The organism is Comamonas kerstersii, assembly GCF_008801935.1.
GTDB classification, from domain to species: Bacteria; Pseudomonadota; Gammaproteobacteria; order Burkholderiales; family Burkholderiaceae_C; genus Comamonas; species Comamonas kerstersii.
Genome location: NZ_VZOT01000003.1, coordinates 171233 through 286575, shown reverse-complemented (window position 1 = coordinate 286575; position 115343 = coordinate 171233). Strand labels below are relative to the sequence as shown.

The 115343-nt window shown below is 59.3% G+C and carries 98 protein-coding genes and 21 tRNA genes (1 of these 119 cut by a window edge); 68 read left to right on the top strand and 51 right to left on the bottom strand.

All coding sequences use genetic code 11. The features are described from left to right. The 3 genes from putA to earP form a co-directional block, all read right to left on the bottom strand. On the bottom strand, positions 1–1652 hold the 5' end (the start) of the coding sequence (gene putA / locus F7P80_RS06655) for a trifunctional transcriptional regulator/proline dehydrogenase/L-glutamate gamma-semialdehyde dehydrogenase (protein ID WP_151043512.1). It extends 2185 nt beyond the left edge of the window; the window shows 1652 of its 3837 coding nt (coding positions 1–1652); its start codon is at positions 1650–1652; its stop codon lies off the left edge, out of view. Between the two features lie 333 nt (positions 1653–1985). Then, complete coding sequence (efp, locus tag F7P80_RS06650) at positions 1986–2540, bottom strand: elongation factor P (RefSeq protein WP_054065529.1); 555 nt, start codon at positions 2538–2540, stop codon at positions 1986–1988. Between the two features lie 158 nt (positions 2541–2698). Then, entirely contained in the window at positions 2699–3781 is a 1083-nt protein-coding gene (gene earP / locus F7P80_RS06645; RefSeq protein ID WP_151043510.1) for an elongation factor P maturation arginine rhamnosyltransferase EarP, read from the bottom strand. Between the two features lie 201 nt (positions 3782–3982). On the opposite strand from earP, the gene uvrC reads away from it, so the two are divergent. The 9 genes from uvrC (at position 3983) to F7P80_RS06600 (ending at position 9899) form a co-directional block, all read left to right on the top strand. After that, positions 3983–5926, top strand: coding sequence for an excinuclease ABC subunit UvrC (gene uvrC, locus F7P80_RS06640; RefSeq protein WP_151043508.1), 1944 nt, complete (start codon positions 3983–3985; stop codon positions 5924–5926). A gap of 63 nt (positions 5927–5989) precedes the next feature. Next, positions 5990–6556 (top strand): CDP-diacylglycerol--glycerol-3-phosphate 3-phosphatidyltransferase, encoded by a 567-nt coding sequence (gene pgsA, locus F7P80_RS06635; RefSeq protein WP_151043506.1) that lies wholly within the window; start codon positions 5990–5992, stop codon positions 6554–6556. 309 nt (positions 6557–6865) lie between these two features. Then, complete coding sequence (locus F7P80_RS06630; RefSeq protein WP_054065527.1) at positions 6866–7138, top strand: HU family DNA-binding protein; 273 nt, start codon at positions 6866–6868, stop codon at positions 7136–7138. An 18-nt stretch (positions 7139–7156) separates the two neighbouring features. Further along, positions 7157–7232, top strand: a tRNA-Val gene (locus tag F7P80_RS06625). A 49-nt stretch (positions 7233–7281) separates the two neighbouring features. After that, positions 7282–7357 (top strand) — tRNA-Val (locus F7P80_RS06620). Positions 7358–7410: 53 nt separating this feature from the next. Continuing rightward, positions 7411–7486 (top strand) — tRNA-Val (locus tag F7P80_RS06615). 245 nt (positions 7487–7731) lie between these two features. Then, positions 7732–9633 (top strand): SurA N-terminal domain-containing protein, encoded by a 1902-nt coding sequence (locus F7P80_RS06610; protein ID WP_054065843.1) that lies wholly within the window; start codon positions 7732–7734, stop codon positions 9631–9633. Positions 9634–9698: 65 nt separating this feature from the next. Then, positions 9699–9774: transfer RNA gene (locus F7P80_RS06605), tRNA-His, on the top strand. Positions 9775–9823: 49 nt separating this feature from the next. After that, positions 9824–9899: transfer RNA gene (locus tag F7P80_RS06600), tRNA-His, on the top strand. A 128-nt stretch (positions 9900–10027) separates the two neighbouring features. On the opposite strand, the gene F7P80_RS06595 is transcribed toward F7P80_RS06600, so the two are convergent. The 3 genes from F7P80_RS06595 to cls all read right to left on the bottom strand — a co-directional run bounded on the left by F7P80_RS06595 (position 10028) and on the right by cls (position 14475). Then, complete coding sequence (locus F7P80_RS06595) at positions 10028–11299, bottom strand: sensor domain-containing diguanylate cyclase (RefSeq protein WP_249041401.1); 1272 nt, start codon at positions 11297–11299, stop codon at positions 10028–10030. A gap of 182 nt (positions 11300–11481) precedes the next feature. Beyond that, complete coding sequence (gene fumC / locus F7P80_RS06590; protein WP_058880258.1) at positions 11482–12879, bottom strand: class II fumarate hydratase; 1398 nt, start codon at positions 12877–12879, stop codon at positions 11482–11484. Between the two features lie 144 nt (positions 12880–13023). Further along, a complete protein-coding gene (cls, locus tag F7P80_RS06585) occupies positions 13024–14475 on the bottom strand; it encodes a cardiolipin synthase (protein WP_151043504.1) in 1452 nt (483 codons plus the stop codon). A gap of 188 nt (positions 14476–14663) precedes the next feature. Between cls and F7P80_RS06580 the strand changes: the two genes are divergently transcribed. The 10 genes from F7P80_RS06580 to F7P80_RS06530 all read left to right on the top strand — a co-directional run bounded on the left by F7P80_RS06580 (position 14664) and on the right by F7P80_RS06530 (position 23959). Then, positions 14664–16217 (top strand): fumarate hydratase, encoded by a 1554-nt coding sequence (locus tag F7P80_RS06580; protein WP_151043502.1) that lies wholly within the window; start codon positions 14664–14666, stop codon positions 16215–16217. A gap of 229 nt (positions 16218–16446) precedes the next feature. Continuing rightward, positions 16447–17598, top strand: a complete 1152-nt coding sequence (locus tag F7P80_RS06575) for a tyrosine-type recombinase/integrase (protein ID WP_151043500.1) — start codon at positions 16447–16449, stop codon at positions 17596–17598. A 96-nt stretch (positions 17599–17694) separates the two neighbouring features. After that, a complete protein-coding gene (locus F7P80_RS06570; protein ID WP_275950271.1) occupies positions 17695–18255 on the top strand; it encodes a ClbS/DfsB family four-helix bundle protein in 561 nt (186 codons plus the stop codon). Positions 18256–18859: 604 nt separating this feature from the next. Beyond that, on the top strand, positions 18860–19063 hold the full coding sequence (locus F7P80_RS06560; RefSeq protein ID WP_133936465.1) for a hypothetical protein: 204 nt from the start codon (positions 18860–18862) through the stop codon (positions 19061–19063). A 47-nt stretch (positions 19064–19110) separates the two neighbouring features. Beyond that, positions 19111–19482, top strand: a complete 372-nt coding sequence (locus tag F7P80_RS06555; RefSeq protein WP_130932711.1) for a hypothetical protein — start codon at positions 19111–19113, stop codon at positions 19480–19482. Between the two features lie 67 nt (positions 19483–19549). Beyond that, positions 19550–20629, top strand: a complete 1080-nt coding sequence (locus F7P80_RS06550) for a YcjF family protein (RefSeq protein WP_151043498.1) — start codon at positions 19550–19552, stop codon at positions 20627–20629. Positions 20630–20687: 58 nt separating this feature from the next. Further along, on the top strand, positions 20688–21290 hold the full coding sequence (locus F7P80_RS06545) for a DUF938 domain-containing protein (protein ID WP_151043496.1): 603 nt from the start codon (positions 20688–20690) through the stop codon (positions 21288–21290). A gap of 111 nt (positions 21291–21401) precedes the next feature. Beyond that, positions 21402–21839 carry an N-acetyltransferase gene (locus tag F7P80_RS06540; RefSeq protein ID WP_054066979.1) on the top strand — a complete coding sequence of 146 codons (438 nt, stop codon included), beginning with the start codon at positions 21402–21404 and terminating at the stop codon, positions 21837–21839. Between the two features lie 229 nt (positions 21840–22068). Further along, entirely contained in the window at positions 22069–23439 is a 1371-nt protein-coding gene (locus F7P80_RS06535; RefSeq protein WP_151043494.1) for a uracil-xanthine permease family protein, read from the top strand. Positions 23440–23521: 82 nt separating this feature from the next. Continuing rightward, positions 23522–23959 (top strand): CBS domain-containing protein, encoded by a 438-nt coding sequence (locus tag F7P80_RS06530; protein WP_151043492.1) that lies wholly within the window; start codon positions 23522–23524, stop codon positions 23957–23959. Positions 23960–24042: 83 nt separating this feature from the next. On the opposite strand, the gene cobA is transcribed toward F7P80_RS06530, so the two are convergent. The 9 genes from cobA to F7P80_RS06485 all read right to left on the bottom strand — a co-directional run bounded on the left by cobA (position 24043) and on the right by F7P80_RS06485 (position 37126). Continuing rightward, positions 24043–24849: a uroporphyrinogen-III C-methyltransferase gene (gene cobA / locus F7P80_RS06525; protein WP_151043490.1), complete on the bottom strand. Its 807-nt coding sequence runs from the start codon at positions 24847–24849 to the stop codon at positions 24043–24045. Positions 24850–24862: 13 nt separating this feature from the next. Beyond that, positions 24863–27730 carry a nitrate reductase gene (locus F7P80_RS06520; protein WP_151043488.1) on the bottom strand — a complete coding sequence of 956 codons (2868 nt, stop codon included), beginning with the start codon at positions 27728–27730 and terminating at the stop codon, positions 24863–24865. A gap of 27 nt (positions 27731–27757) precedes the next feature. Continuing rightward, complete coding sequence (nirD, locus tag F7P80_RS06515; RefSeq protein WP_151043486.1) at positions 27758–28159, bottom strand: nitrite reductase small subunit NirD; 402 nt, start codon at positions 28157–28159, stop codon at positions 27758–27760. A 26-nt stretch (positions 28160–28185) separates the two neighbouring features. Next, positions 28186–30678: a nitrite reductase large subunit NirB gene (nirB, locus tag F7P80_RS06510; RefSeq protein WP_151043485.1), complete on the bottom strand. Its 2493-nt coding sequence runs from the start codon at positions 30676–30678 to the stop codon at positions 28186–28188. A 314-nt stretch (positions 30679–30992) separates the two neighbouring features. Beyond that, complete coding sequence (locus F7P80_RS06505; RefSeq protein ID WP_151043483.1) at positions 30993–31793, bottom strand: ABC transporter ATP-binding protein; 801 nt, start codon at positions 31791–31793, stop codon at positions 30993–30995. Next, a complete protein-coding gene (ntrB, locus tag F7P80_RS06500) occupies positions 31790–32731 on the bottom strand; it encodes a nitrate ABC transporter permease (protein ID WP_151043481.1) in 942 nt (313 codons plus the stop codon). The genes F7P80_RS06505 and ntrB overlap by 4 nt, the downstream gene beginning before the upstream one ends. 11 nt (positions 32732–32742) lie before the next feature. Continuing rightward, the gene (locus tag F7P80_RS06495; RefSeq protein ID WP_054066986.1) at positions 32743–34020 is read right to left on the bottom strand and encodes a CmpA/NrtA family ABC transporter substrate-binding protein; all 1278 of its coding nucleotides are present in this window, start codon (positions 34018–34020) and stop codon (positions 32743–32745) included. A 169-nt stretch (positions 34021–34189) separates the two neighbouring features. After that, complete coding sequence (locus F7P80_RS06490; RefSeq protein ID WP_054066987.1) at positions 34190–35440, bottom strand: nitrate regulatory protein; 1251 nt, start codon at positions 35438–35440, stop codon at positions 34190–34192. Between the two features lie 69 nt (positions 35441–35509). Continuing rightward, entirely contained in the window at positions 35510–37126 is a 1617-nt protein-coding gene (locus F7P80_RS06485; protein WP_211372001.1) for a methyl-accepting chemotaxis protein, read from the bottom strand. A 303-nt stretch (positions 37127–37429) separates the two neighbouring features. Here F7P80_RS06485 and F7P80_RS06480 point away from each other — a divergent pair, with 303 nt between their 5' ends. Then, positions 37430–38113: a c-type cytochrome gene (locus F7P80_RS06480; RefSeq protein WP_151043478.1), complete on the top strand. Its 684-nt coding sequence runs from the start codon at positions 37430–37432 to the stop codon at positions 38111–38113. Between the two features lie 156 nt (positions 38114–38269). After that, on the top strand, positions 38270–39154 hold the full coding sequence (gene murI, locus F7P80_RS06475; RefSeq protein ID WP_151043476.1) for a glutamate racemase: 885 nt from the start codon (positions 38270–38272) through the stop codon (positions 39152–39154). A 34-nt stretch (positions 39155–39188) separates the two neighbouring features. Here murI and F7P80_RS06470 read toward each other — a convergent pair whose 3' ends face one another. Continuing rightward, the gene (locus F7P80_RS06470) at positions 39189–39953 is read right to left on the bottom strand and encodes a DNA/RNA non-specific endonuclease (RefSeq protein ID WP_151043681.1); all 765 of its coding nucleotides are present in this window, start codon (positions 39951–39953) and stop codon (positions 39189–39191) included. A gap of 157 nt (positions 39954–40110) precedes the next feature. Continuing rightward, complete coding sequence (locus F7P80_RS06465; protein WP_058880271.1) at positions 40111–40545, bottom strand: RNA-binding S4 domain-containing protein; 435 nt, start codon at positions 40543–40545, stop codon at positions 40111–40113. A 237-nt stretch (positions 40546–40782) separates the two neighbouring features. Between F7P80_RS06465 and F7P80_RS06460 the strand changes: the two genes are divergently transcribed. Both F7P80_RS06460 and F7P80_RS06455 read left to right on the top strand, forming a co-directional pair. Then, complete coding sequence (locus tag F7P80_RS06460) at positions 40783–41292, top strand: tripartite tricarboxylate transporter TctB family protein (RefSeq protein ID WP_162777443.1); 510 nt, start codon at positions 40783–40785, stop codon at positions 41290–41292. Beyond that, complete coding sequence (locus tag F7P80_RS06455; RefSeq protein WP_151043474.1) at positions 41283–42809, top strand: tripartite tricarboxylate transporter permease; 1527 nt, start codon at positions 41283–41285, stop codon at positions 42807–42809. The genes F7P80_RS06460 and F7P80_RS06455 overlap by 10 nt, the downstream gene beginning before the upstream one ends. Before the next feature lie 95 nt (positions 42810–42904). Here the strand turns inward: F7P80_RS06455 and F7P80_RS17270 are convergent, their stop codons facing one another. The 5 genes from F7P80_RS17270 to F7P80_RS06435 form a co-directional block, all read right to left on the bottom strand. Then, positions 42905–44557: a methyl-accepting chemotaxis protein gene (locus tag F7P80_RS17270; protein WP_151043472.1), complete on the bottom strand. Its 1653-nt coding sequence runs from the start codon at positions 44555–44557 to the stop codon at positions 42905–42907. A gap of 345 nt (positions 44558–44902) precedes the next feature. Beyond that, positions 44903–45070, bottom strand: a complete 168-nt coding sequence (locus F7P80_RS16740; RefSeq protein WP_165442791.1) for a hypothetical protein — start codon at positions 45068–45070, stop codon at positions 44903–44905. Positions 45071–45088: 18 nt separating this feature from the next. Then, entirely contained in the window at positions 45089–46186 is a 1098-nt protein-coding gene (locus tag F7P80_RS06445; RefSeq protein ID WP_054066993.1) for a YeeE/YedE family protein, read from the bottom strand. Positions 46187–46310: 124 nt separating this feature from the next. Beyond that, the gene (locus tag F7P80_RS06440) at positions 46311–47258 is read right to left on the bottom strand and encodes a sulfurtransferase (RefSeq protein ID WP_054067033.1); all 948 of its coding nucleotides are present in this window, start codon (positions 47256–47258) and stop codon (positions 46311–46313) included. 112 nt (positions 47259–47370) lie between these two features. Next, positions 47371–48273: a LysR family transcriptional regulator gene (locus F7P80_RS06435; RefSeq protein ID WP_151043470.1), complete on the bottom strand. Its 903-nt coding sequence runs from the start codon at positions 48271–48273 to the stop codon at positions 47371–47373. 198 nt (positions 48274–48471) lie between these two features. Between F7P80_RS06435 and F7P80_RS06430 the strand changes: the two genes are divergently transcribed. From F7P80_RS06430 to F7P80_RS06420, 3 genes are read left to right on the top strand one after another with little or no spacing between them, the layout of a single operon-like run. Beyond that, positions 48472–49689, top strand: a complete 1218-nt coding sequence (locus F7P80_RS06430) for a CaiB/BaiF CoA transferase family protein (RefSeq protein WP_054066995.1) — start codon at positions 48472–48474, stop codon at positions 49687–49689. Next, positions 49686–50690, top strand: coding sequence for a hydroxymethylglutaryl-CoA lyase (locus tag F7P80_RS06425; RefSeq protein ID WP_249041400.1), 1005 nt, complete (start codon positions 49686–49688; stop codon positions 50688–50690). The genes F7P80_RS06430 and F7P80_RS06425 overlap by 4 nt, the downstream gene beginning before the upstream one ends. 58 nt (positions 50691–50748) lie before the next feature. After that, positions 50749–51732, top strand: coding sequence for a Bug family tripartite tricarboxylate transporter substrate binding protein (locus F7P80_RS06420; protein WP_077344644.1), 984 nt, complete (start codon positions 50749–50751; stop codon positions 51730–51732). A gap of 79 nt (positions 51733–51811) precedes the next feature. Here F7P80_RS06420 and F7P80_RS06415 read toward each other — a convergent pair whose 3' ends face one another. Then, the gene (locus F7P80_RS06415) at positions 51812–53050 is read right to left on the bottom strand and encodes an MFS transporter (RefSeq protein ID WP_058880242.1); all 1239 of its coding nucleotides are present in this window, start codon (positions 53048–53050) and stop codon (positions 51812–51814) included. Between the two features lie 426 nt (positions 53051–53476). Between F7P80_RS06415 and F7P80_RS06410 the strand changes: the two genes are divergently transcribed. Continuing rightward, positions 53477–53812: an H-NS histone family protein gene (locus F7P80_RS06410; protein ID WP_151043468.1), complete on the top strand. Its 336-nt coding sequence runs from the start codon at positions 53477–53479 to the stop codon at positions 53810–53812. Between the two features lie 57 nt (positions 53813–53869). On the opposite strand, the gene hemH is transcribed toward F7P80_RS06410, so the two are convergent. Beyond that, positions 53870–54913: a ferrochelatase gene (gene hemH / locus F7P80_RS06405; RefSeq protein ID WP_151043466.1), complete on the bottom strand. Its 1044-nt coding sequence runs from the start codon at positions 54911–54913 to the stop codon at positions 53870–53872. Positions 54914–54994: 81 nt separating this feature from the next. Between hemH and F7P80_RS06400 the strand changes: the two genes are divergently transcribed. Then, a complete protein-coding gene (locus F7P80_RS06400) occupies positions 54995–55690 on the top strand; it encodes an HAD family hydrolase (protein WP_151043464.1) in 696 nt (231 codons plus the stop codon). A gap of 43 nt (positions 55691–55733) precedes the next feature. Further along, positions 55734–55946 (top strand): DUF2788 domain-containing protein, encoded by a 213-nt coding sequence (locus F7P80_RS06395; RefSeq protein ID WP_054067000.1) that lies wholly within the window; start codon positions 55734–55736, stop codon positions 55944–55946. Between the two features lie 78 nt (positions 55947–56024). Here F7P80_RS06395 and hpnE read toward each other — a convergent pair whose 3' ends face one another. Then, positions 56025–57368, bottom strand: coding sequence for a hydroxysqualene dehydroxylase HpnE (hpnE, locus tag F7P80_RS06390; RefSeq protein ID WP_211372000.1), 1344 nt, complete (start codon positions 57366–57368; stop codon positions 56025–56027). Positions 57369–57380: 12 nt separating this feature from the next. Then, positions 57381–58220: a presqualene diphosphate synthase HpnD gene (gene hpnD / locus F7P80_RS06385; RefSeq protein ID WP_151043462.1), complete on the bottom strand. Its 840-nt coding sequence runs from the start codon at positions 58218–58220 to the stop codon at positions 57381–57383. Between the two features lie 311 nt (positions 58221–58531). On the opposite strand from hpnD, the gene F7P80_RS06380 reads away from it, so the two are divergent. Continuing rightward, positions 58532–60109: a methyl-accepting chemotaxis protein gene (locus tag F7P80_RS06380; RefSeq protein WP_249041399.1), complete on the top strand. Its 1578-nt coding sequence runs from the start codon at positions 58532–58534 to the stop codon at positions 60107–60109. Between the two features lie 67 nt (positions 60110–60176). On the opposite strand, the gene hpnC is transcribed toward F7P80_RS06380, so the two are convergent. Next, entirely contained in the window at positions 60177–61040 is an 864-nt protein-coding gene (gene hpnC / locus F7P80_RS06375; RefSeq protein ID WP_249041398.1) for a squalene synthase HpnC, read from the bottom strand. Between the two features lie 221 nt (positions 61041–61261). Here hpnC and F7P80_RS06370 point away from each other — a divergent pair. From F7P80_RS06370 to F7P80_RS06310, 13 genes are all read left to right on the top strand, one after another. Continuing rightward, a tRNA-Leu gene (locus tag F7P80_RS06370) sits at positions 61262–61348 on the top strand. Positions 61349–61434: 86 nt separating this feature from the next. Continuing rightward, a complete protein-coding gene (gene tig, locus F7P80_RS06365) occupies positions 61435–62745 on the top strand; it encodes a trigger factor (RefSeq protein WP_054067004.1) in 1311 nt (436 codons plus the stop codon). 148 nt (positions 62746–62893) lie between these two features. Continuing rightward, positions 62894–63502, top strand: a complete 609-nt coding sequence (clpP, locus tag F7P80_RS06360) for an ATP-dependent Clp endopeptidase proteolytic subunit ClpP (protein ID WP_054067005.1) — start codon at positions 62894–62896, stop codon at positions 63500–63502. A gap of 106 nt (positions 63503–63608) precedes the next feature. Beyond that, positions 63609–64871, top strand: coding sequence for an ATP-dependent Clp protease ATP-binding subunit ClpX (gene clpX / locus F7P80_RS06355; protein ID WP_054067006.1), 1263 nt, complete (start codon positions 63609–63611; stop codon positions 64869–64871). Between the two features lie 123 nt (positions 64872–64994). Then, positions 64995–67430, top strand: a complete 2436-nt coding sequence (gene lon / locus F7P80_RS06350; RefSeq protein WP_151043458.1) for an endopeptidase La — start codon at positions 64995–64997, stop codon at positions 67428–67430. 107 nt (positions 67431–67537) lie between these two features. Next, positions 67538–67613, top strand: a tRNA-Gly gene (locus F7P80_RS06345). A 28-nt stretch (positions 67614–67641) separates the two neighbouring features. Beyond that, positions 67642–67715: transfer RNA gene (locus tag F7P80_RS06340), tRNA-Cys, on the top strand. Between the two features lie 4 nt (positions 67716–67719). After that, positions 67720–67795 (top strand) — tRNA-Gly (locus F7P80_RS06335). Between the two features lie 62 nt (positions 67796–67857). Beyond that, positions 67858–67933 (top strand) — tRNA-Gly (locus F7P80_RS06330). A 63-nt stretch (positions 67934–67996) separates the two neighbouring features. Beyond that, positions 67997–68072, top strand: a tRNA-Gly gene (locus tag F7P80_RS06325). A 63-nt stretch (positions 68073–68135) separates the two neighbouring features. Beyond that, positions 68136–68211: transfer RNA gene (locus F7P80_RS06320), tRNA-Gly, on the top strand. Between the two features lie 142 nt (positions 68212–68353). Further along, positions 68354–68443 (top strand) — tRNA-Leu (locus F7P80_RS06315). Between the two features lie 221 nt (positions 68444–68664). Continuing rightward, entirely contained in the window at positions 68665–69282 is a 618-nt protein-coding gene (locus F7P80_RS06310) for a DUF6806 family protein (RefSeq protein ID WP_054066044.1), read from the top strand. Positions 69283–69318: 36 nt separating this feature from the next. On the opposite strand, the gene F7P80_RS06305 is transcribed toward F7P80_RS06310, so the two are convergent. From F7P80_RS06305 to F7P80_RS06280, 6 genes are all read right to left on the bottom strand, one after another. After that, entirely contained in the window at positions 69319–71544 is a 2226-nt protein-coding gene (locus F7P80_RS06305) for a sensor domain-containing protein (protein ID WP_151043456.1), read from the bottom strand. A 178-nt stretch (positions 71545–71722) separates the two neighbouring features. Then, positions 71723–72412, bottom strand: a complete 690-nt coding sequence (locus F7P80_RS06300) for a DUF3334 family protein (protein WP_054066046.1) — start codon at positions 72410–72412, stop codon at positions 71723–71725. A gap of 295 nt (positions 72413–72707) precedes the next feature. After that, positions 72708–73721 (bottom strand): glycine betaine/L-proline ABC transporter substrate-binding protein ProX, encoded by a 1014-nt coding sequence (gene proX, locus F7P80_RS06295; protein ID WP_420888908.1) that lies wholly within the window; start codon positions 73719–73721, stop codon positions 72708–72710. Between the two features lie 121 nt (positions 73722–73842). Further along, a complete protein-coding gene (gene proW, locus F7P80_RS06290; protein WP_114070906.1) occupies positions 73843–74946 on the bottom strand; it encodes a glycine betaine/L-proline ABC transporter permease ProW in 1104 nt (367 codons plus the stop codon). Next, entirely contained in the window at positions 74943–76277 is a 1335-nt protein-coding gene (proV, locus tag F7P80_RS06285; RefSeq protein WP_151043452.1) for a glycine betaine/L-proline ABC transporter ATP-binding protein ProV, read from the bottom strand. Before proV ends, proW begins: the two co-directional genes overlap by 4 nt. Before the next feature lie 546 nt (positions 76278–76823). After that, on the bottom strand, positions 76824–77444 hold the full coding sequence (locus F7P80_RS06280) for a TIGR00645 family protein (protein ID WP_151043450.1): 621 nt from the start codon (positions 77442–77444) through the stop codon (positions 76824–76826). Between the two features lie 233 nt (positions 77445–77677). Here F7P80_RS06280 and acs point away from each other — a divergent pair, with 233 nt between their 5' ends. Further along, complete coding sequence (gene acs / locus F7P80_RS06275) at positions 77678–79675, top strand: acetate--CoA ligase (protein ID WP_058880235.1); 1998 nt, start codon at positions 77678–77680, stop codon at positions 79673–79675. Positions 79676–79857: 182 nt separating this feature from the next. Here the strand turns inward: acs and argG are convergent, their stop codons facing one another. From argG to F7P80_RS06255, 4 genes are all read right to left on the bottom strand, one after another. Next, positions 79858–81189: an argininosuccinate synthase gene (argG, locus tag F7P80_RS06270; protein WP_054066051.1), complete on the bottom strand. Its 1332-nt coding sequence runs from the start codon at positions 81187–81189 to the stop codon at positions 79858–79860. 88 nt (positions 81190–81277) lie between these two features. Then, on the bottom strand, positions 81278–81595 hold the full coding sequence (gene ppnP / locus F7P80_RS06265; protein ID WP_054066052.1) for a pyrimidine/purine nucleoside phosphorylase: 318 nt from the start codon (positions 81593–81595) through the stop codon (positions 81278–81280). 89 nt (positions 81596–81684) lie between these two features. Continuing rightward, positions 81685–82497 (bottom strand): glycine zipper 2TM domain-containing protein, encoded by an 813-nt coding sequence (locus tag F7P80_RS06260; protein ID WP_151043448.1) that lies wholly within the window; start codon positions 82495–82497, stop codon positions 81685–81687. Between the two features lie 130 nt (positions 82498–82627). Next, a complete protein-coding gene (locus F7P80_RS06255; protein ID WP_054066062.1) occupies positions 82628–82996 on the bottom strand; it encodes an ArsC family reductase in 369 nt (122 codons plus the stop codon). A gap of 47 nt (positions 82997–83043) precedes the next feature. Between F7P80_RS06255 and folC the strand changes: the two genes are divergently transcribed. The 14 genes from folC to F7P80_RS06185 all read left to right on the top strand — a co-directional run bounded on the left by folC (position 83044) and on the right by F7P80_RS06185 (position 91185). After that, the gene (folC, locus tag F7P80_RS06250; RefSeq protein WP_151043446.1) at positions 83044–84369 is read left to right on the top strand and encodes a bifunctional tetrahydrofolate synthase/dihydrofolate synthase; all 1326 of its coding nucleotides are present in this window, start codon (positions 83044–83046) and stop codon (positions 84367–84369) included. Between the two features lie 23 nt (positions 84370–84392). Further along, the gene (locus F7P80_RS06245) at positions 84393–85265 is read left to right on the top strand and encodes an SPOR domain-containing protein (RefSeq protein WP_151043444.1); all 873 of its coding nucleotides are present in this window, start codon (positions 84393–84395) and stop codon (positions 85263–85265) included. A 32-nt stretch (positions 85266–85297) separates the two neighbouring features. Then, positions 85298–85789, top strand: a complete 492-nt coding sequence (locus F7P80_RS06240; RefSeq protein WP_054066056.1) for a CvpA family protein — start codon at positions 85298–85300, stop codon at positions 85787–85789. A 77-nt stretch (positions 85790–85866) separates the two neighbouring features. Beyond that, on the top strand, positions 85867–87375 hold the full coding sequence (gene purF, locus F7P80_RS06235) for an amidophosphoribosyltransferase (RefSeq protein ID WP_054066057.1): 1509 nt from the start codon (positions 85867–85869) through the stop codon (positions 87373–87375). 182 nt (positions 87376–87557) lie between these two features. After that, positions 87558–88772, top strand: coding sequence for an O-succinylhomoserine sulfhydrylase (locus F7P80_RS06230; RefSeq protein ID WP_054066058.1), 1215 nt, complete (start codon positions 87558–87560; stop codon positions 88770–88772). After that, entirely contained in the window at positions 88769–90175 is a 1407-nt protein-coding gene (gltX, locus tag F7P80_RS06225; RefSeq protein ID WP_054066059.1) for a glutamate--tRNA ligase, read from the top strand. The genes F7P80_RS06230 and gltX overlap by 4 nt, the downstream gene beginning before the upstream one ends. Before the next feature lie 60 nt (positions 90176–90235). Then, a tRNA-Ala gene (locus F7P80_RS06220) sits at positions 90236–90311 on the top strand. A 40-nt stretch (positions 90312–90351) separates the two neighbouring features. Beyond that, positions 90352–90427 (top strand) — tRNA-Glu (locus tag F7P80_RS06215). Positions 90428–90484: 57 nt separating this feature from the next. Further along, positions 90485–90561 (top strand) — tRNA-Asp (locus F7P80_RS06210). A gap of 90 nt (positions 90562–90651) precedes the next feature. Next, a tRNA-Glu gene (locus F7P80_RS06205) sits at positions 90652–90727 on the top strand. 61 nt (positions 90728–90788) lie between these two features. Next, a tRNA-Asp gene (locus F7P80_RS06200) sits at positions 90789–90865 on the top strand. Positions 90866–90869: 4 nt separating this feature from the next. Continuing rightward, positions 90870–90945: transfer RNA gene (locus F7P80_RS06195), tRNA-Ala, on the top strand. 40 nt (positions 90946–90985) lie between these two features. Next, positions 90986–91061, top strand: a tRNA-Glu gene (locus F7P80_RS06190). A 47-nt stretch (positions 91062–91108) separates the two neighbouring features. Continuing rightward, a tRNA-Asp gene (locus F7P80_RS06185) sits at positions 91109–91185 on the top strand. A gap of 105 nt (positions 91186–91290) precedes the next feature. Here F7P80_RS06185 and F7P80_RS06180 read toward each other — a convergent pair. After that, positions 91291–92049: a 3-hydroxyacyl-CoA dehydrogenase gene (locus tag F7P80_RS06180; RefSeq protein ID WP_054067190.1), complete on the bottom strand. Its 759-nt coding sequence runs from the start codon at positions 92047–92049 to the stop codon at positions 91291–91293. 252 nt (positions 92050–92301) lie between these two features. Further along, entirely contained in the window at positions 92302–92859 is a 558-nt protein-coding gene (locus tag F7P80_RS06175) for a phasin family protein (RefSeq protein ID WP_054067191.1), read from the bottom strand. Positions 92860–93122: 263 nt separating this feature from the next. Between F7P80_RS06175 and F7P80_RS06170 the strand changes: the two genes are divergently transcribed. Beyond that, positions 93123–93581, top strand: a complete 459-nt coding sequence (locus F7P80_RS06170; protein ID WP_151043442.1) for an acyl-CoA thioesterase — start codon at positions 93123–93125, stop codon at positions 93579–93581. A gap of 25 nt (positions 93582–93606) precedes the next feature. Here the strand turns inward: F7P80_RS06170 and F7P80_RS06165 are convergent, their stop codons facing one another. The 3 genes from F7P80_RS06165 to F7P80_RS06155 form a co-directional block, all read right to left on the bottom strand. Further along, on the bottom strand, positions 93607–94914 hold the full coding sequence (locus F7P80_RS06165) for an NAD(P)/FAD-dependent oxidoreductase (protein ID WP_054067193.1): 1308 nt from the start codon (positions 94912–94914) through the stop codon (positions 93607–93609). A 266-nt stretch (positions 94915–95180) separates the two neighbouring features. Beyond that, positions 95181–96596 (bottom strand): sensor histidine kinase, encoded by a 1416-nt coding sequence (locus F7P80_RS06160; protein ID WP_151043440.1) that lies wholly within the window; start codon positions 96594–96596, stop codon positions 95181–95183. Next, positions 96593–97306 carry a response regulator transcription factor gene (locus F7P80_RS06155; RefSeq protein WP_151043438.1) on the bottom strand — a complete coding sequence of 238 codons (714 nt, stop codon included), beginning with the start codon at positions 97304–97306 and terminating at the stop codon, positions 96593–96595. Before F7P80_RS06155 ends, F7P80_RS06160 begins: the two co-directional genes overlap by 4 nt. A 142-nt stretch (positions 97307–97448) precedes the next feature. Between F7P80_RS06155 and F7P80_RS06150 the strand changes: the two genes are divergently transcribed. The 3 genes from F7P80_RS06150 to F7P80_RS06140 all read left to right on the top strand — a co-directional run bounded on the left by F7P80_RS06150 (position 97449) and on the right by F7P80_RS06140 (position 100608). Further along, the gene (locus F7P80_RS06150) at positions 97449–98408 is read left to right on the top strand and encodes a Bug family tripartite tricarboxylate transporter substrate binding protein (RefSeq protein WP_058880223.1); all 960 of its coding nucleotides are present in this window, start codon (positions 97449–97451) and stop codon (positions 98406–98408) included. A gap of 131 nt (positions 98409–98539) precedes the next feature. Further along, positions 98540–99088, top strand: a complete 549-nt coding sequence (locus tag F7P80_RS06145; RefSeq protein ID WP_151043436.1) for a tripartite tricarboxylate transporter TctB family protein — start codon at positions 98540–98542, stop codon at positions 99086–99088. After that, a complete protein-coding gene (locus F7P80_RS06140) occupies positions 99088–100608 on the top strand; it encodes a tripartite tricarboxylate transporter permease (protein WP_151043434.1) in 1521 nt (506 codons plus the stop codon). Before F7P80_RS06145 ends, F7P80_RS06140 begins: the two co-directional genes overlap by 1 nt. Before the next feature lie 63 nt (positions 100609–100671). Here F7P80_RS06140 and F7P80_RS06135 read toward each other — a convergent pair whose 3' ends face one another. Together F7P80_RS06135 and nth are read right to left on the bottom strand one after the other, a co-directional pair. Continuing rightward, complete coding sequence (locus tag F7P80_RS06135) at positions 100672–102189, bottom strand: SLC13 family permease (protein WP_151043432.1); 1518 nt, start codon at positions 102187–102189, stop codon at positions 100672–100674. Positions 102190–102429: 240 nt separating this feature from the next. Further along, on the bottom strand, positions 102430–103080 hold the full coding sequence (gene nth / locus F7P80_RS06130) for an endonuclease III (protein ID WP_054067199.1): 651 nt from the start codon (positions 103078–103080) through the stop codon (positions 102430–102432). A 181-nt stretch (positions 103081–103261) separates the two neighbouring features. Between nth and F7P80_RS06125 the strand changes: the two genes are divergently transcribed. Next, positions 103262–104959: a long-chain fatty acid--CoA ligase gene (locus F7P80_RS06125; RefSeq protein ID WP_151043430.1), complete on the top strand. Its 1698-nt coding sequence runs from the start codon at positions 103262–103264 to the stop codon at positions 104957–104959. Positions 104960–105123: 164 nt separating this feature from the next. Next, entirely contained in the window at positions 105124–105561 is a 438-nt protein-coding gene (locus F7P80_RS06120; protein WP_151043428.1) for a universal stress protein, read from the top strand. Positions 105562–105608: 47 nt separating this feature from the next. Here the strand turns inward: F7P80_RS06120 and F7P80_RS06115 are convergent, their stop codons facing one another. Further along, positions 105609–106202 (bottom strand): energy-coupling factor transporter transmembrane component T family protein, encoded by a 594-nt coding sequence (locus F7P80_RS06115; RefSeq protein ID WP_054067202.1) that lies wholly within the window; start codon positions 106200–106202, stop codon positions 105609–105611. Positions 106203–106204: 2 nt separating this feature from the next. Then, a complete protein-coding gene (locus tag F7P80_RS06110; RefSeq protein WP_151043426.1) occupies positions 106205–106939 on the bottom strand; it encodes an energy-coupling factor ABC transporter ATP-binding protein in 735 nt (244 codons plus the stop codon). Positions 106940–107079: 140 nt separating this feature from the next. Between F7P80_RS06110 and F7P80_RS06105 the strand changes: the two genes are divergently transcribed. Then, entirely contained in the window at positions 107080–107631 is a 552-nt protein-coding gene (locus F7P80_RS06105) for an NADPH-dependent FMN reductase (protein WP_054067204.1), read from the top strand. A 96-nt stretch (positions 107632–107727) separates the two neighbouring features. Here the strand turns inward: F7P80_RS06105 and F7P80_RS06100 are convergent, their stop codons facing one another. After that, positions 107728–108111: a hypothetical protein gene (locus tag F7P80_RS06100; RefSeq protein ID WP_054067205.1), complete on the bottom strand. Its 384-nt coding sequence runs from the start codon at positions 108109–108111 to the stop codon at positions 107728–107730. A 345-nt stretch (positions 108112–108456) separates the two neighbouring features. Between F7P80_RS06100 and F7P80_RS06095 the strand changes: the two genes are divergently transcribed. The 3 genes from F7P80_RS06095 (at position 108457) to F7P80_RS06085 (ending at position 111486) form a co-directional block, all read left to right on the top strand. Continuing rightward, the gene (locus F7P80_RS06095) at positions 108457–109443 is read left to right on the top strand and encodes a TRAP transporter substrate-binding protein (RefSeq protein ID WP_151043424.1); all 987 of its coding nucleotides are present in this window, start codon (positions 108457–108459) and stop codon (positions 109441–109443) included. A gap of 219 nt (positions 109444–109662) precedes the next feature. Beyond that, positions 109663–110178, top strand: a complete 516-nt coding sequence (locus F7P80_RS06090; RefSeq protein ID WP_054067207.1) for a TRAP transporter small permease — start codon at positions 109663–109665, stop codon at positions 110176–110178. A gap of 24 nt (positions 110179–110202) precedes the next feature. Beyond that, positions 110203–111486: a TRAP transporter large permease gene (locus F7P80_RS06085; protein ID WP_054067208.1), complete on the top strand. Its 1284-nt coding sequence runs from the start codon at positions 110203–110205 to the stop codon at positions 111484–111486. Between the two features lie 63 nt (positions 111487–111549). Here F7P80_RS06085 and F7P80_RS06080 read toward each other — a convergent pair whose 3' ends face one another. From F7P80_RS06080 to livH, 4 genes are read right to left on the bottom strand one after another with little or no spacing between them, the layout of a single operon-like run. After that, on the bottom strand, positions 111550–112251 hold the full coding sequence (locus F7P80_RS06080; RefSeq protein ID WP_054067291.1) for an ABC transporter ATP-binding protein: 702 nt from the start codon (positions 112249–112251) through the stop codon (positions 111550–111552). A 20-nt stretch (positions 112252–112271) separates the two neighbouring features. After that, entirely contained in the window at positions 112272–113042 is a 771-nt protein-coding gene (gene livG, locus F7P80_RS06075) for a high-affinity branched-chain amino acid ABC transporter ATP-binding protein LivG (protein WP_151043422.1), read from the bottom strand. A 37-nt stretch (positions 113043–113079) separates the two neighbouring features. Next, on the bottom strand, positions 113080–114327 hold the full coding sequence (locus F7P80_RS06070) for a high-affinity branched-chain amino acid ABC transporter permease LivM (protein WP_151043420.1): 1248 nt from the start codon (positions 114325–114327) through the stop codon (positions 113080–113082). Further along, positions 114327–115253 (bottom strand): high-affinity branched-chain amino acid ABC transporter permease LivH, encoded by a 927-nt coding sequence (gene livH, locus F7P80_RS06065; RefSeq protein WP_054067292.1) that lies wholly within the window; start codon positions 115251–115253, stop codon positions 114327–114329. Before livH ends, F7P80_RS06070 begins: the two co-directional genes overlap by 1 nt. Between the last annotated feature and the right edge of the window lie 90 nt (positions 115254–115343).

Sequence of the window (115343 nt, the reverse complement as noted above, 5' to 3'; positions counted from 1 at the left end):
ACCAGATAGGCCAGCAGGGTTTCGTGGCTGCCCACGGGGGCATAGATGCGGCAGGGGCGCGCCAGCTTGCCCTGCGTGATATCGCCCACGACTTCTTCATACAGCCCTTCGCCCATGCCGTGCAGGCACTGGAATTCGTACTGGCCGCGGTAGTAGTTATTGCCCGCCATGTGGTAGATGCTGGCCAGGGTGTGGGCGTTGTGTGTGGCGAACTGTGGGTAGATGGTCTCGGGCGCATCGAGCAGCTTGCGCGCGCAGGCGAGGTAGGACACATCGGTGTGCAGCTTGCGGGTGAAGACGGGGTAGTCTTCCAGCCCATCGACCTGGGCGCGCTTGATTTCCGTGTCCCAGTAAGCGCCCTTGACCAGACGGATCATGAGGCGGTGCTTGCTGCGGCGCGCCAGATCGATCAGCCAGTCCAGCACAAAGAAGGCGCGGCGCTGGTAGGCCTGCACCACAAAGCCAATGCCATTCCAGCCGGTAAGCGTTGGTGCAAAGCACAGCTGCTCCAGCAAATCGAGCGAGATGTCCAGCCGGTCTGCTTCTTCAGCGTCAATATTCAGGCCAATGTCGTACTGGCGTGCCAGCTCGGCCAGCCGCAGCAGGCGCGGGTACAGCTCGTGCATGACGCGCTCGCGCTGGGCACGGCTGTAGCGTGGGTGCAGGGCAGAGAGCTTGATGGAAATACCCGGGCCTTCGTAAATGCCCCGGCCCTGTGCAGCCTGGCCGATGGCGTGGATGGCCTGCTCGTAGGACTGCAGATAGCGCAGTGCGTCCTCCTCGGTGGTGGCGGCTTCGCCCAGCATGTCGTAGGAGTAGCGAAAGCCTTTGTCTTCGAGCTTGCGGCTGTTGGCCAGCGCCGCAGCAATGGTCTGGCCGGTCACGAACTGCTCGCCCATCATGCGCATGGCGGTGTTCACGCCCTGGCGAATCAGTGGCTCCCCACCCTTGGCAATCAGGCGGGTGAGGGCGCCGCCCAGTTTTTGCTCGCTGTGCACACTGACCAGCTTGCCCGTAATCATCAGCCCCCAGGTGGCGGCGTTCACGAACAGGGAAGGGGAGTCGGTATGCGACTTCCAGTCGCCCTTGCTGACCTTGTCGCGGATCAGCGCATCGCGCGTGGCGCGGTCGGGGATGCGCAGCAGGGCCTCGGCCAGACACATCAGGGCCACACCCTCCTGGCTGGAGAGTGAGTACTCCTGTACCAGTGCTTCGACGCCGGCGGTTTTTTTGTGGCGCTTGTCGCGCAGAGACTGCACCAGACGGGTGGCCAGCTGCTCTACGGCTTCAGGATTGGGGCTGGTGGCCGGAGCGATCAGCAGTGGCAGGCATTCGGTTTCCGGGCGGCGGTAGGCCGCCGTGATGGCTGCACGCAGCACGCTTTGGGGCTGTACATCCTGCGCCAGTGCATAGAACGGGGTATAGGGCTGTTGGGACTCACCAAGGGCCTCGGGTTCTACCTCTTCATGGCTGGAGGTAGCACCCAGGTACTCCAGTTCGGGCAGCGGCTTGCCCTGTTCGATGGCTTCCAGATAGCAGTGCAGTGCCTGCTTGTGCAGCCAGTGTGGGGTGCAGCCCAGCCGCTGTGCAGCAGCCTTGAGCCGGTCACGCATGCGTTCATCCACCTTGATGCCAATCGTTGTCGTAGCCATAACCACAGAACCCTTTTGAAGTGCGGCGATTCTGGAAGGTGCAACCTGTGGCTGGTATTGGGGTTTTACCCTGTCGGCAAACGTGCAACCTTTGGGTGATCGGGTTCATGCAAGCGCTGTGCCAGAGCGGTGGCTGAGTGTGCGGGCTGTCTCTGGAGTGCTATTAATAAAAGAGCTTCTGGCGCTTGATTTTTCTGCGATTGCAAATGTTTTGTGCTTGAATGGCTTGTGTAGCAAGCGCTAACTGCTATTTATTCGAAAGCCGAAAAAAGAAAAGGCTTCCAGTTGGAAGCCTTTGCTGCGATGGGTTGCGGTTACATGCCGCAACACGCATTACACGCGCTTGCGGTACTCGCCGGTACGTGTGTCGATTTCGATCTTGTCGCCCTGGTCCACGAACAGAGGCACAGCCACTTCGAAGCCGGTAGCGATCTTGGCAGGCTTCATCACCTTGCCGGAAGTGTCGCCCTTGACGGCAGGCTCAGTCCAGGTGATTTCGCGCACGATGGTGGTGGGCAGTTCGCAGGAGATGGCCTTGCCTTCGTAGAACACCACTTCAGCGGTCATGCCGTCTTCCAGGTAGTTCAGGGCGTCGCCCATGTTGGTGGCTTCCACTTCGTACTGGTTGTACTCTTCGTCCATCCACACGTACATGGGGTCTGCGAAGTAGGAGTAGGTGCACTCCTTCTTGTCCAGGATCACGTTGTCGATCTTGTCGTCGGCCTTGAACACGTTTTCTGTACCAAAGTTGCCGATCAGCGACTTCAGCTTCATACGCACGGTTGCAGCGCCACGGCCGCCACGAGCGTATTCAGTCTTCAGAACGATCATGGGGTCCTTGCCGTACATGATCACGTTGCCAACGCGGATTTCTTGAGCGATTTTCATAGCTTGCTTAGCGGGTTTGGTTGAAGCCGCTCAACACGGCAGGCAAGCATGTCGCTTCAGCGATCCAAGCAGAGGGCCTGCCGCATGTTCCGCGGCGGAGGTCTTGTCACGCAGCGCCGCGGTATGCAGCGCTGGCTATAGAAGATAAAGATGGGATTTTAGCTTTTTTCTGCCGCAAACGGTTGCAGCTGGCCAATCAAATCAGTTTGCTGCAGCAATCGCTGGCGCGCAGACCGTGCGCAGCTGTGCCATTCGTCCAGCAGTGCGGGGCTTAAAACGGGCAGGTTCTCAGGGGCAAGCATGCCGTTCCAGGCATGGTGAAAGCGGCGCAGGCTCTCGGGGGCATCCAGCCAGTCCAGAAAAGCATCCAGCTTGGCGTGGTGGGCATTGTCATGCTGCGGGTAGATGTGCCAGACAAAAGGCTGGCCCGCCCATAGCGCGCGCACCAGTGAATCTTCGCCGCGCACCAGATTCAGGTCGCAGGCCCAGAGCATGTCGTCAAACTCGCGCTGGCTGCGGGCTGGCAAAAAGCTGGTGGATAACCCATCTGGTGCGCCCAGCGCCTGCACGGCCGCTGTGGCCCGGCCTGGTGTTACCAGCAGGTGCGGCTGCCAGTCTGTGGTGGGCTGGCCCAGTTGCTGCAGCAGCTGCGGCAAGGCGGCAGGTTCATAGCAAAACAGCGAAACAGCTGTTGCCTGGGCAGCAATGTCGTGGGCGCTGCGCCAGGCATCGCGGTCAAACTGCGCCTGGCGCTCGTGCAGCTGCTGCTCGCGGATCAGGCCGCCGGTGCGTTCGGTAAAGCCGGGGTAGAAAAACCAGCGCGTCATGCCTTTGGCGGGGCCGGACATGATGAGCGATGGCAGGCGGTGGCAGCGCTCCACATAGTCTTCGGCAGACAGGTATTCCAGATTCACCAGCACGGGCTTGCGCGCGGCGCTGGCATGGTGCTGGGCCAGGGCTTGCAGATAAGCCTGTGGCGCTTCGCAGCCAAAGGCTTCAATCACTACATCAGGGTGTGCGGCATAGTGCGCGTCATAGGGCAGCACCTGCACGCCGGGTGCGCCCTGCGGAGCCATCCAAGCCAATGCACTGGCATCGTCAATGCGCAGCTGCACCTGCACGCCGCGTGCGGCCAGCTCTGCGGCCAGCCGCCAGCACACGCCAATGTCGCCATAGTTGTCTATGACCTGGCAGAAGATGTCCCAGCGGGGCTGGGTAGTGGCAGTGGCTGAAGCAGACATGGTGCGGCAGAGGGCAAACCTGAAGGAAACACAAGGCGGGCGATGGTAGCGCAGCTGCAAGGGCTCTGTGGCCGGTGCGTGATTGCGCGTTTCACAGTGAAATTGGCCGCTAGCGCCCATCTGGCAAGCGCAGGTAGCTATCACTTTAGAAATATAGGCCGTTGTTGCGTGGGTGCAGGTACAAACCGCCACAATGCAGCCATGTCGATTGTTGAGCATTCTCCAGAAATTCTGGCCCAGGTAGCGGCACTGCCTTCGCTGCCCGGTGTCTACCGCTACTTCGATGCAGCAGGCCAGCTGCTGTACGTGGGCAAGGCGCGAAATCTCAAGCGCCGGGTGAGCAGTTACTTTCAGAAAGACCATGGCGGTACACGCATTGGTCACATGGTCAGCAAGATTGCCCGGCTGGAGACCACGGTGGTGCGCAGCGAAGCTGAGGCACTGCTGCTGGAAAACAACCTCATCAAGACCCAGCACCCCAAGTACAACATTCTGTTTCGGGACGACAAGAGCTACCCCTACCTCAAGCTCACGGGCAATTCCGCGCACGATGGCGATGCGCGCGCTCCTGCCGAGCAGTGCTTTGCACGCATGGCCTACTACCGGGGCAGCACCGACAAAAAGCACCGCTACTTTGGCCCTTACCCCAGTGCCTGGGCGGTCAAGGAAAGCATCCAGCTGCTGCAGAAGGTGTTTCGCCTGCGCACCTGTGAAGACACGGTGTTTGCCAATCGCTCACGCCCCTGTCTGCTCTATCAGATCAAGCGTTGCTCCGGCCCCTGCGTGGATCTGATCAGTCCCGAGGACTACGCGGCGGACGTGCGCAATGCCGAGGCCATGCTGCGTGGCGAAACCCAGGCACTGCTGCAGCAGATGGAAGCGCGCATGATGGCGCACGCGGACAAGCTGGAGTTTGAAAAGGCAGCGGAAATCCGCAATCAGATGTCGGCACTGTCCAAGGTGCTGCACCAGCAGGCCATTGAAACCACGGACGACAAGGATGTGGACATCCTGGCGGTGAAGGTGCAGGGCGGTCGCGCCTGTGTGAACCTGGCCATGGTGCGCGGTGGCCGCCATCTGGGTGATAGGGCGTACTTCCCTTCGCAGCTGGACGATGCCATGGGCGTCTACGAGTCGGAAGACGCGGTGGAAAGCACGTCGGTAGAGGTGCGCGTGCTCGAGGCATTTCTGGCGCAGCACTATATGGATGTGCCCATTCCTCCGGTGCTGGTGCTCAGCGAGGTGGTGGATGTCAAGCTCATGCAGGCCCTGTCCGCGCAGGCGGGCTACAAGGTGGCCGCCGTGCATCAGCCGCGCGAGCAGCGCCGCATCTGGCTGGAGATGGCGCAGCAAAACGCAGCCATCCAGCTTGCACGTCTGCTGTCCGAAGAAGGCTCGCAGCAGGCACGCACCCGTGCGCTGGCCGAGGCACTGGACTTGCCGCAGGAGCGCCTGGAAGAGCTGAGCATCGAGTGCTTTGATATCTCGCACACCTCGGGCGAGAACACGCAGGCCTCCTGTGTGGTGTTCCATCACCACAAGATGCAAAGCAGTGAATACCGGCGCTTCAACATCACAGGCATTACGCAGGGCGACGACTATGCCGCCATGCGTCAGGTGCTCACACGCCGCTACAAGCCGGTGGCAGATGCCATTCAGGCCGCTGGTGGTGCAGAGCCGCAAGCCGGTGCACCGCGTCTGCCAGATCTGGTGCTGGTGGATGGCGGCAAGGGCCAGGTCAGCATGGCGCGTGAAGTGTTTACCGAGCTGGGCCTGGATATTTCACGTATCGTCGGTGTGGAAAAGGGCGAGGGCCGCAAGGTGGGGCTCGAAGAGCTGGTGTTTGCCGACGGCAGGCCCAAGGTCTATCTGGGGCATGACTCAGCAGCCCTGATGCTGGTGGCGCAGATTCGTGACGAGGCGCACCGCTTTGCCATCACCGGCATGCGGGCCCAGCGCGCCAAGGTGCGCGTGGGGCAGAGCAGTCTGGAAGAAATCCCGGGCGTGGGGCCCAAGCGCCGTGCACGCCTGCTGCAGCGCTTCGGTGGTGTGCGTGGCGTGGCCAATGCCAGCGTGGAAGACCTGATGACCGTTGAAGGTATCTCCGCCAGTCTGGCAGATGAAATTTACCGTGCCCTGCACTGAGTGCAGCACGCTTTCTGGACAGGCTTGCGTGCAAACTGCTTGAGCCGTGACACAATCGCAGCTATGTTTTTCACCATTCCCACCTTGATGACCTGGACGCGCATTGTTGCGATCCCTTTGATCGTCGGGGTGTTCTATGCACCATTTGCGCCTGAGACACGCAATCTGATTGCGGCGTTGATGTTTGTCATTTTTGCCCTCACAGACTGGCTCGATGGCTTTCTGGCACGGCGGCTGAACCAGACGTCCTCGTTTGGTGCATTCCTGGATCCCGTGGCTGACAAGTTCCTGGTGTGTGCTTCCCTGCTGGTGCTGGTGCATCTGCAGCGTGCCGATGTGTTTGTGGCGCTGATCATTATTGGCCGTGAAATTGCCATCTCTGCGCTGCGCGAGTGGATGGCTCAGATCGGTGCCAGCAAGAGCGTGGCCGTGCACATGATCGGCAAGGTGAAAACCACGGTGCAGATGGTCGCCATCCCGCTGCTGCTGTTCCATGGTCAGCTGCTGGGTGTGGATGCGCAGTTTCTGGGCTCCATCCTGATCTGGGTGGCAGCCGTGCTGACCGTCTGGTCCATGGTCTACTACATGCAAAAGGCCATTCCTGAGATCAAAAGCCGCGTCAAGCATTGATCTGTGCGGGGTAAGAGGCAGATAGTCTGTGCGCATTCCCTGCATCCGGAGCTTTCTTATTGCCTGAAAGGCTGCAGGCGTGTACAACCCTTCTGTGGTTTCTTGAGGCGCTTGGGCTGAGGACTGTCTGCCTGTGTGAAGGCTTGCTTCGCAGGCGGCAGCAAGGAAAAAATTTTCACGGTTTTCCCAAAACACCCAAGAAACCTGACTAGAATCTCGCCTTGTCGCTGATAAGCACCATCTGGTGTGAACCTTCTATGAAGGTGTCGTCGCAAAGGCGCTCTGCAACCATTTACTGAGAGGCATCTTGTGAATAAGACTGAACTGATTGAGCACATCGCAAACAACGCCGATATCTCCAAGGCTGCCGCAGCACGTGCGCTGGAATCGACGATCGATGCTGTGAAGAAAACCCTGAAAAAGGGCGGTACGGTTTCCCTGGTTGGCTTCGGTACCTTTGCAGTTGGTAAGCGCGCAGCACGCACTGGTCGTAACCCACGTACCGGTGATGCCATCAAGATCAAGGCTGCCAAAGTGCCAAAGTTCCGTCCCGGCAAGGCACTGAAGGACGCTGTTAACTGATCCAAAGAATTTGACAGTGGGTGCTTAGCTCAGTTGGTAGAGCGGCGCCCTTACAAGGCGTAGGTCAGCGGTTCGACCCCGTTAGCACCCACCACCCCACTGTCCAAGCATTTAGCTGTCTAAATGCTTTTTTATTTCACAGCGGGTGCTTAGCTCAGTTGGTAGAGCGGCGCCCTTACAAGGCGTAGGTCAGCGGTTCGACCCCGTTAGCACCCACCATTCGCTGTGAGGTATCCCTGCAATCGGATACCACCTGTTTGAGAGATTGCAGTGGGTGCTTAGCTCAGTTGGTAGAGCGGCGCCCTTACAAGGCGTAGGTCAGCGGTTCGACCCCGTTAGCACCCACCACTTCAATCCACCCGAAAGCACCTTGTACGAAAGTCAAGGTGCTTTTTTGTTGTTCATGTGCTGGGCTGTCACTTTGTCGGCAAATCACCCATGTCCGCGAAGTGCATTCCAGGGCGCAGCGAGTAGAATCCTCGGGTTTACTTTTCGGTTCGCGTGCTGCCGTCTGTCTGGAAGGCGGCGCAATCCCCATCTAAAAGGCGAGCGAGAGTTCGCCTTTTTTGTCTGCATCCTCTGAAAGACTGACTATGCTCGAATCAATCCGCAAGCATTCCAAGTTCGTCATGATCTTGTTGTTCTTGCTGATCATTCCCTCGTTCATTTTTTTTGGCGTTGACCAAAGTTACTTCTCCGTCGCCAGTCCGACGGTAGCGCGTGTGGATGGGCAGGAGATTACCCAGAACGACTGGGACAACATGCATCGCTATGAAAGCGATCGCTTGCGTGCCGAAAACCCCAATATTGATGCCAAGTTGCTGGACTCGCCTGAAGCGCGCTATGCCACACTGGAGCGCATGGTCCGCGATCGTGTCATGCAGGTTGCGGCACAGAAGATGCACCTGCTGACCAGCGATGCCGCGCTGGCTCGTGCTCTGCAGGAAGTGCCTGCCATTGCCAGCCTGCGCAAGCCTGATGGCACGCTGGATGCAGACGGCTACCGTGCACTGCTGGCCATGCAGGGCATGACGCCAGAAGGCTTTGAAGCCTCCCTGCGTCGTGACATGTCTCTGGGCCAGGTGCTGGGCAATGTGATGAATACCGCATTTGCAACGCCTGCTGTGGCTGATATCGCCATGGATGCCTTCCTGCAGCGCCGTGAAATTCAGGTGGCGCAGTTCCTGTCCAAGGACTTTGCAGCCAAGGTGCAGGTAAACGATGAAGCCCTCAAGGCTTTCTATGAAAGCCACAAGGATCTGTTCCAGCAGGCTGAGCAGGCCAAGGTCGAATATGTGGTGCTGGATCTGGAGGCTGTGCGCGACGGCATCGAACTGAACGAAGCTGACCTGCAGACCTATTACAAGGAAAACGCTTCTCGCCTGACGGATGAGAAGGAAGAGCGCCGTGCCCGCCACATTCTGCTCAATGCGCCACGCAGCATGTCTGCAGACGAGCGTGAAGCAGTCAAGGCCAAGGCACAGGGTATTGCTGATGAACTGAAGAAAGATCCCTCGCGTTTTGCAGAGGTGGCCAAGGCTGAGTCGCAGGACTCCGGCTCTGCGGCTTCCGGTGGCGATCTGGGCTTCTTCTCGCGTGGCGCCATGGTGCCTGAGTTCGAGCAGGTGGCCTTTACCCTCCAGAACGGTCAAGTCAGTGATGTGGTGGAAAGCGAATTTGGCTACCACGTGATTCAGGTCACTGACGTCAAGGAACCCAAGGTTCCCAGCTTTGAATCTGTGCGCGAAAAGATTGTCAACGACCTCAAGGATCAGCAGGCGCAGCGCAAGTTTGCGGAAGTGGCCGAGCAATTTGCCAGCATCGTGTTCGAGCAGCCTGATAGCCTGCAGCCTGTCATCGACAAGCTGGGTCTGAAGCTGCACACCGCCGATGGTGTAACCCGCGATCCTCAGCCTGAAGCACAGGGTGCACTGGCCAGCAAGGATTTCCTGGATGCCCTGTTTACAGCGGATAGCCTGGAGAACAAGCGCAACACCGATGCCGTGGACGTTGGCACCAACCAGATGGCTTCTGGCCGTGTGGTGAGCTACCAGCCTGCCAAGCAGCTGAGCTTCGATGAAGTGGCCGACCGTGTGAAGAACCTGTATGTGGAGCAGCAGTCTGCCGTGCTGGCCCGCGAAGCGGGTGAAGCTGCGCTCAAGGAATGGCAGGCTGATGCCGCCAAGGCCCAGGGATTGTCGCCTGCCATCGTGGTGTCGCGCGAGCAGACCCATGGCCAGCCCGTGTCCGTGGTCAATGCCGCTTTGCAGGCCAAGACCGACGTTCTGCCTTCCTGGTCGGGCGTGAGCCTGGGTGATGAGGGCTATGCCGTGGTCAAGCTTGAAAAAGTACTGCCTTCTGAAGAAAGAAATGCGCAAATTGCCCGTCAGGCACTGCTGCAGTATGTACAATTGTTTGCTTCTGCAGAAGGCGCTGCCTACTACGAACTGCTCAAGAAGAAATTCGACGTTCAGTTTAAGGTGGATCGCCCTTGAAGCAAAAAATTTATAGCGCGTTTTCCTGAGGTACTCGAAAACACGCTATAATTTGAATCTCTACGGTGGCTGTAGCTCAGTTGGTAGAGTCCAGGATTGTGATTCCTGTTGTCGTGGGTTCGAGCCCCATCAGCCACCCCAAAATTTGCAAAACCCGCCTGCGCTCAGGCGGGTTTTTAACCTCTACATGGTGGCTGTAGCTCAGTTGGTAGAGTCCAGGATTGTGATTCCTGTTGTCGTGGGTTCGAGCCCCATCAGCCACCCCAAACAAAAAAGCCCTAGGTTCAACGCCTGGGGCTTTTGTTTTTTGTGCTTCTCAGTGCTGCATGCCGCACGACATGTGTGACAGTGCGACAGGCGTGGTACGCGGCCTGTCATGCATGAAGCCGCAGCACTATGCGGCGATCAGCGCCTGATTGCGGCCATTGCGCTTGCAGGCGTACAGCGCGGAATCTGCCTTGCGCAGCAGGGCGGTATGGTCTTCAATGGTTTCAGAGGTCGCCACCCCCAGCGAAATGGTGAAGCCGCCAATGACTGGGTCATCGTGGCTGGCAACGGTGCTGCGAATGCGCTCTGCCAGGTCAAGGGCTGCACTGGGTGGGCAGTCGGGCAGAATGATCAGAAACTCTTCGCCACCCCAGCGCACCACGGTATCGCCACTGCGCACGCTGGCACTGAGCAGGCTTGCGCAGCGCCGCAGTACATGGTCACCCGTTTCATGGCCAAAGCGGTCATTGACCTGCTTGAAGTTGTCGATGTCACACAGGATCAGTGCATAGTGGCTTTGGCGCATTTGTGCATTCTGGCTGCACAGCTGCAGCTGCGTTTCACCAGCGCGCCGGTTGAGCAGGCCGGTGAGTGCATCGTGGTACGCCTGCTGGCGCAGCTCTCTGGTGTGCGTCACCAGCGCGGTCACGTCCTTGCTCACGCTCACGTAGTGTGAGATGGCTCCATGTTCATCCTTGATGGGTGAGATGGTTTGCGCGGCGTAGTACAGCGAGCCGTTTTTGTGGCGATTGGTGAAGGTGTTCCGGTAGCTGCTGCCTTGCTGCAAGGCAGCACGCAGCTGGTTGTAAAACGCTGGCGTATGCTGGCCCGACTGCAGAAACTGTGGTGTTCGCCCCAGCACTTCTGCACTGCTGTAACCCGTCTGCTGCTCAAAGGCATGGTTCACAAACAGGATGTGTGCCTGGTGGTCGGCAATCAGAACGGCATCATGCGTGGCGTCCAGCGCTTTGGCCAGCAAGGCCTGGCGCTGTTCAGCACGCACCCTGGCGGTGATGTCCTGCTGCACGGAGACATAAGCCTGTATCTGCCCGCTTGCATCCCGCACCGGAGAGATATTCCACTCCACCAGGTATGCGCTGCCATCCTTGCGGTAGTTAAACGTTGAGCCCTGGAAGAACTCCCCGTTCTGCAGGCATTGGCGCAGATGCTGTATGACCTTGGGATCTGTGAGCGGGCCTTGCAGAATCCGGGGCGACTGGCCCAGAAGTTCCTCCGCGCTGTAGCCCGTCATGGCTGCAAAGGCACGGTTGCAGTAAGTGATGCAAGGGCCTTGGCTGCTGTGATCTGCGTTGGTGATGACAACGGCGTTGAATGACTGGTCAACGGCAGCCTGCAATAAATGGGACGTGGGCGTTAGGGCTGCAATGCTTGCTGTCACGATCAATGGGATGCTTGAATGTAAATATTTGTTTCAAATCATACCAAAGCAGCACCAGCAATTTTTGTAGGAGAAGACTGCGATCACCACTGCAGATAGCAGCCGCACAAACAAAGCGAGCCAGGTTCGAGATATTGATTCGAATCTGGCTCTAAGGCTTATGGATCTAGCGCTGAAAGCTATCAATTTTCCAGGTTGCCCACCATCTTTCCGGGCACCACCCACTGGTCAAACTGTTGCGCTGTCAAAAAGCCGCTGGCAATCGCTGCTTCACGCAGGCTGCTGCCTTCCTTGTGTGCCTTCTTGGCGATCAGGGCGGCCTTGTCGTAGCCGATGTGCGGGTTCAGGGCAGTGACCAGCATCAGCGAGCGCTCCACCAGTTCTTCAATGCGCTCCTTGTGCGGCTCAATGCCTGTGGCGCAGTGCTCGTTAAAGCTCAGCATGCCATCGGCCAGCAGGCGCACGCTTTGCAGGAAGTTGTGGGCCACCATGGGGCGGAAAACGTTCAGCTCAAAGTTGCCAGAAGCGCCGCCAAAGTTGATGGCAACGTCGTTGCCAAACACCTGGGCGCAGAGCATGGTCATGGCTTCGCACTGCGTGGGGTTGACCTTGCCGGGCATGATGGATGAGCCGGGCTCATTTTCAGGAATGGTGATTTCACCCAGGCCGCTGCGTGGGCCGGAAGCCAGCCAGCGTACATCGTTGGCAATCTTCATCAGACTTGCCGCCAGTGTCTTGAGTGCGCCATGGGCATGTACCAGCGCGTCGCAGGAAGCCAGTGACTCAAACTTGTTGGGCGAAGTCACAAACGGGTAGCCCGTCATCTGGGCCAGCTCGTGCGCTACCCCTTCGGCATAGCCTTTCGGGGCATTCAGGCCCGTACCTACGGCGGTGCCGCCCAAGGCCAGTTCATGCAGGTGTGGCAGTGCCGCGCGCACATGGCGTTCACCATGCGCCAGTTGTGCCACCCAGCCAGAAATTTCCTGACCCAGTGTGAGCGGCGTTGCATCCTGCAGGTGGGTACGGCCAATCTTCACGATGTCTGCAAAAGCCTCGCTCTTGGCCTGCAGCGTGCTGCGCAGGGTGGCAATGGCGGGCAGCAACCGGGTTTCAATGGCCGTGACGGCCGCCACATGCATGGCCGTGGGGAAGACGTCATTGCTGGACTGGCTCTTGTTGACGTCGTCATTGGGGTGGATCAGCCGGGCTTCGCCGCGTTCACCGCCGAGGATTTCACTGGCACGGTTGGCCAGCACCTCGTTGACGTTCATATTGGTCTGCGTGCCGGAGCCGGTTTGCCAGACCACCAGCGGAAATTCATCCGGGTGCTGGTCTGCCAGTACTTCGTCGGCAGCTGCAATGATGGCCTTGGCTTTTTTTGCATCCAGCAGCCCCAGCGCACAGTTCACAGTGGCACTGGCTTTTTTCACCTGAGTCAGCGCGTGAATGATTTCATGTGGCTGACGCTCACCGCTGATCTTGAAGTTGTGCAGTGAACGCTGGGTCTGTGCGCCCCAGAGCTTATCGGCAGGCACAGCGATGGGGCCGAAGCTGTCTTGTTCCAGGCGGGTGGCAGTCATGGATGCGTACTCCTGTTGTCTGTGCGGCATGGGTGGTGCACATGGCGCTGCCGCCACAAAGTGCTGCCGCAGATGTGAGAGATAGAGTCCACATGGTAGCGCAGTAGTTGAGAGTTATTCTCAATAGCAGCGATAGAGGATGGACTACAGCACCGGGCTCATCATGGCCAGCAGGTTGTTCCAGATGTGCAGCCACCATGGCCAGGCCTTCAGGTCTTTGAGCGTCACGGGGTGCGACTGTGCCATGTAGTCATCCTGGCGCTGGCGCACGGCGGCCGTGATGGCCGCGTCCTGCAGCAGGATGTTGTTTTCAAAGTTCAGGTCAAAGCTGCGCAGGTCCAGATTGGTGGAGCCAAGCAGCGTCACCTGCCCGTCCACGCACAGTGTTTTGGCGTGCAGCAGGCCGGGGGTGAACTCATGGATTTGTACCCCAGCCGTGAGCAGGCGCTGGTAGTAGCTGCGGCTGGCTGCGGCCACAAAGGCAGAGTCATTGCGCGCCGGAAAGATCATGCGCACGGTCACGCCCCGCCAGGCGGCTGCGCACAGGGCGTCCAGCACCGTGGCATCGGGCACAAAGTAGGGGGTAGAAATCACCACCTCCTGCTGCGCACAGGCCAGCAGCTGCAGCATCAGCTGCGAGGTGGAGCGGGCACGCTCCGTTGGGCCTTCGGCAATCACCACGGCGGCAAAGCCGCTGTCTTCTGCGCAAGGCAGGGGGGGAGGTTCTGGGGGGGGAAAGGGCTGGGCCTCCGACTGGTTCCAGTCGCTGGCAAACACCCACTGCATCTGCGCCACCACAGGGCCTTGCACACGCAGCATGATGTCCACCCAGGGCGCAAACCTGGCCTTGGGCAAAAAAGCCTCGTCAGCACAGTTCTGGCTGCCGCAATAGGTGATCTGGCGGTCAATGATGGTGATCTTGCGGTGGTTGCGCAGGTCAATGCGGCTGGTCAGCAGCACGCGTATCGGGTGGCTCAGGGGCAGGGCCACAGCCACTTCCACGCCAGCGGCTTCCATGGCTTTCCACAGTGGCGAGTGCACCAGTGCACGCGAGCCCAGACCATCAACCATGGCACGGCACTTCACCCCGCGCTGGGCGGCGCGAATCAGCGCCTGGGCAATGTTGCGGCCGGTTTCGTCGTCCAGCCAGATGTAGTAGAGCACATGAATTTCGTGCTGTGCCGCATCCATGTCCTGCAGCATGCGCGCGCGGGCCGTAGCGCCATCGGCCATCAGTTCGGCGCAGTGGCCCTTGCTGGGCAGAAAGCCGTTGATAGACGCCGCATAGCCAAAGGCGCTGTGCCAGGGGCGGTCAATCGTGTGCAGCATCTCCTGCTGCACCGTCTGCGCATTCGGCATGGGAGTCTGCATGTGGCGCAGCATGTAGTCGCGCACTTTCCGGTGGCGAGCACGCCCGCCACGGCGCAGGGCGACCTCACCGAACAGAAAGTACAGCACACAGCTGATGACCGGCAGCAGCACCACGGTGACGAGCCAGCCCATGCGAACATCGGGGCGCAGATCGGTACGCCAGAGAATGCGCAGACCCAGCCCGACGACTACAAGCAAATGCAAGACCAGAAGAATCCATGTCATGGGCAGCAGCATACCGTGCTGCAGGCGGCTTCCTGCATTGCATGTGATCGCGCAGTCATGCAAGAGCAATCGTCGAGTCCTATATAAGACTTGTCAGATTTGCTGCGCAGCAGGCTCCGGATGCGCTGATAATCAACAGGATTTTTTTCCGCGCAACCCGCGCAATAACAAACCTGAGAAGCTCCACGATGACCACCTCCATCCGACAGCAAGACCTGATCGACTCGATCGCAGGTGCGCTCCAGTACATCAGCTACTACCACACCCCGGATTTCATCCAGCACCTGGCGCGCGCCTATGAGCGTGAGCAAAGCCCTGCGGCCAAGGATGCGATGGCGCAGATCCTGACGAACTCGAAGATGTCGGCCACGGGCCAGCGTCCTATCTGTCAGGACACCGGCATCGTCAACGTGTTCCTGAAGGTGGGTATGGATGTGAAGTGGGACGGCTTCACCATGGGCCTGGAAGACGCCATCAACGAAGGCGTGCGCCGTGCCTACAACCACCCCGCAAACACCCTGCGTGCTTCGGTGGTGGCAGACCCTCACTTCAAGCGCAAGAACACCAAGGACAACACGCCTGCCGTCATCAACGTGCAGATCGTGCCGGGTAACACCGTGGAAGTGACCGTAGCGGCCAAGGGCGGCGGCTCCGAGAACAAGTCCAAGATGATCATGATGAACCCCAGCGACGATCTGGTGGAATGGGTGCTCAAGACCATCCCCACCATGGGCGCTGGCTGGTGCCCACCCGGCATGATCGGTATCGGTATTGGCGGCACGGCAGAAAAAGCGGTTCTGCTGGCCAAGGAAAGCCTGATGGAAGAGCTGAACATGTACCAGCTCCAGGAAAAGGCAGCCTCCGGTGCTGAGCTGGACGACGTGGAAAAGCTGCGTCTGGAGCTGTACGAAAAAATCAACGCACTGGGTATTGGTGCGCAGGGCCTGGGCGGCCTGACCACCGTGCTGGACGTGAAGATCAACATGTACCCCACGCACGCTGCCTCCAAGCCCGTGGCCATGATCCCCAACTGCGCAGCTACCCGCCACGCCCACTTTGTGCTGGACGGCTCTGGCCCCGTGTACCTGGATCCACCCTCCATGGACACCTGGCCCAAGCTGGACTGGGCGCCTGACTACAACAAGTCCAAGCGCGTAGACCTGAACACCCTGACCAAGGAAGAAGTGGCTTCCTGGAAGCCCGGCGACACCCTGCTGCTCAACGGCAAGATGCTCACCGGCCGTGACGCTGCCCACAAGCGCATTCAGGACATGCTGGCCAAGGGCGAGCAGCTGCCTGTGGACTTCACCAACCGCGTGATCTACTACGTTGGCCCCGTGGACCCCGTGGGCGACGAAGTGGTCGGCCCCGCAGGCCCTACCACTGCCACCCGCATGGACAAGTTCACCGACATGATGCTGGAAAAGACCGGCCTGATCGCCATGGTCGGCAAGGCCGAGCGCGGCCCCGTGGCCATCGACAGCATCAAGAAGCACCAGTCGGCCTACCTGATGGCCGTGGGCGGTGCAGCCTATCTGGTCTCCAAGGCCATCAAGCATTCCAGGGTGGTCGGCTTTGAAGACCTGGGCATGGAAGCCATCTACGAATTTGACGTGGTGGACATGCCCGTGACCGTGGCGGTGGACGCCGGCGGCACCAGCGCCCACATCACCGGCCCTGCCATCTGGAAGGAAAAGATTGCTACCGGTGAATTCAAGGGTATCACCGTTGCAGGTGCCTGAAGCACCAGCGCTTCGGCCCTGAAAGACCCAAACCGCCTTCGGGCGGTTTTTTTGTTTCACGATGACTCCAGTACCGCATTTCGCTGGACTACGCCAAGGCTCGATACAGCAGGTTTATCAATCACTTAGGCGAGTTCAATATATGCCGGTGCTTTCCGAAACTTGACCCAGCTTCCCCTCGCGTGGCTCCCATGCGGCTCTTGGAAACCGGGCTTTCCGAGGAGTCATCATGGCGAAGATCAAGCTCACCAAGTCCGCAGTCGATGCGGCACAACCTCAAGACAAGGCCATCGAACTGCGAGATACCGTGGTGCCTGGCTTCCTGTGCAAGATCACCCCGGCGGGCCGCAAGGTGTTCATGCTCCAGTACCGCACGAATGCCGGCGAGCGCCGCAAACCCGCCCTGGGCCAGTACGGGGAACTGACGGTCGATCAGGCGCGCACGATGGCGCAGGAGTGGCTGGCCGAGGTGCGCAAAGGCGGCGACCCCAGCGCGGCCAAGAACGCCGCCCGCAAGGCGCCGACCATGAAGGAGTTTTGCCACACCTTCATGGAGGACTACTCCAAGCAGCGCAACAAGCCCAGCACCCAGCGCGGCTATCAGGGCGTCATTGACCGCTGCATCATCCCGATCATGGGCCGGATGAAGGTGCAGGACGTGAAGCGCCCGGACGTGGCCGCGCTGATGAAGAAGCTGGCCTACAAGCAGGCCGAGGCAAATCGAACCTTCGGCGTGCTGCGCAAGATGTTCAACCTGGCCGAAGTGTGGGGGCTGCGCCCGGACGGCACGAATCCGTGCCGCCACGTCCCGATGTACCCACCCGGCAAGGAAACCCGACTCATCGTGGACGATGAACTGGTGCGGATCTTTCGTCAGTTGGAACACCTGGAGGCGGAAGGACTGGAGAACTACGTCATCCCCTTGGCGATCCGCCTGCAGTTCGAGTTCGCCGCCCGCCGCTCCGAAATCTGCTCGCTCGAATGGGATTGGATTGATTTGGAGAATCGGCGGGTCGTCTGGCCCGATAGCAAGACGGGTGGGATTTCCAAGCCCATGAGTGAGGAAGCCTATCGGCTGCTGTCCACCGCGCCACGCCGGGACGGCTGCCCCTACGTCCTCCCGTCGCCCAACGACACGACCCGTCACATGACCTACGGTGAGCACTACGGCGGCTGGACGCGCGTGCTCAAGGCTGCCGGTGTCCCGCACGTCGGTACGCACGGCATCCGCCACCGTGCGACGACCGATATTGCCAATTCGGGCGTGCCGACCAAGGTGGGCATGAATCAGCACCGGCCCCAAGCCGTTCCGCCTTGGGGCCGGTGGTCAAAAATCCGGTCGCGGCAGTGGCCGCGCTCGGTTGGACATCCACAGCCCTAAACCGCCACGCCGCCACCTTCGGTCAGGCGACGTGGCGACGCCCAAGTACCTCGGGCGGACTTTCACGACTGGCCACAAGGCCGTCACAGCGCGAAAATGCAGCTTTCAATCGGCAATTTCGCCGAAGCGAAATGGAGGATCGGTATGGCGGTTCCACAGAACAAACAGGAGTTGCTGGATGCCATTCGCACCACCTATCAGAAACTGATGCACGATCTTGCCAGTGTGCCGGCTGAGCATGCTCGTGAGGCAACGCTGGAGGGGCATGCACAAGGCACGCAGATGAGCGTGTCCGATCTAGTAGCCTATTTGATTGGTTGGAATCTGCTGGTGCTGAAATGGTGCGATGGCAAAGCCAAGGGATTGCCGGTCGATTTCCCTGAGACTGGCTACAAGTGGAACGAACTGGGCAGGCTGGCGCAGAAGTTTTATGCCGACCATGCTGGTGTTGCCTATGCCGATTTGTTGCGGCAGTTCTCGGATGTGAATGGGCGCATCATGGCCTTGGTAGAGCAGGAAACCGATGCCTCGCTGTATGGCACGCCTTGGTATGAGAAATACACCAAAGGTCGGATGATCCAGTTCAATACATCATCACCCTATGCCAATGCGCGGGTGCGGCTGCGCAAATGGAAGAAGGCCAACGGTATCGTCTGACCAGTTCTTGTTCTTTGCGTGTCGGCGCAAAACGCCGCCGGGCTTTCGGGCTGCGCCCCGTGCCGTCTTCAACGTCACGGCCATTCGGCGTCAATCCCTCACGTCTTCGCGCCTGCGGCGCTGCGCGCTCCGCTTGCGGTGAAGGCCGCGCCTCGCTGCAATGGTCGGGACTTGTGGGCCTACGCCCCGGCTTGCTGCGGCAGGTTGTGCGAAAGCGTGCCTTCCTCGACGCTGGCGGTTCGTTGCCTGTACGTCACGAAGGACGGTTCACCGATACACCGTCCGGCCTCGATATGGAACTTCCATGCCACGCCTCAAGCATGTGGCCGCGAACTGCGGGCATCTTGAGTGCCAGGGGCAAGGAAACATCACACTCGTTCAAGCACTATCACGCTTGAAATCGAGTTATCCAGAGGTTCCCTAGAAAGAGTTATTAGATTTATCAAAGACCTTGCAAAGGCAACGGATGCCTTTGTTGACAAAAAACTCTAACTTGGCACTCAAGCTGCCCTGCCTTCGGAGGCCGGTTTAGCTGGTCTGTCACCCCTCCAACTTCCGCCAACACCCATGATCCGCCAGTACAGACTGTGAGAGCGTTCTGAAAGTGTGGGCTGCAGCTTCTGCGGTGGCGCAGTCCTTGCAAGGAGCGCTGGAGGTGGAGGTGTTTGCGCGCAACCTTATCGGCCGGGCGTTCTACGCCAGGCAGGGTTTTGTGCTGATGTGCAAGAAGCTTCATGCGCAGACGGGCCTGGCACTCCTGCGCTGGCGGCTGGCGGCTGACCATCCGCAGCAGCCCATGTCCCGGTAGCGCTGGATATGTGTAGCGCACCGCCCAGGCACTGGCATAGTTGCAGCATGCATCGCACTCCAACACCTTTATCTGTGACCATCGCCGCCACCCTGATTGCCGTTTACGGCGTCTTGTCCCTGCTCAGGCTGGCCCTTTATGGCAGTGGCCTGCCTTCCTCAGCAGTGGGCATGGCGATCTGGGCGTTCTGCATTGTGGGTTTTTCCGTGGTGGCGTACAGCCTGTATCGCGGCAGCAATGTCATGCGCTGCTTGCTGGCACTGGCGGTGGGGGCATCGCTGGTCTTATTCCCCATCTACAAGCCTGAAATGCCCGAAGGTGGCCTGCATCTGGTGCTGTATGTGCTGCAGCTGGCGCTGCCAGTCGTGGCTTGTGCCTTGACGTTCACGCCGCAGGCGATGGCGTGGTTCAAGAAGTAGGCAAGGGGAACCTTCTCAGGGCTGGCACACTCAGACACTGTCTTGATCTTTGCCTGGAGCTTTTTGCATGACCCACGACGAAATTCGCGCTATTTTGACTGTGTGCCTTTTGGCCTCGTTTGCCGATGGCGAAAAGCATGACCGTGAGCGTGAGCAGATCCGTCAGGTCGCCGAAGGGCTGGCGGGTGACCAGGCCATTAACCTGCCCGGCCTGTACCAAGACGTGCTGCTGCGTCGCGTGAACCTGGAGTCTGCTGTGGCCCGACTGGTAAGCAGTGAAGCACGCCAGCTGGCGTATGAAATGGCCGTATGCGTATGTGATGCGGACGGCCACACCAGCGTGAAGGAAGATGCCTTTCTGGCCCAGCTGCGTCAGGCGCTCGGTCAGGGTACCGCTGCTACCGGCGCTGTAACTGGTGCAGTGGCTGGCACAGCAGCTGGTGCAGCAGCTGCACTGGCCAGTACCTATGGTCAGTTTGATGCCCAGGCCCATGCCGTGGCAGATGCGCCGGTGCAAGTGGCGGCTGCGCCAGAAGCCGTGGTGCAGCTGCCTGCCAGCGTGGCCGCTCCACACCCTGCGGCAGTCGATGCCTTGCCCCAGAATGCCGCGCAGCGCCGCCCCAGTACCTTGTCTGTGCAAGAAATGGACAGCAAGATTTTGAAAGCCTCGATTCTTAACGGTGCCATTGAGCTGCTGCCAGAGAATCTGTCCACACTGGCCATCATTCCGCTGCAGATGCGACTGGTCTATCAGATCGGCCAGAGCTATGGCTATCAGCTGGACAGCGGCCATATCAAAGACTTTCTGGCAACGCTGGGCGTGGGATTGACTTCGCAGTATCTGGAGCAGGCCGGGCGCAAGCTGCTGGGTGGTCTGCTGGGCAAGGTCGGCGGTGGATTGCTGGGTGGGCTGGGTAAGCAGGCCGTCAGCAGCGGCATGAGCTTTGCCAGCACCTATGCCCTGGGGCATGTGGCCAACCAGTACTACGCCGGCGGGCGCGCGTTGAGCACGGACATGCTTAAAGATGCCTACCAACACGTCATGCAAGATGGCCGCCAGTTGCAAGCGCGTTATTTACCGCAAATCCAGGAAACCGCGCGTGGGCTGAATACGGCCAAGATCATGTCGATGGTGCGCGGTGGCTAAGGCTGTTGCCGCTAAGAGCGCAGGGGACGAGGGCGGTATGCATGCCATGATGGCTGGCATGACACGTCCCTTTGCGCAGTCTTGCGAAAACAACCAAGCCCCGATTTTGGAGGTGCTGCAGCATGCGTTTGCAGACCGCCAGCATGTGCTGGAAATTGGCTCTGGCACCGGCCAGCACAGCGTGTACTTTGCGCCGCGCTTGCCGCATTTGGTTTGGCAAACCAGTGAGTTGCCCGTGCTGCATGCAGTTATTGCGGCGTGGCATGCAGACTTTCCTGCGCCCAATTTGCGGCTGCCAGTGGCACTCGATTTGGCGTGCAGCGATTGGCCGCAAACAAATGCAGGTGCGTTTGATGCGGCTTTCACCAGCAATACGCTGCACATTGTGGCGTGGCCCTTGGTAGAGCGTTTGTTTGCGCTGCTGGGGCAGAACCTGCCTGCGGGCGGTGTGTTTGCCGCCTATGGACCGTTTAACTACAGCGGCACGTTCACCAGCGAGAGCAACCGCGCTTTTGATGCATGGCTCAAGGGTCGTGATGCGGCCAGTGGCATTCGGGACTTTGAAGCCGTGGTGGCGCTGGCTGCGCAGCATGGCTTGCAGCTGCAGGCAGACCATGCCATGCCCGCGAACAATCGTACGCTGGTGTTTCAGAAAATTTAAGCAAAATTGGCCTCTAGCGCTTATGTAGCAAGCGCTGGTAGCTATGAATTTATAGGTTTTAAGGGTGGCGTGTGATTGCCACCCTGTGCGTGTTCTGGGAGTGCCATCCGCATGATTCGCCCTTTTACCGCTTCAGACATGGAAGCCGTGCTGCGCATCTGGCTGGATGCCTCCGTGCGCGCCCATGACTTTGTGCCTGCGCAGTTCTGGCAGGAGCAGCTGCCAGCCATGCGCACGGTGTATCTGCCGTTTGCACAGGTCTGGGTCTATGAGGATGCAGGGCAGGTGCTGGGCTTTTACGCACTGGTGGAAGACCAGCTGGCCGCGATTTTTGTGGCCCCGCAGCAGCAGGGGCAGGGCGTGGGTGCAGCCCTCATGCAGCACGCCAAAGCCCAGCGCCCGCAGCTGGAGCTGCAGGTCTACCGTGACAACCATGCCAGCCGGGCGTTCTACCGCGCCCATGGCTGGGTTGATGGGGCAGAAAGCGTGGATGAAGCCACGGGCCAGGTGCAGCTGTCCATGCACTGGCGCGGCAGCCACTTGCCGTAAGGGCAGCGCTGTACTGATTGCCCTCATGGGTGGAGATGGGGGTGCTAGCGGTTTATGCGGGATTTGGCAGTGCTGCCTTGCAACATCCCTCAATGGTGATGAGCCATCACTCAGAGGAAAGCGGGCCAGCGGGGTAATCCTCAGACAATACGCCGCTTTGCATGGTGCCTATATGGCACTTCATATATCCAATCAGGCTTGCCCAGAAAGCAAGCGCTTGCAAAGCCGCATGAGTGCCACCGAAGAACGCTACGAAGGGCAGTTGATCGCCCGCCCTGAAGACAAAGTTTCCCTGCCGAAGGCGCTGCTGCTGGGTCTGCAGCACGTCATGGCCATGGATGTGTATGTGGTGCCTTTCATCATTGGGGCAGCGCTGGCGCTGTCGCATGGCGAGGCCGCAGCGCTGATCCAGTCCACCTTTCTGGCTGCAGGCCTGGCCACCATCATCCAGACGGCGCTGTGCATGAAGATGCCCGTGGCGCAAGGGCCTTCGTATATTCCGCTGGGTGCAGTGCTGGCGGTGGCTGTGGGTGCAGGCGGTGGCTATGCCGGTTTGAGCACGGTGTTTGGTGCGCTGATACCGGGCGCGCTGGTGGTGATTGCACTGGGGGCGCTGGGCGTGTTTCACCGCGTGGTGCGCTGGCTGGTTCCGCCGATTGTGGGTGGCACCATCATCCTGATTGTGGGCCTGTCGCTGCTGCCGATTGCGCTCAAAGCCAATATCTTTACGGTGCATGGCAGCATGAATCTGGACCAGTCCATCGGGCTGGGCGCGGCGTCTGCCACGCTCCTGGTGATTGCCATGATGCTGGGCCTGCGGTTTCAAAATCGCTTTGGCTTGTGGATGCGCCTGTCTTCCGTGGTCATTGCGTTGGCAGGCGGCACTTTGCTGGCCTGGGGTCTGGGGCTGTTCAGCTGGCAAAGCATTGCGGATGCACCCTGGCTGACTCTGCCCAATCTGGCGTTTGTGAACTATGGCCTGACGTTTTCCCTGCCAGCGATTGCCACCTTTGTCGTGATCTACATGGTGGTGATTGCCGAGACTACGGGCACCTGGTTTGCGGTTTCTGCCGTGATTGAGCAGCCCCTGAGTGACCGCAATATTGACCGGGGCGCAGTGGGCGAGGGCCTGAGCTGCGGTCTGGCTGCGCTGGTGGGGGCCACACCCGTGACGGGCTACTCAACGAATGCAGGCATGATCTCCATCACAGGCGTGGCCAGCCGCATGGTGTTTATTACAGCGGGTGTGCTGATGGCCGCCATGGGCTTTCTGGGTAAGTTTTCGGCCCTGATTGCAGCCATTCCCTCGCCGGTGATTGGTGGCGTGTTTGCTGTGGTCTGTATCACCATTGCCATGGCAGGCATTCGCATCCTGCGCCATGTGCAGCTCACGGAGCGTGCCATGCTGGTGGTAGGCATTCCCATCATCTTTTCGTTCTTTGCCACGCTGGCCCCTGAGGCCTGGGTGAAGACTTTGCCCTCCATGCTGCAGTACCTGATGGGCTCTGCTGTGACACTGGGTGCCATGGCCGCCATGGTGCTGAATCTGATCCTGCCCAAGTCTGCAGCGAAGGCAGCTGCCGAATCAGTCAGCGACTGACTGCCGCAGTGCGTGCAAGCCCGCTTGTTGCACGCCAGCAGATGGGCTTGAATGGCAGCTCCTGTATGGATTGGAGCTGGCCATGACCACTGTTGCTGAGATTCTGAAGTCCAAAGCTGTGTCCACGGTGATCCGCATTGCACCCACGGCCACGGTGTATGACGCCTTGCGCCTGATGTCCGACAAGGACATCGGCGCGCTGCTGGTGATGGAGGGCGAGTCCATCGTCGGCATCTTCACGGAGCGCGACTATGCCCGCAAGATTGCCCTGATGGGCCGGGCTTCCGTGGACACCCCGGTGCGCGATGTGATGACGCGAGCCGTGCTGTTTGTGCAGCCCAGCCAGACCAGCGAGGAATGCATGGAGCTGATGACCCGCAAGCGCCTGCGCCACCTGCCGGTGGTGGATGACGGCAAGCTGCTGGGGCTGATCTCGATTGGTGATCTGGTCAAAAGCATCATCTTCCAGCAGCAGTTTGTGATTGAGCAGCTGGAGCATTACATCACCGGCGGTCGCTGAGGGTTGCTGAAACTTTAAGCATAAAAATGGCTGCCAGCGCTTGATGTATAAGCGCTGGCAGCTATCAAAATAAAAAACTGCGCTCACCCCACAGCACGCAAGGCGTCTGCTCCGTTCAGCGCACTGTGCTGCACGCTGGCCACGCCACGCACCACATCGCCAATCACCAGAATGCTGGGGCTGCCGAGCTGGTGATCTGCCATGGTCTGTGCCAGTGCCTGCAGTGTGGTGATGGCGTGGCGCTGCTGGGGCAGGCTGGCGTGCTGAATGATGGCTGCGGGCGTGCTGTGCGCAAGACCTCCGGCCTGTAGCTCCTGGGCAATCTGCGCAGCCACTGCGACGCCCATGTAGATCACCAGCGTGAGTTTGGCGGCCTGTGCTGTTGCCGCAATCTGCTGCCAGTCGGGCGACGCTCCCCCAGGTTTGGGATGGCCGGTGATAAAGAGCACGCCATGGGCGCGGTCACGGTGGGTGAGTGGTGCACCCAGGCTGGTCAGCCCAGCCAGCCCCGCAGTGATGCCGTTGATGACTTCAACTTGCACCCCGGCTGCACGCAGGTGCTCGACTTCTTCCCCTCCACGGCCAAAGACAAACGGGTCGCCCCCTTTGAGGCGGACGACATGCTCTCCCTCTCTGACGGCTTGCAGCATGAGTTTTTCGATAAAGGCCTGCGACGTGCTCTGGCAGCCGCCGCGCTTGCCGACATGGATGATGCGGGTGCCGGGATCGGCCAGTGCCACGATGGCGGGAGAGACCAGGTCATCGACCAGCAGCACGGTGGCGCGCTGAATGGCCTTGAGCGCCTTGATGGTGAGCAGTTCAGGGTCGCCAGGGCCTGCACCAACCAAGGTGCAGCTGCCAGCAGACGGGGGGAGCAATGCGTGCGTCATGGTGTTTCCTTGCTCAAAGTGGTGCTGTCTCAGGTACTCGCACTGCCGCCGGTGTCTGCTGCACCAGCTGGCGCAATGTGGGCAGGCAGGAGCCACATTGCGTGCCGCAGCGTAGCTGGTCTTGCAGCTGGTGCAGGCGGTCGGTGTCGCTGCCATGGCAGACAGAGAGCTGCGCACGGATGGCTGTGGCATCCACCCCCCAGCAGCTGCAGACCACCTGGCGTGCAACTGCTGCAGGCGCTGCCTGCATATCGGGGTGCAGCAGTTGCTGGCTGGTGAAGGGCAGGGCTTGCTGGGCCTGCAGCAGTGGCAGCAAGGAGGTGGCAGCGCTGGCATCCCCGCACAGCAGCATGGCCTCCAGATGGATGGCGGCCTGCTCGCCACGGCGCAGCAGCAGTGTGCGGCTGTGGCTGCGGTGTGGGTCTGCATAGTGCAGCAGGTTGTCGCCTTCCAGATGCAGCAGGTGTGCCAGCCGCTGCAGCAGCGCGGCATCTGGTGCACGGTCGCTGGCTGCACGCAGCAGCACACCGCTGCGCGCTGCGGCTGCGTCCTGCAAAGTGCCTGCACTGCCAAAAGGCACGCAGCTGGCAAAGGCAAAAGCGGGCATCAGTGCGGCCAGTTGCTGGCGCACGGCCAGCACTTCATCGGCAGGCAGCCACGCCGCAGCCACCATTTGCCAGGGCAGAGTGACCGCGTCCACGCGCACAGGGACATGTTTGAGTTCAGGCTGTTTGGACTGGGCGCAGAACACAGGGGCGGTCAGCTGATTGACGCCAGCAACAGGCTGCCCCTGTGCGTCATGACCACTCAGATATTCGCTGCCCCAGTGCATGGGCAGGTAGAGCTGGGACAGGCCCAGTGTGGCATCGGCCTGCACGGGGGCAATCAGCGTGCCATAGCGGCTTTCGATGCGTACCAGCTGGCCTGTCTGCAGACGGCGGCGTTCCATGTCCTGCGGGTGCATGTGCAGCTGTGGCTCAGGCACATGGGCAAACAGGCGTGCCACCTGGCCGGTACGGCTCATGCCATGCCAGTGGTCGCGCAGGCGGCCCGTGGTCAGGCTGAATGGGTGGTGTGCGCTGCGGGCTTCTGCTACGGGCTGGTAAGCCTGGGCTGCAAAGCGCGCACGGCCATCGGGTGTGGGAAAGATACCGTTGGCATACAGACGAGGCTGTCCCTGTGTGGCCCCGGCGGGGTAGGGCCATTGCTGTGGGCCACGCTGTTCCAGCAGTTCCCAGGACAGGCCGGTAATGTCCAGATCACGGCCACGGGTGCTTTCGCGGTGTTCTTCCCAGATGGCTTGTGCACCGGCAGCGGGCTGCTCTGTGTCATAGGGGAAGAGCGTGGGCTGGCCGGGGCGCAGCAAGGCTTCGAGGCGCTGGGCAATCTGCACGGCAATCTGCCAGTCGTGGCGTGCTTCACCGAGCGGGGGCAGGGCAGCACGTACGCGGGAGATACGGCGTTCGCTATTGGTGACGGTACCGAGTTTTTCCCCCCAGGTCGTGGCAGGCAGCAGTAGGTCTGCAAAGCCTGCCGTGGCGGTGGTGGCAAAAGCGTCCTGCACGATGACCAGCTCGGCGGCTTCCAGGGCGCGGCGCACCAGTTGCTGGTCAGGCATGCTGTGGGCGGGGTTGGTGCACACAATCCACATCAGCTTGATCTGGCCCTGGGCTGCAGCTTCAAACATTTCGACAGCGCTCTTGCCGGGTGTGGCGGGCACCTCGTCCACGCCCCAGTGCGCGGCTACTTCAGCGCGGTGCGCAGGATTGCCCATGTCGCGGTGCGCGCTGAGCAGGTTGGACATTCCGCCTACCTCTCGCCCGCCCATGGCATTGGGCTGGCCGGTGAGCGAAAACGGCCCGGCCCCGGCGCGGCCTATTTGTCCCGTGGCCAGGTGCAGGTTGATGAGTGCCGCATTCTTGGCTGTGCCCTGGCTGCTCTGGTTCAGGCCCTGGCAGTACAGACTCAGGGTGGGCTGCCGCTGCGCAGCGGTCTCTGCATCACCGCCGAGTGCAAACCAGCGTGCGGCCTGGTGCAGATCGGCTGGGGCAATGCCGCAGGTGCGCGCCACTTTCTCGGGCGTGGCGTCGCGAACCAGCTGCTTCAGGTCGGCGAAGCCGGTGGTGTGCTGGGCGATGTAGTCGTGGTCTATCCAGCCTTCCCAGAGCATGATGTGCAGCATGCCGTGAAACAGCAGCACATCGGTGCCGGGCTGCAGGGGCAGGTACAGGTCGGCCATTTCCGCTGTCTCAGTGCGGCGCGGATCGGCGACGATGATCTTGAGCTGCGGGTTGGCCACGCGTGCATCTTCAATGCGGCGAAACAGCACGGGATGGGCCCAGGCAGCATTGCTGCCGACGATGAACAGGCACTGCGCATGCTGCACATCCTCGTAGCAGGCAGGCGGTGCATCCGCACCCAGGGTGCTCTTGTAGCCCGCCACAGCGCTGCTCATGCACAGGCGTGAGTTGGTATCGATATTGTTGGTGCCCAGCAGCCCTTTGGTGAGCTTGTTGAACACGTAGTAATCCTCGGTCAGCAGCTGGCCGCTGCCGTAGATGCCAACCGCATCCGGACCATGCTGGCGCACGATGTCGGCCATGCGTGTGGCAACAAGTTCGATGGCACTGTCCCAGCTGATGGGCTCAGGTGTAGTGCCACGCTGCAGGCGCTGCATGGGCTGCAGCAGCCGCGTCTGCTGTGCCAGCACAGGGTCGCTGCTCAGGTGCAGCGTGCTGCCTTTGGTGCACAGACGCCCGTAGTTGGCTGGGTGCTCAGGGTCGCCACGTACACCGGTGATGCGTTGCCCATCACTTTCAATCAGCACGCCGCAGCCGACACCGCAGTAGGGGCAGGTAGAACGGGTTGTGGTAGAGGTCATGGGCGCATCCTTTGTGGTGCTATGCCGTCAGGCCATGCTGGAGCAGCGCTGGCCGGTGCAGCGCTGGGCGGGGCCAGCGATGGGGCGCGTCAGGTCCAGCGCAACGGTGGCGAGTTCTTCGGCATCCAGATAGACCTGTCCTTCCTCTACCTTGACCTGAAAGCTGGGGGTGCAGCCTTCGTCAGGTGCGGCCGCGTGGCCGTTGTCGAGTGCAATCGTCCAGTTGTGCAGCGGGCAGGCCACACTGCGGCCAAACACCAGGCCCTGGGAGAGTGGGCCGCCCTTGTGCGGGCAGCGGTCCAGCAGTGCAAAGACTTCGTGGCTGGCGTTGCGAAATACCGCGACGTCAAGACCTTGGGCACGTGCTACACGGCGTGCACCGAGTACGGGGATGTCGTCCACAGCGCAAATCAGTTGCCAGGTTGTCATGGGAAATTCCTTTTCAAGCAGTGGGTTCAGGCAGTCACAGAGGTGGGGGCAGGTGCTGCCACCTGGATGGGAATGACGCGGTCAAACTGGCGCGTATCGACGGCGGCCTTGCTGAATTCAAACCAGGGGTCAGGCTCGCCATCGAGCGCAAACTGCAGCTGCTCCCACAGTGCCTTGCGTCCGGCGTGGTCTTCCAGAATGCGCTGCTTCACATAGTCCATGCCCACGCGCTCCAGGAAGTGCACGGTGCGCTCCAGATACCAGCCTTCCAGGCGGTACAGCTGCATGAAGGCCCCCGTGTACTCCAGCACTTCCTCGGCGGTCTTGAGCTTGGTGAAGAACTGGGCCACCTCGGTCTTGATACCGCCATTGCCGCCAATGACCATCTCCCAGCCGCTGTCTACGCCGATGATGCCCACGTCCTTGATACCAGCCTCGGCACAGTTGCGCGGGCAGCCGCTGACGGCGAACTTGACCTTGTGCGGGGCATACATGCGCCACATGGCGTGCTCCAGGTCTTTGCCCATCTGGGTGCTGTCTTGCGTGCCCATGCGGCACCATTCGCTGCCCACGCAGGTCTTGACGGTGCGCAGCGCCTTGGCATAGCCGTGGCCGCTGGGCATGCCCAGATCACGCCACACATTCACCAGATCTTCCTTTTTGACGCCCAGCAGGTCCACGCGCTGGCCGCCTGTGACTTTAACGGTGGGAATCTGGTACTTGTCCACCACGTCTGCAATGCGGCGTAGCTCGTCGGCATTGGTCTCTCCGGCCCACATGCGAGGAATCACGCTATACGTGCCGTCTTTCTGGATGTTGGCGTGGGAGCGCTCGTTGATCAGCCGGCTTTGCGGGTCATCCTGGGCCTCTTTCGGCCAGGTGGAGATCAGGTAGTAGTTGATGGCGGGGCGGCAAGTTGGGCAGCCGTTGGGGGTTTGCCAGTCCAGCGCGGCAAACACATCGCTGATACGCAGCAGGTGCTGGTCACGAATGGCATCGCGCACAGCCTGGTGTCCATGGCTGGTGCAGCCGCAGATGGCCTTGGTCTTGGGGGCTGCGGAGTAGTCGCCACCGGCGGTGAACATGATGATTTGTTCAACCAGCCCCGTGCAGGAGCCGCAGCTGGCACTGGCCTTGGTGTGCTTGCGCACGTCTTCCAGTGTGAACAGCCCTTTTCCCTTGATGGCCTTGCAGATAGTGCCCTTGGTGACGCCATTGCAGCCGCAGACCTCGTCACTGTCCTGCATGCTGGAGGCCTTGTTGTGGCCCTGGTGGCCGCTGTCACCGATATTGGATTCACCAAAGATCAGGCGGTCACGGATGTCTGCCACCGAGCGGCCTTCCCGCAGCAGCTTGAAGTACCAGCTGCCATCGACGGTGTCGCCATACAGGCAGGCGCCCACCAGCTTGTTGTCCTTGAGCACCAGCTTTTTGTAGATGCCGCCGCCGGGGGCAAACGGGTCACGCAGCACGATGGTTTCGGTATCTGCATCGCCTTGGAAGTTGCCTGCAGAAAACAGATCTATGCCTGTGACCTTGAGCTTGGTGGAAGTGAGCGAGCCCGTGTAGCGCGCAATGCCCCACTCCGCCAGGTGGTTGGCCAGCACCTTGGCCTGCTCGAACAGGGGAGCAACCAGGCCATAGGCAATACCGCGGTGGTTGGCACATTCCCCTACGGCGTAGATACGCGGGTCGGTTACGGTCTGCATGGTGTCACTGACCACAATGCCGCGGTCCACATGCAGGTGGGCGCTTTGCGCCAGTGCGGTGTTGGGGCGAATGCCTACGGCCATGACCACCAGCTGGGCAGGTACTTCGCGGCCGTCCTTGAAGCGCACGGCGCGTACGCGGCCATTGGCATCACCCAGCAGTTCCTGCGTGTGGGCCTGCATCAGAAAGTTCAGGCCACGCGCTTGCAGAGACTGCTGCAGCATCTTGCCGGCGACGTCGTCCAACTGGCGTTCCATGAGCCAGTCGTTCACATGCACGACCGAGACCTGCATGCCGCGCTTGCTCAGTCCGTTGGCGGCTTCCAGGCCCAGCAGGCCGCCGCCGATGACCACAGCCTGTGTGTAACGCTCGGCAGCATCAATCATGGCCTGCGTGTCTGCAATGTCGCGGTAGCCGATAACACCATCCAGATCAGCGCCGGGCACAGGCAGTATGAAAGGGTTCGATCCCGTGGCCAGCACCAGGCGGTCGTAAGCGGCCGTGATGGTCTGGCCTTCTTTGTTTGTGGCAGTCACTGTGCGCTGGATGCGGTTGATTTCCGTGACCTGGTAGCCCGCATGCAGCGTGATGTCGTTGTCGTGGTACCAGTTCCAGTCGTTGAGTACGATTTCTTCCAGCGTCTGCTCTCCAGCCAGTACGGGTGAGAGCAGGATGCGGTTGTAGTTGGGGTGGGGTTCGGCACCGAAGACGGTGATCTCATAGTGCTCGGGGGCAATCTTGAGCAGCTCTTCGAGCGTGCGGATTCCGGCCATGCCGTTACCAACCAAGACCAGTTTGAACTTTTTCATTACGACCCTCGTGCGTGTGTTGGACTAGGAAACAAAAAAGGCGCCATTCCCTGCGCAGCATGGCCGCGAGGAAAGACGCCTTTGTCTTGGGTTCTGGTCCATCGTTGCACCTCAACCCTGCAACCAGCGTTGGTTGCAAGCTGATTACTGCAAGAGTTGTGCCAGCCAGAGCATTACCGGTGGAGCTTGAAAGTATGGCGCGCGTGGCCGGGTGTTGCACCGTGATGGTGCCCATGCGCCAAGCTGAGCGTGCAGCAATAGACGGTGCATGAAAAAAGCCACCTGTGCAGGTGGCTTGGGTGGTGCGGCGGTGATCAGGCGGCTTTTTCCACGTGCTTCTGGCGCGCGTATAGAAAGTCAATCACGGCCTTGCGGCAACGCTGGTAGTCGGCATTCTCCGCCAGAGTCACGCGGTCGCGCGGGCGGGGCAGGGGGACGGGCAGCACTTCACCAATGGTGGCGGCAGGGCCGTTGGTCATCATCACGATCTTGTCGGAAAGCAGCACGGCTTCGTCCACATCATGCGTGACCATGACGACGGTGCTTTGCGTGCGCGCCACGATTTCCTGCAGCTCATCCTGCAGCTTGGCGCGGGTGAGGGCATCCAGTGCACCAAAGGGTTCGTCCATGAGCAGCACCTGTGGCTCCATGGACAGCGCACGGGCAATGCCTACGCGCTGCTTCATGCCGCCGGAGATTTCACCGGGACGTTTGCTGGCTGCATGGCTCAGGCCCACCAGTTCCAGGGCCGCATCGGTGCGGGCCTTGAGCTGGGCCTTGCTTTCATGCTTGTCAAACACGCGCTCCACAGCCAGATAGACGTTGGCGTGGCAGGTCAGCCAGGGCAGCAGCGAGTGGTTCTGGAACACCACGGCGCGTTCCGGGCCGGGGCCTTTGATTTCACGATTGGCACACAGCAGCACGCCTGCTGTGGGTGTGGTCAGGCCTGCAATCAGGTTGAGCAGGGTGGACTTGCCGCAGCCCGAGTGGCCGATGAGGCTGACAAACTCGCCCTTGGTAATGCTGAGGTTGATGTCGCGCAGCGCAGGGAACAGGCCCTTGCTGGTCTGGAAGGTCTGTGCGACGTTCTGGATCTCGATGAATTTATCGCTCATGACTTCACCTCTTCATATGTAAAGGCCGACGCCAGTTTGACCAGCGCCCACTCCAGCATCAGACCGACTACGCCGATGACAAAGATGGCGATGATGATGTTGGTCACGTTCAGGTTGTTCCATTCGTCCCAGACCCAGAAGCCAATGCCTACGCCGCCAGTCAGCATCTCGGCTGCCACGATCACCAGCCAGGCGGTGCCCACGGCCAGACGCACACCGGTCAGCAGATAGGGCAGCACGGCTGGGAACAGGATGGTGGTGGCGATCTTCCATTCGGAGAGGTTGAGCACTCGGGCTACGTTCATGTAGTCCTGCGGTACGCGCTGTACGCCAACGGCCGTGTTGATGACCATGGGCCAGATGGAGCAGATGAAGATGGTCCAGATGGCGGCAGGGTTGGCACCCTGAAAGACCAGCAGACCGATGGGCAGCCAGGCCAGGGGGGAGACAGGGCGCAGCAGGCCAATGATGGGGTTGCACATGCGCGAGAGAAACGCAAAGCGCCCAATCACAAAGCCCAGCGGAATGCCGACCAGTGCCGCCAGACCAAAGCCCATGGCCACACGCTGCAGTGAAGACAGCACATTCCAGCCGATGCCCTGGTCATTAGGGCCATTGCGGTAGAACGGATCACTGAACACCGTGATGGCCTGCTGCCAGGTCGCCAGTGGGGTAGGGATGGCTCCGTCGGTGGAGCTGGAAATCAGCGACCACATGCCAATCAGCAGCACAAAACCCAGCAAAGGCGGAAAAGCTGCGCTGGCGAGTTTGTGAGCCGTCTGTGCCACAGGGGCTTTTGCATGTGTTGCGCTGGCCGCAGTAGCAGGGGCAGCAGCGCTTGTGCTGTGATCCGGCGTGGGCGTAGATGGGGTGGCGCTGCTCGCAGGTGGTGCGCTTGATGCAGCAGGCACTGGGGTGTGGAAAACGGCACTGACCATGGAAGTGCTCCTTAAACTTTGATGGCAAAGCTGTCGGCGTACTGGGCGGGATTGCTGCCGTCCCAGACCTTGCCGTCAATGAGTTTGCTGCTGCGCATGACGTTCTTGGGCACGGCAATGTTCAGCTGTGAGGCCGCCTGCTTGTACAGATCAATCTGGTTGATCTGCTGGGCCACGGCGAGATAGTCAGGGTGCTCCTTGAGCAAGCCCCAGCGCTTGTGCTGGGTGAGGAACCACATGCCATCCGACAGATAGGGGAAGTTCACGCTGCCATCGTTGAAGAACTTCATGTGGTTGGCGTCGTCCCAGGTCTTGCCCAGGCCGTTCTGGTAGCGGCCCAGAATGCGCTGGTTGATGGCGTCTACGTTGGTGTTGACGTAGGACTTGTCGGCAATGGTTTCGGCCATCTTGACCTTGTTCTGCAGGCTGGCGTCAATCCACTGACTGGCTTCGAGAATTGCCATCATCACGGCGCGCGCGGTGTTGGGGTTCTGTTTGACGAAGTCGGCCGTGGTGCCCAGCACCTTTTCTGGGTGGTCCTGCCAGATGTCCTGAGAGGTCACTGCGGTGATGCCAATCTTGTCCATGATGGCGCGGTGGTTCCAGGGTTCGCCCACGCAGAAGCCATCCATGTTGCCCACGCGCATATTGGCCACCATCTGTGGAGGCGGGACGGTGATGACCTTCGCATCTTTGAACGGGTTGATGCCTGCGCTGGCCAGCCAGTAGTACAGCCACATGGCGTGTGTGCCGGTGGGGAAGGTCTGGGCAAAGGTGTAATCGCGCTTTTCCTTGGCCATGAGCTGGGCCAGGCTGGCGGCATCCACAGCACCTTTGTCTGCCAGTTTCTTGGAGAGGCTGATGGCCTGGCCATTGTTGTTGAGCGTCATCAGAACGGCCATGTCCTTTTTCGCGCCGCCAACGCCCAGCTGCAGGCCATAGACCAGACCATAGAGCACATGGGCCATGTCCAGGTCGCCATTGCTGAGTTTGTCGCGCACACCGGCCCAACTGGCTTCCTTGGTGGGAATGATCTTGACGCCGTATTTCTGGTCAAAGCCCAGCACGGAGGCCATGACGACGCTGGCGCAGTCTGTCAGCGGAATGAATCCGATCTTGACTTCCTTTTTTTCAGGGGCATCAGATCCTGCGGCCCAGGCACCATGGTGGCCCAGCTGTGTGTAGAGCAGGGCGCCAGCAGCCATGCTGGACGATTGGCTCAGAAAGCGGCGGCGGGAGGGATTGGTCGCAGTTTGCGCAATGGGGTTGGCAGAGGGGTGTTGTGCCATGGTACTGCTCCTTCGAGGCTGAACTAAGAACGCATAAGAGGTAGAAAACAAACGGCGTCCCGATCCGGCCTGCCAGAGCAGGGGATGGGACGCCGTTGTCCTTGATGTACTGTCTCCAGACCGCCGTTGGCCGGGATTCGTTGCATCTGTATGCACGAAGCGTGCCAGTTTATGTTTCGCGCAGATTCAGCAGTTCAGCCATCGACAGTACAGACTGGGCGACGTCCACAATGCGGCGGTTCTGTGTCATCGCAGTCTGGCGAAGCAGCTTGTGGGCCTGGCTCTCGCTGAGGTTTTGCTGCGTCATCAGCATGCCCTTGGCGCGTTCCACGACTTTGCGTTCATTCAGGGCCTGCCGGACAGCTTCTAGCTCAGTGCGCATGGTCTGCAGGCGTTGTGACTGTTCCTGAACGACCTGTAGCACGGAGGCTTTGAACTGGGTTGTGAGCTGTGCATCCCATGAGTGCCTGGAGGCTTGGGCAAAGAATTCAGGCCATACATCTTCTGTGCTCGGCTGTGTGAGCTGGGCTGGCTGCTTCAGCGCTTGCTGCGCACTGTGCAGGTGGGCCGTACATTCCTGAACCAGCGTTTGAGCCAGTTTCGATTCAATCTGGTGCATGCCATCCATGACGTGGGTGCATGCTTCAAACCACACTTCGCTGAGATCACGTGGCAGTGGCGCGCTGGCTATGGCTGTACAGCCAATCCGTCTGAGACGTTCAATGGTGATCTGGTCAGGGCCCATGACGACGAGCTGATTCCACTCAAGGATCAGATCGGCAGGCGCGCATTCCGCGAACACCTGAAAGCAGCGTTCCTGCGACTCAATCAAATGCAGCCAGTGCTGCTGGCGCTCGCTGTCGCTGCGCCCAGCGCTAAAGGCTGCTGCGCCGGTGGCACGCTCCTGACCTGCCAGCTCCTTGCCCTGCATGAAGTGGAACATGGCCACCAGCAGGCGAGAGATGCTGGGGTAAGTGGCGCTGTCTGCGGCTTCAAACACGACCGCCAGCAAGCCTGCAATCAGGCGTGCATAGGCTTGTGTCGAGTCGTTGACGCTCAGGCGCTGCTGCGTGACGTGCTGGCGCAGCGCAGGCAGCGCCTCAATGCCTTGCAATACATAGGCAATATCGCTGCACAGGCGAGCACCTTGCCCACCCGAAAGACTGGAGACATCGAGCGTATGCAGCATGTCGCGCACGGTGGCAATGGCCTGATCGCTGGATATACGCTGCGCCTGCAAGGATTGCGCAGCACGACTGCCTTGGCTGGCCAGCCAGATGCTGGACAGGCCTCTTTCCTTTTGCAGGGCATGGATCAGTTCGGCAAGTGTCCGAACAAAGCTGCTGGTGCGCAGCAGCTGTTGCAGTTCATTGATTTCACACTGGCGTGCAGCGGTCAGAAAGTGCAGGGCAGTATCCATGGCGGGGCTTGGGAATGGTGATTCCCCGCTGTGGTGCAATTTTTATGCCGTAGAGCACCAGACAGGCGCTCAGACCGTGAGCGCAGCGGCTTGCTGGATGGGCTGACCCGCGCTGCCCAATGATGCTGGTATGCGTTGCAGTGACTCTGTAGGTTGCGCTGCTTCATGCTGCACCTTGAAACGCTGCACCAGTGCACGCAGATGCTCCGACTGGGCGCGCAGGCTGTGGGCTGCCGCGGCGCTTTCTTCGACCAGGGCGGCGTTTTGCTGTGTCATCTGGTCGAGTGAGCCCACGGCTTCATTGACATGCGCTACGCCGTCACGCTGTTCAGCCGCATGGTGGTTGATGTTTTCCATGACCTGGGTGACATGCTGGATGGCCTGTACCACTTCGGTCATGGTGCTGCCTGCGTCCTGCGCCAGCTGTGCACCATCGGCAATGCGGTCTACGGAGGCCTGAATCAGCGCCTTGATTTCCTTGGTGGCCTGTGCACTGCGCTGAGCCAGGGAGCGCACTTCGGCAGCGACCACGGCAAAGCCACGGCCCTGATCGCCTGCACGCGCAGCCTCTACGGCAGCGTTCAGCGCCAGGATGTTGGTTTGGAAGGCAATGCCGTCGATCACGCCGATGATGTCGGCAATCTTCTGGCTGCGCTGGTGGATGTCGGTCATGGTCTGGACCACGTCATGCACGACGGTGCCGCCATGCTGGGCTACGCCGCAGGCCTGCTGTGCCATCTCTGCCGCCTGCTGGGCGCTGTGGGCAGTGTCCTGCAGGGTCTGGGTCAGCTGCACCATGGCAGCTGCGGCCTGCTGCAGGTGGCTGGAGGTGATTTCAGTGCGCTGTGAAAGGTCCTGGTTGCCCGAGGCGATTTCATCGCTGGCCAGGTGAATGGCTTCACCGCTGTGGCGCACGTCTTCGATCATGCGCGACAGAGACTGTCTCATGTGCTGCAGCGACTGCAGCAGCTGACCGAATTCGTCACGCCGTGTGCTCTGGTGCGTGATGTTCAGATTACCACTGGCAATCTGTTCGGCCATCTGGTTGGCCTGCTGCAGCGAGCGGCGGATGCTGTTGATCAGCAGATAGGCACCCACGGCAATGCCCAGCAGCAGAAACACCATGTTGATGGCAGCGGCACGCACTACGCCCTGGCGTGCGGCGCCCATGTCAGAGCGCATCTGCGCCAGCTGCTCGGCCTGCTGACTCACAAACTGCTGCAGTGCCTGGATGTAGGCCTGTGCGGCCTGGTCATAGCGCTGACGCAGATCCTGCAGCTGCAGGCTGTGCCCCTGCGCTTTCAGTTGCAGCGCCTGTGCACCCAGGCTTTGCAGCTGCTGGCGCTGCTGGGCCAGCAGCTGCACCGTGGCCTGCTGCTCAGCGTCGAGGCTGGTGGTGGTGAGCTGCTGAATCAGCATCTGCAGCGTGGACTGGGTCTGTGCCATCTGCGCTTCAAAGCGACGGGCATCCTCGGCGCTGCCGCTGGCCAGTGCAGCCTGTGTGCGCACGGTGTTGACCTGGGCCAGTGCGCTCCACTGTGCGGCCTGATCCAGTCGTTGTGACAGCAGGCTGTCCTGCTGGTTGAACTTTTGCTGGTGGCTGGCGGAGTTATAGCCTGCATGGCCCACGATGATGATGGCCCCCAGAACGATGCAGACTACGCTGAGCCAGAGTTTTTTTGTCACGCTGATGTGTTTCATGCGGCGGTTCACCATGACCTTCCAATGCGGCGCTGGTCGAGCGGACCAGCCAGGCGCTTTTCAAAAACGAACGATCGTGCGAAACCCTAGTTGAAACCAAACGTAAGTAAAAGCGTATTGGTGCATACGCGTATTGAGGGTTAGTCCGAGGCTGATTGAGCGTGTTTTTTGCGCTTTGACAAGTTGTTGGATCAAGCTTTGTTGAAGCTGCAGACAGGGGCTGGAATCGCAAGAAGATGTATTGATAATGGTGAGGTTTTGTCCTACACCTCTTGCTTTGAACGACCCATGCATTTGCGCTTTTGTGTTCCGCGGCATCTGTGCCTGAAAACCGCATTGATTGCCGCGTTGTCGCTGGTTGCACCATGGTCCATGGCTGGCAGCAACTCCAAGCAACCTATCACCCAGGCAGCGCTGCAGGCGCGTTTGCAGGAGGCCCAGGGCAACCCGGAACTGGGTCAGCGGCTGTACAGCCTCGGCAAGAAAGTCGCAGCAGTGTGTGCCAACTGCCACGGACCACAGAAAAGCCGCGAGTTTCTGGAAGTGCCTTATCTGGAGGGGCAGAACCCGGCGTATCTGGTGGAACAGATTCGCCAGTTCTCGCAGAGTGAGCGCAAGAACGCTTTCATGGAAGGTATTCTCAAGGCCATGAACCGCGATGAGATGGTGGGCATGGTGCTGTTCTACGAGAAGGAAAAACTGCCTGTGCGTCAGCCTGCAGACCAGGAACTGTACGCCCGAGGCAAGGCTTACTATGGGCGCATCTGCATCAACTGCCACGCTGCCGACGGTCATGGCAATGAGCGCCTGCCGCGCATTGCTGGCCAGCATTACGGTTATGTGGACATGACGCTCAAGCGCTACCGCGATGGCAGCACCGTGCGCTCTGACCCGAACATGGCATTCGTGACCAAGGCCATGACGGACCAGGACATTGCAGCGGTGGCCACCTATCTTGAAACCATGCCCTAGGGTGGTGTTCGCGGCGTTGACTGCGAGCTTGCGTATGTCACGAGCCCCTGCAAGGCCCAGGCCTGCAGGGGTTTGTTGTCTGCAGCCTTCGCCCATGGGCTGCGCAGGCGCATACTTGGCGGCTTGTTGTGTGGACTTCCGGACTTTTTTCACATCATGACCTTGGCAGCTGCGCCCATTGGTGTTTTTGACAGCGGTATTGGTGGCCTGAGCGTGCTGCAGGCGCTGCGCCATGAATTACCGCAGGAGCACTTTGTCTATCTGGCAGACAGCGGCCATGCGCCCTATGGCGAGCGTGGCGATGCCTTTGTGCAGGCGCGCACGCATGCGATTGCCCACCATCTGCGTGCCCGGCATGGCATCAAGGCGCTGGTGATTGCCTGCAATACGGCCACGGCTGCGGCGGTGGAGTCGCTGCGTGCGGCCCTGCCGGATCTGCCCATGATCGGGGTGGAGCCCGCTATCAAGCCCGCATCCCTTTCCAGCCAGACGCACCATGTGGGGGTGATGGCCACGCGCGGCACGGTGGAAAGCCGCCGCTTTCACAAGCTGCTGCACGAGCATGGGCAGCACACGCAGTTTCATGCACAGGCCTGCGATGGCCTGGCACGAGCGATTGAGCTGAGTACGCAGGCCGAAGATGGCGCTATGGAAGTACAAGCGCTTTGCGCCCGATACATCAGCGCTTTAGGCCAATTTGGCTTGAAAACTGGAGAGATGGACACGCTGGTGCTGGGCTGCACCCACTATGTGTTTGCCAAGCCACAGCTGCGTGCCCTGGTGGGGCCGGATGTGCAGCTGATTGATACCGGCGCAGCCGTTGCACGCCAGACGCGCCGTCTGCTGACCAAGGCGCAGACGCTGCGTGCAGAGCCTGCAGACCGTGATCCGGCGGCGCTGGCTGGGGCGCAGCAGATACAGCTCATGACCACCGGGCAGCTCAGTGCGCTGCAGGCCGCTGCTGCGCGTTGGCTGGATGTGCCTGCCAGCCGCTGCGTGCAAGTGCAGGTAGATTCAAAACCCATAGCTGCCAGCGCTTGATAGATAAGCGCTAGCGGATATTTTTGCTTGAAATTTAATGGGGCTGGACGCCGGGCAGAAATTCAATGCCGGTGCGCTTGACCAGCTCGGCATAGCTGATGGGCTTGCTCACACGTGCATCGTCGCGGTTGGGCTGCCAGTGTGCCCAGGCGCGGTTGGTGCTGGCGTCATAGACCAGCTTGTACAGATAGCTGGGCACAGCCACCTTGTTGTCGCCCACAGTGCTGGGCTTTGGGTCAAACACGGGGCCGGTGATGATGTAGACATCGCCCTTGGCGCGGCTGGCGTAGCTGCGCGTGTCTTTTTCAATGCGTGCCCAGGGGCCGCTGTTCTGCTTCATGGACTGGGGCACCATATTGGCCAGCGAAAAGCTCTGTGCCATGGCCTGTGCGGTGGGCATGTCTGCAGCAGGTGCCATGTGGCCACGTGAGTAACCGGAGTTCCTGTAGTCGCTCAGTTCTGCACGCTCGGCACGAGGCAGACGGGCGTCTGCAAAGAACTTGTTGGTGCGCTTTTCGTCCGCATCGGCTACCAGTGCGCGGTTCATGCGCTGCGCCACATACATGGGCGTGCGTGTATTGCCGTTGTGCATGATGGCAAAGGCGTCATAGCACAGGTCACGCAGTTTGGACTGGGTATGGATGATAGGCGGCTGGCCGGCGGCAAAGAACTGGCGGCAGCTCTTGAAGCTGTCACTGGTTGCAGCGCGTGCTGCGGGTGTGGCGGGGGTACTGGCCTGAGAGCTCGAACTGTTGCCCAGACAGGCGCTGAGCAGGGTGATGCCCAAAAGGGCACCCAAGGCAGCACGTGCACTGCGTGCTGAAAACTTCTGAGAAATCACGGCAAATCCCTTGCAGCCTATGCGGCTGTTGTTCACAAATCAATAGCAAGGGATTGGAGCAGGTTTTGACAAAAGGTTCCGATGAATGGTTTTTGGGCCTTGTCTGGACAGCGGCTCAATTGCCGTCCCAGCTGGCGCTCCAGCGATCGCCCCAGTCCTGGCGTACGCGCTCGATGCTGCGCCGGTCGCGTTTGGTAGGGCGGCCAGTGTGCTGGGTGGCAATGCTGGCGGCTGGCTCAGGGGCCAGGCGGCGCTGCTCGGCCAGGCGTGCACGCTCGGCCATGCTCTCCGGCGTTTCGGCGTACAGCTGCTGAGCCACGGGGGCTGGGCCGCGCATATTGCTCAGGCCCAGTACCTTGACGGTCTTGGGTACATCACCCTGACGCAGGGCAATGGTGTCGCCTACACGGATTTCACGCGAAGCCTTGGCTGCCATGGCGTTCACGGTCACGCGGTTCTTGCTGATTTGTTCAACCGCAAGACTGCGCGTCTTGTAAAAGCGTGCAGCCCACAGCCACTTGTCCAGGCGCATGGAAGAAATTTCACTCATGGCCGTGATTTTCCCGGATGTAGCAACTTCTGCTGCGAAGGAATATGCATGCTGCTGCGGGTTTTTCCTGTCTGCAGCCCTACCGATGAACGGGAAGATGCGGCAGCCTGCCCTTGATCCTGCGCAGAATGACCAACGGTCACAGGTGGCAGCCTGTGTCCTGTCTGCCGCAGTGACGCAATCACAGGAAAGCATGCGATGACGGAACAGAACATCAAGCAAGACAACGAGACAGCCATGGAAAGACAGACATGCCATGCCTGGCAGATGGGCGCGGGGGGCGCTATTGTGCTGGCCGCACTGGCGCTGGCATGGGGAGCATGGCGGATTCCTGCGCAGACGGCGCAAAACGATGGTGGTGCAGCTTTGCTGCCCACGCTGTGCGCTGCAGCATTGCTGTTGTGTGGCGGCTGGCTGGTGTGGGACGCAAGGCATGGGGGCTGGCGCAACATGGCGGCGTCTGCCGGGCAGGGGCAGCTGCAGATCACACCCTGGGTGTGGGTGAGCGCAGGCATGTTGCTGGGTGCACTGCTGATACGCCACAGCGGTTTTGTGCTGGCGGCAGCGCTTTGCTACGTGCTGGCTCTGCAGGGGCTGCGCCGCGCAGCACAGCCTGATCTGCCCCTGCGCGGCAGGCGCGTGCTGACCGATGTACTGGTGGGGCTGGTGCTGGCGGCGCTGGTGTATGTGCTGTTTGTACGGGTGCTGGGCGTGAGCCTGCCAGCGGGGTGGCTGCCATGGATGTGATGCAGGCATTGTGGCAGGGGCTGGTGCTGGCCTGTACCGTGCAGAACCTGGCATGGGCACTGGCAGGCTGTGTGCTGGGCACGGTGATGGGCGTGCTGCCGGGCTTTGGTGCGTCGGCAGCCATGGCGCTGCTGCTGCCCATGACGTTTCATGTGGATGTGACCCAGGCTTTCATCTTCTTTATTGCTGTGGCCTGTGGCGGCATGTATGGCGGCTCGACCACCTCCATTCTTTTTAACGCTCCGGGCGAGACAGCCAGCATGGTCACAGCCATGGAGGGCAAGCGCATGGCGCTCAATGGCCGTGCCGGGGTGGCGCTGGCTACGGCGGCGGTGGGTTCGCTGGTTGCGGGCACACTGGCGGCCTTGTTTGTGGTCTGGGCCGCGCCCTGGGTGGCAGGTATTGCGAGCAAGCTGGGGCCTGCAGAGATCTTCATGCTCATGGTGATGGCACTGGGTGCGGTGAGCGCCGCCATCGGCAAGAGCACGCTGCGTGGAGTGACGGCGCTGTGCGCAGGCATTGCGCTGGCCTGCATCGGCCATGAAACCGTGGGCGGCACGGAGCGGCTCACAGGCGGGCTGCCGCTGCTGTACGACGGCATTGACATGGTGCTGGTAGCTGTTGGCCTGCTGGTCGTGGCCGAGGTGCTGCATGCAGCCATGTTTGAAGGGCGTGTGCGCTACACGCTCAACACCGTAGGGCGTGTACGCATGTCGCGCGAGGACTGGAAGCGCTCCTGGCGGCCCTGGCTGCGCGGTACGGCCATTGGCCTGCCGTTTGGCTGTGTACCGCTGGGCGGCGTGGATATGCCCACGTATGTGAGCTATGCCTCGGAGCGCTATATGGCCTCCGAGCCGCGCCGCAGGGAGTTTGGGCGTGAGGGTGCGATTGAAGGCGTGGCCGGGCCGGAAGCTGCGAACAATGCCACGGTGACGGCGGCCTTGATTCCGCTGCTGGTCATGGGCATTCCCACCAGCAATGCCACGGCAGTGATGCTGGGCGCCTTTCAGAACTACGGCATGCAGCCTGGGCCGCAGTGGTTCAGCAATGGCTACTGGCTGGTGTGGGTGCTGATGGGCTCGCTGTTTATCAGCAACCTCATGCTGTGGGTGCTGAACATGCCGCTGGTGCGCATGTGGACGCCGCTGCTGCGCATTCCCCGCCCACACCTGCATGCGGCCATGCTGGTGCTGGCGACAGCCGGGGTCTATGGCATGCGCCAGAGTGTGGGCGATCTGTGCCTGCTGTATGGCCTGGGGCTGCTGGGCGTGGCCATGCGACGCTTTGACTTTCCTGTCACCCCGCTGGTGATTGGTGTGGCACTGGGGCCACTGGCCGAGGTGCAGCTGCGCCAGGCGCTGGCTGTGGGCCATGGCAGCTGGGCCATCTTTGTGCAGCGTCCCCTGGCCCTGGTGTTGCTGATCGTGGTGGTGGTTCTGATCGCAGCACCAGCACTGCTCAAAGGCTGGGCCAGACGCCGCATGGCGCAGGCGCGCGGTCAGAAGCGGAATGTGTAGCGCAGCTTGCGTCCAGATCCCAAGAAAAACAAAAGGCCCTGGCATTGCGCCAGGGCCTTTTGCTTAGGGTGAGCCGCTGGTGTGCGGGGCAGCGCTTATTCGATCAGCATGGGCTCCTGCTGGCTGGATGCCAGTGCATGGCTGCGAGGTGCAGCCTGTGCAGCAGCTGCGGGAGCCAGTCGGGGAGCCTGCAGCTGGCTTTCACTGCCGGTCTTGAAAGTGGCTACCAGGCGGTTCAGCTCGGCAGCCTGATAGCTCAGGCTGTTGGCGGCGGCAGCGCTTTCTTCCACCAGTGCGGCGTTTTGCTGGGTGACCTGGTCGAGCTGGGCAATCGCATCGCTGACCTGGCCGGTACCCTGGCTTTGCTCCTGGCTGGCGTTGCTGATTTCCTGAATCAGGGCGGCCACGCTCTGGACCTGCTGCACCACGTCGCCAATGGTCTTGCCCGTGGCTTCGACCAGGGTCGTGCCTTCGTTGACCTGGCTGACGCTTTGCTGGATCAGCAGCTTGATTTCCTTGGCTGCCTCGGCACTGCGACCTGCCAGAGCACGCACTTCGCCAGCGACCACGGCAAAGCCGCGGCCCTGCTCACCCGCACGTGCGGCTTCCACCGCAGCATTGAGCGCCAGGATGTTGGTCTGGAAGGCAATGCCATCAATCACGCCGATGATGTCGGCAATCTTGCGCGAGCTGGCAGAAATGGTTTCCATGGTCTGTGTGACCTGCTCCATGGCCTCGCCGCCCTGGCTGGCAGTGTGTGCAGCATTGCGGGCCAGGGTGGTGGCCTGCTGGGCGTTGTCGGTGTTGTGACGCACGGTAGAAGCCAGCTCTTCCATGCTGGCCGCAGTCTGCTGCAGGTTGCTGGCCTGCTCTTCGGTGCGCTGCGACAGGTCGTTGTTACCGGTCGAGATCTGGGTGGCCCCGGTGGCAATGGACTCGCTGCTTTCGCGGATGCGGCCGACAATGCTCAGCAGGTTGTTGTTCATGCCCTTGAGCGCCAGCATCAGGCGGCCCAGCTCGTCCTTGGAGGTGACTTCAATGTGCGAGCGCAGATCGCCCTGTGCCACGGTCTCGGCCACCTGCACGGCGCTGTCCAGGTTGCGGGTGATGGTGCGGATGATGAGGCTGGCGCTGATGAGGGTCAGTACCAGCAAGATAGCAACGGTCACTGCTGCCAGCATCATGGTACGGGTGCTGGCGGCCTGTGCTTCTTCATAGGCCTGCAGCGCCAGCTGCTCCTGCATGGCAGACAGCTGCTGCAGGCTTGCAGCGAGCGGGCTCACGCTGGGGAAAAGCCGGTATTCGATGAAGGAACCCAGACCTTCGTGGTCATCGCGCTCAAAGAAGCGCAGCACATCATCAATGCGCGGAGAAATGGCTTCCAGCAAGGTGTTGACACGGTCAGCCAGCGCTTTTTCCTCAGCAGTGAGTTGGGTCTGCATATAGGCGTTCCATGCAGCCTGCGCGTCATTGCGCACCTGTGTCAGCGTGTCCTTGCCGGATTCAGCCAGGATTTGCTGGTTGTAGACCTTGTTCGTGGTTTCCACCAGCTTGATGCCGTAGGCATCGGCAATCAGCTTGAGCTGCTGCATGGGCATCACACGGTTGTTATAGATGCTGGCCATGCGCTGGTTGGCGCTGTTGAGTTCCAGCATCAGCGTGATGGAGGTGGCCAGCGTCAGCACCAGCAGTGACGCGACCAGCAGCCATAGCTTGGCCCGGATACTGAGGTTTTTTATCGTTTGCATCTCTTCCTTTTTTCCTGCTTGCTCCAGAACGACGGGCTGTGCTCCTAGCACAGTCGGATGGTCGAAGCTGAATCACCAAATGAAATCGACACAAATTGTGGCAGATTGTTACTTTTTGGACGAGGCTGCATGGCAGGGCCTCTTGCATGCTGATGAATGCCTGTGCGCGTAATTTGCCAACAAGTGGTGGCACACGGAGGCAATTGGTGGGTAAAAGCGCCGATACGCATCGCGTACTGCGAAGTGAACATTTCCCAATTGCGTTTTGAGGTGGGCCCATGCCCTGCACGCTGGACACAAAAAAGCCCCTGGGGTGACCAGGGGCTGTGTAGTGCGAGGAGGGGCTCAGTCCGGCATGGAGCAATGGCCGCCCTGGACTGCCACGCCCGAGCCTGCGGCGATCAACGGCGCTTCAAAGCGCAGATCGACGGGCTTGGAGGTGTGAAAGTCCCAGACCAGAAAGGCCAGCAAGAGGGCCCAGAACGCGGTGCGCAGTACGACAGTTTGTTTCATGGCTGTGCGTCCTTTCCTTTACAGACCAAAGTGGCGGCGAATGCGCAGACCAAAGATGGTGCCTGCGAAGGCCAGTGGCACCCAGATCCAGCCGTGGATGGAACCCGTGGAAATGCCCGAGAACATGGCGCCCACATTGCAGCCAAAGGCCAGGCGCGAGCTGTAGCCCAGCACCAGACCGGCGATCAGCACGACGATCCACTGCTTGCCGGTCAGGGCCTTGCCGCAGTCTGGTGAGGAAGCACTGACCCACAGGGCACCCGCCAGAATGCCGATATTGGTGATGCTGGTCACATCCAGCAGCACGGTCTCATGCAGGCGTGCGGCATTGCCGGGCTGGCTCCAGAACCAGTTGGTGGACAGATCCATCAGGCCAGTGGTGTTGGCAATTTTTGCGGCCCACAGACCAAAGCCATAGACCACGCCCCAGGGCTGGCCGGCAATCACCAGGTTCAGCGTGGCAAAGATGGCCAGCAGCACAGCGCCCACGATCCACTTGCGCACGAACATGGGCTTGGGCTGGCGGCCTGCCTTGAGGTGGTAGCGCTTGCAGTAAAAGCTGATGCCTGCGGCCACCAGCGCCAGACCGGCCAGCGTGGCGGCAAGGGCCACATCCCAGCCCCATTCAGACACCAGGCCTACGGGCTGAGTGCGGCCGAGATCGAGCCACCAGCCCAGATGCACGCTGCCCAGAAAGCTGCCAATGGCAAACACGGGCAGCACGGCGGCGTTCATGGGAATGCCCAGACCGGCCTTGTACAGCGTGCCGCTGCCGCAGCCGTCGGCAATCTGCATGCACAGGCCGAAGATAAAGGCGCCCACAATCAGGCTCACGCTGGGTGGGCCAAGGGCGGCGGTCAGTTCAGGAAAGTAGCCCAGCAGCGGCATGGCCATGCAAGCCGCCAGCGCCAGCAACAGCAGCTGGCCAAAGACGCCGGAGGGGTCTTTGTCTTCCACCAGCATGCGCCAGCCCGTGGTAAAGCCAAAGCGGCGGCTGGCCAGCACGCCACCCAGACCGATGCCAACGGCAAACAGCGCGGCCTGGCGCACGGAGACTGACCACAGCAGCCAGCCAAAGAACAAGGCCATCAGAATGGCCAAAGGTAATCGCTTCATAGGAAGGCAACCTCTCTTATTGATGCTAAATCAGGAGCGGCTAGCGCTTGAAATATCTATGTTTCCAATAGATTTCTATGTGAAACCCAATAAATACAAGCGCTGACAGCTCTCTTTTTTGTTGTTAGTTGAACTTGCGTTCCCACCATTGTTTGGTAGCGCGCATCAGCTGCTCGCCGCGGCCGGGCATGTTCTGCATGGCAGGAAAGTCCGGCTGCTGCGTCCAGTCCACCATGGAGCCCGCGTACAGCTTCACATTGGGAATGCCTGCCACTTCGCTCAAGCCAAACCAGTCGGTTGCGGCCCAGTGGCCGGTGTTGCAGAAGGCCACGGCGTTCTGGCCTTCAGGCACGTGAATCCTGGCGGCAATTTCCTGGGCCTTGTCTGCATCAACAAAGCGGCTGGTCTTGGGCTCGAACCACTGGTTGAAATCCAGCTGCACCGCGCCGGGCAGGGTGCCTGCGAGCTTGGCGGCAGGCGCCTGTGTCTTGCCCTGGTAGAAAGCATCAGGGCGCGAGTCCACCAGCACGGCGTTGCTCAGCTTGAGGCTCTGGGAAATTTCTTCACGGGTCGACAGCCAGCTGGCATCAAACGTGGGCGCATAGGTGCTGGGCGCGACCTGGATGGCGACGTTGGAGTAAGGCAGCTTGGCAGCTTCCCACTCCTTGAGGCCGCCGTTGAGGATGGACAGCTCCTTCAGTCCCAGCGACTTGAGCGTCCAGTACACGCGCGCCATGGCACCAAAGTCGGTGGTGTCCTTGCCATGCGAAACGACGACGGCATGGGTCTCAGGCGTCAGGCCCAGGGACTGCACCAGCGCGACCAGCTTGTCATGGTCAGGCAGCTCACCGGGATTGGTGGCAGGGCCGCGCCATTTGCCATACGGGGCATTCACGGCTCCCGGAATATGGTTGGCCGCAAAGTCCTTCGGCGGGCGAATGTCAATGACGCGCACCTGTGGCTGGTCCAGCAGGGCAGAAAGCTCGGTGGGCGACAGCAGCGGCGGGGCGGCAAATGCCCAGCCACTGATGCCCCATGTCAGAGCGATGGCAATAAGAGGTCGGTGTTTCATGAAAGGCAGCCGTTCAAACGCAGTTGCAAGCCACAGCGTGGCCAATGCCATATTGTCCGACGCTGCAAATATGGCTGCAAAAAAGAAAAAATTCTTGCGATATGTCTTGGGGTTATGAAGGGGTGGGTGCCTGCATCTGCATCAGATGGTCCACCAGCGCCCGTGCGACGGGCGGCAGGCCTTCATAGGAGCGCATGCATAGCACCAGCTGGCGGTGTGCCCATGGCTCATCGAGAGTGATGGCTTCAATGGCCAGCGTCTGCCGGTACAGCGCTGCACTCTGGCGGGGTAGCACGCCCACGCCAAGCCCCGCCGCCACCATGAGGCACAGGGCGTCATAGCTGGTCACCTGGATGCGCAGTTTCAGCGGCATGTCCAGCTGCGCAGCGCTGCGTGTGAGCTGTGCATTGATGGCGCTGCCCGTGTGTGCGCCCACAAAGTCATAGGCCAGCGCCTGGCGCATGCTGACGCTGCGGTGCGCGGTCAGCGGGTGGCCTTTGGGGGCAATCAGGATCAGCTCGTCCTGCCGGTAGGGGGCAAAGTGCAGTTCGCAGCCATAGCTGCCGGGGTTGAGGATGCCAAAGTCTGCGGCGTTCTGGGCGACGGCCAGCGCGATCTCCGAGCTGACTTTTTCCTGCAGATGCACCTGCACATCCGGGTGCTGGCTCAGAAAGCTTTGCAGCTGCTCTGGCAGAAACTGCGTGATGGCCGAGATGTTGGCCACCATGCGCACATGGCCGCGCATGCCGCTGCCGTATTCGCGCATCTGGCGTGCAATACCGTCGATCTCGCCCAGCACACTGCGCGCCAGATCCAGCAGGGTATAGGCCGCAGCCGTGGGTGTGATGCCGCGATTGCTGCGCTCGAACAGGCGCACCTGCAGCTGGGCTTCCAGCTCCGACAGGCGGCGGCTGGCGGCGGAGGTGGCAATGTGTTCGCGTGCGGCCGCACGGGCAATGGCTTGTTCTTCCATCACGGCCACAAACAGCCGCAGTGAGACAGGGTCGAGTCGCATGCCAGGATTTTGCTTTGCTGTAATGGCAATGCAGGTGGTTTTGGCTCAATCTTTACCAAGGGTAATTACTAATTTTTGCAATTGCTTTGCCGAAATGCGATGGCTGTATCGCAATTGAGCGTTATGCAGTTGCGCTGCGCTTTTGCATCATCCCCTTCACGCCGGGCAGTCAGGGCCTGGCATGGAAAAGAGAAAGCAATGCAAGAGAAGATTTCGCAAAGTCTGCAGCCCGGCGCACTGGCCGGTGTACGGGTCGTAGAGATGGGGCAGCTGATTGCCGGCCCCTTTGCAGGCAAGACCCTGGGCGAGTTTGGCGCTGAGGTCATCAAGATTGAAACGCCGGAAACAGGCGACCCGCTGCGCAACTGGCGCATGATCAAGGACGGTACCTCCGTGTGGTGGCAGGTGCAGTCGCGCAATAAGAAATCCGTGGCGCTGGACCTGCGCCAGCCTCAGGGGCAGGATGTGGCCAAGGCCCTGCTCAAAGAGGCCGATGTGCTGATCGAGAATTTCCGCCCCGGCACGCTGGAAGGCTGGGGCATGTCGCCCGAGGAGCTGCAAGCCCTCAACCCCGGGCTGGTGATTCTGCGCATTTCTGGCTATGGCCAGACGGGCCCCTACCGTGATCTGCCAGGCTTTGGTGTGGTGGGCGAGGCCATGGGCGGCCTGCGCCACCTGACCGGCGAGCCGGGCCGTGTGCCTGTGCGCGTGGGGGTGTCCATTGGCGATACGCTGGCTGCCCTGCACGGCACGATTGGCGTGCTGCTGGCGCTGTACCACCGCAAGGTCCATGGTGGCAAAGGCCAGGTGATTGATGTGGCGCTGCATGAAGCCGTGTTCAACATCATGGAAAGCCTGATTCCCGAGTACAGCGCCTTTGGCGCAGTACGTGAAGCTGCAGGCAGTGCATTGCCGGGTATTGCGCCTTCGAATGCCTACCCCTGCCAGGACGGCTGGGTGCTGGTGGCTGGCAATGGCGACAGCATCTTCAAGCGCCTGATGCAGACCATTGGCCGTGAAGACCTGGGCAATGCCCCTGATCTGGCCAACAACGCTGGCCGTGTGGCGCGCGTGCAGGAAATTGATGAGGCCATCGCGGCCTGGACACGCACGCGCAGCATTCAGGAGGTGCTGGACCAGCTCTCAGCCGCACGCGTGCCCGCTGGCCGTGTCTATACCGCCAAGGACATCTACGAAGACCCGCACTACCGTGCGCGCGACATGATCCTGCAGCAGGAAACACGCGATGGCTATACGGTGGATGTGCCTGGCATCGTGCCCAAGCTGTCTGAGACACCGGGCAGCATCCGCTCCAGCGCCCCAGGGCTGGGTGACGATACCGACGCCGTGCTGGCAGGCATGGGCCTGAGCACCGAGCAGATTGCGCAGTTGCGTGCACAGGGGGTGATTCAGTGAGCAGCAATGTCTGGCACGGCGCAGGTCGCCGTATCTATATCCAGGAAGTCGGCCCGCGTGACGGGTTGCAGATGGAAAAGGTCTTTGTGCCGACCGCGCAGAAGATTGCTTTCATCAACGCACTGTCTGCGACCGGTATGGCCAAGGTGGAAGTGACGGCCTTTGTGTCGCCCACGGCTATTCCTGCACTGGCGGATGCGCAGGAAGTCATGCAGGGGATTGCCCGCACAGCAGGCGTGGTCATGACCTGCCTGGTGCCCAACGTCAAAGGCGCAGAGCGCGCCATTGCCAGTGGTGCGGATGAGCTGAATCTGGTCATGTCCGTGAGCGAGACGCACAACCTGTGCAATCTGCGCATGCTGCGTGAGCACTCGTTTGCAGGCCTGCGCGACATCATCACTACGGCCCAGCAGGGCCAGGTGGCGGTGAACGTATCACTGTCGTGCAGCTTTGGCTGTCCTATGGAAGGCGAGGTGCCGCAGGATGAGGTGCTGGGCTGGGTGGCACGCTTTGCCGCGCTGGGCGTGCAGGGCATCACCCTGTGCGATACCACGGGCATGGCCAACCCTGCGCAAGTGCATGCCATGGTGCAGGCCTTCAAGGCGCGCTGGCCGCAGCTGGGGCTGACGCTGCACTTCCACGACACACGCGGCATGGCGCTGGCCAATGTGCTGGCTGCCATTGCAGCCGGGGCTGACCGTTTTGATGCCTCGGTGGGTGGTCTGGGGGGCTGCCCTTATGCACCCGGAGCCAGCGGCAATGCCTGTACGGAAACCATCGTGCATGCACTGGCGGCCATGGGCTATGACACCGGGGTGAATCTGTCTGCATTGACGCAGATTGCTGCGGGCTTGCCAGCACTGCTGGGTCATGAGATGGCCAGCCCCATTGTCAAGGCTGGGCCGTCCTGCCAGCTGCATGCCAGACCTGCGTCCTTTGATGACATCCGCGCGCGAGCGCAGGAGCGGTGGCAGGCCGCACAAGCAGCGCCAGCTTGTTAAGACCAGGGTTTAAGAGAGCCCATAGAGGCAAACAACAACACAATCCAAGGAGATTCGCATGAACACAATGACACGCAAGCAATTCGGGCGCATCGCGCTGGCTGCAGGACTGGCGCTGGGTATGGGCACGGTGGCCAGCGCGCAGGATGGCTATCCGAACAAGCCTATCACCATGGTGGTGCCTGCTTCTGCGGGCGGCACTACAGACCTGGCTGCGCGCATGACTGCACAGGCGCTTGGCCCCGTGCTGGGGCAGACGCTGGTGGTGGAAAACAAGGGTGGCGGTAACGGCAATATTGCGGCGGCCCAGGTCAAGCGTGCAGAAGCGGATGGCTACACGCTGCTGATGCAGTACTCTGGCTTTCATGTGATTTCGCCCCATCTGGGCAAATCCAGCTGGGAGCTCAAGGACTTTGTGCCCGTGGCCAATGTGCTTTCGGCTCCGCAGATCGTAGTGGTGCGTGGTGATTTGCCAGTGAACACCATGCAGGAACTGGTGGCCTATGCCAAGGCCAACCCCATGAAGCTGAACTACGCCTCGTCCGGCAATGGTTCGCTGCAGCACGTGACCGGTGTGCAGCTGGAGCGGGCCGCTGGTGTGCAGATGATGCACGTGCCCTACAAGGGCACAGGCCCTGCGCTGCAGGATTTGCTGGGCGGTCAGGTGGATCTGACCTTTGGTACCGCGCCTCCATTCATGCCCCACATTCAGGCAGGCAAACTCAAGGTGCTGGCTGTCACAGGCAAGGAACGTCTGCCCAGCCTGCCGGATGTGCCCACCACGGCGGAAACTGGCTTTCCCGGTGTGAATGCCACTTCGTGGTTTGCGATGTTTGCACCCGCGGGCACACCTGCTGCCATCGTGAGCAAGCTGGAGTCTGATGTGCGCAATGCGCTGGCAGAACCCGCTTTCCAGCAAAAGGCGCGTGATCAGGGCGCGGCTGCTGACTTCATGGACAGCAAGGCACTGGGTGACATGGTGCAGCGTGACTGGGACATGTGGGCCCAGATCGTCAAGGAAGCCAATATCAAGGGCGACTGATTCGACAGCAATCACTCTTCAAAAAAATGGGCAGCCGCGGTGGCTGCCCATTTTTTGTTGGTGACAAGCGCCTGCAGGCTTACTGCAGTTCCTTGCCCTTGAGTTCGGGAATGCACAGGGCCGTGGCAATCATGTCCAGCACATAGATGGCTGCCAGCAGTGCAATCGCCATCTGGAAACCATAGGCCATGGCCACGGCACCTACGACGACCGGGCCCAGGCCACCCACGCCGCGACCAATGTTGAACAGCAAGTTCTGTGCAGTGGCGCGTGCTTCCGTGGGGTAGGCCTCGCTCATCACCGCGCCGTAGCCGCCCATCATGCCGTTGACGAACATGCCCAGAACCGCACCTGCCCACAGCATGGCCGTCGGGTCAGACAGCTGGGAGTACGTCAGCACCATGATCACAGCACCCAGCTGGAAGATCAGGAAGCTGGGCTTGCGGCCAATGCGGTCCGCCAGCTGGCCGAAGATCCAGATGCCAGCCATCATGCCGACGATGGTCACGGCGGTCCACATGGACGACTTGGTCAGACTGAAGCCCAGCTGCTTGGACAGGAAGCTGGGCATCCAGATCATGATGCCGTAGTAGCCAAAGTTCTGAACCGATGTCAGCACGATCACGCCAATGCTTACCTTGGTCGTGGCCTTGTCTTTGACCAGCAGCTTGAAGGCTTCAAAGCGCGAGGCTTTACGCTCCTTGGGCTTGCGCACAAACACTTCAGGTTCGTGGATCTTGTTGCGGATGATCCATGCCACCAGGGCTGGAATCACACCCACCAGGAACATGCCACGCCAGCCAATGACAGGCAGCAGCAGGGGCGTCAGCAAAGCGGCTGCCAGCACGCCGACCTGCCAGCCCAGCGCCACATAGGACGAGACGCGGGCGCGGTGCTTGGCAGGCCAGGCTTCAGCCGCCAGCGCCATGCCAATGCCGAATTCACCGCCCAGGCCAATACCGGCGATGGTGCGGTAGATCAGCAGATCCCAGTAGCCGGTCGCAAAGGCGCACAGACCCGTGAAGATGGCAAACAGCATGATGGTCCAGGTCAGCACGCGGATGCGGCCGTAGCGGTCCGACAGTGCGCCAAAGACAATGCCACCGAAGACGGCACCGATCAGTGTCCAGGTGACGAGCGAGCCAGCCTGGCCGGGCGTGAGGTGGAGATCGGCAGAGATGGCGCTGAGCATGAAGCCCAGAATCAGCAGGTCAAAGCCGTCCATGGCATAGCCGACGGCTGAGCCAGTCAGGGCTTTCCAGCTATAGCTGTTCACAGCCGTAGGCTGTGCAGCAGAAACAGAAGTGGGTGAATTCATGGCAGAAGTTGTCCTGAGCAAATACGGAGCGTGAAATCGCTCTTCCAACGGGACAACCCCCCAAGGCACAGGGGCCGTGGGGCTATGCAGACCAGTGGTCAGTGAGATGCGTGGCGTACCTGATGACGCGCAGCAAAAGGCCTGCAAGAAACGCAGGCCGAAGATGTGGAAACTGATTGTAGAAAAAACGACGAAATGCTACAAAAAAGATGGCGCAACAGCTTAGTGTTTTAGATGGTTTCAGCACATGCTGCCTGCAGGATGGCGAGCAATCTGTCATTGAGGTGAGTGTGTGCAGCCGCCGCCATTTGGCATGAGGGCTTTGTATTGGCCAAATGTGAGCAATGCTTGAATATCTTGCACAATTTCGCATCTCAAAATACCAATAAGCAGCAGCTGTGGCTGCAGTTTCCTCTGTCATATTTCATGTCCAACTACCAAGAACTCCTGGCTCGCAAGCGCGAGCTTGAAAAGTCGATTGAAGAAACACGTAAAAAAGAGAGTGTGGAGGCACTGGCCACCATTCGGGAGCTGATTGCAACCTTTGGCTTTACGGCGCAGCAAGTCTTTCCTTTCCAGCCTGCTGCCAAGAAAAAGGTGCAGGCCAAGTACTACGATCCGCAGACGGGCAAGTCCTGGTCGGGCCGTGGCAAGGCGCCCAAGTGGCTCGAAGGTGTGGACCGCAGCCAGTATGAAATTCAGGCGCCGCGCAGCACTCCCAGTCAGCCGCTGGATGAGAACAATCCATTTCCCATCCAGTAAGCACCAAGGGCCGCAAGATGCGGCCCTTTTTCATGGTGTGGTGTCTATGCCTGTGCTTCAGGCCTTGAGCGGCCAGCCCTGCAGGTGCTGCTGCGCAATCTCGTGCAGTGCGCCAATCCAGGTGGGGTGGTCGTTCAGGCAGGGAATAAAGCGGTAGTCCTTGCCGCCTGCGTGCTCAAAGGCTTCGCGTGCTTCCTGGTTGATTTCTTCCAGCGTTTCAATGCAGTCGCTGGTAAAGCCGGGGCACATGATGTCCACGCTCTCCAGCCCCTGTTGAGCCAGCTCGACAAGCGTAGGCTCGGTATAGGGCTCCAGCCACTTGGCCTTGCCAAAGCGTGACTGGAAGGTCAGCACGTATTGCTCCTCGCGCAGACCCAGGCGCTGCGCCAGCAGGCGGCCTGTGGCGTAGCACTCGTCGCGGTAGGGGTCACCCAGTTCGTAGGTGCGCTCGGGTACGCCGTGAAAACTCAGGAACAGCTTTTGGGCGCGGCCGTGCTGCTGCCAGTGCTGTTCCACGGTCTGGGCCAGGGCCTCGATGTAGCCGGGGTGGTCGTGGTAGCGCTGCACAAAGCGCAGCTCTGGAATATGGCGCTGGGTTCTGGCCCAGTCATAGACGGCATCGCAGACACTGGCTGTGGTGGTGCCGGAATACTGCGGGTACAGCGGCACGATCAGAATGCGCGTGGCCCCCTGTGCCTTGAGTGCATCGAGCTGCGCAGGAATGGACGGATTGCCGTAGCGCATGGCGTAGGCCACCAGTACATCAGAGCCTGATGCTTGCAGGCTGCTGCGCAGCAGGCTGGCCTGGCGTTCGGTGAAGTACAGCAGGGGTGAGCCAGTGGCGCCACCTTGGTCCCAGACCGTGGCATATTTGGCGGCCGATGCCTTGGGGCGGGTGCGCAAAATGATGCCGTGCAAAATAGGCCACCACGCGAGCTTGGGGATCTCGACCACGCGGTCATCGGCCAGAAATTGCGCCAGATAGCGGCGCACGGCAGAAGGGGTAGGGGCATCAGGCGTGCCAAGGTTGCACAGCAATACGCCTGTGCGTTCAGGTTGCCCGGCGGGGCGCTTGGGTTCTGGGGCAAAGCGAGACAGCATGTCTGCCATTGTGACAAAAGCAGGCCCTGCTGCCGAAGCATGCATGGGCAGCCCTCATGGGTTCCAGTATTCTTGCCAGCCATGCTTGACCCATCTCAAATTCGTGCCATTACGCTCGATCTGGACGACACCCTGTGGCCCATCTGGCCTGCTATTCACCGTGCTGAAGAAGTACTTTTGCTATGGTTAAAAGAGCATGCGGCGAAGACTGCGTCGCTTTTCCCGACGTCCGAGGCTTTGCGCAGCATTCGACTGCAGATCGAGCGTGAGCGCCCCGATCTGCGTCATGACCTGAGCGCGCTGCGCCGCGAATCGATTGCCGAGGCCATGCGCCGGGCGGGCGATGATGAGCGTCTGGCTATCCCCGCGTTTGATATTTTTTTCGCGCAGCGCCAACAAGTGCAGCTGTTTGACGACAGTTTGCCGGCACTGGAGTTCCTGGCGCAGCGCTGGCCCATTGTGGCGGTGACCAATGGCAATGCCGATGTGCAGCGCATTGGCATCGGGCAGTTTTTCCGCGACAGCTTCAACGTCAGCCGCACGGGCTTTGCCAAGCCGGATATACGGATTTTTCACTGCGCGACGCAAAGCCTGGGCGTGCCCAGTTCGGCCATCCTGCATATTGGCGATGATGCACAGCTGGATGTGGTGGCCGGCCGCAATGCAGGCATGCAGGTGATCTGGGTCAATCGTGAGCACAGGGACTGGCCAGTGCCAGACCAGGCTTCGCCTATGATGGTCAGCAGTCTTGTGCAGCTGTGTGATCTGCTGCGCTAGCTGGCACGGTGGCGTGCTGCGTTGACTTCAAGGAATGTAGACCGTGATTTTTGGCTTTACAGAAGAACAGATTACTGATTTTTTCATGACCTACGGCATCGGGGCGTTCATCCTCTTCATGCTGTTCATCATTGGTCATCTGGCCTGGGAATCCAAGGCGGGCAAGTTCGGTACCTTTGTGCTGTTTCTGGGACTGGCTGTGGGCTTTATCGGCTTTATTGCCAAGGCCGTCCTCCAGTGGTACCTGGAAAAATAATCAAAAACTGAAGCGTCTTGCGCTGGATTTATAAGGGTTTCAGATAGAAAACTATCTGAAACCCTTGTACGTTGGGCGCTAGGCGCTCTTTTTTTGATGAATAGCCTGCGCCACCTGCATGCCGCTGCGCACCGCACCTTCCAGTGTCGCGGGGTAGGGGCCTTGCACATGGTCGCCACAGGCCCACAGGCCTGGCGCAATCCAGGCGGCCGGGCGCTGCACATGCGGCGTGCAGGCAAAGGTGGCGCGCTTTTCGATCACGGTCTGCAGCGGCTGCAGATCGGGCAGGCCAAGCTGCTCGCGTGCCTGGGCGATGACTTGCGTCTGCAGCGCATCCCGCGGCAACTGGCAGGCGCTGACGACCAGCGCAATCAGTCCAGCAGGGCCGCCGAGCTGCAACTTGTCAAACGCAAACTGTGCGGGTGCTGAACCTGGGTGGCTGCGCAAGGCCACCATGGGGGCAGGCAGGATCTGGCCCCGCTGTGGTGGCTGTGCAGTCCAGGCATAGACCGTGGCCAGTGCCGTGTGGGGCAGGGCCTGTGCCGTGGCGGCCCATTCCTGCACCTGTGCATGGGCGTGCACTGGCAGTGAGGCGTGCAGCAGCAGTCTGGCAGCTTCGACGCTGGGCGTTGCCAGCACCACGGCATCAAACAGCTGGCCCTGCACTTGCCAGGCAGTTTGCGCAGCATCCCAGTGCAGCTGACTCACGCGTGTGCCCAGGTGCAATGCCGCGCCGCGTGCATGCAGCCATTGCGCTGCGCTGGCGGGAAAGAGCTGGCTCAGGTCGGTGCGCGGAATCAGCAGGTTGGAGCCACCTTTGCCGGCAAACAGGCCGTCCTGCAGCACGCGCAGAAAAATACGGCCACTGGCCTGGTCGGCAGGCAGGTTGAGTGCCGAAATGCACAGCGGGTCTATGAAGTCATGCAGCAGCCGCGCGGGCAGGTGCTGGCACAGGTCTGCCACGGTGGCTTTCTCTGCGCAGGCAAATTGCTGGCGCTGCCAGCGGTGGGCTGTGCGCAGCAGTGCCAGTTTGTCATGCCAGCTCCAGCCCTTGGTGCGGAGAATGCCCAGCAAGGCATCCCAGGGTGGAGGCAGATCGGGTAGCTGCAGGCCAGAGCCATCGGCATAGCGCAGATCCAGTGGCAGGCGCAGCAGGGTCTGGCGGGCGTCCACTCCCACGGTTTGCAGCATCTGCAGACAGGCCTGGTAGGCGCCGATCAGGATGTGCTGGCCGTTGTCTACCGTCCAGTGCTGGCCCGCAGGCCCTTGCAGGGGGAGTGCGCGTGCGCGGCCGCCCCAGGAACGGCTGACTTCCCACAGTGTGATGCGGTGCCCCAGCTGCTGCAGCTGTACGGAGCAAGTCATGCCTGCCCAGCCACCACCGATGATGGCAATGCGCAGCGCTGGCGGTTGCTGTGACATGGCTGCGGGCAATTACATGCGGCCCAGTGCCTGCATCTTCCAGGCCAGCCACAGCTTGCGCAGCGGCGTCAGCGCAATGCGCTGGTGCAGTACCTGGAAGTTTTCGGCCTCAATCTCGCGCAGCAGCGTGCGGTAGATGCTGGCCATCATCAAGCCAGGTTTCTGGGAGCGGCGGTCAGCGGCTGGCAGCAGGGCCAGGGCTTCGTCATAGAGCTGGTGCGCGCGCTCGGCCTCAAAGCGCATCAGGGCCGTAAATCGGTCTGAGTATTCGCGCTTGGTGATTTCGTAGGCCTTGACGTTGAACTGCTGCAAATCGTTGATCGGCAGGTAAATGCGGCCACGCATGGCGTCCTCGCCCACATCACGGATGATGTTGGTCAGCTGAAAGGCCTGGCCCAGCTTGTGTGCATAGGCGGTGGTGGCAGGGTCGGTCTGGCCAAAAATACGGGCAGCCACTTCGCCCACCACGCCTGCCACCAGGTGGCAGTAGCGCTGCAGGCCAGCGTAGTCCAGATAGCGGGTCTGCTCCAGGTCCATCTGGCAGCCGTCGATGATGGCCTGCAGCTGCTGCTGCTCGATCTGAAACGGTGCAATATGTGGCTGCAGTGCCTGCATCACGGGGTGGCTGGGCTTGCCTGCAAAGGTCTGTGCCACTTCCTGGCGCCACCAGGCCAGCTTCTGGGCGGCCACGCCAGGGTCCTGGACTTCGTCCACGACATCATCTACTTCGCGACAGAACGCATAGAACGCCGTGATGGCTGCACGGCGCTGGGTCGGGAGAAATAGAAAGGCGTAATAAAAACTGCTGCCAGAGGCAGCAGCTTTTTCTTGGACGTAGGTTTCCGGGGTCATATGGCGGTAATTGTCCCATGCCTGTAGTCACAGCGCGGGCAGTTGTGACAAAGCGGTTGTTTTCGGTGAGAACTTGATTTTCGTCAAGGGTTGCGCTGCTTGCTGTGTGCTGCCTGGAGATGGGGGAGGGTGCTGTGTCATGCTTTTCGTTTTTTTATGCAACTATCTAAGACCCGTGCGTTGCAACCTGACACATATTGATTGAGATGCCCAGCTTTAATTCACTGCGTTTGACACAGCGTTACATGCTGGTCTTCTTCGCTTATTTCCTTTCGATGGTCGTGGTAATCGCTATCAGCTGGCACGGGCTGATGAACGCCAGAGACAGTTTGCGCTACCTGCATGACCAATCCTTGCAGCGCATTTTGCTCGCCGACTCCATCAACGAAAGTGTGGCCCAGGCACGCATGCAGATGTTGCTGGCATTTCAGCATGCGCCAGATAGTGCGCTGGCTGAAGTGCACGATCACCCCGTCGCTGTGCATCTGGAGGCCGTCAAGCACAGTCTGCAGCAAGGCATGGCTTGGCAGCAGGAACTGAACCAGCGCATCGAGCCCGGCGTGGACAAGGACATGTTTGCGGAAGCCATGCGCGTGCAGGCTGCCTGGAACAGCAAGCTCTCTGCCATGGTGCAAGCCGCAGAAGGGGGCGACTACAGCAATGATCTGATGGCACGCTTTCTGGCACTGGGTCGTGAGGAGGGCGACATGCTGGTGGCGCTCGTAGGTGCTTTCAAGGGCTTGCAGGTGACGCAGGCCGATGAGGCCTATCGGGCTGCGGACGAGCGCTACCAGGTCAGTATCTGGGTGTTTGTGCTGTGTGTGTTGCTCGGCGGAGTGCCAGCCACGCTGCTGTCCACTTCCTTGCTGAACCGCATGAAGCAGGGCTTCAAACAGGCACATGGCACGGCCAAGGCCATTGCTGCGGGTGATATTTCCCAGCGCGTGGCAGTCAGTGGCAAGGATGAAATCTCTGAGCTGCTGGTGCAGATGGAGGAAATGCGTTCTCACTTGCATGACATCATCTTCAAGGTGCGTGGCGCCGCAGATGCAATTGCGGGTGCGTCCACGCAGGTGGCAGCGGGCACGTCCGATCTGTCTACGCGTACGGAGCAGCAGGCTGCGTCGCTGCAGCAGACGGCGGCAGCGACGGAAGAGCTGTCCAGCACGGTGCAGAACAATGCGGAAAGTGCCATCCGTGCCAGCGAACTGGCGCGTGACGCCACGCAGGTGGCAGAGCGTGGTGGTGACATGGTGTCGCAAGTGGTCACGACCATGGAAGACATCAACCACTCGGCCAAGAAGATTGAAGCCATCATTGGCGTGATCGACTCCATTGCCTTCCAGACCAATATCCTGGCGCTCAATGCTGCTGTCGAAGCGGCGCGTGCTGGCGAGCAGGGGCGCGGCTTTGCTGTGGTGGCCAGCGAGGTGCGTGCGTTGGCTGGTCGCTCGGCAGAAGCAGCCAAGGAAATCAAGACGCTGATTCAGGATTCCGTCAATCGCGTGCGTGCCGGTGGTGAGCAGGTGCATCGCACGGGCGAGACCATGCAGGACATCGTGCAAAGCATTGCACGTCTGGCTGCTATCGTGCAGGAGATTGCAGAAGCCAGTCGTGAGCAGTCCAAGGGATTGGCGCAGATCAACGATGTGGTCGCCAACCTGGATGATGTGACGCAGCAGAACGCTGCCTTGGTGGAGGAGACTTCGGCGGCATCTACCTCGCTGCAGGAGCAGGCCAACCAGATGGCGCAGATGTCTGCACAGTTCATTCTGGAGCAAGGGAATGCCGCCCGGTCGTCCTATGTCAGCACTTACCGACAGCCTGCCAGCATTGCAGGATCTGCTGTGAGTGGTGGGCAGGCTGTGCCAGCCCTGACGCAGCCCTGATCGAAGCAGACGACGGCCTGTTGCTACCAATGCCAGCCTTGTGCTGGCATTTTGTTTTGCAGGTGCTCTACATCCACAGTGCACGCCAGAGCATGCGTGCAACATCCGTTTTGTGCAAAGTCAGGCGCGTGTGCAGGTTGTGGCCTTGCTGGGCCTGCACTTTGTCCAGAATGCGCAGGCCGCCTTGCACGACCAGGCGTAGCTCCCAGCCAATGCGCCCGGGCAGGCGGTGGACCAGTGGCGCGCCTTGCTGCATGAGTGTGCGTGCCCATGCCGTATTGCTGGCGATGAGTCTTTGGATGTCTAGTGTGAGCTGCAGCGCGTTGAGCTGGGTGCGGCTGACATTGAACCGTGCGCAGTCTGCATCGGTGAGGTAGTGGCGACCGCGAGGAATGTCTTCGCTCAGATCCTGCCAGAAGTTGATCAGTTGCAGTGCCGAGCAGATGGCGTCGCTTTGCGCCAGTGCTTGGTCATCATGTACGCCGTACAGATGCAGCAGCAGGCGGCCCACTGGGTTGGCGGAGCGTCTGCAGTAGTCGAGCAGTTCTGCGCGGTCGGCATAGCTCGTCTGGTCGCGGGTCTTGGCAACGTCCTGCACGAAGGCGCTGAGCAGATCGTCGAGCAGGTGTACGGGCAGCTGCCACTGCTGCAGCTGGTACTGCAAGGGGGTGAAGATGGTGGCCCAGCGTGGCTGGGGGGGCTGGCCCTTGGCAATGGCATGCAGTTCCAGTCGGTAGTCCTGTAGTTGCTCCAGGCGCTGTGCGGGACAGGCATCGCCTTCATCAGCCATGTCGTCAGCCGTGCGCGCAAAGGCGTAAATGGCGGCAATGGGTGGTCGCAGGGCGGCCGGGCACAGCCACGAGGCAACGGGAAAATTCTCGTAGTGGGTGATATGCGCGGCCTGCGCGGATGGTGGGGAAGATGCTTTCACCGTGCCATTGTCGTGCGATTTGGCTGTGGTCCATTCAAAGCTTTGAACAGCGCCTCGAGGGCTGTTCTGTGCGCAACGTTTCCCCGCTTTTCAGTGATGTCGCGCAATTGCGCCTGCATAAGAAAAAATGGAGTGGGAAATCGTTGAGGGTTATTTTCGGCGTTAGAATCATGGATTGACCTATGACGCAGGCTGGTCAAAAGTCTGCAGTTATCAAGACCGCGCGGGTGGCGAAATTGGTAGACGCACCAGGTTTAGGTCCTGACGGTGGCGACACCGTGCGGGTTCGAGTCCCGCCCCGCGCACCACATTCCAGTGAGACTATGCGGAATAAGGTGCAGGCTGTGAACTGCAGTCAGCACAGTCCACTATTTCCCCAGAATTAGGAATCACCATGGCCGTTACAGTTGAAACCCTCGAAAAGCTTGAGCGCAAGATTACGCTGAGCTTGCCACTTGCTGCAATTCAAAGCGAAGTTGAAGCTCGCTTGAAGAAGGTTGCACGTACTGTGAAGATGGACGGCTTCCGTCCCGGCAAAGTGCCCATGAATGTTGTGGCCCAGCGTTATGGCTACTCCGTGCAGTACGAAGTGCTGAACGACAAGGTCGGTGAAGAATTCGCCAAGGCTGTGCAAGAAGCCGGTCTGCGCGTTGCTGGTCAGCCCCGCATTTCCGAAAAGGAAGGCGCTGCTGAAGGCCAGGCTGAATTTGAAGCCATCTTCGAAGTATTCCCCGAAGTCAAGATCGGCGATCTGACAGGCGTTGAAGTTGAAAAGCTGACAGCTGACGTAGACGACGCAGCCATCGAGCGTACGCTGGACATCCTGCGCAAGCAGCGTCGCACATTTGCTGTGCGTGCCGCTGACGAAGCCGCAGTGGACGGTGACCGCGTGACCGTGGACTTCGAAGGCAAGATCGACGGCGAAGCTTTTGCCGGCGGCAAGGCTGAAGACTTCCAGTTCCTGGTTGGCGAAGGCCAGATGCTCAAGGAATTTGAAGACGCAGTGCGCGGCATGAAGGTGGGTGAGTCCAAGACTTTCCCTCTGGCCTTCCCCGAGGATTACCATGGCAAGGATGTAGCAGGCAAGACTGCTGACTTCCTGGTGACCGTGAAGAAGCTGGAAGCTGCTAACCTGCCCGAAGTGAACGAAGCTTTCGTGAAGTCTCTGGGTATTGCTGATGGCTCCGTAGAAGCTCTGCGCGCTGACATCAAGAAGAATCTGGAACGCGAAGTGAAGTTCCGCCTGCAAGCTCGCAACAAGCAAGCTGTGATGGATGCACTGCTGTCCGTGGCTGAGCTGGATCTGCCCAAGGCTGCCGTGCAGTCTGAAGTAGCCCGTCTGATGCAGGCTGCCCGTGAAGATCTGAAGCAGCGTGGCATCAAGGATGCTGACAAGGCTGAAATCCCTGAAGACATCTTCCTGCCTCAAGCCGAGCGTCGCGTGCGCCTGGGTCTGGTGGTGGCTGAGCTGGTCAAGGCCAACAACCTGGAAGCTACTCCCGAGCAGCTGAAGGCGCATGTGGACGAACTGGCTGCTTCTTACGAGAAGCCTGAAGATGTGGTTCGCTGGTACTTCGGTGATCGCCAGCGTCTGGCTGAAGTAGAAGCTGTTGTGATCGAGAACAACGTGACCGAATTCGTTCTGGGCAAGGCCAAGGTGAACGACAAGGCAGTGTCGTTCGAAGAACTGATGGGTCAGGCCTAATCAGCTGACTTGAACAAGGCGTTGCTGTTCTGCCTGCAGACAAAGGCAACGCTAAAAAGTTCTTGATCCGGGGCTTGTGCTTTTGGGCACAAGCCCCATTTCATTTCTTGGTTACAGTATTTACTCTGTTTCCACGTTTGGAGAAAACATGAGCGCATTGGATATGCAGGGCCTGGGTATGGTCCCCATGGTGGTTGAGCAGTCTGGCCGCGGTGAACGTGCCTATGACATCTATTCCCGCTTGCTCAAGGAGCGCGTGGTCTTTTTGGTGGGCGAGGTCAACGACCAGTCAGCGAATCTGGTGGTGGCGCAGTTGCTGTTCCTGGAAAGTGAAAATCCTGACAAGGACATTTCTTTCTACATCAACTCGCCCGGCGGCAGCGTCACGGCTGGCATGGCAGTTTTTGACACCATGAACTTCATCAAGCCTGATGTGTCGACACTGTGCACAGGCATGGCCGCAAGCATGGGTGCATTCCTGCTGGCTGCTGGCGCCAAGGGTAAGCGTTTTGCGCTGCCCAATTCGCAGGTCATGATTCACCAGCCTTTGGGTGGTGCACGTGGTCAGGCCACAGAGATTGAAATTCATGCGCGCGAAATTCTGAAGACACGTGAGCGTCTGAACAAGATCCTGGCTGAGCGTACGGGGCAGCCGCTGGAGAAGATCCAGCATGACACCGAGCGCGACTATTTTCTGTCTGCGCATGAAGCCAAAGATTACGGTCTGATCGACAGCGTGATTGAAAAGCGCGCTTGATGATTCAGCGCTGATTGGCTGCAAACGGCGCTTTCCCCCTTCGGGTAGCGCCGTTTTTACATTGCTATCATCCTCTACTCTATTGACGTAACAAGGCGTAGTCCACATGGCCGAGAAAAAAGGCACTACCAGCGAAAAAAATCTTTACTGCACCTTCTGTGGCAAGAGTCAGCATGAGGTGAAAAAGTTGATCGCTGGTCCGTCCGTCTTCATCTGTGATGAGTGCATTGATTTGTGTAATGAAATCATTCGCGATGAAGTGGCGGACACTAGCGCACGCGAGGCACGCGGAGACTTGCCTACGCCTGCGGAAATTAAAGCCAATCTTGATAACTATGTGATTGACCAGGAGCAGGCCAAGCGCACTTTGGCTGTGGCGGTGTACAACCACTACAAGCGCCTGAATCACAAAGACAAGGCTGGCAAGGATGAGGTGGAGCTGACCAAGAGCAATATCTTGCTGATCGGCCCCACTGGCTCCGGCAAGACACTGCTGGCCCAGACGCTGGCACGACAGCTGAATGTGCCTTTTGTGATGGCTGATGCCACCACGCTGACTGAAGCCGGCTATGTGGGCGAGGACGTCGAGAACATCGTTCAGAAGCTTCTGCAAAGCTGCGACTACGACATCGAGCGCGCACAGCGCGGTATTGTCTATATCGACGAAATCGACAAGATTTCCCGCAAGTCCGACAACCCCAGCATCACACGTGATGTCTCGGGTGAGGGCGTGCAACAGGCGCTGCTCAAGCTGATTGAAGGCACCATGGCGAGCGTACCCCCTCAGGGCGGCCGCAAGCACCCCAATCAGGATTTCCTGCAGGTGGACACCACCAACATTCTGTTCATCTGCGGTGGTGCGTTCCAGGGACTGGAAAAGGTCATCGAGAACCGTACAGAAGCCTCTGGTATTGGTTTTGGCGCTGCAGTGCGCAGCAAGGCCAATCGCTCGCTGACCGAGCTGTTCCAGGATATTGAGCCTGAAGACTTGATCAAGTTCGGCATCATCCCTGAACTGATTGGCCGTCTGCCTGTGATTACAGCACTGACAGAGCTCAACGAAGAAGCGCTTGTGCGCATCCTGACAGAGCCTAAGAACGCGCTGGTCAAGCAGTTCAGCAAATTGCTGGGCATGGAAGGCGTGGAGCTGGAAGTGCGACCTTCTGCACTGACTGCGGTTGCTCGCAAGGCGATTGCCCGCAAGACAGGTGCACGTGGTTTGCGTTCCATTCTGGAGCAGGCCTTGCTTGGCACGATGTTTGAGCTGCCCAATCTGGAAAACGTCGAAAAAGTGGTGGTTGAAGAGGCCACCATTGTGGAAGGTAAGGCGCCGCTGCTGGTTTACCGGGAAGCTGCAAAGAAAGCATGAACTGTCTGAATGTGAGGCTTTGTGATGACAAAGCCCGCATCGGCTACCGCAAGCCCGGATAGTTTTGCTACCTAAAGAATATGCATTGCTGTGCGTATGCGCAGTGATTGGAAGGATAGTTCTATGTCAGAACCAACTGATTTGAGCACTGTGGAATTGCCGCTGCTGCCTTTGCGCGATGTGGTGGTGTTTCCGCACATGGTCATCCCTCTGTTTGTGGGGCGGGTGAAAAGCATCAAGGCGCTGGAGCTGGCCATGGAGGCCGATCGTCGCATCATGCTGGTCGCGCAAAAGGCCGCATCCAAAGATGAGCCCAGTGCTGATGATCTGTTTGAAATTGGCAGCATCTCTACCATCTTGCAGATGCTGAAGTTGCCCGACGGCACGGTGAAAGTGCTGGTCGAAGGGCAGCAGCGCGCCAAGCTGCTGAAAGTGCAGGACCTAGAGTCGCACTTCATGGCGCAGTGTGAGCCGCTGGAAGTCAAGGCTGGTGCTGACTCAAACAAGCAGGAAAGTGAGGTTGAGGCGCTGCGCCGCGCGGTGTCTCAGCAGTTTGAGCAGTACGTCAAGCTCAACAAGAAGATCCCATCCGAGATCCTGACCTCAATTGCAGGCATTGAAGATGCAGGGCGTCTGGTCGATACGATTGCAGCGCATCTGCCGCTCAAGCTCGATCAGAAGCAGGCTGTGCTGAATCTGGCAGATATCAAGGAACGTCTTGAGAATCTGTTCGAACAGCTGGAGCGCGAAGTTGACATTCTGAATGTGGACAAGCGCATCCGTGGTCGTGTCAAACGCCAGATGGAAAAGAGCCAGCGTGACTTCTATCTGAATGAGCAGGTCAAGGCCATTCAGAAAGAGCTGGGCGAAGGCGAAGATGGTGCAGACATCGAAGAGATCGAAAAGAAGATCAAGTCTGCCAAGATGCCTGCTGAAGCTCGCAAGAAGGCAGAAGCAGAGCTGAAAAAGCTCAAGCTGATGTCACCCATGTCGGCAGAAGCGACGGTGGTGCGCAACTACATTGATGTGCTGACGGGTCTGCCTTGGAGCAAGAAAACCAAGATCAAACACGATCTGGAAGCTGCAGAGGAAGTGCTCAATGCCGATCACTTTGGCCTGGAAAAGGTCAAGGACCGCATCCTAGAATACCTTGCAGTGCAACAACGTGTGGACAAGGTGAAGGCGCCTATCTTGTGTCTGGTAGGCCCTCCAGGCGTGGGCAAGACTTCGCTGGGGCAGTCTATTGCCAAGGCAACTGGCCGTAAATACGTGCGCATGGCACTGGGTGGCATGCGTGACGAAGCGGAGATCCGAGGTCATCGCCGTACCTACATTGGTGCTATGCCTGGCAAGGTACTGCAAAGCCTGGAAAAAGTGGGTACACGCAATCCACTGTTCTTGCTCGATGAGATCGACAAGCTGGGTATGGACTTCCGGGGTGATCCCTCGAGTGCTCTGCTGGAGGTTCTGGATCCCGAGCAGAACAACAAATTTGGCGATCACTACGTCGAGGTTGACTTCGACCTGAGTGATGTGATGTTTGTGGCGACATCGAACTCCATGAACATTCCTCCGGCCTTGTTGGACCGTATGGAAGTGATTCGTCTGTCGGGCTATACCGAAGATGAAAAGCTCAATATCGCCAAGCGCTACCTGCTGCCCAAGCAGATTGGCAACAACGGCCTCAAGGAAGCAGAACTGGAAGTCAAGGACGATGCCATTTTGGACATCGTGCGTTACTACACGCGTGAAGCCGGTGTGCGTTCGCTGGAGCGTGAACTGTCCAAGATCTGCCGAAAGGTGGTCAAGGGTTTGCTGCTGAAGAAGCTCAAACCCAAGGTCGTGGTGGATGCATCCAACCTGGATGAATATCTGGGCGTGCGCAAGTACATGTACGGTCGTGCAGAGCAGGAAAACCAGGTGGGTCAGGTTGTAGGTCTGGCCTGGACGGAAGTGGGCGGTGATCTGCTGACCATTGAGGCTACGACGATGCCCGGTAAGGGCAATATCCTGCGCACTGGCTCCTTGGGTGATGTGATGAAAGAATCCGTGGAGGCTGCACGTACTGTGGTGCGCAGCCGTTCACGCTCCCTGGGGATTGAGGATGCCATGTTTGAAAAACGTGACATCCACGTCCACGTTCCTGATGGGGCAACACCAAAGGATGGGCCAAGTGCAGGTGCTGCCATGGCTACTGCCTTTGTGTCGGCGCTGACGGGTATCCCTGTACGCGCAGATGTGGCCATGACTGGTGAAATTACCCTGCGTGGTGAAGTCACAGCCATCGGTGGCCTGAAAGAGAAGCTGCTGGCTGCGCTGCGAGGCGGCATCAAGACCGTGTTGATTCCTCAGGAGAACGTGAAGGACCTGCAAGAGATTCCAGACAACGTCAAGACTGGCATGGAAATCATTCCTGTGCGCTGGATTGATGAAGTCTTGAAGATCGCACTGGAACGTATGCCTGTTCCTCTGGAAGAGGAAGCGGTTGCTCCTGCTGTGGTGGCCAAGGCTGCAACAGCTAAGCCAGCGGCCAAAAAAACGCGTGCAGTGAAGCATTGATAAAAAACGTAGCGCTTTTTTCTGGAACAGCAAAAAATTGCGCTACAATTCATTCCATCGCAGCGATGCACAAGTTCTGTTGTAGAATTTAAGGCTTCGCTAGATAAGCGGGAATAGCTCAGTTGGTAGAGCGATACCTTGCCAAGGTATAGGTCGTCGGTTCGAACCCGATTTCCCGCTCCAAAGGTTTTAGGGCTTCGGTCCTTGGAATGGCGCGATAGCAAAGCGGTTATGCAACGGATTGCAAATCCGTCTAGTCCGGTTCGACTCCGGATCGCGCCTCCAAAATGCGGGAATAGCTCAGTTGGTAGAGCGATACCTTGCCAAGGTATAGGTCGTCGGTTCGAACCCGATTTCCCGCTCCAGGTTCTTTCGGGGAGCTTGTCAGTCGATAAGCTCTTTTGTTTCTGAGATATCAGAGGCACATGCGGGAATAGCTCAGTTGGTAGAGCGATACCTTGCCAAGGTATAGGTCGTCGGTTCGAACCCGATTTCCCGCTCCAGGTTCTTTCGGGGAGCTTGTCAGTCGATAAGCTTCTTTTGTTTCTGAGATATCAGAGACGCATGCGGGAATAGCTCAGTTGGTAGAGCGATACCTTGCCAAGGTATAGGTCGTCGGTTCGAACCCGATTTCCCGCTCCAGGTTCTTTCAGGGAGCTTGTCAGTCGATAAGCTTCTTTTGTTTCTGAGATATCAGAGACACATGCGGGAATAGCTCAGTTGGTAGAGCGATACCTTGCCAAGGTATAGGTCGTCGGTTCGAACCCGATTTCCCGCTCCATGTTCAAAGGGAAGCAAGTGCTTCCCTTTTTCATGTCTGAGGCACAATGCCCAGTGCGTGAAAAACCGTGAAATCGGCAGAAAATGTTCGAAGATCGGTTAAGCTAATGGTTTGCGCAGTACGGAGTTTGCTCTGTGTTGCAGCCCCGATGGTGGAATTGGTAGACACATCAGACTTAAAATCTGCCGCCTATAAAACAGGCGTGCCGGTTCGATTCCGGCTCGGGGCACCACTGCAAAGCTTCCATCAGGAAGCTTTTTTTATTTCCAAGCTTGGATCCTGCGATCTTTGGAAGGCTGCTTTTGACGGCTGCCACATTGGCAGCATTGTTGTATGCAGCATGCGACAATGTGGCTCCAGCCAGAGGAGGGTTTTGCTCGCAAAACTCGCTTGGCTTCCTCTTTAGTGTCTGAATGCTTTGGGCCGTCAAAGACACCTGATGTGAGTAGAACAATGTCTAGCTATAACGCCCCTTTTGAAATTCATGTGCACGGCCAGGTGCTGTTACGCCCGGACGTCACGTTTGAACAATTGCAAGAAGCACTCAAGCCACTGTGGTCGTATGCTGGCGCGCGTTCGCTGGCAGATGGTTCGGTCAGTGCTTACGAAGAAGAACCAGGTATTCAGTTCAATGCCAAGGAAGGTCTGGTTCAGATGTGCTGGACCGTCTCCGGTGATAGCGATTTTCGTCAGTCGCTGGACGATATGTGCATGGGGCTGAACGAGCTGGCACAGGAAGGTGCTGCGATTGAGGTCACCTTCTATGACGCCGAGTTCGATGAAGAGGATGGCGACCGCTCTCAGGATGCGCGTGATGACTTCATGATGCTGTTTGTTGGCCCCAATCCTGCGGCCATCATGAAAGTCCAGCGCGATATGCTGGTCCAGGATGTGATTCACATGATGGAGCGCCACTTCGATGCCTCGGAGCTGCTGGGCGTGGTCGCAGAAATCGACAAACTCTTCATGCAGCGTTTTGACAGTCTGCTGAGCTCGTTGGAGCTGGGTAAGCTCCCACCCAGCAGCGGTGGCGGTTCCCGTGGTGGTCATAGACCACGGCATATGCACTGATGAGATGAAAACAGGCCCGGCCACGAGCCGGGTTTTTTATGCCATTTCTGCTGCCTGCCAGGGGCGATAGGTTTTCAGTAGCTGGCTGATCTGCTCGGCCGGCACTGGTTTGCTGAACCAGTAGCCTTGCGCCTCATCACAGCCTTGTTCGCGAAGAAATGCGAGCTGTGCCTGGGTTTCCACGCCTTCTGCCGTGGTCTGGATGCCCAGTGCTTGTGCCATTCGGATGATGGCACTGACGATGGCACGGTCGTTGTGGTCGTGATCGATATCGCGGATGAAAGACTGGTCGATCTTGAGCTTGTAGATCTGAAAACGTTTGAGCTGGCTCAGTGACGAGTAGCCTGTACCAAAGTCGTCAATGGACAGCCAGACGCCGCTGCCGCGCAGGGCATCCATGGTAGAGGTCGCAGCCTTGGGGTCCAGAATGGCTACCCCTTCTGTCAGTTCCAGCTCCAGTGCATGCGGTGGAATGCTGTATTCCAGCAAGATGCGATTGATCAGCTCGGGCAGCTGAGGCTGGTGGAACTGGATGGCAGACAGGTTCACAGCCACTTTGAGCTGTCTGAAGCCTTGCCTGTGCCATGCTTGGAGCTGGCGTATGGCATTGCGCAGTACCCACTCGCCGATTTGCAGGATTTGCCCACTGTCTTCAGCTACAGGAATGAATTCCGCAGGAGAGACATTGCCGAGTTCAGCCTGGTTCCAGCGCAGCAGTGCTTCTACGCTGCGAATCTCGCCTGTGTGCAGGCAGATCTGAGGCTGGTAGTGCAGCGTGAACTCATCGCGCTCCAGAGCGCGGCGCATGGCATTTTCCAGCTGCAGCGCCCTGACAGACTTGGCATGCATCTGCGGGGTGAAGAAGCGATAGGTGTTACGCCCTTCCAGCTTGGCGTGGTACATGGCGACATCGGCCGATTGCGTCAATGCATCAATGTCGTCACCGTCCTGTGGGTACAGTGCAATGCCCATGGATGGCGCCATGCTCAGCTCATGGTGACCAATCTGATAGGGCTTGAGTGAGGCTTCCTGCAGCTTGCCCGCCACGCGTGCGGCGCCCTGTGCGTTGGCGCCGGGCAGCAGCAGCACGAACTCGTCACCGCCCACCCGTGCGACAGTGTCTCGGTCACGCACTACGGCGCGCAGGCGTTTGGCAATTTCCTGCAGCAGCGCATCGCCTACCTTGTGGCCCAGCGAATCATTGACGTGCTTGAAGCGGTCCAGATCCAGAAAAATGACGGCCAGCGGGCGGTTGTTGCTGCGTGCGTCCTCGATGGCCTGCTTGCTGCGTTCAGCCAGAAAAGCGCGGTTGGGCAGGCCTGTGAGGGTGTCGTAGTGCGCCATCCAGTGAATGCGTTCCTGAATGCGCTTGCGGTCTTCCACTTCCTGATGCAGCGTCTGAATGGTTTCGCTGAGCTGGTTGGTGCGCTCCTGCACCTGGCGTTCCAGTTCGGCCTGTGCTTCGGTCAGCATGGCCTGAATGCGCTTGCGTTCGGTGATGTCCAGCAAGATCCAGACTTCGCCCTGTGAGCGGTCCTGTGGATCCACCCAACGGCTGCGTACCTCGCAGGCAATGTCGTGCCCTTGATGATGACGCAAGCTGATCTCGCCCTCAAATGAACCTGTGTGGCTGTTGCTGATCTGGGTGAGTACATCCAGCGGCGAGTGGCACAGCGCAAAGGACGGAGACATATTGCTCAGTGCCAGCAGTGTCTCCGGCTCATAGCCCAGCATCTTGCACAGGTGCTGATTGCAGCGGGTCAGCGTCCCCTGCTTGATGTAGGCAATGCCAACGGCAGCAGTTTCGAAAAGTAGTTGCTTTTCACGCAGCGCCTTGGAGAGCATGGCTTTGCGCTGCCGTTGCTCATCAATGTCATCCACGATCCATACAGCGCCTTCATGCGGTGCAGATGGGTTGATCAGATGGCCGCTCAGGCTGCTCCAGAAAAGGTCGCCGTTGCGGCGGCGCAGGCGTCGCTCAGTTTTGAAGGTCTTACCCTGGCGCATGCCGACACAGGACATGCGAATCAGCGCTTTGAAATCGTCAAGCGATGGATGCAGCTGTGCACTGCGAACGCCAACTACTTCATCATGGCTGATAAATCCAAAAATTTTGGCGAAGTGCGGATTGCAGCGGACGATGGTGCGATTTTTGACGAATGCAATGCCGACACAGGCACTGTCCAGCAGGGCTTTTTGTTCACGCAATAAGCGTTCAAGATCAAACGCTGGAGCTTCAATCTCGCCAGTATTCAGGGACATGTGCAGAAACGGTGCAGATGAGAGGGCAGGCTTTCGCTGACATGCAAAAACCGGGCAAGCTCGAGCGGGCTTATAGCGGGAGCGGCATGTTTCTGAGGAAGGTGCAGGAACACGTATGAACCACTGTTTTCAAAGTCCCATGAACACATGACGGGTGTGCTGTTTGTGATGTCTGGGCTTACATGCCCAGAGACTTCAACAGTGCATCGGTTTCATCCGTGGAGGATGTACCGGCAGCAGTCGGGGTGGGGGGGGGCTGGGTGTTGACCTGTGCCAGGATGGCGTCAGGGTCTACTTCTGAGCTGTCAAAGTCATGGAGCTTGATGAACTCCGTGTTATCCACAGCCAGCTCCAGATAAAAAATGTTATTGCTGGCCGTGTAGAAGGTCACGCGGCGCGCTTGTGGATTGTCCAGATTGGCGTCCACGCTCAGCTGTACCTGCTTGCTCAGCACCAGCATCTTTGGCTGGTTCTGGGTGATATGGGTTTGCAGCTCCCGGCGAATTTTTCCGGTGAAGTCGCCCACGACCTGGTTCATCAGCTCGCCCATCACATTGCTGACATCGTCCGAGGTATGAGAAGTGGCTAGATCCGATTCAGACATGCCCATATTGAGCATATAGCTACGGTATAGCTCCATGGCAGCGGCTGCCGAGAAATTGATGATGACCAGCCCGGAAAATCCACCGTCAAACAGCACGAAGCAGCCGATGTCTGGCTTGAGATAGGTTTTTTGGATACGTTGCACCATGCCGGAGTACTGGATCTGGCAGGTGGTGGCGACATTCAGCACGCGGGTGACAGAGTTGCAGAGACTGACGAGCAGGTCGTCGGTGCCTTGGGCTGTGGTTGGGGCTTTGTCGCTCATGGTTGTAGATGATGCAGGAAACACAATGTTGCTGATTATGTGTGTTTCTGCATGCGGTGGTGCAGAGTTGGTGGCGTAGCCATCTTTAGCTGTGCAGCTGGGTGCGCTGCATCAAAAGAAAAGGAGGCCGTTGGCCTCCTTGGGTTGGTTGATGCTCACACTTGTGCCCAGGTTTCTGACAGAAGGCCTGATGCCAGCATGGCGACCATTCGTGCACTTCCTGTCAGGGCCTGCATGCTCGCCATGGACGAAGCATGTCGTGTGCAAAGCGGGATGCCCGCCTGTTGCAGGATGGTTACTTGGCCGCGGCGCGTGCCTGTTCCAGCCAGCTGTCAAAGGTTTTCTGATGGGCCTTGATCCAGCCTTCCACATGGCGGTCGATGTCTGCAGGCTTGTTCTGGCCCTTGCTCATGGCATGGTTCTGGGCGTTGATATCGCTCACGGGCAGCTGCATGATTTCAAACAGCTTGGCGGCGGCAGGGTTGGCTTCTGCCCACGCCTTGTTGGCCAGGATGTGCTGCTTGTTCACGACAAAGCCATAGTTCTTGCCATTGGGCAGCTTGGTGTCTGTGCCTTTTTGTTCGCCAGGAGCGGAGGAGAAAGGTACTTCCAGCCACACCACATCCTTGCCGGGCTGCAGCTCATTGCTGACCCAGTAAGGGGTCCAGGTGTAGTAGAGGATGGGCTTGCCTGCCTTGTAGCGAGCAATGGTGTCAGCAATCAGTGCTGAGTAAGTGCCTTGCTGGTGCGTCACCGTATCGCGCAGTTTGTAGGCATCCAGGTGGTGCTCGATCATGGCTTCGCAGCCCCAGCCGGGGTTGCAGCCGGTCAGATCGGCCTTGCCATCACCATCTGCGTCAAACAGCTTGGCAAGCTTGGGGTCGCGCAGTTGGTCGATATTGGTGATGTTGTACGCATCGGCAGTTTTCTTGTCGATCAAGTAGCCCTGTGCAGCGTTGTCGGAGTACACGCCTTTGCGGTAGAGCTTGGCATCGCCGCCAGCGTTTTTGTAATAGTCAGCGTGCAGTGGATTCCAGTGTGTGGCGATGAAGGTGGCATCACCATTGCCCAGGGCCAGGTGGGCTGTGGGGTATTCCACTTCACGGATAGGCTGTACGTCATAGCCGAGCTTTTCCAGGGCTTTCATGACCAGCTGGGTCTGGAAAGTTTCCTCGGCAATCGAACTCTTGAGGGGATAGACCTTGACGCCTTTGCCGGGCAGTTCGCTGGCCTGGGTGCTCAGACAGCCCAGGGCCAGGGTGCCAGCGGCAATGCTGGCCAAGGTGCGTGGGGAACGAAATATGGACATCATGTCATCCTCCTTGTAAAAATCTGAAAGAAATTGCTTGCTAGCGCTTATGTATCAAGCGCTAGCTGCTATCAATTACGAGCCAATAACACAAGCCTTGGGGGCAGTTGTGTGAGTGGCTCTAAGACGCTTTGCTGTTGCGGCGAGCTTGCAGCAGCCAACCCAGGGGGCCCTGGTTCCACCAGTGCTGGCCGCCGCGGCGAGGTTGACCCATGGCCTGAGTGATGCGGTCCAGCACAATGGCCAGCAACACGATGCCCAGGCCACCCACCGTGGCCAGTCCCATGTCCAGGCGGCCAATACCGCGCAGCACCATCTGGCCCAAGCCACCGACGGCGATCATGGAGGCGATCACCACCATGGACAGCGACAGCATCAGGGCCTGATTGATACCGGCCATGATGTTGGGCATGGCCAGGGGCAGCTGCACTTTCCATAGCATCTGCCAAGGTGAAGCCCCATAGGCACGGCTGGCTTCGATCAGGTCAGGACGCACCTGGCGAATGCCCAGATTGGTCAGGCGCACCAGTGGTGGCAGGGCAAAAATGATGGTGACGATCACGCCCGGCACATTGCCAATGCCAAACAGCATGACCACCGGCACCAGATAGACAAAGGCGGGGGTGGTCTGCATGGCGTCCAGCAGCGGGCGGGTCCAGCGCTGTGCACGGTCACTGGACGCAATCAGAATGCCCAGCGGCAGTCCAATGACGATACAGAACACCAGTGAGGTCAGCACCAGCGACAGGGTGACCATGGCTTCGGGCCAGATGCCCAGTGCAGCCACGGCAGCCAGCGCGACGGCGCTGCCAATGGCCAGGCCACGACCTGCAAACTGCCAGGCGAACAGAGCGATCACGGCAGTGAGTACGGGCCAGGGCAGGCTCAGCATCATGTCTTCCACGCCGCTGAGGGTGGCATCAATCGGTGTGCGTACCAGCTGAAAGAATGGGCGGAAGTTATCGACGACCCAGCCCAGCCCCTGGTTGATCCAGGTTTCAATGGGCAGGCCGTCGGCGCGGATCTGTTCCCACAGAGTCGCTGGTGCATCGGCAGGAGCGCTGCCGTTGAGCAGCCAGTCCGATGGTGCTTCTGCTGCTTCGGGGGTGGCAGCTGGGCTGGCCCATGGATCTGCGGCATTGGTTGCCTCGGTGCTGCCTGCTGCTGCCCAGGGATCCGCTGCCGTGGTGCTCCATGGGTCGCTGTGCGAATTCATGTCACTCATGCTTGTTCTCCTTGTACGCGTGTGGTGTCGCTGTCAGTGGCTTCGTGCATGACCGTGGGCGAGTCAGCTTCACCGGTAGGGAACAGAGGATTGAGCTTGAGAGGTGGTGGTGAAGCTGGAGCGGCTTGCACCGGCGGTGTATCGCGATCCAGGAAGCGCATCAGCGTGGTGTGGCTGATCACTCCGAGGAACTGGCGCTGCGTTCCAATCACTGGCAGCGGGCAGGGTGCAGAGACCATGAGACCAAACAGATCGGCGACAGGCGTGTTTGCGTCGACAGGGACCACGTTGTCGATAAAGGCGTGTTTGAGTCCCAGCATGCCCTGATGGCCGCGCAGCGCATTGCGCAGCGATTGTGAGGACACCACGCCCAGCAGACTGCCGCGTGTGCTCAGCACACAGGCAAATTCGCGGTCGGAATCTTCAATCAGGCGCAGGGCTGCGCGGCAGCCACGATCACTGTGCTCGGAAATAATGCTCAGCGCAGGGCGCGCAATATCCGAAGCCTTGAAGACGGCTGCAGCATCTACGCCCTTGATGAAGCTGCGCACATAGTCATTCGCAGGGCTGCGCAGAATCTCGTCGGGTGTGCCAACCTGGATGATCTGACCATCCTTCATGATGGCAATGCGGTCGCCAATACGCATGGCTTCATCCAGATCGTGCGAGATGAAGACGATGGTGCGGCGCTTGGTTTCCTGCAGGCGCAGCAGCTCAGACTGCATTTCGGTGCGGATGATGGGGTCCAGTGCGGAAAATGCCTCATCCATCAGCAAGATGGATGGATCGGACGCCAGTGCGCGGGCCAGGCCTACGCGTTGCTGCATGCCGCCGGACAGCTCATCGGGGTAGCTTGCTCCCCAGCTGCCCAGACCCACTTGCTCCAGTGCTGCCTGTGCGGCCTGCTGGCGGGAGGCCTTGTCTACTCCGGCCATTTCCAGGCCGAAGGCGGTGTTATCCAGCACGCTCATATGGGGCATGAGCGCAAAGGACTGGAACACCATGGAAATGTCTTTGCGGCGCAGGTCACGCAGCTGTTTGTCGTGCAGGGCATTGATGTCCTGACCCTCCACCAGGATGCGTCCGCTGGTGGGTTCAATCAGGCGGTTGAGCATGCGCACCAGCGTGGATTTGCCGGAGCCAGACAGGCCCATGATCACGAAGATTTCACCAGCCTCGATGGTGAAGTTCGCGTCGAACACACCGATGGATTGCCCTGTGCGTTCGAGGATTTGTTGCTTGGAAAGCCCTTGGTGCACCAAGTCCAAGGCTTGTTTGGGGTGGTCACCAAACACCTTGAAGACGTTCTCGATGCGAATTTGTTTGGCCACTGGTTGTCCTCCCTTGAGTTGTTCTTGGGGGTTAAACACAGTGCAGCCGCGTCACAAGCGTAGCTTGGACGGCCTACACGCGAAGCCGGAAGTCGTGCTAGCCGATGCACCAGTGCATCACGAATGTCATGCACTGCAGTCAAGGGGATAGACCGGGCCCGAATGGCAGCGTGGTGGTGCGCAAGGGCCGCGAGAGAGGGCAGAGGCAGCGCACAGGGCGTGCGTCACATGATCCAAACATGTCCGTGCATCAGTGCCAGAAATCCGGCGCTGTGATGCAAGCAACTGACAAGTTCAGCACTTGCATCGGGTGAATCCACATGCCTAAACACGCGGATTACCTGCATGGCAGGTTGTTAATAAGGCGTTTATTCTAACTATTGAGTATATGAGTGTCAAGAATTAATTGCTGTCAGGAATCATTTCAAATGGTTGGTGTGTGCTTGCATTCCTTATGCTGGGTAGCATGTCGTGGCTTAAAGCACAAAAAAATGCCCTGCACGTGGTGGTCGTGCAGGGCATGCTGTGCAGGCTCACAGTTGCTTATCAGTGTGCGCTATGGCTGCTGCTGTGTACCAGCTTGTCGGTATAAGCGATGGCGAGTGCGCTGAACAGGAACACCACATGAATGATGGTCTGCCACATCAGCACTTTGACGTCGTAATTGCCAGCGTTGATGAACGTCTTGAGCAGATGGATGGAGCTGATGCCGATGATGGACAGCGCCAGCTTGACCTTGAGCACTGATGCATTGACGTGGTCCAGCCATTCAGGCTGATCAGGGTGGCTGTCCAGGCCCAGGCGGCTCACAAAGGTTTCGTAGCCACCAACAATGACCATGATCAGCAGGTTGGAGATCATGACCACATCAATCAATGCCAGTACGACCAGCATGATGATGGTTTCGTTCAGGCTGGTGACGTGGGCATCGGGCTTGTAGCCAATGTTGGCAATCAGCGTCTGGAGTGCTTCCTGATTGCCAAATGCAGCTTCAATCAGGTGCCACAGTTCAATCAGGAAATGCCAGACGAAAACGCCTTGTGCTGCGATCAGGCCCAGGTACAAAGGCAGTTGCAGCCAGCGGCTGGCAAAAATAATGCTCGGAAGAGGGCGCATTGGAGAAGCAGCCGGTGAAACAGGCTTGGTGGGAGGCTCGTGGGAATCCATACGAAGGGGCAAAAGAGAGAGTCAAAAAAAGCCGACCAGTGCCGGCTAAGCAAGAAACGCAGGGGCGAAATTGTAGGTGTCTTGGAGAGACGCTGTAGGCGCAAGTCCTGACTTCCTGAGCGGTTTATAAGACTGTCATACGCATAGAGTCAGTGGGGTGTAAGTACCAGCGCAGACATTTGCCATCAAATACAGCTCACCAAGAGCATCTAATAAAGCAAGGAGACAAAGCCATGAATGCACCCAGCTCAGCCATTGAATCCGTACTGGTGGAAAACCGCGTGTTTCCCCCTTCGCCTGCCACACAGCAGGCAGCGCGCATTTCGGGGATGGCCGCATACCAAGCCCTGTGCGCAGAAGCCGAGAAGGATTACGAGGGTTATTGGGCTCGCCTGGCGCGCGACAATGTTGTGTGGAGCAAGCCTTTTACCCAGGTGCTCGATGAGAGCCATGCGCCGTTTTACCGCTGGTTTGCCGATGGAGAACTTAACGCCAGCGCCAACTGTCTGGACCGCCATATCGGCACGCCCGTCGAAAACAAGACGGCCATCATTTTTGAGTCAGACGATGGTCAGGTCACCAAGGTCACCTACCGTGAATTGCTGAACCGCGTTGCACAGTTCGCCAATGGCTTGAAGGCACAGGGCATCCAAAAGGGCGATCGCGTGCTGATCTACATGCCCATGACGATTGAGGGCATTGTGGCCATGCAGGCCTGCGCGCGTCTGGGTGCTACGCACTCCGTGGTGTTTGGCGGCTTTTCTGCCAAGGCCGTGCACGAACGCATTGTGGACGTAGGTGCCTGTGCCGTGATTACCGCCAACTACCAGCTGCGTGGCGGCAAGGAGCTGGCGCTTAAGGCCGTGGTGGATGAGGCGCTGCAAATGGGCGGCTGCGAGTGTGTCAAGCATGTGTTTGTCTATGAACGTACGCAGACGTCCTATAGCAAGACAGAAGGCAGAGACCTCACTTTTGAGCAGCTGCTGCAAGGCCAGTCCACCGAGTGCCCTGCTGTGCCCGTAGAAGCTGAGCATCCACTCTTTGTGCTCTATACCAGCGGTTCCACAGGCAAGCCCAAGGGTGTGCAGCACTCCACGGGTGGCTACATGCTGTGGGCTAAGCAAACGGTGGAGTGGACCTTTGACGTGCAGCCCAGCGATGTCTTCTGGTGCACGGCAGACATTGGCTGGATTACCGGTCACACCTATGTGGCTTATGGCCCGTTGGCTGCAGGTGTAACCCAGATCGTCTTCGAAGGCGTGCCAACTTACCCCGATGCGGGGCGTTTCTGGCAGATGATCGAGCGCCATGGTTGCACCATTTTCTACACGGCACCCACAGCCATTCGCTCATTGATCAAGGCAGCTGAAGCAGATGAGAAGGTGCATCCCAGGAACTGGAATCTGTCGAGTCTGCGCATTCTGGGCAGTGTGGGGGAGCCCATCAACCCCGAAGCCTGGATGTGGTACTACAAGAACGTGGGCGGTGAGCGCTGCCCCATCGTGGACACCTTCTGGCAAACCGAAAACGGTGGTCACATGATTACCCCGTTGCCCGGGGCTACACCGCTGGTGCCCGGCTCCTGCACGTTGCCGCTGCCCGGCATCATGGCGGCCATCGTCGATGAAACGGGTAACGACATGCCCAATGGTGCAGGCGGCATGCTGGTGGTCAAGCGCCCATGGCCCAGCATGATTCGCAACATCTGGGGCGACCCCGAGCGCTTCAAGAAGAGCTATTTCCCCGAGGAACTCGGCGGCAAGACCTATCTGGCAGGCGACGGTGCCGTACGCAGTGAAGACCGTGGCTACTTCCGCATCACGGGTCGTATTGACGACGTGCTCAATGTCTCTGGCCACCGCATGGGCACCATGGAAATCGAGTCAGCCCTCGTTGCCAAGACCGACTTGGTGGCCGAGGCTGCCGTGGTGGGCCGTCCTGATGATCTGACCGGTGAAGCAATTTGCGCCTTTGTGGTGCTCAAGCGTCCGCTGCCAACGGGTGAAGAAGCCAAGCAGATTGCCAACGAGCTGCGCAACTGGGTCGCCAAGGAAATTGGCCCGATTGCCAAGCCCAAGGACATCCGTTTTGGTGAAAACCTGCCCAAGACCCGCAGCGGCAAGATCATGCGCCGCCTGCTGCGCTCGATTGCCAAGGGCGAAGCCATCACCCAGGACACCAGCACGCTGGAAAACCCAGCCATCTTGGATCAATTGGCGAAGACCAATTGATCCAAGCACAGCGAATGGCTGGGTTGGCGGCGCTTGCGCCGTCAAAATCCCGTGATGCTTGATCAATTGGCGAAGACCCATTGATCCAAGCACATCAAAAAACAAAGCCCACCGTTTGGTGGGCTTTGCTGTGATGGCGCTGCCTGTCTTTGCAGGCAGCGATTCGGAAGTTTGCTTACTTCTTACTTGTTACCCAGCTGAGGCAGAGAGTTGGCGCTGCTCACGCTCAGCAGGCCAGCCTTGGAGTACACGGCCAGCTTATCGCGGGTGTCGATCAGGTCCAGGTTGCGCATGGTCAGCTGGCCGATGCGGTCTTCTGGGCTGAAAGGTGCGTCTTCGACCTTTTCCATGGACAGACGCTCAGGTGCGTAGGTCAGGTTGGGCGACTCGGTGTTCAGGATGGAGTAGTCGTTGCCACGGCGCAGTTCCAGGGTCACGGTGCCGGTGATGGCGCGTGCCACCCAGCGCTGCGAAGCTTCGCGCAGCATGATGGCCTGGGGGTCAAACCAGCGGCCCTGGTACAGCAGACGGCCCAGCTTCAGGCCATTGATGCGGTATTGCTCGATGGTGTCTTCGTTGTGAATACCGGTGACCAGACGCTCGTAGGCAATGTGCAGCAGGGCCATGCCGGGGGCTTCGTAGATGCCGCGGCTCTTGGCTTCGATGATGCGGTTTTCAATCTGGTCGCTCATGCCCAGACCGTGGCGACCACCGATGCGGTTGGCTTCCAGGAACAGGGCCACGGGGTCGGCAAACTCCACGCCGTTCAGGGCAACGGGACGGCCTTCTTCGAAGGTGACGGAGACTTCTTCAGCCTTCACTTCCACTTCTGGCTTCCAGAACGCCACGCCCATGATGGGGTTCACGATACGGATGCCGGAGTTCAGGTGCTCCAGATCCTTGGCTTCGTGGGTCGCGCCCAGCATGTTGGAGTCGGTGGAGTAAGCCTTTTCCACGGACATCTTGTAGCCAAAGCCTTCCTTGATCAGGAACTCGGACATTTCCTTGCGGCCGCCCAGTTCGTTGATGAAGGTGCTGTCCAGCCAGGGCTTGTAGATCTTCAGCGCGGGGTTGGTGAGCAGACCATAGCGGTAGAAACGCTCGATGTCGTTGCCCTTGAAGGTGGAGCCGTCACCCCAGATGTTGACGTCGTCTTCCTTCATGGCAGCCACCAGCATGGTGCCGGTCACAGCGCGGCCCAGAGGGGTGGTGTTGAAGTAAGTGATGCCGCCGGTAGAGATGTGGAAAGCACCCGCCTGGATGGCGGCGATACCTTCGTTGGCCAGCTGAGGGCGGCAGTCGATCAGGCGTGCCTTTTCTGCGCCGTATTCCATGGCCTTGCGAGGAATGGCATCGTAGTCTTCTTCGTCAGGCTGGCCCAGGTTGGCGGTGTAGGCATAGGGCAGCGCGCCCTTGTTCTTCATCCAGCGCAGTGCTGCGCTGGTGTCCAGGCCGCCAGAGAAGGCGATGCCGACTTTTTGGCCGACAGGTACGGATTGCAGAATGGTTTGCATAAGAATTCTCTTTAAATTTAATAGCTACTAGCGCTTGCTACATAAGCGCTAGAGGCTAAAAAGGCTTGTAATCAAACAGAACGCCCGATCAAGCGTAGTGGCAGATGTAGTGGTAGGCCTCGGTCACGCGGATATCAAACTTGGAATTGGCGGGAATATGAAAGCTTTCACCCACGGTGGAAGTCTTCCATTCGTCTGTGCCATCGAGCTTGTATTCGCAGGAGCCGCCTACGCATTCCATGATTTCTGCAGCAGCTGTGCCAAAAGTCAAAGTAGCGGGAAGTACCACGCCCACGGACTTCTTGGTGCCGTCGGCCAGGGTGAAGCTGTGGCTGACACACTTGCCGTCAAAGTAGACATTGGCCTTGGTCGTCAGGGTAACGCCGGAGAACTGCTCGGTTGTCATGTGAACGCGTAGTCGCTGAAGTTGGATTGAAGCTAGCCATTTTAGGCCAGCTGCGCTGTGCTGCGGGGTTCGCGCAGTGCAGCGCAGATTCAACGCCAGTGCGGTGGGGAATGTGGCCCTGAAGGTGGGGGAGGGCGCCAGCCTGGCGGTGGAGGTGGCCTCTGGCCATAGGCTGGGGGTGGAAAGTAGCCGGGAGGAGGTGGCGGGGGGCGATACCCGGGAGGTGGTGGCGCATAGCCACCAGCGTTGACACCAATGACGATGGGCACGGGCGGCGGCATGTACTCAATGCTGTTGGTGGTGACTGTCACACCCGCAGGAGCGCTCTGGTAGACGCTGCCAGGGCCTGTATAGCTGATGCCTGTACTGGCAGAAGACGATGAGTAGCTGCCCTTGGGCTGTACTGTTACATCAAGCCATGGACCGGGGTCATAGTCCAGCTGGGTGTGGTAGCGCTGGCCGGCGTACTCATAGCTCACGTCGTAGCCGACGGTGTGGTTTTCATAACGGGTGGTATTGGTGCAGCGGTGCACGGTTTCGTAATTGGGCTGGCCGTAGGCGCTTTCTATGCTGTTGCCAATCAGTCCCCCTGCCACTGCACCGACTACGGTGCTGGGCCCGCGGGTCGAGGGCTGGTAGTAGCCATGTGGGCCGTGGCGACTGCCGTGCCCCAGAGCATTGCCAGCCAGGCCGCCAATCACGGCACCCACAACGGCGCCTGTGCCTGTGACACGCTGGCCGGTGTAGACCTCTTCGTTGTCACATAGCTGCTGCGGCACGGCAACCTGCTGCATGACGGGCACTGCAGAGATCACATGGGCTCGCACCTGCTCCTGCGCCCAGGCCAGGTTACATGCCAGCCCGGCGGCCATGGCAGCACCGATCCAGTGTTTGCTTCCCATATCTCATCACTCCTTGCTCAGTCCATGAAGCTGCACTTCACAGATGTTGGAGGCAGTGTAGAGGAGGGCGCCCAAGCCTGTGTGCAGGGCTGGTAAAACTTGCGTAAAGCCAGAGGAGCGTGTCAATGCCTCAGGCGTTCAGGCTGGCAGCCCAGTCTTCGGCCTTGAAACCTACGGTGATGCGGCCATCCATCCACTCTACGACGGGGCGCTTGATGATGCTGGTGTGCTCCTGCAGCAAGGCGGCGGCAGAGGCGGCATCGGTCACCTGGGCCTGCACGGCAGCATCGAGCTTGCGCCAGGTCGTGCCCTGGCGGTTGGTCAGCTTTTCCCAGCCTACGGCCTGCATCCAGGTTGCGAGTTGCTCGGCGGTTACGCCCAGCTTCTTGAAGTCGTGGAATTCGTAGTCCAGTCCCTGTGCTGTCAGCCAGGCGCGTGCTTTTTTCACTGTGTCACAGTTGGGGATGCCGTAAACACGAATAATCTTGGTGGTACTCATGGTGCAGATGATGATGCATGTGTGGGTGCGCGACAATCACGAACTGTATGCACAGCACTTTTTCCACACTTCCCGAGTGGCTTGCGCACTGCGAGCAAATTCATCCACAGAACATTGCCATGGGCCTGGAGCGTGTACGCGAAGTCGCGCAGCGCATGGCGTTGAAGTTTGACTGCCCCGTCATTACGGTGGCTGGCACCAACGGCAAGGGCTCTACCTGTGCCATGCTGGAGGCCGTGGCCCTGCAGGCGGGCTATAAGCCCGGCGTCTATACCTCGCCACACCTGGTGCATTTTGAGGAGCGTTGCCGCATTCACGGTGAAATCGCCAAGGCGGAGGACTTTCTGCCGCACTTTGAAGCCGTGGAAGCCGCACGCCTGCAGGGTGAAGAAATCCTGCTGACGTATTTTGAGTTCACCACGCTGGCCATCCTGCGCATGCTGAGTCTGTCCAAGCTGGATGTCGCCATTCTGGAAGTGGGCCTGGGCGGCAGGCTCGACGCTACGAACGTGGTGGATGCTGACTGCGCCGTCATCACCAGCATCGATATCGACCACGCCGCCATTCTGGGTAATGACCGCGAAACCATTGGCCGCGAGAAGGCCGGCATCATGCGTCCAGGCCGACCTGTGATCGTGAGCGACCCCGTGCCTCCGCAGAGCGTGCTCGATCACGCGGCCGAGATCGGCGCAGACCTCTGGCGCTTCGGCCATGACTTCAACTATGAGGGTGACCGCCAGCAGTGGGGCTGGGCAGGGCGTGGCCGTCGTTATGCCGGGCTGTCCTATCCGGCCTTGCGTGGTGCCAACCAGCTCATGAATGCATCGGGCGTGCTGGCGGCATATGAGGCGCTGCGCCAGCTGGTGCCTGTGACTGCGCAGGCCGTGCGCACGGGCCTGGCCATGGTGGAGCTGCCCGGACGTTTTCAGATCATTCCGGGCCAGCCCACGCTGGTGCTGGATGTGGCGCACAACCCCCATTCCGTGGCGGCGCTGACCGCCAATCTGGATGCCATGGGCTACTTTCCTACGACGCATGCGGTGTTCGGTGCCATGGCAGACAAGGACCTGACGCCTATGCTGCTCAAAGTCGGGCCGCTGATCGACCGCTGGTACTTCACTGACCTGCCCACACCGCGCGCAGAAAGTGCTTCCAATTTGCAACAAAAGTGGAGCGCTCTGCAGATGGTGGCAGGCGCTACACGAAGTGAAGTGCCTGTTAACTTGTATCAGAACCCGCAAGAAGCCCTGCGCGCAGCGGTAGAGGCTGCAGACCCGGCTGATAGAATCGTAGTTTTTGGCTCGTTCTATACGGTAGGTGAGGTCTTGAAGGATGGGCCACCTCGCCTGCATGCCAAACACTTGGGCGAATAAGGTCCGCCGCGCGACGCATATCCATGGCACTTTTTAAATTCCGCTGGCCTGGTCAGAAAAAGGAAAGTGAGCAAACGCCTGTGCGGCGTTCCCGGCTCGCTCAGTCCGAGAGCGTGGAGGACATGCGTCGTCGGGCGCAGCATCGCCTCATCGGTGCTGCCGTCCTGGTGGCGCTGGGTGTGATTGGCTTTCCTATTCTGTTTGATACCCAGCCACGTCCCATTCCCGTGGATGTGCCCATCGAAATCCCCGATCGCAACGAAGTCGCTCCCATGATGGTGCCTGGGAATCAGGCGCAGACCGAGACAGGTTTGCGCGCTGAACAGGGCGCAGGCGGGGCTGCCCCCTTCGTGCCTGATGCCGCTCTGGATGATGGTGAGGAGCTGGTTGGCAATGAGCCTGCGCCTTTGGCTGTCCCCAAGCCGCCAGAGCCTCCGCGTCTGGTGCCTGAGCCTGCAGCTCCTGCCACAGTGCCAGTGCCTAAACCTGAAATCAAGCCGGAACCCAAACCCGAGCCCAAGCAGGAAGTCAAGCCTGAGCCCCAGCCCGAACGTCCCAAGCCCGCGGTGAGCGAGGCTGAGCGTGTGCGTGCGCTGCTGGAAGGTCGCACGCCTGCACCAGCGCCGGCTGCTGCGGCAGCACCGGCCAAGGCTAAAGCTTCCAAGCAAGGCCGCTTCATTGTGCAGGTGGGCGCGTTTGCTGATGGTTCCAAGGCTGCCGAGGTGCGCGGCAAGCTCGAGCGTGCAGGCCTGAAGACTTATGTGCAGGTCATCGAAACCAAGGATGGCAAGCGCACCCGTGTGCGCGTAGGTCCTTTCGAGTCACGTGATGAAGCAGACAAGGCGGCCACACGCATCAAGGGCATGGGGCTGGCGGCGTCGGTGCTGACTTTGTGAGCATCATTGCAACGCGAGGATAAGCAAACAACATGGCTGTTCTGGATGGCGTGCTGCTAGGCATCCTCGTAGTGTCCATGCTGCTGGGTGCGTGGCGTGGTCTGGTCTTTGAGCTGTTTTCACTCGTTGGTTGGGTGGTCGGTTTTTTCGTTGCACGACTGTTTGCTGCAGATGTGGCAGCCTGGCTGCCGCTGGATGGTTTTGATCCAGCCGTGCAATACGGTGCTGGTTTTGTGCTGGCCTTTGTGCTGATTGTGTTTGCATGGGGGCTGCTCAGTGCCCTGGCCAAGCAACTCGTGGAATTTGTAGGTTTGCGGCCTGTTGATAGAACGCTGGGTGCGGTTTTTGGCGTTTTGCGCGCTGCTGTACTGATTTTGGTGCTGGCGGTGGTCGTAGTTTCCACACCTCTGCGTGAGCATGATTGGTGGACACAATCGCAGGCAGCGCCATGGTTAACAGACGCGGTGGCAAGTGTCTTGCCCGCGCTGTCCGTGCAATGGGGAAGGTGGTTGCCTTCTACCTGAGAGAGTGAGGGCTGTGCCAACGGCATGGTCTGCAAGCAAAGACCGCGAGAGCAATCTCGCATAGATGGAAATCGACTATGTGTGGAATCGTCGGGGTGGTAAGCACCACGCCTGTGAATCAACTGATCTACGACGCCTTGCTGCTGCTGCAGCATCGTGGCCAAGATGCTGCCGGTATCGTCACTCAGCAGGAACGCAAGTTCTTCATGCACAAAGCCAAGGGCATGGTGAAGGATGTGTTCCGCACTCGTAACATGCGCGCCCTGCCTGGCAATGTGGGCCTGGGTCAGGTACGTTACCCTACGGCAGGCAATGCCTCCAGCGAAGAGGAGGCGCAGCCCTTCTACGTGAATGCTCCGTTTGGCATCGTCATGGTGCACAACGGCAATCTGACCAACGCCAAGCAGCTGCGCGAAGAGCTGGCATCTACCGACCACCGCCACACCAATACCGAGAGCGACTCCGAAGTGCTGCTCAACGTGCTGGCGCACGAAATCGGCCGTGCTTCCAGTGGTGCCCCCTTGACGCCTGATGAGGTGTTCAAGGCGGTGCGCGCCGTGCACAAGCGCATCAAGGGTTCGTATGCCGTGATCGCGCTAATCGCAGGTTACGGTCTGCTGGCCTTCCGTGACCCCTTCGGCATTCGCCCCCTGTGCATGGGCCGCGGTGCAGACGGTACCTACATGCTGGCCAGCGAATCTGTGGCGCTGGAAGGCACGCTGCACACCTTTGAGCGCGATATTGCTCCCGGCGAGGCCGTATTCATCGCCAATGATGGCACCGTCCACACCGAGCAGTGCGCTGAAAACAGCCAGCTCTACCCCTGTGTGTTCGAGTACGTCTATCTGGCGCGTCCGGACTCCACCATCGATGGCATCTCGGTCTACCAGGCACGCCTGAACATGGGCGAGACCCTGGCCAAGCGCGTGATCTCCACCGTTGCGCCTGATGAGATTGATGCGGTCATTCCTATCCCAGAATCCAGCCGCCCCAGCGCCATGCAACTGGCGCAGCTGCTGGGCAAGCCCTACCGCGAAGGTTTTGTGAAGAACCGCTACGTGGGCCGCACCTTCATCATGCCCGGTCAGGCGGCACGCAAGAAATCCGTGCGCCAGAAGCTCAATGCCATCAGCAGCGAGTTCAAGGGCCGCCGCGTGCTGCTGGTGGACGACTCCATCGTGCGTGGCACCACCTCCAAGGAAATCGTGCAGATGGCGCGTGACGCCGGTGCTGTGAAGGTGTATCTGGCATCTGCTGCGCCTCCGGTGCGCTATCCCAATGTCTACGGTATTGACATGCCTACCAAGTCTGAGCTGGTGGCCAACGGTCGCAGCGTGGAAGAAATCCGCGAAGTGATTGGCTGCGATGCACTGATCTACCAGGACGTGGAAGCCATGAAGCAGACCATTGGCAAGATCAACCCTGCAGTCAATGGCTTTGAGGCATCGTGCTTTGATGGCACCTACATCACCGGCGACATTTCGGACGCAGAAGTGACTGCGCTGAACGAAGGGCGCAATGCAGGCGGTGAGGAGTCCGATGTGGATACCTCTCGTCTGTCCTTGCCTAACGCCCAGGAGCAATAAGTTCTAAACTGGGCGTCATAAGCCCGGTATCACAATAAAAGGAGCTGCTAGCGCAGATCTGGCAAGCATTTCAAAGTGTTTTGATATTGAAATGCCCACAGATCAAGCGCTAGATGCTCCTTTTTTTATTGAGCATGCCTTGAATAGGATGCTGCATTCAGTTTGATAGAGGAATAGCCGTCGTGACCGAGAAAACACTCCCACAAGGTCTGCACCCTGAAACCCTGGCCGTACGCGAGGCGCTGCCCCGCAGCCAGTGGGGCGAGCACTGCGAAGCGCTGTACATGACCAGCAGCTTCATCCAGCCCGACTGCGAAACCGCAGCCCGTCGCTTTGCTGCGCAGGAAGAGGGCTATACCTACAGCCGCACCTCCAACCCCACCGTCACCAGCTTTGAAAAGCGCCTGGCAGCCATGGAAGGCACGGAGTGCGCCGTGGCCACCACGACGGGCATGTCGGCCATCCTGCTGGTGGCGCTGACCACGCTCAAGGCAGGTGACCACGTGGTGTGCTCGCGCTCCATGTTCGGCTCCACCATCAAGCTGCTCGGCACGGAAATGGCTCGTTTTGGTGTGGAAACCACTTTTGTGTCGCAGACCGACATCAATGAGTGGAAGGCGGCGATCAAGCCCAATACGCGCCTGTTCTTTGCCGAAACCCCCACCAACCCGCTGACAGACCTGTGCGACATCGCTGCGCTGGCCGAACTGGCCCATGCCCACGGTGCGCTGCTGGCGGTGGACAACAGCTTTGCCACTCCTATCCTGCAGCAGCCCGCCAAGCTGGGTGCGGACGTGGTCGTACACTCGGGCACCAAGTTCCTTGATGGCCAAGGTCGCACCATGATTGGCGCGGTCTGCGGCTCCATCGCTTTGGTGGACAAGGTCATGGGCACTTTCCTGCGCAGCGGCGGCCTGAATGCAGCGGCTTTCAATGCCTGGACGGTAATGAAGGGCCTGGAGACTCTGTCACTGCGCGTGAAGGCGCAAAGCGCTGCTGCGCTGGAGCTGGCCCAGTGGCTGGAGGCCCACCCCAAGGTGGCGCGTGTGTACTACCCCGGCCTCAAGAGCCACCCGCAGCACGAGTTGGCCATGCGCCAGCAAAACGGCATGGGCGGTGCGGTGCTGTCCTTTGACGTCAAGGGCGATACCCCTGAGCAGTTGCGCAAGAACGCCTTCCACGTTGTCGACCATACCCAAGTGTGTAGCATTACGGCTAACCTGGGCGATGTGAAGACCACCATCACCCATCCCGCCAGCACTTCGCATGGCCGCCTGACTGAGGAGCAGCGTCAAGCTGCAGGTCTGGGTCAGGGACTTATTCGTATCTCCGTGGGGCTGGAGCACTTGGACGATATCAAGGCTGATCTGTCTCGCGGACTGGACACCTACCAATGACACAAAAAGTACGTACCCGTTTTGCACCTTCGCCCACTGGCTTTATTCACCTGGGCAACATCCGCTCGGCGCTGTACCCATGGGCATTTGCCCGTGCCAATGGCGGTGACTTCATTCTGCGTATTGAAGACACCGACCTGGAGCGCTCGACCCAGGCATCCGTGGATGTGATTCTGGAAGGCATGAAGTGGCTGGAGCTGGACCACGACGAAGGTCCCTTCTATCAGATGCAGCGCATGGACCGCTACAAGGAAGTGCTGGCCCAGCTGCAGGAAAAAGGCTATGTCTATCCCTGCTACATGAGCATGGAAGAGCTGGACGCTTTGCGTGAAAAGCAGATGGCCAACAAGGAAAAGCCCCGCTACGACGGTACCTGGCGTCCAGAAGAGGGCAAGGTGCTACCCCCCATCCCCGAAGGCGTCAAGCCCGTGCTGCGCTTCAAGACACCCAAGACCGGTGTCGTGGGCTGGGATGACAAGTGCAAGGGCCGTATCGAATTCCAGAACTCGGAACTCGACGACCTCGTGATCGCACGTCCTGATGGCACGCCCACCTACAACTTCTGCGTGTGCGTTGACGATATGGACATGGGCATCACCCACGTCATCCGCGGTGACGACCACGTGAACAACACCCCTCGCCAGATCCACATCTTTGAAGCCCTGGGTGCAGCCGTGCCTACCTTTGCCCACCTGCCTACCGTGCTGAACGAGCAGGGCGAAAAGATGAGCAAGCGCAATGGCGCCAAGGCCGTGACCCAGTACCGTGACGAAGGCTATCTGCCTGACGCCATGGTGAACTATCTGGCACGTTTGGGCTGGAGCCACGGTGACGACGAAATCTTCTCGCGCCAGCAGTTCCTGGAGTGGTTCAATCTGGATCACCTGGGCCGCAGCGCTGGCCAGTTTGACGAAGCCAAGCTGCGCTGGGTCAATGCCCAGCACCTGAAGATGACGGATGACGCCAAGCTGGCTGCACTGGTCAAGCCTTTTGTGGTGAAGGCCGGTGTGGCTGAAAGCCTGCTGGACGCGGACGACCGCTTGGTACGTATCTGTGCACTGTTCAAGGACCGCTGCGAAACCCTGGTCGATCTGGCCAACTGGGCCAAGCTGTTCTATGTGGACAGCATTGAGCGCAACGCCGAAGACTACGCCAAGCACGTAACCGAAGCAGCCAACCCCATCCTGGATGCATTTGCTGCAGCCATGGAAACCGTGGAGTGGAACAAGGAAGCGATTGCCGCAGCCATCAAAGAAGTGCTCAAAGCCCAGGGCGTGAAGATGCCTGTACTGGCTATGCCTGTGCGTGTGCTGACTGTGGGCTCTGCCCATACGCCATCGGTGGATGCAGTGCTGGAATTGCTCGGACGCGAAAAAATTCTCTCGCGTTTGAAAAATCGCTAAAAATCCATCTATAATTCAATTCTTCGCTCAACACAGCAAGCAATTGTTGTGTTGTCAAGAGGGGGTATAGCTCAGTTGGGAGAGCGCTTGCATGGCATGCAAGAGGTCATCGGTTCGATCCCGTTTACCTCCACCAGAATTTAACGGTCAGCAGTAATGCTGAAAGTTCTAGGATTGACCCTATCGTCTAGAGGCCTAGGACACCACCCTTTCACGGTGGGTACCGGGGTTCGAATCCCCGTAGGGTCGCCAAGTTAAAAAGCAACTTGGTTTTTGCAAAAAATGCAAAAATAAATTGCTTTTTTCCTCGGAGTGGTAGTTCAGTTGGTTAGAATACCGGCCTGTCACGCCGGGGGTCGCGGGTTCGAGTCCCGTCCACTCCGCCAGTTAGTTTGTTTAGTCGGTTCGATTAAATAAGCACCTTGAAAGTAAAGGGCGCTTTTTTAATCGGTGCGAAAGCAAAGATTCTAGGTTATGACCCTATCGTCTAGAGGCCTAGGACACCACCCTTTCACGGTGGGTACCGGGGTTCGAATCCCCGTAGGGTCGCCAAGTTTGAAGCGCTTGGTTTTGCTGCTAAAATAATAGCAACGAAGCACAAAGTTTTCTGCCAGGAGTGGTAGTTCAGTTGGTTAGAATACCGGCCTGTCACGCCGGGGGTCGCGGGTTCGAGTCCCGTCCACTCCGCCAGTTTGGGGGTATAGCTCAGTTGGGAGAGCGCTTGCATGGCATGCAAGAGGTCATCGGTTCGATCCCGTTTACCTCCACCAGAATTTAACGGTCAGCAGTAATGCTGAAAGTTCTAGGATTGACCCTATCGTCTAGAGGCCTAGGACACCACCCTTTCACGGTGGGTACCGGGGTTCGAATCCCCGTAGGGTCGCCAAGTTTGAAGCGCTTGTGCTTGAGAAAAGCTAGCAATGCTTCCTGCCAGGAGTGGTAGTTCAGTTGGTTAGAATACCGGCCTGTCACGCCGGGGGTCGCGGGTTCGAGTCCCGTCCACTCCGCCAGAAACACAAAGCCGTACTAATAAAAATTAGTACGGCTTTTTTGTTTTTGCTTTTATAAAAAATGCCTCCAGCAGGAGGCATTGTTGCAATGCATGTTCATGTGCTTTATTTGGGGGCCAGGCGAATGGCACCGTCGAGGCGAATCACTTCGCCGTTGAGCATGTCATTTTCAATGATGTGCTTGACCAGCTTGGCATAGTCTTCGGGCGTACCCAGGCGGCTGGGGAAGGGAACACCTGCAGCCAGCGCATCCTGTACTTCCTGCGGCATGCCAAATAGCATGGGTGTCCCAAATATGCCGGGGGCGATCGTCATGTTGCGAATGCCGTTGCGTGCAAGATCACGCGCGATCGGCAATGTCATACCTACCACACCTCCTTTGGAAGCCGCATAGGCTGCCTGGCCTATTTGTCCGTCATAAGCCGCAATGCTGGCTGTGGAGATGATGACGCCGCGTTCACCAGTGGATTCAGGCGTGTTCTTGCTCATCGCCTCGGCTGCCAGGCGAATCATATTGAAGCTGCCGATCAGGTTGACCTGAATCACTTTCTGATACAGCGCCAGGCTGTGAGCCCCGCTTTTGCCTACGGTTTTTTCAGCGGGCGCAATGCCGGCGCAATTGACCAGGCCTGCAAGCATGCCTGCACGAGTCGCTTGCTGGACGACAGCCTGGCCATCGGCCTCACTGCTGACATCACATGGCACGAATATGCCGCCAATGGTATTGGCTACGGCCAGGCCTTTTTCCTGCTGCATGTCTGCAATGATGACCTTGGCACCATGGGCTGCCAGCATGCGTGCTGTGCCTTCTCCCAGGCCTGATGCACCACCGGTGACGATAAATACCTTGCCCTGTATTTCCATGCTTTATGCTCCTTGGATTCTCTTTGACGTAAACGTCAATTATGAAAGGGCGGCCAAGTAAAGACCAGTCAGTGCAGCTATGTAGGGACGAAAAAAAACCCGGTTTGTGAAAACCGGGTTTAAAGGGATCCAAGAAACGGGGGTTTCAAGAGGATCCAAGGAGACAACTGGTAACCAGTGAACTGGTTGATGCTTCGAATTATAGGGTAAACCCTAGAAGTTGTCCAATGGTTATCGAAGCATCAGGAAATATCAGGCTTTGGCCTTGCTGGAAGAGGCTGCAGGTGCTGCTGTGGTGGTTGCTGTTGCGGCGACGGCCTTCAGGTTAGCGTCCACCAGGTCAGAAGCTTGCTTTACCGCTTTTTGTACGCTTTCAAAAGCATTGTTGGCAGCAGAGACTGCGCTCTTCATCATGGCTACAGCGGTTTCCGAGCCGGCTGGAGCGTTCTTTGCAGTGGAGTCCACCAGATTGTTGAAGCTCTGCTGAAATTCGCTGGCCTTGCTTTCCAGCGCCTTGCTGACTTCGGCAGAAGTGCTGGTAGCGATGTTGTACAGGTGACGGTTGTAAGCCGCCGTTTTTTCAGCCAGAGGCTGGAACAGGCTGGTTTGCAGAGTGACCAGCTCCTGAATGTCCTTGGCATTCAACAGAGCCTGGCTGTGGCTGGCAGCTTCAGACAACGCTGCACGTGTAGCAGCCATGTTCAGTTCCACAATCTTCTCCACGCCTTCAAAAGCCTTGTTGGTCAGGCCAAACAGGGTTTCGAGATTTGCCTTGTGTGCAGCAGCAATTTGTTCAGGTGTCAGTGCCATGGTCGTGTACTCCGTTGAATGGGGGACAGGTGAGCAGCTGCATCTTTCAAATTCATGTTGCAATGCAGCATGCAGAGGATTTTTGAGCAAAGCAGTGATTGCTGCAAGCAGTTTTTGCTGCGCTGCAACAAAAAGCAGTATCAATGGTGAAAAAGGTCGCTAATTGCGTGTGTTTGCGACAGATGCGGTGTGAAAGTGTCGCATCAGGGCGACGATGTCGCCCGGGTACACGTTGATGCATTGCGCCTGCAGAGAATGCAGGCATGACATCAGACACTTCATCTACCAGCAGGCCTGCTCCTCAGTCACGGAGTGCGTATCGTGTGTTCCGCAGTATTCCTACCCGCTGGGCAGACAACGATATCTATGGACATGTAAACAATGTCGTCTACTACAGCTGGTTTGATACGGCAGTCAATGCGTTTCTGATTGAAGCTGGGGCGCTGGATATTCACGCAGGTGAAACCATTGGCCTGGTGGTGGAGACGCAGTGCAACTACTTTGCCCCCCTGGCATTTCCTCAGATGGTTGAAGCAGGTCTTCGCGTAGCCCGCCTGGGCAGCAGCAGTGTCCGGTATGAAATCGGACTGTTTGCGCAGGGGGAAGCTCAGACGGCGGCGGCCGGGCACTTTGTGCACGTCTATGTGCACCGGGAAACACGCCGTCCCTGTGCATTGCCTGCTGCGTTGCGACAGACGCTGGAACCGCTGGTGGTCTCGTAGTCAGTTCCTCCAGCGCGCGGTGTTATTAATCTAAACGGATAGTGGGGCGCAGGCGTGAATTCATCATGTCCACCAGCCACAGCAGTCCCCCGCGCCAGAAGCCGTAAAGGCGTGCCTGGTGAGAGCGATACAGCCAGATGTGGCTGAGCATGGCCAGCCGTCCGCGAATCAGCCCACCGTTGAACAGGCCAAACTTGCCCAGAGAGCCGTAGGCGTCATAGTGGGCCAGCGATACCAGCGCGCCGAAGTCGCGATAGGCAAAGCCTGTGCCGTTATAGGCATGGGGGCAGGCCAGCATCTTGGGAAACAGCTCGATCAGATAGCGTGCCTGCTGGTGGGCAACCTGAGCAGTAGGAGGCAGTGGCTGCGTTTCTCCGGGAAGGGTGTAGCTGGCGCAGTCACCGACGGCATAGATATCAGGGTCTGCAGTCTGCAGATCATCATTGACGATCAGTTGATTACCGCGGGTGGTGGGCAGGCCAAGGGTAGACAGAAAGTCGGGTGCCTTGACGCCTGCGGCCCAGACGCTCAGTCCCGCAGGAATTTGCTCGTCACCGTCCAGTACCAGTGAAGCAGCATGTGCGGCCTGTACCTTTCGATTAGTCAGCACACGCACTCCCAGTTTCTCCAGCCGGGTTTGTGTGGCAATAGAAATTTCTTCGGGGAAGCTGGGCAGGATGCGTGGACCAGCCTCGATCAGCACGATCTGGAACTTGGCTGCCTTGCCCAGCGCGCCGTAGGCTTCCGCGCTCTCAGACAGCTGCACCAACTCTGCTGCCAACTCTACGCCGGTCGCACCTGCGCCGACGATGGCGACCTGCAGCGTTTCCCCTTCGGTCATGCAGCGCAGCATGCGCAGGCGGATTTCGCGGTTGAACTCATCGGCCTTGCGGCGTGAATCGATCATGTAGCAGTGCTGCAGCACACCGGGTGTGCCAAAGTCGTTGGCACCGCTCCCCACTGCAATCACCAGCTTGTCGTAGGCAAGGCGGCGAGTGGGCACTACCTCGCGGCCATCTTCAGCGACGATGGGGTCGAGAATGATCTCCTTGCGTTCACGATCCAGGCCTGACATGGCTCCAGGCTGGTAGGCAAAGTGGGCATCCGTAGCCTGAGCGAGGTAGGTGGTCTGCTGCTGGGCCAGGTCGCGGGTGCCTGCGGCAATGGTGTGCAGCATGGGCTTCCAGACATGGGCGGAGTCCGCGTCGACCAGGGTGACGGAACCAATGTGCGCATCCTTGAGTTTGCCCAGTGCCGAGGCGATTTCCAGCCCTGCTACACCACCACCTACGACCACGATGCGCGCTGGCGCTTTCTGCTTTTCCAAGCCCATGTTCAATTCCTTGCCTGCAATTGGTTATCTATGCTTTTTTGTATGGGTGCTATGCACTGCAGGACGGAATTCTGACTACTTTTTTTGTAGCTTGAAGCGCTTGTAATTATTGGCTTATCTTGGGATTTATGTCTGATAAAAGAGTGCTTCGGAATAGATAGCTGAGCACAAAGCGTTGGCGCACGTCCTGATCCCGTACAACACCACAGAACAACAATGGCACGTTCAAGCCATGGCTGCCTGTAAGGTTTTTCAGATGTTGAGGCTCAGACCATGTCTGGTCTGGCCTGTGGCAGGCAGGCCAGGACTTCCAGTCCAGCAGCGCTTCGGTTGCGCAACTCCAGCGTGCCGCCAAGGGCATGCACGATGTCGTGGCACAGTGCCAGGCCCAGGCCGAATCCCTGGTGTTCGCCATGGCTGACGAATGGCTGGTACAGGTGCTCCTGCAGCGCTTTGCTCAATCCAGGTCCTTCATCAGCGATATACAGCTGTGCCTGCTGCTGTGCATTCAGTGATAGCTTGATGAGCAGGCTGCTGTGCGCTGGCGCATGGCGTACAGCGTTGTGCAGCAGATTGCGCACCAGCTCGCGCAGCATCCAGGCATGGGCCTGGACCATGACGGGGGTATCAGCTTCCAGCACAAAGTCCAGGTCTTTGTCTGCAATCAGAGGTGCGAGGTCAAGGCTGACCTCTCGCACTACCGCATCCCAGGCCAGGCATTCACGGGGTTGCTCACGGAGCTGCTCGACTTTGGCCAGTGCCAGCATCTGGTTGGCCAATTCTGTAGCACGGTCTACCGTACCTTCGATTTCTTCCAGTGCCAGCATGGGGGGTACATCACCACGTCGGGCGGATTGGACCTGTACCTTGAGCACGGCCAGTGGTGTGCGCAACTGGTGCGAGGCATCGCGCACAAAGCGTTTCTGGTCGTGCAGCAGGCCACGCAGGCGCTCCATGATGCGGTTGGTGCCATCAAGCAGAGGCCGCAGCTCGCGTGGAACCGTATGCAAGGGGACTGGGCGCAGATCGCCCTGTGGGCGCTGGCCCATGGCTTCTCCGACCACGCGGACCGAGCGGGTGACGCGGTGCACAACCAGCAGCACCGTCAGCGTGACCAAGATCAGCAGTACAGCGTGTTGCCACAGGGTCTGGCCCAGCAGCTCCAGCGCCAGGTTTTCGCGCAGCTGCAGAGTTTCTGCTACCTGAATGATGGCCATGCTGCGTCCGGTTGCGCTGGCAACAGGCTGCAGCAGCACGGCCATGCGCACTGGGCGGTCGCGGTACTCGCTGTCATAAAAATCCACCAGTGCGGCGTAAGGCGGCTGCTGTGGAAGCTGGCCTTGCCACAGGGGAAGATCGGGAAAGCCCGACACCATCTCACCACTGAGGGTGGAGACGCGATAGAACATACGGGTCTGGGTGTCGGCTTCGAAGGCTTCCAGCGCTGAGTAGGGTACGGTGGCGTTGATGGTGGCATGTGCTTCGTAGCCCTGCACATCCAGCTGCTCGCCAATGGTCTTGGCTGAAGCCAGCAGGGTGCGGTCATAGGCGGTGTGCAGAGCACCCAGCGCTTCGTGGTAGACCACCCAGGTGTTCCAGCTGATGCAGAGCAATATGGGCAGCAAAATCCCTGCCAGCAGGCGGGTACGCAGCGACCAGGCGGGCAAGCTTGGGGAGTTCATGGCTGGGGCGCAGAGGTAGACCGCGAGGTTGACAGACGCAGCAGATAGCCCAGACCGCGAAGTGTGACCAGATCCACCCCGGTACCCGCCAGTTTCTTGCGCAGGCGGTAGACCACGACTTCAATGGCCTCGTATTGCACATCCTGTGCGCCCGGAAAGACCTGGGCATACAGGCGCTCCTTGGCAATAGCCTGACCGGGCTTGCCCAGCAGTGCCTGCATAAGGGCACGTTCACGCGGGGTGAAGTCCATGGGTGCGCCCAGGTGGTAGATGGCACCGTCATGCTGGTCCAGCCGCAGATTGCCAAATACGGTCACAGGACCATCTGCCGCAGGTGTAGCTGTGGCTGCTGCCGTGCGGCGTACCAGGGCATGCAGCCGTGCTTCCAGCTCATCCAGGTCAAAGGGCTTGGACAGATAGTCATCGGCGCCCGTGTTCAGCCCTAGCACGCGGTCACCCACGGTGCCTCGGGCCGTAAGAATCATCACCGGCGTGCGGCACTGCTGCGCGCGCATGGCCGCCAGAATCTGTAGCCCATCCTGACCAGGCAGGCTCAGGTCCAGCACGACCACATCTGGCTGGAGCTCCTGCCAGCGCGCAGGGGCCTGATGACCATCGGCACATGTGCTTACCTGCATGCCGCGGCGCGTCAGGGCGCGCTGCAGGCTGGTGCGCATGGCGCTGTCGTCTTCTACCAAAAGAATATGCATGTGGTGCACGTTAGCACTGCAGCGCTGTATCTGAGCTGCATCACCCCTTCGGGTTTGCACTGAGCAAACAGGACAGCCGTTTGACAGCGTTCACAGCCATCATGGGCAGTGCACATGCAAGCTACAACAAGGAGACACATCCATGCGTCGCGATACCTTTCTGAAGAGCATGGCAGCGCTGGCTGCCGCTGGACTGCTTCCACAGGCACAGGCACAGGCTGTTGCCATGAAGATGATGCTGCCCGCTAACCCCGGTGGCGGCTGGGACACGACGGGGCGAGCGCTTGGCAAGGCGCTGCAGGATGCCGGTGTAGCCTCTACGGTGACCTATGAGAACAAGGGGGGTGCGGCTGGTGCCATTGGTCTGGCGCAGTTCGTCAACGGCAGCAAGGGGGATCCCAACGCCTTGATGGTCATGGGGGCGGTGATGCTGGGTGGCATCATCACGGGCAAGCCGCCTGTATCGCTGCAGCAGGCTACGCCGCTGGCACGTATCACCAGCGAATACAACGTGTTCGTGCTGCCAGCCAACTCACCCTTCAAGACCATGGACGAGGTAGTTGCACAGCTCAAGAAAGACCCGGGCAGCGTCAAGTGGGGCGGCGGCTCGCGAGGCTCGACCGAGCACATTGCCGCCTGCATGATTGCCAAGGCCGTGGGGGTAGATCCGGCCAAGATCAATTACGTGGCTTTCCGTGGGGGCGGCGAGGCCATTTCTGCCATTCTGGGTGGCAACGTCACCGTGGGTGGCAGTGGCTACAGCGAATTTGCGGAGTACATCGCCACAGGCAAGATGAAGCCGATTGGCGTGACCTCTGCCGAACGCCTGCCAGGCATCGACATTCCCACGCTCAAGGAGCAGGGCATTGATGTGGAAATCGGTAACTGGCGCGGCGTTTATGGTGCCCCCGGCATCACCCGTGAACAGCGTGATGCTCTGATCACCAAGCTCGAAAAAGCCGTGCAGAGCGCTTCCTGGCAGGAGTCGCTCAAGAAGAACGAGTGGACACCAGCATGGCTGGCTGGTGATGCTTTTGCCAGCTTTGTGGACCAGGAGTTCAAGAATCTGCGCGAAATCATGACCAGCGCAGGCATGGTGTAAGGCGATAGGCAAGCCCCTGTTCGGAGGCAGGACGGGGCTGTTCCCCCTTTTTAATTACTCTGTTCTTGATAGCTGCTAGCGCTTGCTGGATAAGCGCTAGGGGCACTTTTTGCTCAAAAAAGGAAATGCTGATGCAAGAAGCATGGAATACGCCATCACCGCAGTGGGAAAGTGCCATTCCTGCTGCCCGGTGGCAGGCCGCAGTTGGTGGCCTGGTATTACTGGTAGCCATTGGTATGGGTATAGGAGCCAGCATGATTGAAGGCGATGCAGGCTATGGCGGTGTGGGCCCCAATTTTCTGCCCTGGCTGTGTGCAGTGGCGCTGGGCATGTGCGGCATCTGGTTGATGGGGGAGGCATGGACGGGTGGTTTTCGCCATGCTGCAGAGCCCGGCGGCAGCGCACGCGCTGATCTCGGTCCATTTGTCTGGGTGTCGGCAGGGTTGCTGCTCAATGCGGGTCTGATTGAGCACCTGGGCTTTATTTTGAGCTGTGCGCTGTGTTACCTGCTGGCTGTGCAGGGGCTGCGCCGAGCGCAAGGACAGCAGCATGTGCTCAGTACTCGCATGCTGGTCAAGGATGTGCTGACGGGCTTGGTGATTGCCGCTCCCGTGTACTGGACCTTTACGCAATTGCTGGCCATTAACCTGCCAGGGCTCACAAATACGGGGTGGCTGTGATGGACTTGTTTGATGCATTGCTGCAAGGCTTTGCCACGGCGGCCACGCCCATGAATCTGCTGTGGGCCTTGCTCGGCTGTGCGCTGGGCACGGCCGTGGGGGTCTTGCCGGGCATAGGCCCTGCGGTGGCGGTGGCCATGCTGCTGCCGATTACGGCCAAGGTGGAAATCACGGCATCCATGATTTTCTTTGCCGGTATTTATTACGGCGCCATGTATGGCGGATCGACCACCTCCATCCTGCTGAACACGCCGGGGGAGACGGCCAGCATGGTCACGGCCATGGAAGGCAACAAGATGGCCAAGAGTGGCCGTGCCGGCGCGGCACTGGCAACAGCTGCCATCGGCTCCTTTGTGGCAGGCACGATTGCGACGGTGGTGGTGACGCTTTTTGCACCCGGGGTGGCTGAGTTTGCTGTGCGGTTGGGGCCGCCCGAGTATTTCATGCTCATGGTACTGGCCTTTACCACCGTGTCCGCGGTGCTGGGGCAGAGCATGGTGCGCGGCATTACATCATTGTTTCTGGGGCTGGCCATGGGCTGCGTGGGCATGGACCAGATCTCTGGTGCTGCGCGCTACACCGGCGGCAAGATGGAACTGCTCGACGGCATCGATATCGTGCTGGTGGCCGTCGGCCTGTTTGCCGTGGCCGAAGTGTTGTACTACGCCCTGTATGAAGGCAAGGTCAAGGAAAGCCAGAACGCCATCAGCCGCGTGCACATGAATCGGCGCGACTGGAAGCGTTCCTGGCCTGCATGGATTCGTGGCACGGTCATTGGCGCTCCCTTTGGCTGCATTCCTGCGGGTGGCACGGAAATCCCGACCTTTTTGAGCTATGCGACGGAGAAAAAGCTGGCCAAGGGCGAGGACAAGGCTGAGTTCGGTGCGAAGGGCGCCATTGAAGGCGTGGCAGGCCCGGAGGCTGCCAACAACGCCACGGTGACAGCAGCCTTGATTCCGCTGCTGACGCTGGGCATTCCCACCAGCAACACCACGGCCGTATTGCTGGGCGCGTTTCAGAACTATGGCATCAACCCTGGCCCGCAGCTGTTTGACAGTGCGCAGGTGCTGGTATGGGCGCTGATTGCATCGCTGTATATCGGCAATGTGATGCTGCTGGTGTTGAACCTGCCGATGGTGGGCATGTGGGTCAAACTGCTGCGCGTGCCCAAGCCGCAGCTGTATGCAGGCATTCTGATTTTTGCCACGGTGGGGGCTTACGGCATGCGCCAGAGCACGTTTGACCTGTTCCTGCTGTTTGGCATGGGGCTGCTGGGTGTGCTGATGCGGCGTTTTGATTTCCCCACGGCCCCCGTGGTGGTTGGCATGATTCTGGGGCCGCTGGCCGAGGCGCAAATGCGCAATGCGGTGGCGATTGGAGAGGGTAGCTTCAGCATTTTTGTGCAGCGTCCCATGTCGCTGACGCTGGTCATCATTGTGCTGCTGGTACTCATTGTGCCGCGCCTGTTGCAGTACTGGGCGGCCCGGCGGGCTGCGTGCCAGGTTCCTGTGGCTACATGATGTGAAGCCACCAAGCAAAACGGCCCTGCAGATGCAGGGCCGTTTTTTATCGCAGCGAGGCGATTATTTGAGGGTCATGTAACCCATCATGGGCCAGTAGGTCAGGGCAAAGATTACCAGCAGCACCGTGGCCGCAATGGTGATGACAAAACCGGTTTTCACGTACTGCTTGATGGTGAAGGTGTCCGTGCCGTAAGCCAGCATGCCCTGGGGTGAGTTCACGGGCAGGATAAACCCGAAGCTCACCACAAACTGCAGCAGCATGGTGATGCCGATGGCGTTAATGCCGGGGGTCTCCACGACCTGCAGCACGCTGATCACGATAGGGATCATGGTCGAGGCCAGCGCCGTGGCGCTGGCAAAGCCCAGGTGAATCACGATCAGGAACATCGACAGCAGCATCAGGATGGCAAAGGCCGAGGCGTTGACCAGGCCCAGGTTTTCCACAATCTGCTTGGCCAGCCAGGGCGCAGCCTGCGTTTTCAGCAGGGCAGAGCCCATGGCGATACCGACGGCAAACAGCACCACAGTGCCCCATGGGAAGCCCTTTTGCGATTCCTTCCAGCTCATGATGCCAATGCGGGGCATGAGCATCAGGGTTACGGCCACGATGGTCGAAGAAGTGGTGTCCACCTTGTGCAGCACGCCTTCCGTTGCCCAGAAGCCCAGCAGCACCAGGGTGATGACCAGCAGCTTCCACTGGTTGGCCGTCATCTTGCCCAGCGCCTGCAGTTGCTGGCGCACGGCTTCGCGGCCACCTGCGATGTGGTCCATCTCAGGCTTGAGCATGCGCGTCATGATGAAGTACAGCAGCACGGTCAGGCAGGCCGAGAAAGGCGCGCCTGCGACAAACCATTCACCCCAGGTGATGGTTTCGCCAAACTGGCGCTCGATAAAGCCAATCGCCACCATGTTCTGAGCGGCTGCGGTCTTGATGCCCACGTTCCAGACACTGGCGGTCTGGGCTGCGGTAATCACCACCAGTGCGGCGAACTTGCTGCGGCGGTCTGCACCAAATGCGGTCAGAAAGCCCAGCATGATGGGCATCAGACAGGCCACACGGGCAGTGGCGCTGGGCACGATAAAGGACAGCAAAAAGCCGACCAAAATGGCACCCATGACCACGTGGTTGGCGCGTGCAGGCACATAGGACAGCACCTGCAGCGCAATGCGCTGGTCCAGGCGCGTCGCCGTCATGGCTGCCGCAATAAAGCAGGCGGCTGCCACCAGCACGACAGCGCTGTTGCTAAAACCGCCCAGGGCATAGGGCAGGGCGGCTTTGGTGCCCATCATCACTGCATCTGCACCTTCCTTGCCGGGCACGGGGCTGATGGCCAGCAGGCCGATCATGAGCGAGCCGATGAGCAAGGCGGAGACGGAATAATCCAGCGCCTCCGTCATCCAGACAATCACGGCAAAGGCCAGAATGCCCAGCATCATCTGGCCTGCCTGGGGCAGGCCGGCGATGGGCGGCATGAAAACGATGCTCAGCAGGACGATAAAGGCCGCCACCAGGCCAATTTTCGGCATGAGTTGGGCTGGAGCTGGTGTGGCTTGAGGTGCAGTGGGTGCACTTTGCATGAAGCTTCCCTTGTTGTTGATATGCGGTTCTGTGAACGCAATGTAGAGCCCCTAGGGTTTCTACTTATTGATGTGCGTCAAGCCTTGTCCCAGGTCAATTCTGACGGGGCACAGAACCGGTTCTAACCGCAAGAGCGCGCAAGCATTTGTCAGCCATGTGCTGTGCAGCGCGGGATCATGTTTGCCGAAGCTGCTCTGCAAACTGCAGCGGCCAAAGGGTGGGGCGATCGGTGCCTGCTATCAGGATTTACGTGCTGGTGCTTCAGTCTTGGGTTTGAAGTCGCAGTAGGGGGACACCAGACATTCCCAGCACTTGGGCTTGCGTGCCTGGCAGACATAGCGGCCCAGCAGAATCAGCCAGTGGTGGGAGTTGACGGCGTATTCCGCAGGCACGCGCTTGAGCAGCTGCTTTTCCACTTCCAGCGGTGTTTTTCCGGGGGCCAGACCGGTGCGGTTGCTGACGCGGAAGATGTGCGTGTCCACCGCCATGGTCGGCTGACCAAAACCGACATTGAGCACCACATTGGCCGTCTTGCGGCCCACGCCGGGCAGGGTTTCCAGCGCTTCGCGCGTGCTGGGTACTTCACCGTTGAACTGCTCCACCAGAATGCGGCAGGTCTCCATCAGGTGCTTGGCCTTGCTGCGGTACAGGCCAATGGTCTTGATGTAGCTCTCCAGTCCTTCCAGCCCCAGGTCCAGAATGGCTTGCGGGGTGTTGGCAACAGGAAAGAGTTTGCGCGTGGCTTTGTTCACCCCCACGTCCGTGGCCTGGGCAGACAGCAGTACGGCTGTGAGCAGCTCAAAGTTGCTGCTGTACTCCAGTTCGGTGCGAGGCTCGGGGTTGGCTTCGCGCAAGGTGGCGAAGAAATGTTCGATATCGTTTTTTTTCATCGGGTCTGCAACGGGTGACGCAAGATGCTGCGATTCTCGCGCGAGTGGCGGTGTGCCGGGCGCTGCGGGGATAAGCCTGCTGGTCGCGCAGGTGACCTGTGATGGGGTGCTTCCCGAATGTGAAAGCACGGCAGAGCCGCTAGCGTGTACTGCACTCGCAATCCTTGATGGAGCTGACCGTATGCGTTTGCACGACCAACACTGGCCCCGCCGCGTTCCCCGCACTTTGACGGCACCTGCCACTTCCCTGTGGGACAACCTTGAAACCAGCGCGCGCCGCTATCCGGACAAGGTGGCGCTGCAGTTCTTTGGCCGCACGATCAGCTACCGTGAACTGGCCGATGGCGCTCAACGACTGGCAGCCTGTCTGCATGCTGCCGGTGTGCAGCGCGGCGATCGCGTCATCCTGTTCATGCAGAACCTGCCGCAGCTGGTGATGGCCCACTTTGCCATCCTGCGTGCCAATGCCGTGGTGGTACCCGTCAACCCGATGAATCGTGCGCAGGAGCTGCAGCACTACATCACCGATGCAGGCGTCAGGCTGGCCATGACTACGGCCGATCTGGCGCCTGAACTGGCACAGGCCAGTGCAGCGCTTCCATACGAACACAGACTGCAGCACATGGTAGTCAGTCAGGTTGGTGAATACCTGCCACCGGAGGCAGAGCGTGAACCTGTGCCCGAGGCCTGGCAGGCATGGCTGACCACGCAGCACCCGCTGCCCGCGCTGGAATGCGGTGAAGTGCTGAACTGGCAGCAGGCACTGGCCTGTACCCAGCCAGTGCCCTCTCTTGAGGTGGGGCCGCAGGACCTGAGTGTGCTGCCCTACACCAGCGGCACGACCGGCCTGCCCAAGGGTTGCATGCACACGCATGCCAGCATCATGTGCAATGCCATGGCTTCAGCGGTCTGGGGGCAGGCAACCAGTGAGAACGTGGCGCTGGCGGTCATTCCCATGTTTCACATCACAGGCATGGTGGCGATGATGCATGCCATGGTCTACGTGGGCGGCACCATGGTGCTGATGCCGCGCTGGGACCGTGAGCTGGCCGGGCGCTGGATCTCCAAGTACCGCATCACCAACTGGACCAATATCCCGACCATGGTGATTGACCTGTTTGCCAGCCCGAACTTCAGGCAGTTTGATCTGAGCAGCCTGACCTACATCGGCGGCGGAGGCGCAGCCATGCCGCAGGCCGTGGCGCAGCGCCTGTACGATGAATTCCGGCTGCGTTATCAGGAAGGCTATGGCCTGACGGAGACGGCGGCCCCCTCGCACAACAATCCCCCCGAGAACCCGAAGCAGCAGTGCCTCGGCATTCCCTTTATTGGCACAGATTCCCGCATCATCGATCCGGATACGCTGCAGGAAGTGCCTGTGGGGGAGCAGGGCGAGATCGTGATCAGTGGGCCGCAGCTGTTTCAGGGCTACTGGCGCAATGAGGCGGCTACGCGTGTCGCCTTTATCGAGCTGGATGGCAAGCGCTTTTTCCGCACGGGGGATCTGGGGCGCATGGACGAGGACGGGTACTTCTTCATCACCGACCGGCTCAAGCGCATGATCAACGCCAGCGGCTTCAAGGTATGGCCTGCAGAGGTGGAATCCATGATGTTCCTCCACCCTGCCATTCAGGAAGCCTGTGTGATCGCCGCGCGCGATGCCTACCGTGGTGAGACGGTCAAGGCCGTGGTGGTGCTGCGTCCGCAGTACAGGGGGCAGGTGACCGAGGACGATATTACCTCCTGGTGCCGTGAGCACATGGCCGCCTACAAGGTGCCGCGTATGGTGTCTTTTGTCGATGCACTGCCCAAGAGTGGCAGTGGCAAGGTGATGTGGCGCGTGTTGCAGGAGGCAGAGCAGTCTTGCCCTACAGCTTAAACGTGTTAAGTTCGCAGCCAGGCTGCTGCCTCTCATCGCGCGTGAACGGATTCGTGCAAGAGGGGCATCAATTTGATGCGAATCAAGATTGCCCGGAGGTGACAGGCGCAGACTGTACCTATGGGTAGCGCACAATCTACCGTTGATTATCGAGAGGAGTTTTCATGTTCAAGCACATCCTGGTTCCCGTGGACGGTTCGGAAACATCGCTGCAAGCCGTGTCCAAGGCTGCTGAGCTGGCCAAGGCATTCAATAGCGAAGTCACAGCGGTGTACGTGCTCGACCCTTATCCCTTCACGGGCGTGGGTGCGGATTTCGCGTACGGTCAGGCGCAATACCTGAGCGCTGCAACAGCAGAAGCCAACAAGGCACTGGAAGACGTGACCGAGCGCATGAAGGACACGGGCGTGACCGTCAAGACCCTGGTGGGCGAAGGCCATGCCATCCACGAAGGCATTGTGCGCGTGGGTGAAAACGTGGGTGCGGACCTGATCGTCATGGGCTCGCACGGCCGCCGCGGTCTGGAAAAGCTGGTGCTGGGCAGCGTGGCACAGCGTGTGCTGCAGACTGCCAAGGTGCCTGTGTTGGTGGTGCGCGGCTAAGCGGCTTCAGCCATCCACAAGACAACGCTGCTTTCGGGCAGCGTTTTTTATTGCCCCAGGCGGGCGAACAAGGCATCGCCCACGCGTTTGGCGGTCTGCAGCATCTGGATGCTCAGTGGCGCCAGCAGCCGGAAACCACCGGGCTTGCCGGTGCGCAGGCGGTAGGCATCGTCCAGGCGCTTCCATTGCACAAAAAAGTGCTCGATAAAGCGGATCATCAGTGCCAGTTGCAGCGCAAAGCGCTGCGACGGAAAGCCCAGTCTGGCCAGCGGGGCCAGCAGTGCTTCCAGCAACTCCAGAATGCGGGAGGGGTGGGTCGTCACGGTCAAGGCCACACCCAGCGTAGAGGCACAGGCCAGGCGCAGGGCGCTGGTGGTGGCCAGTGCATAGTTGCCCATGAAGGCATGAAAGCCCGCAATCAGCAGCGCGGCGATCAGCACAGAAATGATCAGGCGGCGCGCAATGCGTGTGGCCTTGCCGAGACTGAGCCACAGCAGACCGCAGGCCACGGCACAGCCCACCATGATGGCAGGTGACTGTAGCATGAACAGTGCGGTGCTGAGCACGGCCATCAGCACCAGCTTGAGCGCAGGGCTGACGCGATGCAGCCAGGTGAGGTGTTCGCTGTAAAGACTGCCCATGCCTAGCCCTGTTGCTGGAGGATGCGCTGGCGCACATCGGCTTCGTAGGCGGCGCAGACTTCGTGGCCTGCACCATCGGCACGCACCTGTCCCTGGTCCAGCCAGATCACACGGGCAAAGTCACGCACGTGGTCCAGCAGATGGGTGGAGACAATGACTTGCTGCTGAGCTTGCGCAATGTCGCGCGCCAGCTTGGCCTGACCGGGCAGGTCCAGGCTGGCATAGGGCTCATCGAGCAGCAGGCTGCGTGGTGCGGCCAGCAGCAGGGCCAGCCAGCACACATGCTGACGCTGGCCCTGACTGAGGCTGGTGACGGCGCGCTCGGCCCAGTCGGCCAGGCCCCGCTCCTGCAAAAAAGCCAGCGCCTGTGCCTTGGCTGCTTTTTTGTTCAGACCATGTGGCTGCAGGCCCAGGGCCAGTTCTTCGACCACGGTGGGGAAGATGATCTGGTCGTCCGGGTTCTGGAACATCATGCCCACCCAGCGTGCGCGCTGCGCACCTGCGGCATGCAGGTCCTGCCCCTGGCTCAAAACCTGGCCCTGGTCTGGCACTTCCAGCCCGCACAGCAGGCGCAGCAGACTGGTTTTGCCCACGCCGTTGTCCCCGATCAGGCCGATGCGTGGCTCATGCAGCTGCAGGCTCAGGCTGGAAAAAACGGTGGTGCGACCACGCTGCAGGCGCACCTGGCGCAGTTCCAGCGCGGGTTCGGGTGAAGAAGGGACAGAAGAAACATTCATGCAGACAGACACAGACGGCTCAAGGCAGAGCGCATTCTGCCTGATTGGCATCCGCAGACAGCGCTTGTAGGTATGTGCCCACGAAGTGCTTCAGGGCAGGGGCGCATAATGGGTCTTCCATCAACTCTGGAGTGATTGTTATGAGCCAAATCCACATCGCCGTGATCGTGGGCAGTCTGCGCAAAGACTCGTTCAACCGCCAGCTGGCACAGGCCGTGATCAAGATGGCCCCTGCCGGGGTGCAGTTCACGCCAGTGCCTATCGGTGATCTGCCCCTGTACAACCAGGATGCAGATGGCAATGAGGTGGCAGCTGTCAAGCAGTTTCGCGATGCGCTGCGCGGTGTGGATGCTGTGCTGTTCGTGACGCCAGAGTACAACCGCTCCATCCCTGGTGTGCTCAAGAATGCGCTGGATCAGGGGTCACGCCCGTACGGGCAAAGCGTCTGGGATGGCAAGCCTGCTGCCGTGATGGGCATGTCGCCCGGCGCGGCAGGCACTGCCATGGCGCAGCAGCACCTGCGCAATGTGCTGTCCTTCCTGAACATGCCCACGCTGGGCCAGCCTGAAATGTTCCTGCAATACAAGGACGATTTCTTCACGGCCGATGGCTCGGTCGGTGAGCGCAGCCATGCCTATGTGCAGAAGTTTGTTGCGCAGTTTGTGGCCTGGGTGGAGCAGCACCGCAAATAAGCAGTGCCTTAAAAAAGATAGCTGCTAGCGCTTGATTTAAAAGGGTTTTAGATATAAAAGTATCTGAAATCAAGGTATATCAAGCGCTGGCAGCTTTTATTTTGATAGTTGCTGTGCGTTCTGGGCGCGGTCAATGGCCTGCGCAATGGCTTTGCCCGTGGCTTGCACGCCAGGCTGGTTAAAGCCTTCGCCTGGTGTCACAGCGGGGTGGGCCAGCAGGTAGGCACGGGTTTCGCGTGCCTCAATGATGGCTGGATTGGGAGCAGGTGGCGTGTAGGCCGCAGCTTCCCGCGTGCTTGCCAGATAGGTGCGGTATTGCTGCTCCTGCTGGTATCGCTGGGCTGCCTGCTGGTTCTGGGACTGCATCCAGTAGCCGCCCACTACCAGTGCAGCAACCAGTACTACCACCACAGCAACCAGCCACGACACCAGCGCAGAGTCATTGCTGGTCGAGGCGGGGACAGGTGCTCTTGTTGCCATACATCTTTCTCAGGATTTGAAACCAGTGGGCATTGTAGAGAGCTGCGACACATTGGGTAACGATTGTCCTTGGACAGCAGTGCAAACACTTCGCGGCTGACGAAGGGTGCTTCTTTTTTCGGTAGGTGCGTACAAACACGTAGCGAATCGCAAAAAAACCTCTATTTATTTTTAAGTCATTGTTTTTATTTTTATTTTTTATTTTGCGAATCAATGCGCAAGAGATGCCCGCAGGCATGCCAATTTGGTGCGTTGGTACATAATTTTCCTTTTTGAGCTTTGTTGCGTGTACTTGTTTCAAGTCAGCACAAGGCTATTTGCTCCATACATGAAGAGGGACAATTCATGGCCTTGATTCGCCGTACTTTTATTGCCGCTTGTGCCAGCGCCGCTGTGACTTTGACTGCTGGTCACGCCATGGCTGCACCCAAGGAAGTCAAGCTGGGTTATGCGCTGGCCGTGAACTCGCACTACGGTGCCGCCGCCAAAGCCTGGGCGGATTCGGTGGAAAAAGCCACCAATAATGCTTTTGCCATCAAGCACTTTCCTTCCAGCGCCCTGGGCGGTGAGCGTGAACTGATTGAAGGCCTGCAGCTGGGCACCGTGGAAGCAGCGATTGTCTCCACCGGCGCACTGAGCAATTTTGTGAGCGATGTGGGCATCGTCGACATTCCCTTCCTGTTCCGCGACACCCAGCACGCCCGTGCAGTGCTGGATGGCAAGTTCGGCCAGGACCTGCTGGCCAAGTTCCAGCAGCGCGGTCTGGTTGCGCTGGCATGGGGTGAGCAGGGCTTCCGCCACCTGACCAATAACAAGGTGTCCGTCCAGAACGTGGCTGACCTGAAGGGCCTGAAGATCCGCGTGACCGAGAACCCCGTGCACATCACGGCTTTCCGCACGCTGGGTGCAGCGCCTACGCCCATGTCCTGGCCCGAAGTGATCAGCGCCCTGCAGCAGGGCACGATCGACGGTCAGGAGAACCCCATCTCGGTGCTCACTTCCTCCAAGTTGTGGGAAGTGCAAAAGCACCTGACACTGACTTCTCACGTGTACGCCCCTGTGGTGCTGGTGCTGTCTCCCTCTTTCTGGGGTAGCCTGACCGATGCGCAGAAGGCCGCCTTTACCGAAGGTGCCAAGGCTGGTGGCCAGGCTTCCCGCGCCTTTGTGGATGATGTGGAAGCCAAGGGCGTGGAAATGGCCAAGAGCAATGGCATGCAAGTGGTCGAGAACGTGGACGCCGCTGCCTTCCGCGCCGCCTTGGAGCCTGCTTACAAGCAGTACGCCAAGAAGTTTGGCCAGCAGACGCTGGATGCGATCGCTAACGTGAAGTAAGCAGGCGCATCTGCTGTTTCACTGTGGCCATTCAAAGCCTGCGTGTGCTGTGAGCAGCCCCGCAGGCTTTTTGCTGTCAGCTGCTGCTGGCAGTCCATGCAGTGGATGCAGCGATGTGGTGCATTGGTTCCCGTTCGCTGGCTTTATGCCTGCTGGTCGGGAGTGTGACTCTTGAATGAAAGCGCTGTGGGCTGCTCTGCCAGTCCACGACAACAAGCTATGCTGGATCGCTTTGAACGAGGATTGGTACTGGCCAATCGCTGGTTACTGATTTTTTTGCTGCTGGCCATGGCCTGCATCGTGTTTGCCAATGTGGTGCTGCGTTACTCCACAGGGGATTCCATCATCTGGGCCGAAGAAGTGGCCCGCCACATGATGATCTGGGTGGCCTTTCTGGGTGCAGGTCTGGCGCTGCGTTTTGGCGGCCATGTCGCCATTGACAACCTGCACCGTGCGGTGAAAACGCGCACCGCGCAGGTGCTGCGCAGCATGGTGGTGCTGGGCCTGTCTGCCTTCTTCATCTTCATGGCCGTGGCCTCCAGCGACTATGTCTGGCGCACACGCTTTCAGAGTACGGCCGCCACGGACATTCCAATTTCCTTCATCTACGCCGCCATGCCTGTGGGCTTTGTGCTCATGCTGGTACACCTGCTCCTGATTGCACGCCAGTACATTGTGGCCGGGGAGTATGTGCACTCGGAAGATATTGACAGCGAAGCTGCGGGCTCGCTGTAAGCAGCATCAGAACAAGGAATCACAATGACTTTGACATTGATTATTGGCCTGGTGGTGCTGATGGTGCTGGGCTTTCCCATCGCGTTTGCGCTGGCGATCGCTTCGGCCATTGCGGTGTTTGTGGGGGGGCGCTATCCGCAGCTGGTCGTCTTCAAGGAAATGTTTACGGGCATCGACAGCTTTCCGCTGATGGCCGTGCCGTTCTTCATTTTTGCCGCTGAACTGATGTCTGGCGGTGCGCTCACGCAGGTGCTGCTGCGCTTTGCGGCGCAGTTTGTGGGCCATCTGCGCGGTGGTCTGGGCTATGCGAACGTGGGCTCGTCCGTGCTGTTTGCAGGTATCTCTGGCTCAGCCCTGGCCGATGCTGCAGGCCCCGGTGCCATGATGACCAAGATGATGGCCAAGGCTGGCTATGACCGTCCCTACGCGGCGGCGCTGTCGGCCAACTCGGCCATCATCGGCCCCATCATTCCACCTTCGATCACCATGATCATCTATGCGCTGCAAGATGAGAATGTCTCGGTGGGCGCGCTGTTTGTGGCGGGCTTTGTACCTGGCCTGCTGATTGCGGCAGCACTGTGTGTGGTCAACTGGTGGGTGTGCAAAAAACGCGGCTATCGCTCTACCGAGCCTCGTCCTTCGGGCAAGGAAATGCTGCTCAACACGCTCAAGGCCATTCCTGTGCTGCTGCTGGTGGCGCTGATCATCATCGGCATCCGCTTTGGCGTGTTCACACCGACAGAGGCTTCTGTGGTGGCAGTGGTCTATGCCTTTATCTGCGGCAAGTGGGTGTACCGCACACTGCGCTGGGATGCCATCCCTGGCATCACGGCGCGTTCGGCACTGCTGACGGCATCGGTGCTGCTGGTCATGGCGGCTTCTCAGCCTTTTGCCTGGATTCTGACCGTGGAGGGTGTGCCCCAATATCTGTCGGAGCTGATCATCAGCTGGGAACTGTCTCCCGTGTTGTTCCTGCTGGCAGTGAACGTGCTGCTGCTGATCTTTGGCATTTTCATGGAGCCCCTGCCTGGCATCATGATTCTGGTGCCCATCCTGGCGCCCATTGCCTATGCCCTGGGCATTGACCCCATTCAGTTCGCCATGGTCGTGGTGGTGAATCTGACGCTGGGCATGATCACTCCGCCTGTGGGGGGGCTGCTGTTTGTGACCTGTGTGGCAACCAAGACCACGCTGACGGAACTGAACAAGGAGCTGCCGCCGTTCCTGATTGCGCAGCTGATCGTGCTGCTGCTGCTGACCTTTGTGCCGGCGCTGTCGGTGTGGTTGCCCCACTATGTAGGCTTCTAAGACTGGTTCGTACAAAAAAACAGGCATCGCGTTGCGATGCCTGTTTTTGTATGGGCGCAGGGGTTAGCCGCCCAGGTAGGCCTTGCGCACAGCATCGTTCTTGAGCAGGTTGGCGCCCGTGTCTTCGAGCACCAGCTTGCCGTTTTCCAGTACATAGCCGCGGTCTGCAATCTGCAGGGCGCGGTTGGCATTTTGCTCGACCAGAAACACGGTCACACCTTCGCTGCGTATGGTCTGGATGATGTCAAAAATCTGCGCAATGATGAGCGGCGCCAGCCCCAGCGTGGGTTCGTCCATCAGCAGCAGGCGCGGTTTGGACATCAGGGCGCGGCCAATGGCCAGCATCTGCTGCTCGCCGCCAGACATGGTGCCTGCGCGCTGGGTGGCGCGCTCCTTCAGGCGGGGAAACAGGTGAAACACGTGTTCCATGCCTGCGGCAATCTCGTCCTTGCTCAGGAAAAAGCCGCCCATCTGCAGGTTTTCAATCACCGTCAGGTCCGGAAAGATGCGCCGCCCTTCCGGTGAGATGGCAATGCCACGCTGCATGATGTGGTGCGTGGGCAGGTTGGTGATGTCTTCGCCTTCAAAATGAATGGTGCCGCCCGTGGCGCGCGGATTGCCGCACACGGTCATGAGCAGCGAGGTTTTACCTGCGCCGTTGGAGCCAATCAGGCTGACGATTTCGCCCTTGTTGACGTGCAGTGACACCTCATTGACGGCGCAGATGGAGCCATAGTGGGTGCTGATCTGTTCCAGCTCAAGCATGGGGGTAGGCTGCTGCGTCATCAGGACTCTCCCAGATAGGCCTTGATGACCCGTTCGTTGTTCTTGACTTCTTCCGGTGTGCCATGGGCAATGGGTTTGCCATATTCCATGACGGTGATGCGCTCAGACACCCCCATGACCAGACCCATATCGTGCTCGATCAGCAGGATGGCAACGCCATACTGGTCGCGCAGCTGGCGAATCAGCCCCTGCAGATCAATTTTTTCCTGAGGGTTCAGGCCTGCTGCGGGCTCATCGAGCATCAGCACCCTGGGCTCGGTGATCATGCAGCGTGCAATTTCCAGGCGCCGCTGGTGGCCATAGGCCAGATTGCCGGCTTCACGGTTGGCAAAGTCGCGCAGGCCCATGTAGTCCAGCCAGTGCATGCTGCGTTCAATGGCTTCGGCCTCCTGCCTGCGAAAGCTGGAGGTGTTGAACAATCCCGCGAGCACGGAGACCCGCGCTTTCTGGTGCTGGGCCACCATCAGGTTTTCCAGCACCGTCATGCGCTTGAACAGTCGCACGTTCTGGAAGGTACGTACCACCCCTTTGCACGCCACCTTGTGGCTGCCCAGACCGGCAATGCTCTCGCCCCGCAGCCCAATGCTGCCGCCGGTAGGGGTGTAGAAACCGCTGATGCAGTTGAACACCGTGGTCTTGCCAGCACCGTTGGGGCCGATGATGCCGAGGATTTGTTTTTCATCGAGGTCAATACTTACGCCATCGACCGCGAGCAGGCCGCCAAAGCGCATGCTCAGGTCTTTGACGCTCAACAAATGGCTGCTATGCATGCTGTGATTTCTTTTTCAATAGGTGCATGGGACGGGCTCAGCTGCCTGCTTTTTGCGGCACTTCCACGTGGGGGCGTGTCACAGGGAACAGGCCCTGCGGACGCCAGACCATCATCAAAATCATGACCAGACCAAAGATCAGCATGCGGTATTCCGAAAACTCGCGCGCCAGCTCTGGCAGCACGGTAATCAGGATCGCAGCCACGATCACACCCAACTGAGAACCCATGCCGCCCAGCACCACGATGGCCAGAATCAGGGCCGACTCAATGAAGGTGAAGGACTCTGGGTTCACAATGCCCTGGCGTGCAGCAAAGAAGGCGCCGCCAAAGCCGGCAAACATGGCGCCCAGCGTGAAGGCTGAGAGCTTGATGCGCATGGGGCTCAGGCCCAGGGAGCGGCAGGCGATTTCATCTTCGCGCAAGGCCTCCCAGGCGCGGCCAATGGGCATGCGTATCAGGCGGTTGGACACCCACAGGGTGATGACCGCCAGCATTAGCGCCATCAGATACAGAAAGATGACCATGTGCACCGAGCTGAACTCCCAGCCCATGAGCTGGTGGAAAGTCGTGCCACCTTCTACCGTGGGATTGCGTGTCATCTCATAGCCAAAGACAGTGGGCTTGGGGATGCCGGAGATGCCATCTGGGCCGCCCGTCCAGTCGTTCAGGTTGATCAGCAGCAGACGAATGATTTCGCCAAAGCCCAGCGTCACAATGGCCAGATAGTCACCGCGCAGACGCAGTACGGGAAAGCCCAGCAAAAAGCCAAACAGCGCCGCAGCAGCCCCGGCCAGCGGCAGCGATTCCCAGAAGCTCCAGCCCGCCCAGTGAAAGAGCAGGGCGTAGGTGTAGGCACCTACGGCGTAAAAGCCCACAAAGCCCAGATCCAGCAGGCCTGCAAAGCCCACCACAATGTTCAGCCCCAGACCCAGCATGACGTAAATCATGGCCAGCGTGGCAATGTCGATGGCATTGCGACCTGCAAAAAAAGGCCAGCTGATGGCCAGCAGCAAGGCTGCAAAGATCAGTGCGTTATGCAGCTTGGCGGGCAGACTGGGGATGGAAGGCAGGCGTATGCCTTTGGCAGCACCTTTGAGTGCGGGCTTGCAGATTTGCACCACAAACACAATCAAGGTGGCCCAGAGCACGTAGTTCCAGTGCGGGTCCAGCCGCATTTGCCCGCCTACGCGCTGCAGCTGCAGACCAAAAATGGGGGTGACCAGCAAGGCGGTGACTACGGCGGCCATCAGGGCAGGGCCGAGGTTCAGGAGGAGCCGCTTCATCAGACTTTCTCCACTTCAGGTTTGCCCAGCAGACCTGTGGGGCGGAACAGCAGGATCAGCACCAGCAGGCTGAACGCCACAATGTCTTTGTACTCCGAGGAGATATAGGCAGCCGCCAGGGTTTCGGCAATGCCCAGGATGACGCCACCGAGCATGGCACCGGGAATGCTGCCAATGCCGCCGAGCACAGCCGCCGTGAAGGCCTTGATGCCCGCGATAAAGCCGATGAAGGGATTGAGCTTGCCTACGGCCAGCGCAATCAGCACACCGCCAACTGCGGCCAGCATGGCCCCCAGGATGAAGGTGAAAGAGATCACGCGGTTGGTGTTGATGCCCAGCAGGCTGGCCATGTGCATGTCCTGCGAGCAGGCGCGTGAGGCGCGGCCCATGCGTGAGTGCTTGATGTAGAGCGTCAGCAGCAGCATCAGCACTACCACCACGGCAATGATCAGTACGCGGGTGTAGGGCACAAAGACTTCAAAGCCTCCGGACATCTCTATCTGAAAAGCCCCTGGCAGCAGAGAGGGGACCGCCATGTCGCGAGCCCCCTGGCCCAGGGCGACCCAGTTCTGCAGGAAGATGGACATACCGATGGCGGAAATCAAAGCCACCAAGCGCGGGCTGTTGCGCACGGGCTTGTAGGCCACCTGTTCCACGGCAAAGCCATAGATGCCGGTGATGATCACAGCCACGATTAGCATCAGGCCAATGACCATCCAGATGGGAACCGTGCCCTGAATGCCGACGGCCGAGAGCGTGACCAGCCCGACATAGGCACCAATCATGTAGATGTCACCGTGCGCAAAATTGATCATGCCGATGATGCCGTAGACCATGGTGTAGCCAATGGCGATCAGGGCGTAAATGGCTCCCAGCGAGAGACCATTGAAGAGCTGCTGTATCAGCTGGGGAAGAAAATCGTTCATGTGCGCGAGGCCCTTGCAAGCGAAGCAGGCGTTGAACTGAAAAGCCCACAGGCCTGGCTGGAAGCTGCACACGCTGGTCTGGAGCCATGC

Bases quoted from the DNA above. Each gene is read 5' to 3' on its own strand.
- F7P80_RS06145 (WP_151043436.1), top strand. From the start codon at position 98,540: ATGCAAGAAGCATGGAATACGCCATCACCGCAGTGGGAAAGTGCCATT.
- F7P80_RS06135 (WP_151043432.1), bottom strand. From the start codon at position 102,189: ATGCAAAGTGCACCCACTGCACCTCAAGCCACACCAGCTCCAGCCCAA.
- cls (WP_151043504.1), bottom strand. From the start codon at position 14,475: ATGACATGGATTCTTCTGGTCTTGCATTTGCTTGTAGTCGTCGGGCTG.
- F7P80_RS06245 (WP_151043444.1), top strand. From the start codon at position 84,393: ATGGCACTTTTTAAATTCCGCTGGCCTGGTCAGAAAAAGGAAAGTGAG.
- F7P80_RS06260 (WP_151043448.1), bottom strand. From the start codon at position 82,497: ATGGGAAGCAAACACTGGATCGGTGCTGCCATGGCCGCCGGGCTGGCA.
- F7P80_RS06445 (WP_054066993.1), bottom strand. From the start codon at position 46,186: ATGAAGCGATTACCTTTGGCCATTCTGATGGCCTTGTTCTTTGGCTGG.
- F7P80_RS06505 (WP_151043483.1), bottom strand. From the start codon at position 31,793: ATGAGCGATAAATTCATCGAGATCCAGAACGTCGCACAGACCTTCCAG.
- F7P80_RS06070 (WP_151043420.1), bottom strand. From the start codon at position 114,327: ATGAAGCGGCTCCTCCTGAACCTCGGCCCTGCCCTGATGGCCGCCGTA.
- efp (WP_054065529.1), bottom strand. From the start codon at position 2,540: ATGAAAATCGCTCAAGAAATCCGCGTTGGCAACGTGATCATGTACGGC.
- F7P80_RS06575 (WP_151043500.1), top strand. From the start codon at position 16,447: ATGGCGAAGATCAAGCTCACCAAGTCCGCAGTCGATGCGGCACAACCT.
- clpX (WP_054067006.1), top strand. From the start codon at position 63,609: ATGGCCGAGAAAAAAGGCACTACCAGCGAAAAAAATCTTTACTGCACC.
- uvrC (WP_151043508.1), top strand. From the start codon at position 3,983: ATGTCGATTGTTGAGCATTCTCCAGAAATTCTGGCCCAGGTAGCGGCA.
- murI (WP_151043476.1), top strand. From the start codon at position 38,270: ATGACCTTGGCAGCTGCGCCCATTGGTGTTTTTGACAGCGGTATTGGT.
- hpnD (WP_151043462.1), bottom strand. From the start codon at position 58,220: ATGACCCCGGAAACCTACGTCCAAGAAAAAGCTGCTGCCTCTGGCAGC.
- cobA (WP_151043490.1), bottom strand. From the start codon at position 24,849: ATGACGCACGCATTGCTCCCCCCGTCTGCTGGCAGCTGCACCTTGGTT.
- F7P80_RS06160 (WP_151043440.1), bottom strand. From the start codon at position 96,596: ATGAACTCCCCAAGCTTGCCCGCCTGGTCGCTGCGTACCCGCCTGCTG.
- ntrB (WP_151043481.1), bottom strand. From the start codon at position 32,731: ATGGTCAGTGCCGTTTTCCACACCCCAGTGCCTGCTGCATCAAGCGCA.
- F7P80_RS06410 (WP_151043468.1), top strand. From the start codon at position 53,477: ATGTCCAACTACCAAGAACTCCTGGCTCGCAAGCGCGAGCTTGAAAAG.
- F7P80_RS06300 (WP_054066046.1), bottom strand. From the start codon at position 72,412: ATGAGCGACAAAGCCCCAACCACAGCCCAAGGCACCGACGACCTGCTC.
- clpP (WP_054067005.1), top strand. From the start codon at position 62,894: ATGAGCGCATTGGATATGCAGGGCCTGGGTATGGTCCCCATGGTGGTT.
- hpnE (WP_211372000.1), bottom strand. From the start codon at position 57,368: ATGTCACAGCAACCGCCAGCGCTGCGCATTGCCATCATCGGTGGTGGC.
- tig (WP_054067004.1), top strand. From the start codon at position 61,435: ATGGCCGTTACAGTTGAAACCCTCGAAAAGCTTGAGCGCAAGATTACG.
- folC (WP_151043446.1), top strand. From the start codon at position 83,044: ATGCACAGCACTTTTTCCACACTTCCCGAGTGGCTTGCGCACTGCGAG.
- F7P80_RS06175 (WP_054067191.1), bottom strand. From the start codon at position 92,859: ATGGCACTGACACCTGAACAAATTGCTGCTGCACACAAGGCAAATCTC.
- F7P80_RS06090 (WP_054067207.1), top strand. From the start codon at position 109,663: ATGCTGGATCGCTTTGAACGAGGATTGGTACTGGCCAATCGCTGGTTA.
- livG (WP_151043422.1), bottom strand. From the start codon at position 113,042: ATGCATAGCAGCCATTTGTTGAGCGTCAAAGACCTGAGCATGCGCTTT.
- F7P80_RS06455 (WP_151043474.1), top strand. From the start codon at position 41,283: ATGGATGTGATGCAGGCATTGTGGCAGGGGCTGGTGCTGGCCTGTACC.
- F7P80_RS06520 (WP_151043488.1), bottom strand. From the start codon at position 27,730: ATGACCTCTACCACAACCCGTTCTACCTGCCCCTACTGCGGTGTCGGC.
- nth (WP_054067199.1), bottom strand. From the start codon at position 103,080: ATGAAAAAAAACGATATCGAACATTTCTTCGCCACCTTGCGCGAAGCC.
- F7P80_RS06255 (WP_054066062.1), bottom strand. From the start codon at position 82,996: ATGAGTACCACCAAGATTATTCGTGTTTACGGCATCCCCAACTGTGAC.
- F7P80_RS06465 (WP_058880271.1), bottom strand. From the start codon at position 40,545: ATGAGTGAAATTTCTTCCATGCGCCTGGACAAGTGGCTGTGGGCTGCA.
- hemH (WP_151043466.1), bottom strand. From the start codon at position 54,913: ATGCTGTCTCGCTTTGCCCCAGAACCCAAGCGCCCCGCCGGGCAACCT.
- F7P80_RS06085 (WP_054067208.1), top strand. From the start codon at position 110,203: ATGACTTTGACATTGATTATTGGCCTGGTGGTGCTGATGGTGCTGGGC.
- pgsA (WP_151043506.1), top strand. From the start codon at position 5,990: ATGTTTTTCACCATTCCCACCTTGATGACCTGGACGCGCATTGTTGCG.
- F7P80_RS06100 (WP_054067205.1), bottom strand. From the start codon at position 108,111: ATGGCAACAAGAGCACCTGTCCCCGCCTCGACCAGCAATGACTCTGCG.
- F7P80_RS06490 (WP_054066987.1), bottom strand. From the start codon at position 35,440: ATGGATACTGCCCTGCACTTTCTGACCGCTGCACGCCAGTGTGAAATC.
- nirB (WP_151043485.1), bottom strand. From the start codon at position 30,678: ATGAAAAAGTTCAAACTGGTCTTGGTTGGTAACGGCATGGCCGGAATC.
- argG (WP_054066051.1), bottom strand. From the start codon at position 81,189: ATGCAAACCATTCTGCAATCCGTACCTGTCGGCCAAAAAGTCGGCATC.
- F7P80_RS06535 (WP_151043494.1), top strand. From the start codon at position 22,069: ATGAGTGCCACCGAAGAACGCTACGAAGGGCAGTTGATCGCCCGCCCT.
- F7P80_RS06165 (WP_054067193.1), bottom strand. From the start codon at position 94,914: ATGGGCTTGGAAAAGCAGAAAGCGCCAGCGCGCATCGTGGTCGTAGGT.
- F7P80_RS06415 (WP_058880242.1), bottom strand. From the start codon at position 53,050: ATGAATTCACCCACTTCTGTTTCTGCTGCACAGCCTACGGCTGTGAAC.
- F7P80_RS06120 (WP_151043428.1), top strand. From the start codon at position 105,124: ATGTTCAAGCACATCCTGGTTCCCGTGGACGGTTCGGAAACATCGCTG.
- F7P80_RS06170 (WP_151043442.1), top strand. From the start codon at position 93,123: ATGACATCAGACACTTCATCTACCAGCAGGCCTGCTCCTCAGTCACGG.
- F7P80_RS06480 (WP_151043478.1), top strand. From the start codon at position 37,430: ATGCATTTGCGCTTTTGTGTTCCGCGGCATCTGTGCCTGAAAACCGCA.
- F7P80_RS16740 (WP_165442791.1), bottom strand. From the start codon at position 45,070: ATGAAACAAACTGTCGTACTGCGCACCGCGTTCTGGGCCCTCTTGCTG.
- F7P80_RS06105 (WP_054067204.1), top strand. From the start codon at position 107,080: ATGAGCCAAATCCACATCGCCGTGATCGTGGGCAGTCTGCGCAAAGAC.
- ppnP (WP_054066052.1), bottom strand. From the start codon at position 81,595: ATGACAACCGAGCAGTTCTCCGGCGTTACCCTGACGACCAAGGCCAAT.
- F7P80_RS17270 (WP_151043472.1), bottom strand. From the start codon at position 44,557: ATGCAAACGATAAAAAACCTCAGTATCCGGGCCAAGCTATGGCTGCTG.
- F7P80_RS06460 (WP_162777443.1), top strand. From the start codon at position 40,783: ATGGAAAGACAGACATGCCATGCCTGGCAGATGGGCGCGGGGGGCGCT.
- F7P80_RS06095 (WP_151043424.1), top strand. From the start codon at position 108,457: ATGGCCTTGATTCGCCGTACTTTTATTGCCGCTTGTGCCAGCGCCGCT.
- proX (WP_420888908.1), bottom strand. From the start codon at position 73,721: ATGTCCATATTTCGTTCCCCACGCACCTTGGCCAGCATTGCCGCTGGC.
- nirD (WP_151043486.1), bottom strand. From the start codon at position 28,159: ATGACAACCTGGCAACTGATTTGCGCTGTGGACGACATCCCCGTACTC.
- F7P80_RS06530 (WP_151043492.1), top strand. From the start codon at position 23,522: ATGACCACTGTTGCTGAGATTCTGAAGTCCAAAGCTGTGTCCACGGTG.
- F7P80_RS06115 (WP_054067202.1), bottom strand. From the start codon at position 106,202: ATGGGCAGTCTTTACAGCGAACACCTCACCTGGCTGCATCGCGTCAGC.
- F7P80_RS06550 (WP_151043498.1), top strand. From the start codon at position 19,550: ATGACCCACGACGAAATTCGCGCTATTTTGACTGTGTGCCTTTTGGCC.
- lon (WP_151043458.1), top strand. From the start codon at position 64,995: ATGTCAGAACCAACTGATTTGAGCACTGTGGAATTGCCGCTGCTGCCT.
- F7P80_RS06305 (WP_151043456.1), bottom strand. From the start codon at position 71,544: ATGTCCCTGAATACTGGCGAGATTGAAGCTCCAGCGTTTGATCTTGAA.
- F7P80_RS06180 (WP_054067190.1), bottom strand. From the start codon at position 92,049: ATGGAAATACAGGGCAAGGTATTTATCGTCACCGGTGGTGCATCAGGC.
- F7P80_RS06080 (WP_054067291.1), bottom strand. From the start codon at position 112,251: ATGCTTGAGCTGGAACAGATCAGCACCCACTATGGCTCCATCTGCGCC.
- F7P80_RS06430 (WP_054066995.1), top strand. From the start codon at position 48,472: ATGCAAGAGAAGATTTCGCAAAGTCTGCAGCCCGGCGCACTGGCCGGT.
- proW (WP_114070906.1), bottom strand. From the start codon at position 74,946: ATGAGTGACATGAATTCGCACAGCGACCCATGGAGCACCACGGCAGCG.
- acs (WP_058880235.1), top strand. From the start codon at position 77,678: ATGAATGCACCCAGCTCAGCCATTGAATCCGTACTGGTGGAAAACCGC.
- F7P80_RS06495 (WP_054066986.1), bottom strand. From the start codon at position 34,020: ATGGCACAACACCCCTCTGCCAACCCCATTGCGCAAACTGCGACCAAT.
- F7P80_RS06435 (WP_151043470.1), bottom strand. From the start codon at position 48,273: ATGCGACTCGACCCTGTCTCACTGCGGCTGTTTGTGGCCGTGATGGAA.
- F7P80_RS06155 (WP_151043438.1), bottom strand. From the start codon at position 97,306: ATGCATATTCTTTTGGTAGAAGACGACAGCGCCATGCGCACCAGCCTG.
- F7P80_RS06570 (WP_275950271.1), top strand. From the start codon at position 17,695: ATGCAGCTTTCAATCGGCAATTTCGCCGAAGCGAAATGGAGGATCGGT.
- F7P80_RS06580 (WP_151043502.1), top strand. From the start codon at position 14,664: ATGACCACCTCCATCCGACAGCAAGACCTGATCGACTCGATCGCAGGT.
- F7P80_RS06555 (WP_130932711.1), top strand. From the start codon at position 19,111: ATGCATCGCACTCCAACACCTTTATCTGTGACCATCGCCGCCACCCTG.
- F7P80_RS06310 (WP_054066044.1), top strand. From the start codon at position 68,665: ATGTCTAGCTATAACGCCCCTTTTGAAATTCATGTGCACGGCCAGGTG.
- F7P80_RS06240 (WP_054066056.1), top strand. From the start codon at position 85,298: ATGGCTGTTCTGGATGGCGTGCTGCTAGGCATCCTCGTAGTGTCCATG.
- F7P80_RS06420 (WP_077344644.1), top strand. From the start codon at position 50,749: ATGAACACAATGACACGCAAGCAATTCGGGCGCATCGCGCTGGCTGCA.
- F7P80_RS06400 (WP_151043464.1), top strand. From the start codon at position 54,995: ATGCTTGACCCATCTCAAATTCGTGCCATTACGCTCGATCTGGACGAC.
- livH (WP_054067292.1), bottom strand. From the start codon at position 115,253: ATGAACGATTTTCTTCCCCAGCTGATACAGCAGCTCTTCAATGGTCTC.
- F7P80_RS06125 (WP_151043430.1), top strand. From the start codon at position 103,262: ATGCGTTTGCACGACCAACACTGGCCCCGCCGCGTTCCCCGCACTTTG.
- earP (WP_151043510.1), bottom strand. From the start codon at position 3,781: ATGTCTGCTTCAGCCACTGCCACTACCCAGCCCCGCTGGGACATCTTC.
- gltX (WP_054066059.1), top strand. From the start codon at position 88,769: ATGACACAAAAAGTACGTACCCGTTTTGCACCTTCGCCCACTGGCTTT.
- F7P80_RS06610 (WP_054065843.1), top strand. From the start codon at position 7,732: ATGCTCGAATCAATCCGCAAGCATTCCAAGTTCGTCATGATCTTGTTG.
- F7P80_RS06380 (WP_249041399.1), top strand. From the start codon at position 58,532: ATGAACGCCAGAGACAGTTTGCGCTACCTGCATGACCAATCCTTGCAG.
- F7P80_RS06545 (WP_151043496.1), top strand. From the start codon at position 20,688: ATGACACGTCCCTTTGCGCAGTCTTGCGAAAACAACCAAGCCCCGATT.
- F7P80_RS06540 (WP_054066979.1), top strand. From the start codon at position 21,402: ATGATTCGCCCTTTTACCGCTTCAGACATGGAAGCCGTGCTGCGCATC.
- F7P80_RS06280 (WP_151043450.1), bottom strand. From the start codon at position 77,444: ATGGATTCCCACGAGCCTCCCACCAAGCCTGTTTCACCGGCTGCTTCT.
- F7P80_RS06140 (WP_151043434.1), top strand. From the start codon at position 99,088: ATGGACTTGTTTGATGCATTGCTGCAAGGCTTTGCCACGGCGGCCACG.
- F7P80_RS06150 (WP_058880223.1), top strand. From the start codon at position 97,449: ATGCGTCGCGATACCTTTCTGAAGAGCATGGCAGCGCTGGCTGCCGCT.
- F7P80_RS06110 (WP_151043426.1), bottom strand. From the start codon at position 106,939: ATGAATGTTTCTTCTGTCCCTTCTTCACCCGAACCCGCGCTGGAACTG.
- F7P80_RS06440 (WP_054067033.1), bottom strand. From the start codon at position 47,258: ATGAAACACCGACCTCTTATTGCCATCGCTCTGACATGGGGCATCAGT.
- purF (WP_054066057.1), top strand. From the start codon at position 85,867: ATGTGTGGAATCGTCGGGGTGGTAAGCACCACGCCTGTGAATCAACTG.
- fumC (WP_058880258.1), bottom strand. From the start codon at position 12,879: ATGACTGCCACCCGCCTGGAACAAGACAGCTTCGGCCCCATCGCTGTG.